113 protein-coding genes, 1 pseudogene and 1 riboswitch (1 of these 115 running past the window's edge) are annotated in these 109,448 nt (G+C 74.2%); of the genes and pseudogenes, 57 read left to right on the forward strand and 57 right to left on the reverse strand.

The window, feature by feature from the left end; translation table 11 throughout:
- The coding region (locus tag KZX45_RS11255; protein WP_248257835.1) for a hypothetical protein at nt 1–188 on the forward strand (188 nt) is incomplete at its 5' end.
- A 169-nt stretch (nt 189–357) separates the two neighbouring features.
- Complete coding sequence (locus KZX45_RS11260; RefSeq protein ID WP_248257836.1) at nt 358–1,533, forward strand: MFS transporter; 1,176 nt, start codon at nt 358–360, stop codon at nt 1,531–1,533.
- On the opposite strand, the gene KZX45_RS11265 is transcribed toward KZX45_RS11260, so the two are convergent.
- On the reverse strand, nt 1,454–2,416 hold the full coding sequence (locus KZX45_RS11265) for a ribonuclease Z (RefSeq protein ID WP_248257837.1): 963 nt from the start codon (nt 2,414–2,416) through the stop codon (nt 1,454–1,456). The two genes, KZX45_RS11260 and KZX45_RS11265, sit on opposite strands and share 80 nt — an antisense overlap.
- Before the next feature lie 131 nt (nt 2,417–2,547).
- On the opposite strand from KZX45_RS11265, the gene KZX45_RS11270 reads away from it, so the two are divergent.
- Entirely contained in the window at nt 2,548–2,979 is a 432-nt protein-coding gene (locus KZX45_RS11270) for a rhodanese-like domain-containing protein (RefSeq protein WP_248257838.1), read from the forward strand.
- Between the two features lie 25 nt (nt 2,980–3,004).
- Here the strand turns inward: KZX45_RS11270 and KZX45_RS11275 are convergent, their stop codons facing one another.
- The 3 genes from KZX45_RS11275 to KZX45_RS11285 all read right to left on the reverse strand — a co-directional run bounded on the left by KZX45_RS11275 (nt 3,005) and on the right by KZX45_RS11285 (nt 5,037).
- The gene (locus tag KZX45_RS11275) at nt 3,005–3,874 is read right to left on the reverse strand and encodes a M23 family metallopeptidase (protein WP_248257839.1); all 870 of its coding nucleotides are present in this window, start codon (nt 3,872–3,874) and stop codon (nt 3,005–3,007) included.
- A gap of 223 nt (nt 3,875–4,097) precedes the next feature.
- Nucleotides 4,098–4,445 (reverse strand): GntR family transcriptional regulator, encoded by a 348-nt coding sequence (locus tag KZX45_RS11280; protein WP_248257840.1) that lies wholly within the window; start codon nt 4,443–4,445, stop codon nt 4,098–4,100.
- A gap of 40 nt (nt 4,446–4,485) precedes the next feature.
- The gene (locus tag KZX45_RS11285; protein WP_248257841.1) at nt 4,486–5,037 is read right to left on the reverse strand and encodes a cob(I)yrinic acid a,c-diamide adenosyltransferase; all 552 of its coding nucleotides are present in this window, start codon (nt 5,035–5,037) and stop codon (nt 4,486–4,488) included.
- Between the two features lie 36 nt (nt 5,038–5,073).
- A riboswitch (cobalamin riboswitch) is annotated at nt 5,074–5,205 on the forward strand.
- Between the two features lie 85 nt (nt 5,206–5,290).
- Here KZX45_RS11285 and KZX45_RS11290 point away from each other — a divergent pair.
- The 5 genes from KZX45_RS11290 to KZX45_RS11310 are packed head-to-tail and all read left to right on the forward strand — an operon-like array spanning nt 5,291 to nt 10,746.
- Nucleotides 5,291–5,983, forward strand: coding sequence for a hypothetical protein (locus tag KZX45_RS11290; protein WP_248257842.1), 693 nt, complete (start codon nt 5,291–5,293; stop codon nt 5,981–5,983).
- A gap of 9 nt (nt 5,984–5,992) precedes the next feature.
- The gene (locus KZX45_RS11295) at nt 5,993–7,114 is read left to right on the forward strand and encodes a CbiQ family ECF transporter T component (protein ID WP_248257843.1); all 1,122 of its coding nucleotides are present in this window, start codon (nt 5,993–5,995) and stop codon (nt 7,112–7,114) included.
- Nucleotides 7,111–8,832 (forward strand): ABC transporter ATP-binding protein, encoded by a 1,722-nt coding sequence (locus tag KZX45_RS11300; protein ID WP_248257844.1) that lies wholly within the window; start codon nt 7,111–7,113, stop codon nt 8,830–8,832. Before KZX45_RS11295 ends, KZX45_RS11300 begins: the two co-directional genes overlap by 4 nt.
- Entirely contained in the window at nt 8,829–9,683 is an 855-nt protein-coding gene (locus tag KZX45_RS11305; protein ID WP_248257845.1) for an ECF transporter S component, read from the forward strand. Before KZX45_RS11300 ends, KZX45_RS11305 begins: the two co-directional genes overlap by 4 nt.
- A 46-nt stretch (nt 9,684–9,729) precedes the next feature.
- Nucleotides 9,730–10,746: a magnesium and cobalt transport protein CorA gene (locus KZX45_RS11310; protein WP_248257846.1), complete on the forward strand. Its 1,017-nt coding sequence runs from the start codon at nt 9,730–9,732 to the stop codon at nt 10,744–10,746.
- A 9-nt stretch (nt 10,747–10,755) separates the two neighbouring features.
- Here the strand turns inward: KZX45_RS11310 and KZX45_RS11315 are convergent, their stop codons facing one another.
- A complete protein-coding gene (locus KZX45_RS11315) occupies nt 10,756–11,772 on the reverse strand; it encodes a hypothetical protein (protein WP_248257847.1) in 1,017 nt (338 codons plus the stop codon).
- 254 nt (nt 11,773–12,026) lie between these two features.
- Between KZX45_RS11315 and KZX45_RS11320 the strand changes: the two genes are divergently transcribed.
- From KZX45_RS11320 to KZX45_RS11345, 6 genes are all read left to right on the forward strand, one after another.
- Nucleotides 12,027–14,885, forward strand: a complete 2,859-nt coding sequence (locus tag KZX45_RS11320) for a vitamin B12-dependent ribonucleotide reductase (protein ID WP_248257848.1) — start codon at nt 12,027–12,029, stop codon at nt 14,883–14,885.
- 108 nt (nt 14,886–14,993) lie between these two features.
- Nucleotides 14,994–15,416 carry a pyridoxamine 5'-phosphate oxidase family protein gene (locus tag KZX45_RS11325; RefSeq protein WP_248257849.1) on the forward strand — a complete coding sequence of 141 codons (423 nt, stop codon included), beginning with the start codon at nt 14,994–14,996 and terminating at the stop codon, nt 15,414–15,416.
- 254 nt (nt 15,417–15,670) lie between these two features.
- A complete protein-coding gene (locus KZX45_RS11330) occupies nt 15,671–18,004 on the forward strand; it encodes a nitric-oxide reductase large subunit (protein ID WP_248257850.1) in 2,334 nt (777 codons plus the stop codon).
- On the forward strand, nt 18,004–18,801 hold the full coding sequence (locus KZX45_RS11335; protein WP_248257851.1) for a hypothetical protein: 798 nt from the start codon (nt 18,004–18,006) through the stop codon (nt 18,799–18,801). The genes KZX45_RS11330 and KZX45_RS11335 overlap by 1 nt, the downstream gene beginning before the upstream one ends.
- Nucleotides 18,798–19,655, forward strand: coding sequence for a slipin family protein (locus tag KZX45_RS11340; protein ID WP_248257852.1), 858 nt, complete (start codon nt 18,798–18,800; stop codon nt 19,653–19,655). Before KZX45_RS11335 ends, KZX45_RS11340 begins: the two co-directional genes overlap by 4 nt.
- Nucleotides 19,648–19,995, forward strand: coding sequence for a hypothetical protein (locus KZX45_RS11345; RefSeq protein ID WP_248257853.1), 348 nt, complete (start codon nt 19,648–19,650; stop codon nt 19,993–19,995). The genes KZX45_RS11340 and KZX45_RS11345 overlap by 8 nt, the downstream gene beginning before the upstream one ends.
- A 27-nt stretch (nt 19,996–20,022) precedes the next feature.
- Here KZX45_RS11345 and KZX45_RS11350 read toward each other — a convergent pair whose 3' ends face one another.
- Nucleotides 20,023–21,495, reverse strand: coding sequence for a gluconokinase (locus KZX45_RS11350; protein ID WP_248257854.1), 1,473 nt, complete (start codon nt 21,493–21,495; stop codon nt 20,023–20,025).
- 335 nt (nt 21,496–21,830) lie between these two features.
- Between KZX45_RS11350 and KZX45_RS11355 the strand changes: the two genes are divergently transcribed.
- Complete coding sequence (locus tag KZX45_RS11355) at nt 21,831–22,034, forward strand: cold-shock protein (RefSeq protein WP_248257855.1); 204 nt, start codon at nt 21,831–21,833, stop codon at nt 22,032–22,034.
- Nucleotides 22,035–22,139: 105 nt separating this feature from the next.
- On the opposite strand, the gene KZX45_RS11360 is transcribed toward KZX45_RS11355, so the two are convergent.
- Nucleotides 22,140–22,718 carry a 1-acyl-sn-glycerol-3-phosphate acyltransferase gene (locus KZX45_RS11360; RefSeq protein ID WP_248257856.1) on the reverse strand — a complete coding sequence of 193 codons (579 nt, stop codon included), beginning with the start codon at nt 22,716–22,718 and terminating at the stop codon, nt 22,140–22,142.
- 169 nt (nt 22,719–22,887) lie between these two features.
- Here KZX45_RS11360 and KZX45_RS11365 point away from each other — a divergent pair, with 169 nt between their 5' ends.
- Nucleotides 22,888–23,766, forward strand: coding sequence for an aldo/keto reductase (locus KZX45_RS11365; RefSeq protein WP_248257857.1), 879 nt, complete (start codon nt 22,888–22,890; stop codon nt 23,764–23,766).
- Between the two features lie 51 nt (nt 23,767–23,817).
- Nucleotides 23,818–24,456 carry a hypothetical protein gene (locus tag KZX45_RS11370; RefSeq protein ID WP_248257858.1) on the forward strand — a complete coding sequence of 213 codons (639 nt, stop codon included), beginning with the start codon at nt 23,818–23,820 and terminating at the stop codon, nt 24,454–24,456.
- 37 nt (nt 24,457–24,493) lie between these two features.
- Here the strand turns inward: KZX45_RS11370 and KZX45_RS11375 are convergent, their stop codons facing one another.
- Nucleotides 24,494–24,832: an antibiotic biosynthesis monooxygenase gene (locus tag KZX45_RS11375; protein ID WP_248257859.1), complete on the reverse strand. Its 339-nt coding sequence runs from the start codon at nt 24,830–24,832 to the stop codon at nt 24,494–24,496.
- A gap of 81 nt (nt 24,833–24,913) precedes the next feature.
- On the opposite strand from KZX45_RS11375, the gene KZX45_RS11380 reads away from it, so the two are divergent.
- Nucleotides 24,914–25,261 carry a DUF4440 domain-containing protein gene (locus KZX45_RS11380; protein WP_248257860.1) on the forward strand — a complete coding sequence of 116 codons (348 nt, stop codon included), beginning with the start codon at nt 24,914–24,916 and terminating at the stop codon, nt 25,259–25,261.
- 67 nt (nt 25,262–25,328) lie between these two features.
- On the opposite strand, the gene KZX45_RS11385 is transcribed toward KZX45_RS11380, so the two are convergent.
- The 6 genes from KZX45_RS11385 to KZX45_RS19965 form a co-directional block, all read right to left on the reverse strand.
- The gene (locus tag KZX45_RS11385) at nt 25,329–26,171 is read right to left on the reverse strand and encodes a DUF4097 family beta strand repeat-containing protein (RefSeq protein ID WP_248257861.1); all 843 of its coding nucleotides are present in this window, start codon (nt 26,169–26,171) and stop codon (nt 25,329–25,331) included.
- 55 nt (nt 26,172–26,226) lie between these two features.
- Nucleotides 26,227–26,373 carry a hypothetical protein gene (locus KZX45_RS11390; protein WP_248257862.1) on the reverse strand — a complete coding sequence of 49 codons (147 nt, stop codon included), beginning with the start codon at nt 26,371–26,373 and terminating at the stop codon, nt 26,227–26,229.
- Nucleotides 26,373–26,504, reverse strand: coding sequence for a hypothetical protein (locus KZX45_RS19960; RefSeq protein WP_282453596.1), 132 nt, complete (start codon nt 26,502–26,504; stop codon nt 26,373–26,375). Before KZX45_RS19960 ends, KZX45_RS11390 begins: the two co-directional genes overlap by 1 nt.
- A 15-nt stretch (nt 26,505–26,519) precedes the next feature.
- Nucleotides 26,520–27,011, reverse strand: coding sequence for a histidine kinase (locus KZX45_RS11395; protein WP_248257863.1), 492 nt, complete (start codon nt 27,009–27,011; stop codon nt 26,520–26,522).
- 58 nt (nt 27,012–27,069) lie between these two features.
- Nucleotides 27,070–27,219, reverse strand: a complete 150-nt coding sequence (locus KZX45_RS11400) for a hypothetical protein (RefSeq protein ID WP_248257864.1) — start codon at nt 27,217–27,219, stop codon at nt 27,070–27,072.
- Nucleotides 27,220–27,373: 154 nt separating this feature from the next.
- A complete protein-coding gene (locus tag KZX45_RS19965; RefSeq protein ID WP_282453597.1) occupies nt 27,374–27,496 on the reverse strand; it encodes a hypothetical protein in 123 nt (40 codons plus the stop codon).
- 139 nt (nt 27,497–27,635) lie between these two features.
- Between KZX45_RS19965 and KZX45_RS11405 the strand changes: the two genes are divergently transcribed.
- From KZX45_RS11405 to KZX45_RS20285, 3 genes and pseudogenes are all read left to right on the forward strand, one after another.
- Nucleotides 27,636–27,827, forward strand: a complete 192-nt coding sequence (locus tag KZX45_RS11405) for a hypothetical protein (RefSeq protein WP_248257865.1) — start codon at nt 27,636–27,638, stop codon at nt 27,825–27,827.
- Between the two features lie 50 nt (nt 27,828–27,877).
- Nucleotides 27,878–28,204 (forward strand): annotated as a pseudogene (locus KZX45_RS20280) (NAD(P)H-binding protein); the annotation flags it as partial.
- 154 nt (nt 28,205–28,358) lie between these two features.
- Nucleotides 28,359–28,667, forward strand: coding sequence for a hypothetical protein (locus KZX45_RS20285; protein WP_308221732.1), 309 nt, complete (start codon nt 28,359–28,361; stop codon nt 28,665–28,667).
- 10 nt (nt 28,668–28,677) lie between these two features.
- Here KZX45_RS20285 and KZX45_RS11415 read toward each other — a convergent pair whose 3' ends face one another.
- From KZX45_RS11415 to KZX45_RS11430, 4 genes are all read right to left on the reverse strand, one after another.
- Nucleotides 28,678–30,282 (reverse strand): patatin-like phospholipase family protein, encoded by a 1,605-nt coding sequence (locus tag KZX45_RS11415; RefSeq protein WP_248257866.1) that lies wholly within the window; start codon nt 30,280–30,282, stop codon nt 28,678–28,680.
- A 79-nt stretch (nt 30,283–30,361) separates the two neighbouring features.
- Entirely contained in the window at nt 30,362–31,807 is a 1,446-nt protein-coding gene (locus tag KZX45_RS11420; RefSeq protein WP_248257867.1) for a hypothetical protein, read from the reverse strand.
- A gap of 104 nt (nt 31,808–31,911) precedes the next feature.
- Complete coding sequence (locus tag KZX45_RS11425; RefSeq protein WP_248257868.1) at nt 31,912–32,388, reverse strand: sigma-70 family RNA polymerase sigma factor; 477 nt, start codon at nt 32,386–32,388, stop codon at nt 31,912–31,914.
- A 93-nt stretch (nt 32,389–32,481) separates the two neighbouring features.
- Nucleotides 32,482–33,654: a glutamate--cysteine ligase gene (locus tag KZX45_RS11430; RefSeq protein WP_248257869.1), complete on the reverse strand. Its 1,173-nt coding sequence runs from the start codon at nt 33,652–33,654 to the stop codon at nt 32,482–32,484.
- Nucleotides 33,655–33,876: 222 nt separating this feature from the next.
- Between KZX45_RS11430 and KZX45_RS11435 the strand changes: the two genes are divergently transcribed.
- On the forward strand, nt 33,877–34,575 hold the full coding sequence (locus KZX45_RS11435; protein WP_248257870.1) for a GAF and ANTAR domain-containing protein: 699 nt from the start codon (nt 33,877–33,879) through the stop codon (nt 34,573–34,575).
- A 42-nt stretch (nt 34,576–34,617) separates the two neighbouring features.
- Here KZX45_RS11435 and KZX45_RS11440 read toward each other — a convergent pair whose 3' ends face one another.
- Genes KZX45_RS11440 through KZX45_RS11450 form a run of 3 tightly spaced genes read right to left on the reverse strand, consistent with a single transcriptional unit; the run spans nt 34,618 to nt 37,056 of the window.
- On the reverse strand, nt 34,618–35,517 hold the full coding sequence (locus tag KZX45_RS11440; RefSeq protein WP_248257871.1) for a glycosyltransferase family 2 protein: 900 nt from the start codon (nt 35,515–35,517) through the stop codon (nt 34,618–34,620).
- Nucleotides 35,518–35,568: 51 nt separating this feature from the next.
- On the reverse strand, nt 35,569–35,976 hold the full coding sequence (locus KZX45_RS11445; RefSeq protein ID WP_248257872.1) for a DUF5655 domain-containing protein: 408 nt from the start codon (nt 35,974–35,976) through the stop codon (nt 35,569–35,571).
- A 30-nt stretch (nt 35,977–36,006) separates the two neighbouring features.
- Nucleotides 36,007–37,056, reverse strand: coding sequence for a zinc-binding dehydrogenase (locus KZX45_RS11450; protein WP_248257873.1), 1,050 nt, complete (start codon nt 37,054–37,056; stop codon nt 36,007–36,009).
- 119 nt (nt 37,057–37,175) lie between these two features.
- Between KZX45_RS11450 and KZX45_RS11455 the strand changes: the two genes are divergently transcribed.
- Nucleotides 37,176–37,379, forward strand: a complete 204-nt coding sequence (locus KZX45_RS11455) for a hypothetical protein (protein WP_248257874.1) — start codon at nt 37,176–37,178, stop codon at nt 37,377–37,379.
- A 5-nt stretch (nt 37,380–37,384) separates the two neighbouring features.
- Here KZX45_RS11455 and KZX45_RS11460 read toward each other — a convergent pair whose 3' ends face one another.
- The 3 genes from KZX45_RS11460 to KZX45_RS11470 form a co-directional block, all read right to left on the reverse strand.
- A complete protein-coding gene (locus KZX45_RS11460) occupies nt 37,385–39,046 on the reverse strand; it encodes an NAD-dependent epimerase/dehydratase family protein (protein WP_248257875.1) in 1,662 nt (553 codons plus the stop codon).
- Nucleotides 39,043–40,263: a zinc-dependent alcohol dehydrogenase gene (locus KZX45_RS11465; protein ID WP_248257876.1), complete on the reverse strand. Its 1,221-nt coding sequence runs from the start codon at nt 40,261–40,263 to the stop codon at nt 39,043–39,045. Before KZX45_RS11465 ends, KZX45_RS11460 begins: the two co-directional genes overlap by 4 nt.
- Nucleotides 40,264–40,352: 89 nt before the next feature.
- A complete protein-coding gene (locus KZX45_RS11470; protein WP_248257877.1) occupies nt 40,353–40,511 on the reverse strand; it encodes a hypothetical protein in 159 nt (52 codons plus the stop codon).
- A 93-nt stretch (nt 40,512–40,604) separates the two neighbouring features.
- On the opposite strand from KZX45_RS11470, the gene KZX45_RS11475 reads away from it, so the two are divergent.
- Nucleotides 40,605–41,141, forward strand: a complete 537-nt coding sequence (locus tag KZX45_RS11475; protein ID WP_248257878.1) for a pyrimidine dimer DNA glycosylase/endonuclease V — start codon at nt 40,605–40,607, stop codon at nt 41,139–41,141.
- A gap of 30 nt (nt 41,142–41,171) precedes the next feature.
- Here KZX45_RS11475 and KZX45_RS11480 read toward each other — a convergent pair whose 3' ends face one another.
- The gene (locus KZX45_RS11480) at nt 41,172–43,550 is read right to left on the reverse strand and encodes an MMPL family transporter (protein ID WP_248257879.1); all 2,379 of its coding nucleotides are present in this window, start codon (nt 43,548–43,550) and stop codon (nt 41,172–41,174) included.
- Between the two features lie 100 nt (nt 43,551–43,650).
- On the opposite strand from KZX45_RS11480, the gene KZX45_RS11485 reads away from it, so the two are divergent.
- Complete coding sequence (locus KZX45_RS11485) at nt 43,651–44,190, forward strand: MarR family transcriptional regulator (protein WP_248257880.1); 540 nt, start codon at nt 43,651–43,653, stop codon at nt 44,188–44,190.
- Between the two features lie 195 nt (nt 44,191–44,385).
- On the opposite strand, the gene KZX45_RS11490 is transcribed toward KZX45_RS11485, so the two are convergent.
- Entirely contained in the window at nt 44,386–44,556 is a 171-nt protein-coding gene (locus KZX45_RS11490) for a CsbD family protein (protein ID WP_248257881.1), read from the reverse strand.
- A 218-nt stretch (nt 44,557–44,774) separates the two neighbouring features.
- Between KZX45_RS11490 and KZX45_RS11495 the strand changes: the two genes are divergently transcribed.
- From KZX45_RS11495 to KZX45_RS11505, 3 genes are all read left to right on the forward strand, one after another.
- Complete coding sequence (locus KZX45_RS11495) at nt 44,775–45,695, forward strand: glycosyltransferase family 2 protein (protein ID WP_248257882.1); 921 nt, start codon at nt 44,775–44,777, stop codon at nt 45,693–45,695.
- The gene (locus tag KZX45_RS11500; RefSeq protein ID WP_248257883.1) at nt 45,692–46,678 is read left to right on the forward strand and encodes a UDP-glucuronic acid decarboxylase family protein; all 987 of its coding nucleotides are present in this window, start codon (nt 45,692–45,694) and stop codon (nt 46,676–46,678) included. Before KZX45_RS11495 ends, KZX45_RS11500 begins: the two co-directional genes overlap by 4 nt.
- A 181-nt stretch (nt 46,679–46,859) precedes the next feature.
- Nucleotides 46,860–48,779 (forward strand): HNH endonuclease signature motif containing protein, encoded by a 1,920-nt coding sequence (locus KZX45_RS11505; RefSeq protein WP_248257884.1) that lies wholly within the window; start codon nt 46,860–46,862, stop codon nt 48,777–48,779.
- A gap of 14 nt (nt 48,780–48,793) precedes the next feature.
- On the opposite strand, the gene KZX45_RS11510 is transcribed toward KZX45_RS11505, so the two are convergent.
- Genes KZX45_RS11510 through KZX45_RS11550 form a run of 9 tightly spaced genes read right to left on the reverse strand, consistent with a single transcriptional unit; the run spans nt 48,794 to nt 59,681 of the window.
- On the reverse strand, nt 48,794–49,804 hold the full coding sequence (locus tag KZX45_RS11510) for a glycosyltransferase family 9 protein (protein ID WP_248257885.1): 1,011 nt from the start codon (nt 49,802–49,804) through the stop codon (nt 48,794–48,796).
- Complete coding sequence (locus KZX45_RS11515) at nt 49,801–50,517, reverse strand: SDR family oxidoreductase (RefSeq protein WP_248257886.1); 717 nt, start codon at nt 50,515–50,517, stop codon at nt 49,801–49,803. The genes KZX45_RS11510 and KZX45_RS11515 overlap by 4 nt, the downstream gene beginning before the upstream one ends.
- Complete coding sequence (locus KZX45_RS11520) at nt 50,514–52,214, reverse strand: adenylyltransferase/cytidyltransferase family protein (protein ID WP_248257887.1); 1,701 nt, start codon at nt 52,212–52,214, stop codon at nt 50,514–50,516. The genes KZX45_RS11515 and KZX45_RS11520 overlap by 4 nt, the downstream gene beginning before the upstream one ends.
- Complete coding sequence (locus KZX45_RS11525; protein ID WP_248257888.1) at nt 52,211–52,918, reverse strand: SIS domain-containing protein; 708 nt, start codon at nt 52,916–52,918, stop codon at nt 52,211–52,213. The genes KZX45_RS11520 and KZX45_RS11525 overlap by 4 nt, the downstream gene beginning before the upstream one ends.
- Complete coding sequence (locus tag KZX45_RS11530) at nt 52,915–54,156, reverse strand: glycosyltransferase (protein ID WP_248257889.1); 1,242 nt, start codon at nt 54,154–54,156, stop codon at nt 52,915–52,917. Before KZX45_RS11530 ends, KZX45_RS11525 begins: the two co-directional genes overlap by 4 nt.
- The gene (locus KZX45_RS11535; RefSeq protein ID WP_248257890.1) at nt 54,153–55,112 is read right to left on the reverse strand and encodes a glycosyltransferase; all 960 of its coding nucleotides are present in this window, start codon (nt 55,110–55,112) and stop codon (nt 54,153–54,155) included. Before KZX45_RS11535 ends, KZX45_RS11530 begins: the two co-directional genes overlap by 4 nt.
- On the reverse strand, nt 55,109–56,209 hold the full coding sequence (locus tag KZX45_RS11540) for a glycosyltransferase family 9 protein (protein ID WP_248257891.1): 1,101 nt from the start codon (nt 56,207–56,209) through the stop codon (nt 55,109–55,111). Before KZX45_RS11540 ends, KZX45_RS11535 begins: the two co-directional genes overlap by 4 nt.
- Complete coding sequence (locus KZX45_RS20290; protein ID WP_248257892.1) at nt 56,206–57,990, reverse strand: HAD-IIIA family hydrolase; 1,785 nt, start codon at nt 57,988–57,990, stop codon at nt 56,206–56,208. The genes KZX45_RS11540 and KZX45_RS20290 overlap by 4 nt, the downstream gene beginning before the upstream one ends.
- The gene (locus KZX45_RS11550; RefSeq protein WP_248257893.1) at nt 57,987–59,681 is read right to left on the reverse strand and encodes a carbamoyltransferase C-terminal domain-containing protein; all 1,695 of its coding nucleotides are present in this window, start codon (nt 59,679–59,681) and stop codon (nt 57,987–57,989) included. Before KZX45_RS11550 ends, KZX45_RS20290 begins: the two co-directional genes overlap by 4 nt.
- Before the next feature lie 125 nt (nt 59,682–59,806).
- On the opposite strand from KZX45_RS11550, the gene KZX45_RS11555 reads away from it, so the two are divergent.
- Nucleotides 59,807–61,279: an aldehyde dehydrogenase family protein gene (locus KZX45_RS11555; RefSeq protein ID WP_248257894.1), complete on the forward strand. Its 1,473-nt coding sequence runs from the start codon at nt 59,807–59,809 to the stop codon at nt 61,277–61,279.
- Between the two features lie 215 nt (nt 61,280–61,494).
- The gene (locus tag KZX45_RS11560; protein ID WP_248257895.1) at nt 61,495–62,661 is read left to right on the forward strand and encodes a PQQ-dependent sugar dehydrogenase; all 1,167 of its coding nucleotides are present in this window, start codon (nt 61,495–61,497) and stop codon (nt 62,659–62,661) included.
- A gap of 50 nt (nt 62,662–62,711) precedes the next feature.
- Here the strand turns inward: KZX45_RS11560 and KZX45_RS11565 are convergent, their stop codons facing one another.
- On the reverse strand, nt 62,712–63,830 hold the full coding sequence (locus tag KZX45_RS11565) for a YihY/virulence factor BrkB family protein (protein ID WP_248257896.1): 1,119 nt from the start codon (nt 63,828–63,830) through the stop codon (nt 62,712–62,714).
- 134 nt (nt 63,831–63,964) lie between these two features.
- Between KZX45_RS11565 and KZX45_RS11570 the strand changes: the two genes are divergently transcribed.
- Nucleotides 63,965–65,326, forward strand: a complete 1,362-nt coding sequence (locus KZX45_RS11570) for an APC family permease (protein WP_248257897.1) — start codon at nt 63,965–63,967, stop codon at nt 65,324–65,326.
- A gap of 703 nt (nt 65,327–66,029) precedes the next feature.
- On the opposite strand, the gene KZX45_RS11575 is transcribed toward KZX45_RS11570, so the two are convergent.
- The 3 genes from KZX45_RS11575 to KZX45_RS11585 form a co-directional block, all read right to left on the reverse strand.
- Nucleotides 66,030–66,659 carry a bifunctional 2-polyprenyl-6-hydroxyphenol methylase/3-demethylubiquinol 3-O-methyltransferase UbiG gene (locus tag KZX45_RS11575; protein WP_248257898.1) on the reverse strand — a complete coding sequence of 210 codons (630 nt, stop codon included), beginning with the start codon at nt 66,657–66,659 and terminating at the stop codon, nt 66,030–66,032.
- A 39-nt stretch (nt 66,660–66,698) separates the two neighbouring features.
- Entirely contained in the window at nt 66,699–67,493 is a 795-nt protein-coding gene (locus tag KZX45_RS11580) for a TIGR01458 family HAD-type hydrolase (RefSeq protein WP_248257899.1), read from the reverse strand.
- A 64-nt stretch (nt 67,494–67,557) separates the two neighbouring features.
- Nucleotides 67,558–68,559: a nuclease-related domain-containing protein gene (locus tag KZX45_RS11585; protein WP_248257900.1), complete on the reverse strand. Its 1,002-nt coding sequence runs from the start codon at nt 68,557–68,559 to the stop codon at nt 67,558–67,560.
- 134 nt (nt 68,560–68,693) lie between these two features.
- Between KZX45_RS11585 and KZX45_RS11590 the strand changes: the two genes are divergently transcribed.
- Complete coding sequence (locus KZX45_RS11590; RefSeq protein ID WP_248257901.1) at nt 68,694–69,401, forward strand: hypothetical protein; 708 nt, start codon at nt 68,694–68,696, stop codon at nt 69,399–69,401.
- A gap of 93 nt (nt 69,402–69,494) precedes the next feature.
- Here the strand turns inward: KZX45_RS11590 and KZX45_RS11595 are convergent, their stop codons facing one another.
- On the reverse strand, nt 69,495–71,492 hold the full coding sequence (locus tag KZX45_RS11595) for a thioredoxin domain-containing protein (protein WP_248257902.1): 1,998 nt from the start codon (nt 71,490–71,492) through the stop codon (nt 69,495–69,497).
- A 95-nt stretch (nt 71,493–71,587) separates the two neighbouring features.
- Here KZX45_RS11595 and mug point away from each other — a divergent pair, with 95 nt between their 5' ends.
- Nucleotides 71,588–72,154 carry a G/U mismatch-specific DNA glycosylase gene (mug, locus tag KZX45_RS11600; RefSeq protein ID WP_248257903.1) on the forward strand — a complete coding sequence of 189 codons (567 nt, stop codon included), beginning with the start codon at nt 71,588–71,590 and terminating at the stop codon, nt 72,152–72,154.
- 20 nt (nt 72,155–72,174) lie between these two features.
- Here the strand turns inward: mug and KZX45_RS11605 are convergent, their stop codons facing one another.
- The 3 genes from KZX45_RS11605 to KZX45_RS11615 all read right to left on the reverse strand — a co-directional run bounded on the left by KZX45_RS11605 (nt 72,175) and on the right by KZX45_RS11615 (nt 75,124).
- Entirely contained in the window at nt 72,175–73,665 is a 1,491-nt protein-coding gene (locus tag KZX45_RS11605; RefSeq protein ID WP_248257904.1) for an FAD-dependent oxidoreductase, read from the reverse strand.
- Between the two features lie 151 nt (nt 73,666–73,816).
- Nucleotides 73,817–74,044, reverse strand: coding sequence for a hypothetical protein (locus KZX45_RS11610; RefSeq protein WP_248257905.1), 228 nt, complete (start codon nt 74,042–74,044; stop codon nt 73,817–73,819).
- 111 nt (nt 74,045–74,155) lie between these two features.
- Nucleotides 74,156–75,124, reverse strand: a complete 969-nt coding sequence (locus KZX45_RS11615; protein WP_248257906.1) for a 1-phosphofructokinase family hexose kinase — start codon at nt 75,122–75,124, stop codon at nt 74,156–74,158.
- 289 nt (nt 75,125–75,413) lie between these two features.
- Here KZX45_RS11615 and KZX45_RS11620 point away from each other — a divergent pair, with 289 nt between their 5' ends.
- From KZX45_RS11620 to KZX45_RS11630, 3 genes are read left to right on the forward strand one after another with little or no spacing between them, the layout of a single operon-like run.
- Nucleotides 75,414–76,823, forward strand: a complete 1,410-nt coding sequence (locus tag KZX45_RS11620; protein WP_248257907.1) for an ABC transporter substrate-binding protein — start codon at nt 75,414–75,416, stop codon at nt 76,821–76,823.
- Between the two features lie 3 nt (nt 76,824–76,826).
- Nucleotides 76,827–77,783, forward strand: a complete 957-nt coding sequence (locus tag KZX45_RS11625) for a carbohydrate ABC transporter permease (RefSeq protein WP_248257908.1) — start codon at nt 76,827–76,829, stop codon at nt 77,781–77,783.
- Nucleotides 77,780–78,736 carry a carbohydrate ABC transporter permease gene (locus KZX45_RS11630; protein WP_248257909.1) on the forward strand — a complete coding sequence of 319 codons (957 nt, stop codon included), beginning with the start codon at nt 77,780–77,782 and terminating at the stop codon, nt 78,734–78,736. Before KZX45_RS11625 ends, KZX45_RS11630 begins: the two co-directional genes overlap by 4 nt.
- Before the next feature lie 9 nt (nt 78,737–78,745).
- Here KZX45_RS11630 and uidA read toward each other — a convergent pair whose 3' ends face one another.
- The 3 genes from uidA to KZX45_RS11645 are packed head-to-tail and all read right to left on the reverse strand — an operon-like array spanning nt 78,746 to nt 82,693.
- A complete protein-coding gene (gene uidA / locus KZX45_RS11635) occupies nt 78,746–80,515 on the reverse strand; it encodes a beta-glucuronidase (RefSeq protein WP_248257910.1) in 1,770 nt (589 codons plus the stop codon).
- A gap of 44 nt (nt 80,516–80,559) precedes the next feature.
- Complete coding sequence (locus tag KZX45_RS11640; protein ID WP_248257911.1) at nt 80,560–81,993, reverse strand: glycoside-pentoside-hexuronide (GPH):cation symporter; 1,434 nt, start codon at nt 81,991–81,993, stop codon at nt 80,560–80,562.
- Between the two features lie 43 nt (nt 81,994–82,036).
- Nucleotides 82,037–82,693: an AAA family ATPase gene (locus KZX45_RS11645; protein ID WP_248257912.1), complete on the reverse strand. Its 657-nt coding sequence runs from the start codon at nt 82,691–82,693 to the stop codon at nt 82,037–82,039.
- 268 nt (nt 82,694–82,961) lie between these two features.
- Between KZX45_RS11645 and KZX45_RS11650 the strand changes: the two genes are divergently transcribed.
- From KZX45_RS11650 to KZX45_RS11680, 7 genes are all read left to right on the forward strand, one after another.
- The gene (locus KZX45_RS11650; RefSeq protein ID WP_248257913.1) at nt 82,962–83,585 is read left to right on the forward strand and encodes a hypothetical protein; all 624 of its coding nucleotides are present in this window, start codon (nt 82,962–82,964) and stop codon (nt 83,583–83,585) included.
- Between the two features lie 144 nt (nt 83,586–83,729).
- Nucleotides 83,730–84,593 (forward strand): hypothetical protein, encoded by an 864-nt coding sequence (locus tag KZX45_RS11655; protein ID WP_248257914.1) that lies wholly within the window; start codon nt 83,730–83,732, stop codon nt 84,591–84,593.
- Nucleotides 84,590–85,024 carry a phage holin family protein gene (locus KZX45_RS11660; RefSeq protein ID WP_248257915.1) on the forward strand — a complete coding sequence of 145 codons (435 nt, stop codon included), beginning with the start codon at nt 84,590–84,592 and terminating at the stop codon, nt 85,022–85,024. Before KZX45_RS11655 ends, KZX45_RS11660 begins: the two co-directional genes overlap by 4 nt.
- On the forward strand, nt 85,021–85,719 hold the full coding sequence (locus KZX45_RS11665; RefSeq protein WP_248257916.1) for a DUF3618 domain-containing protein: 699 nt from the start codon (nt 85,021–85,023) through the stop codon (nt 85,717–85,719). The genes KZX45_RS11660 and KZX45_RS11665 overlap by 4 nt, the downstream gene beginning before the upstream one ends.
- A gap of 16 nt (nt 85,720–85,735) precedes the next feature.
- The gene (locus tag KZX45_RS11670) at nt 85,736–86,452 is read left to right on the forward strand and encodes a DUF2071 domain-containing protein (protein WP_248257917.1); all 717 of its coding nucleotides are present in this window, start codon (nt 85,736–85,738) and stop codon (nt 86,450–86,452) included.
- Between the two features lie 115 nt (nt 86,453–86,567).
- The gene (locus KZX45_RS11675; protein ID WP_248257918.1) at nt 86,568–87,785 is read left to right on the forward strand and encodes a pyridoxal phosphate-dependent aminotransferase; all 1,218 of its coding nucleotides are present in this window, start codon (nt 86,568–86,570) and stop codon (nt 87,783–87,785) included.
- 248 nt (nt 87,786–88,033) lie between these two features.
- The gene (locus KZX45_RS11680; RefSeq protein ID WP_248257919.1) at nt 88,034–88,438 is read left to right on the forward strand and encodes a hypothetical protein; all 405 of its coding nucleotides are present in this window, start codon (nt 88,034–88,036) and stop codon (nt 88,436–88,438) included.
- A 10-nt stretch (nt 88,439–88,448) separates the two neighbouring features.
- Here the strand turns inward: KZX45_RS11680 and KZX45_RS11685 are convergent, their stop codons facing one another.
- Complete coding sequence (locus tag KZX45_RS11685; RefSeq protein WP_374112587.1) at nt 88,449–89,441, reverse strand: ABC transporter ATP-binding protein; 993 nt, start codon at nt 89,439–89,441, stop codon at nt 88,449–88,451.
- A gap of 81 nt (nt 89,442–89,522) precedes the next feature.
- On the opposite strand from KZX45_RS11685, the gene rarD reads away from it, so the two are divergent.
- The 3 genes from rarD to KZX45_RS11700 are packed head-to-tail and all read left to right on the forward strand — an operon-like array spanning nt 89,523 to nt 91,817.
- Nucleotides 89,523–90,407, forward strand: a complete 885-nt coding sequence (rarD, locus tag KZX45_RS11690; protein ID WP_248257920.1) for an EamA family transporter RarD — start codon at nt 89,523–89,525, stop codon at nt 90,405–90,407.
- Nucleotides 90,408–90,426: 19 nt separating this feature from the next.
- Entirely contained in the window at nt 90,427–91,089 is a 663-nt protein-coding gene (locus KZX45_RS11695) for an ABC transporter permease (RefSeq protein WP_248258035.1), read from the forward strand.
- Nucleotides 91,068–91,817 carry an ABC transporter permease subunit gene (locus KZX45_RS11700; RefSeq protein ID WP_248257921.1) on the forward strand — a complete coding sequence of 250 codons (750 nt, stop codon included), beginning with the start codon at nt 91,068–91,070 and terminating at the stop codon, nt 91,815–91,817. Before KZX45_RS11695 ends, KZX45_RS11700 begins: the two co-directional genes overlap by 22 nt.
- Before the next feature lie 64 nt (nt 91,818–91,881).
- Here KZX45_RS11700 and KZX45_RS11705 read toward each other — a convergent pair whose 3' ends face one another.
- The gene (locus KZX45_RS11705; RefSeq protein ID WP_248257922.1) at nt 91,882–93,012 is read right to left on the reverse strand and encodes a cation diffusion facilitator family transporter; all 1,131 of its coding nucleotides are present in this window, start codon (nt 93,010–93,012) and stop codon (nt 91,882–91,884) included.
- Nucleotides 93,009–93,386, reverse strand: coding sequence for a metalloregulator ArsR/SmtB family transcription factor (locus tag KZX45_RS11710; RefSeq protein ID WP_282453600.1), 378 nt, complete (start codon nt 93,384–93,386; stop codon nt 93,009–93,011). The genes KZX45_RS11705 and KZX45_RS11710 overlap by 4 nt, the downstream gene beginning before the upstream one ends.
- Nucleotides 93,387–93,573: 187 nt before the next feature.
- On the opposite strand from KZX45_RS11710, the gene KZX45_RS11715 reads away from it, so the two are divergent.
- Nucleotides 93,574–94,593 carry a glycine betaine ABC transporter substrate-binding protein gene (locus tag KZX45_RS11715; protein WP_248257923.1) on the forward strand — a complete coding sequence of 340 codons (1,020 nt, stop codon included), beginning with the start codon at nt 93,574–93,576 and terminating at the stop codon, nt 94,591–94,593.
- A gap of 96 nt (nt 94,594–94,689) precedes the next feature.
- On the opposite strand, the gene KZX45_RS11720 is transcribed toward KZX45_RS11715, so the two are convergent.
- Nucleotides 94,690–95,241 (reverse strand): XRE family transcriptional regulator, encoded by a 552-nt coding sequence (locus KZX45_RS11720; RefSeq protein WP_248258037.1) that lies wholly within the window; start codon nt 95,239–95,241, stop codon nt 94,690–94,692.
- 137 nt (nt 95,242–95,378) lie between these two features.
- Here KZX45_RS11720 and KZX45_RS11725 point away from each other — a divergent pair, with 137 nt between their 5' ends.
- A complete protein-coding gene (locus tag KZX45_RS11725) occupies nt 95,379–96,344 on the forward strand; it encodes an NAD(P)/FAD-dependent oxidoreductase (protein WP_248257924.1) in 966 nt (321 codons plus the stop codon).
- Here KZX45_RS11725 and KZX45_RS11730 read toward each other — a convergent pair.
- Nucleotides 96,320–97,132 carry a TetR/AcrR family transcriptional regulator gene (locus tag KZX45_RS11730; protein WP_248257925.1) on the reverse strand — a complete coding sequence of 271 codons (813 nt, stop codon included), beginning with the start codon at nt 97,130–97,132 and terminating at the stop codon, nt 96,320–96,322. The two genes, KZX45_RS11725 and KZX45_RS11730, sit on opposite strands and share 25 nt — an antisense overlap.
- Before the next feature lie 84 nt (nt 97,133–97,216).
- Here KZX45_RS11730 and KZX45_RS11735 point away from each other — a divergent pair, with 84 nt between their 5' ends.
- Complete coding sequence (locus KZX45_RS11735; RefSeq protein ID WP_248257926.1) at nt 97,217–97,606, forward strand: VOC family protein; 390 nt, start codon at nt 97,217–97,219, stop codon at nt 97,604–97,606.
- Nucleotides 97,607–97,703: 97 nt separating this feature from the next.
- On the opposite strand, the gene KZX45_RS11740 is transcribed toward KZX45_RS11735, so the two are convergent.
- Together KZX45_RS11740 and KZX45_RS11745 are read right to left on the reverse strand one after the other, a co-directional pair.
- Nucleotides 97,704–98,498 carry an ABC transporter permease gene (locus KZX45_RS11740; RefSeq protein ID WP_248257927.1) on the reverse strand — a complete coding sequence of 265 codons (795 nt, stop codon included), beginning with the start codon at nt 98,496–98,498 and terminating at the stop codon, nt 97,704–97,706.
- Entirely contained in the window at nt 98,495–99,538 is a 1,044-nt protein-coding gene (locus KZX45_RS11745; RefSeq protein ID WP_248257928.1) for an ATP-binding cassette domain-containing protein, read from the reverse strand. The genes KZX45_RS11740 and KZX45_RS11745 overlap by 4 nt, the downstream gene beginning before the upstream one ends.
- Before the next feature lie 63 nt (nt 99,539–99,601).
- Here KZX45_RS11745 and KZX45_RS11750 point away from each other — a divergent pair, with 63 nt between their 5' ends.
- Entirely contained in the window at nt 99,602–100,558 is a 957-nt protein-coding gene (locus KZX45_RS11750) for a YafY family protein (protein ID WP_248257929.1), read from the forward strand.
- Between the two features lie 11 nt (nt 100,559–100,569).
- On the opposite strand, the gene KZX45_RS11755 is transcribed toward KZX45_RS11750, so the two are convergent.
- Nucleotides 100,570–101,172: a protein-L-isoaspartate O-methyltransferase gene (locus KZX45_RS11755; RefSeq protein ID WP_248257930.1), complete on the reverse strand. Its 603-nt coding sequence runs from the start codon at nt 101,170–101,172 to the stop codon at nt 100,570–100,572.
- 123 nt (nt 101,173–101,295) lie between these two features.
- Between KZX45_RS11755 and KZX45_RS11760 the strand changes: the two genes are divergently transcribed.
- Nucleotides 101,296–102,327 carry a Gfo/Idh/MocA family protein gene (locus tag KZX45_RS11760; protein WP_248257931.1) on the forward strand — a complete coding sequence of 344 codons (1,032 nt, stop codon included), beginning with the start codon at nt 101,296–101,298 and terminating at the stop codon, nt 102,325–102,327.
- Between the two features lie 5 nt (nt 102,328–102,332).
- On the opposite strand, the gene KZX45_RS11765 is transcribed toward KZX45_RS11760, so the two are convergent.
- Nucleotides 102,333–102,887, reverse strand: coding sequence for a DUF488 family protein (locus KZX45_RS11765; RefSeq protein WP_248257932.1), 555 nt, complete (start codon nt 102,885–102,887; stop codon nt 102,333–102,335).
- Between the two features lie 56 nt (nt 102,888–102,943).
- On the opposite strand from KZX45_RS11765, the gene KZX45_RS11770 reads away from it, so the two are divergent.
- The 6 genes from KZX45_RS11770 (at nt 102,944) to KZX45_RS11795 (ending at nt 107,864) form a co-directional block, all read left to right on the forward strand.
- Nucleotides 102,944–103,702, forward strand: coding sequence for a 2,3-bisphosphoglycerate-dependent phosphoglycerate mutase (locus KZX45_RS11770; RefSeq protein ID WP_248257933.1), 759 nt, complete (start codon nt 102,944–102,946; stop codon nt 103,700–103,702).
- Nucleotides 103,702–104,352: an SGNH/GDSL hydrolase family protein gene (locus KZX45_RS11775; RefSeq protein ID WP_248257934.1), complete on the forward strand. Its 651-nt coding sequence runs from the start codon at nt 103,702–103,704 to the stop codon at nt 104,350–104,352. Before KZX45_RS11770 ends, KZX45_RS11775 begins: the two co-directional genes overlap by 1 nt.
- Nucleotides 104,353–104,462: 110 nt before the next feature.
- Complete coding sequence (locus KZX45_RS11780; protein WP_248257935.1) at nt 104,463–105,866, forward strand: hypothetical protein; 1,404 nt, start codon at nt 104,463–104,465, stop codon at nt 105,864–105,866.
- Between the two features lie 98 nt (nt 105,867–105,964).
- The gene (locus KZX45_RS11785; RefSeq protein ID WP_248257936.1) at nt 105,965–106,519 is read left to right on the forward strand and encodes a gluconokinase; all 555 of its coding nucleotides are present in this window, start codon (nt 105,965–105,967) and stop codon (nt 106,517–106,519) included.
- A gap of 62 nt (nt 106,520–106,581) precedes the next feature.
- A complete protein-coding gene (locus tag KZX45_RS11790; protein WP_248257937.1) occupies nt 106,582–107,250 on the forward strand; it encodes a histidine phosphatase family protein in 669 nt (222 codons plus the stop codon).
- Nucleotides 107,251–107,387: 137 nt separating this feature from the next.
- Nucleotides 107,388–107,864: a hypothetical protein gene (locus KZX45_RS11795; RefSeq protein ID WP_248257938.1), complete on the forward strand. Its 477-nt coding sequence runs from the start codon at nt 107,388–107,390 to the stop codon at nt 107,862–107,864.
- Nucleotides 107,865–108,070: 206 nt separating this feature from the next.
- On the opposite strand, the gene KZX45_RS11800 is transcribed toward KZX45_RS11795, so the two are convergent.
- On the reverse strand, nt 108,071–109,012 hold the full coding sequence (locus KZX45_RS11800) for a phosphoglycerate dehydrogenase (RefSeq protein ID WP_248257939.1): 942 nt from the start codon (nt 109,010–109,012) through the stop codon (nt 108,071–108,073).
- A gap of 155 nt (nt 109,013–109,167) precedes the next feature.
- Nucleotides 109,168–109,448 carry the end of a response regulator transcription factor gene (locus tag KZX45_RS11805; RefSeq protein ID WP_248257940.1) on the reverse strand. 574 nt of this gene lie beyond the right edge of the window, so 281 of the gene's 855 nt are visible here — the last part of the coding sequence; the start codon falls outside the window, past its right edge; the stop codon is at nt 109,168–109,170.

The following is a 109,448-nucleotide window of genomic DNA, read 5'->3' on the forward strand; positions in this document are numbered from 1 at the left end:
TCACCAAGACCGTCGGCGCCTTCGCCGTCACCCAGCCCGAGCCCGGCATCTTCGTCTGGCTCACCCCCTCCGGGCACACCTACCGCCGCGAACGCAACGGCACCGTCACCCTCCTCGCCGTCCGCCCGCCCCACCACGGCCGACCCGAACCCCTCCACGACGAACGCGACGACCCACCACCCTTCTGATCGCCGACGGCTGTCGGGCACGGTGACACGGCGGCCACGGTGAAACGGGTAGACGGCGCCAGCTGGGCAGGCGCAGACTCTCCCCATGCGACATTGATCTGATCCAGACCCGCGGTCGGCCCGTCGGCTCATCCGAACCGCCACCGCATGGGCGTTCGTCGCCGAGGCGATGCCGCTCTATCCGCTCTACGCGTTGCTGTTCGCCGACACCGGCCTAAGCGGCGCGGAGATCTCCGCGCTCTTCGCGATCTGGTCCGCCGTCGCAGTCGTCGCCGAGGTGCCGACCGGCATACTCGCCGACCGTTACTCGCGGCGTGGCGCCGTCGTCGCCTCCTCGCTGCTGCAGGCGTCCGCCTTCGCGCTATGGGTGCTCGTGCCCGGCTTCACGACGTTCGCCGCCGGGTTCGCCCTGTGGGCCGTCGGTGGAGCGTTCGCCTCGGGTGCTTTCGAGGCGCTGCTCTTCGACGGACTCGACGCGGCCGGTGCACGCAAGCTCTACCCGAAGGTGCTCGGCCGCGTCGAAGCCGCCGCACTCGTCGCCCAGGTTCCCGCGGCGCTGGCGGCGACCGCTCTGTTCGCCGTCGGCGGGTTCGGTCTCGTCGGAGCGGTGAGTGTGGCGATGTGCCTGCTGGCGGCCGTCCTCGCGGCGCGGCTCCCGGCGACCCGGCGTCGACCGGGAGGCGGCCACGAAGAGCGTACGGCGTTGCCCCATGTCGTCAGAGAGCTGCGCGCGACGGTCGCCAGACGTGGAGTGCGTGGTGCGGTCGTGCTGGTCGCCCTGCTGCTCGCGGTCGACGGCCTCGAGGAGTACTTCCCGCTGCTCGCCGCCGAGCGCGGCGTGCCGACAGCCTGGGTGCCGATCGTCTTGCTCGCTGTCCCGCTCGTCGGCGCACTCGGCGCCTGGCTCGGCGGTCGGGCAGGGCGGGTGTCGGTCACCCGGCTGGCCGTGCTGCTCACGGTCGGTGCCTTGCTCCTCGCCGCCGTCGAACAGATCGCGCACCCGGCGGGCGTGGCCGTCATCGCCGTCTTCTACGGCATCTACCAGGCGGTCCGGGTGATCTCGGAGGCCCGCCTCCAGGAACTGATCCCGAGCACGCACCGGGCCAGCATCACCTCGGTCGCCGGTGTCGGTAGCGAGGTCGCCACCCTGGCCGTCTACGGAGCGTGGGCGCTCGGCGGGACGACGGCGGTCGCGACCGGCGTCATGCTCCTGGCCGTGGCGCTGCCCCGTCTCCTCGGAGGGAGGCTCCTACGCCGGACCGGCGCTACGGCCAGGGCGCCAGAGGCTGGTCGGGCAGCGGTGTCCCATCCTGACCAGAGGCCGGCACCCCGCTCGAGGTCGTGACGGGACGACGTCGCGGAAACGGGAAGCGATCCAGGTCCGCCGCCGTGACGACCTCCGCGCCACCGGCGGTCGCCCGTGCCTGTGCGGTCAGGGGAGCGACGCCCGGGTAACGCGACGAGAAGTGCGTCAGCACGAGGCGCCGCGCACCGCCGTCGCCCGCGATCGAGCCGGCCTGCCCGGCGGTGAGATGCCGGTACTCCCTGGCGAGCGCCGCGTCCTCGTCGGCGAACGTGCACTCGGTGACGAGGAGGTCAGCACCGCTCGCCAGCTCCTCGGCCCCGGCGCACGGCGCGGTGTCCATGACGAACGCGAAACGCTGGCCGGGTCGAGGGGCGCTCACGTCCTCGAGCCGAACTCGGCCCACCCGGCCCCGCCGCTGCAGCTCACCCACGGCCGGCCCGGACAGGCCCGCGGCCGCCAGTCGGTCCGGCAGCAACGTCCGGCCCTCCGGCTCGCGCAGCCGGTAGCCGTACGTCTCGATGCGGTGGTCCAGCGGCACGACGTCGATCCCGTCGGCGATCTCGCCGGCCCCGCCGTGCGGGTGCAGCCGCAGGTCGACGCCGCCACCCGCGACGGTGACGAGAGCCCGCACGACCTCCTCGCCGGACGCCGGGTAGTGCAGGTGCACGGGGTGGTCCACGCCGTCCACGGCCATGCGGGACAGCACGCCGGGCAGACCGAAGCAGTGGTCACCGTGGACGTGGGTGAGGCAGATGCGGGTCACTCGCGACGACGCCACACCGGCATGGATCATCTGCCGCTGGGTGCCCTCGCCGGGGTCGAGGAGGAGACCCTCACCGTCCCAGCGCAGGAAGTAGCCGTTGTGGTTCCGGGTCCGGGTCGGCACCTGGGACGCCGTGCCGAGGACGACGAGCTCGCGCATGCCGCGAGTGTGCCTCAGCCAGCCGCGTCAGGGCTGCTGAGCCGCAGGTTCTGGCCGCTCACGGGAACAAATCCGGAGCGTGGCCCGTTGATCCTTATGTCACCCACCCACACGCAAGCGGAGGTAGCCCTTTGCCCACCAGCCAGCTCACACGGCCGATCGACCGTCCCGCAGAGTCCGGGGAGACGACGCGCGGAGGGTGGCTCGCCCGCCTCCGCCGCCACCGGCGGAACGCGTACCGGAAGGTGCGCCCGCACCAGGCTCGACGGCTGATCGCCGACGGCGCCACCGTCGTCGACGTCCGTGAGCCGGCTCAGTGGCGGGCGGGGCACATCGAGGGTTCGGTCAACATCCCGTTGACGAGGATCCTCGCCCGCCGGGGCGAGATCCCGCAGGGCGCCGTCGTGACGGTCTGCCGCTCAGGACCCCGCTCGGCGCGTGCCGCCGAGCTCCTCGCCGCGCACGGCTACGCGGCGCACAACCTTCGGGGCGGCCTGCGTGAGTGGGACTACGCGGGCTACCCGCTCACCGACGCGTCAGGGGAGCCGGGCTTCGTCGCCTGACCCCGTCCGCGTGCGGTGGACCTCGTCAGAGCTCGCTGACGTCCACCGCTCCGAGCGACTCCAGCCAGCCCAGCGGCTCGGTGGTGGTGCCGTCATCGTCGGTGTGGATCTCGAAGTGCACGTGCGGGCCGGTGGAGCGTCCGTTGTTGCCCACCCCGGCGATGACGTCGCCCGCCTCGACCTTCTGCCCCACGGAGACCTTCAGGTCGTCCGGGTACATGTGGTTGTACCAGCTCTCGAACACCTTGCCGTCGACCTCGTGCTTGACGGTGATGAGCATGCTGGACCGGCCATCCTTGCCCGTGCCCACGTAGGTGACCTCACCGTCGGCGACCGCGTGGATCGGGGTGTCGAGCGGCGCGGCGAAGTCGACGCCTGTGTGCATGCCGCCCCAACGCGGGCCGTACTTCGACGTCAGGCGGTAGTCCCCGGCGGCGACGGGCATGACCACCTCGGGGGCCGGGGGAGGCGGCGGGGTCGCGGCGGCGATCTCGGCGGCCGCCGCCGCAGCGGCCTCGGCCTTCTCGGCCTCGGTGGGCAGCGGCTCCCGCACCTGCACGCGGGAGGCGCGCTCGGCGCCGGCGCGGCGGTCGGCGGCGGTGTCGTCCACGAGCACGCCCGACGACGGAGCCTCCTTCGCGGCGGTCGCGAACCCGGCGTCCAGGGTCTCGAGGGTGCTGGTGGTGGCCTGCGGGGCGGCCTTGGCCGCGACGGCGTTGGCGTCGTCGGAGCTGGCGGCGAAGACGGGCACGGCGACGGTCAGCGCGCCCAGCACGCCCAGCGCGCACGCCTTGGCGGCGAAGCGGCTGAAGCGCGGCGTCGGGTCGGCCCGGTGGGCGCCGCGGGTGCGCTCGGTCGCGGTGCCGGCGCTGTCGGGCATGGTGCTTCGTGTCAAGGATCCTCCAGGAACGGGGCCGGCCTGTGGCCGTGCGGGATGCCCGACGAGGCGCGAGACGCGGAGCGGGCGAGTGCCGGGATGGTGGTCCCGACCGGATTGTCACGGAAGCGTAACGGCCCGCACCCTGTCCAACCTATGAACGGGGTCACGATGAGTCGAGGATCACAGCAGCGATGGCGTGGCACGCCCGGCGGGGTGTGGTACCGGACGGCGTGGACGGTTACGCCGTCAGTGCGCGCCGCACCAGCTCGACCGCCTCGTCGTCGCCGAGGCCCAGGGCCCGCACGGTCGTCGCGTACGTCCGGGCGGCGGCACGTGCCGCACGCCCGGAGTCGTCGTCGGCCACGAACGTGCCCGCCCGCCCGCGGCCCTCCAGGAGCCCGTCGGCCTCGAGCACGCGGTACGCCCGCGCCACGGTGTTCGCCGCGATGCCGAGGTCCTCGGCGAGGCGGCGGACGGTGGGCAGGCGGTCGCCCGCGCGCAGCTCGCCCGTCCCGACCTGGGCGGTGATCTGCTCGCGAAGCTGCTCGAACGGCGGCACCGACGACGTCGGGTCGACCTGGAGCATCAGCTCTCCTCTTGGGTCCGGGCGCAGGACGGGCGTGCGCTCACTCGTGGCTCGCGGGCTCCTCGGCCTCGCCGGCCGCGTGGCGGGCCAGCACGAACAGCAGGTCGGAGAGCCGGTTGAGGTACGTCAGCGCGGGCTCCGCCACCTCGTGGCCGCCCTCACGGGCCGCCACCGCGTGACGCTCCGCCCGCCGGACGACGGTCCTGGCGTGGTCGAGCGCGGCGCTGGTCGGCGTCGCCCCCGGCACCACGAACACCGGACGCAGGGGCCGCTCGGCGACGAGCTCGTCGATGTGGCGCTCCAGCGCGGCGACCATCGACGGCGTCACCCGTGAGACGCCGTCGACGAGGCGCCGTCGCCGCTCGGGACGGGTCGCCAGGTCCGCGCCGACCACGAACAGCTCACGCTGCAGCCCGAGCAGCCGGTCCGCGAGCACGGAGTCCGGACAGCCGGCACGGGCGACGCCGAGCACGGCGACCACCTCGTCGACGTCCCCGTAGGCGTCCACCAGGACGTCGCCCTTGGAGGTCCGACCACCCAGGAAGAGGCCGGTGGAACCGTCGTCCCCGGTGCCGGTGTAGATGCGCGCCACCCGGGAAGCATCGCACCACCCCCGGCGTGGTGGACAATGAACCCCGAGAGAACAGCTGAACACCGTCCCGAAACCAGGGGAAGCCGGTTGAAATCCGGCGCTGACCCGCAACCGTAGGTCGCCGTGAGGCGGCGAGCCGGAGCACCTGGCCGGGGCGTCAGGCTCCACCCGTCGTGGTCTGCGGGCGAGCCCGGGCCCGGCGTGCGCGCACCCGGGTGCGGGTCCGTGCGCGACCCCAGCCCGAGAGGTTCGCATGCACACCGCCCCGCCCCGACTCAGCACGTCGGTCACCCCCACGCCGGCCCGCCTCGCGCGGGTCGCCGGCTGCGCCGCGGCTCTCGCCGTCGTCGCGCTCGTTCCCGCGCTGCCCGCCCAGGCCACCGCCGGCCCGGCCGAGGTGAGCGGCACGGCGTGCGCCGACGACACCGGGGTCACCGTCGTCGTCGATCTGACCGACCTCGGCGAGGACGTCCGCGTGGGCTGCGCGGAGGGCGACCCGGCCAGCGGCCGCGAGGCGCTCGAGAGCGCCGGCTTCACCACCACCGACTCGGTGCCCGGGATGATCTGCGCCGTCGACGGCCTCCCGGACCCGTGCCCCGAGGAGTTCGACGGCAACTACTGGGCCTACTTCTCCGCCGAGGCGGACGGCGGGTGGACCGCCCGCACCGAGGGCGCCGACACCGCCGACCCCGCGCCGGGCACCTTCGAGGGCTGGCGCTACAACGACGGCTCCGCCGGACCGGGCGTGACGACGGCGGAGCTGGCGGCAGCAGGCGCGGCCGAGAGCGGCGACGCGTCGGACGCAGCGACCGAGGGCGCCACCACTGCGGACGACGACGCCGCCGCTGCCGGTGGCCCCTCGACCGGGCTGGTGGTCGGGCTGGGTGCCGCGGCCGTCGCGCTGGTCCTCGCCGTCGTGCTGCTGCGCCGCCGGGGCAGGGCCTGACGGACGCCCATGACCACCACCGGGGCTGCCGCCACCGCCACCGCCGCCGCGCGCACGCCGGCGCGGGTGGCGGCCGCCCGTGGCCGCCTGCACCCGCTCGGGTGGTGGGCCTGGGCCGGCGGCGTCGCGGTCGCCCTGACCCGCACCACCAACCCGGTGGTCGTGGTGCTGCTCGGGGTCGCCGTGGTCCTGGTCGTCGCCGTCCACCGCGACGACTCGCCCTGGGCCCGCGCGTTCGGCGCCTACCTGGTGCTGGGCGGGGTGGTGACCGCCGTGCGCGTCCTCTTCCACGTCCTTGTCGGCGTCGACGACGCCAGCCCGGTCGTGGTCGACCTGCCGGGCGTCCCGCTGCCGGACTGGGCGGTCGGGGTGGAGCTCCTCGGCCCGGTGCACCTCTCCGGGCTGCTCGCCGCCCTCTACGGCGGGCTCCGCCTCGCCGCGCTCATCGTCGCCCTCGGCGCCGCCAACGCCCTGGCCAACCCCAAGCGGGCGCTGCGCTGCCTGCCCGCCTCGCTGCACCACCTCGGCACCGCGGTCGTCATCGCGGTCACCGTCGCCCCCCAGCTCGCCGCCGCGGTCGGTCGCGTGCGCCGCGCGCAGCGGCTGCGCGGCCTCGACGCCCGCGGGCCACGCGCCGCCGCCGCCCGCCTGGTGCCGGTGCTCCAGGACGCGCTCGACCACGCCCTCGCGCTCGCGGCGTCGATGGACTCGCGCGGTTACGCCCGCACCACCACCCCGGGCGGTGACCGTTGGGTCGGGGTCGCCCTCGTCGTCGGCCTGCTCGCCGCCGTGCTCGGCACCTACGGCCTGCTCGACGGCGCCGCCCCCGACTGGACCGGCCCCACCCTCCTCGCCGTGGGAGCCGCCGTCGCCGTCCTGGCCTCCGCCCTCGCCGGGCGCCGCGTGCGCCGCACCCGGTACCGGCCCGACCCCTGGCGGGCCGAGGAGTGGGCCGTCGCCGGGTGCGGCGTCCTCGCCGCCGCCGGCGTCCTCGCCGGCGCGGCCCTCGGGCCGACGGCGATGGCGGCGCCCGTCAGCCCGCCCGCCTGGCCCGCGCTGCCCGTCGCCGGGGCCCTGGCCGCCCTGGCGGCCGCGGCGCCCGCCGTCGTGCGACCGAGGAGCGTGCGGTGATCCGCTTCGAGGACCTCTCCGTCACCTACCCCGGCGCGGACGCATCAGTGCTCAGCCACGTCGACGCGCGCGTCGAGGAGGGCGAGCTGTGCCTCGTCGTCGGGGCCACGGGCTCCGGGAAGTCCACCCTCCTCGGGGCGGCCGCGGGCCGCGTCCCGCACTTCACCGGTGGGCTGCTCTCCGGCCGCGTGCTCGTGGACGGGCGCGACACCCGCGACCACCTGCCGCGGGACCTGGCCGACGTCGTGGGCATCGTCGCGCAGGATCCTCCCGCCGGCTTCGTCACCGACACCGTCGAGGAGGAGCTCGCGTTCGGGATGGAGCAGATCGGCGTCGCGCCGGCGCTCATGCGCAAGCGGGTGGAGGAGGTCCTCGACCTCCTCGGCCTGGCTCGGCTGCGCGACCGTGCGCTCGCCGACCTCTCCGGCGGCGAGCAGCAGCGCGTCGCGATCGGTGCCGTCCTCACCGCCCAGCCGCGCGTGCTCGTGCTGGACGAACCGACCTCGGCCCTCGACCCCGCCGCCGCGGAGGACGTGCTCGCCGCCCTGGCGCGGCTCGTGCACGACGTCGGCATCACCGTGCTGCTGGCTGAGCACCGCCTGGAGCGGGTGGTGCAGTTCGCGGACCGGGTGATCTCGCTGGCGCCCGGCGGGGAGGCGGTGTCTGGGCCGCCCGCGCGGGTGCTCGCCGGCTCCGCCGTCGCCCCGCCGGTGGTCGAGCTCGGCCGCTGGGCGGGCTGGGACCCGCTGCCGTTGTCCGTACGGGACGCCCGTCGGCTCGCCGGCCCCCTGCTTGACCGGCTCTCGGGGACGGCGTCGCTCTCCGCACGCCGAGAATGCCCTGACGCGCCGTTCGGGGTGGCGGACGGGCGGTCAGGGCATGCTCGGCGCCGGGGTGAGCTGCCGGGGGCCGCCGGTGCGGGCGCACCCGTGCTCGAGGCCCGGGGGGTCCGGGTGCGGCACGGGGACGTGGACGCGGTCCGCGGCGTGGACCTGACCCTGCGCGCGGGCGAGATCGTCGCGCTGATGGGGCGCAACGGCTCGGGCAAGTCCTCCCTGCTGTGGGCGCTGCAGGGGCAGGGGCCCCGCAGCGGGGGCACCGTGCGCCTCGCCGTTCCAGGTGACGGAGAGGGCGCGGCCCTCGGACCGGACCCCGCCACCCTGGCACCGGCCGTCGCGCGGCGGCACGTGGCCCTCGTCCCCCAGACCCCCTCCGACCTGCTGTACCTGCCGACGGTCGCCGAGGAGTGCACCGCCGCCGACGAGCAGGCCGGCGCCGCGCCCGGCGCCGCCCGCGACGTCCTGGACGCCCTCGCCCCCGGCACGCCCGACGCCGCCCACCCCCGGGACCTGTCCGAGGGCCAGCGACTCGCTCTCGCGCTCGCCGTGCAGCTCACCGGGCGCCCCGGCGTCCTCCTGCTCGACGAGCCCACCCGCGGCCTCGACTACACCGGCAAGACCCGGCTCGCCGGGCTCCTGCGGTCGCTGCGCCAGCTCGGCCGCGCCGTCCTGCTCGCCACCCACGACGTCGAGTTCGTCGCGGGCTGCGCCGACCGGGTCGTGCTCCTCGCCGGCGGCGAGGTGGTGGCGGACGCGCCCGCCCGCGCCGTGCTGCACGACTCCGCCACCTTCTCCCCGCAGGTCGCCAAGATCCTCCGCCCGCTCGACGTGCTCACGGTCGACGACGTCCGTCGCCTGCTGCCCGGCGGTGCGCCGTGAGCCGGGTCGACCCGGCCCGCGCGGTGCCGGTGAGCCGGCGGATGGCCGTCGCGCTCGTGCTCGCCTCGCTGCTCGGGCTGCTCGCCTTCGGCTGGCCGCTCGTGGTCCAGCCCGGCGCCACGCTGGCCGACGGGACGGACGCCCCGCTGGTCCTCGGCGTCGTCCTGGCCGCCGCGCTCGGCGTGCTCTTCGTCGGGCTCGGCGACGGCGGCATCGACGTCAAGGCCGTCGCGATGCTGGGGCTCCTCTCCGCCGTCGGCGCGCTGCTGCGCCCCGTCGCCGGCGGCACCGGCGGCGTGGAGACGGTCTTCCTGGTCATCGTCCTCGGCGCCCGCGTCTTCGGGCCCGGCTTCGGCTTCGTCCTCGGCTCGACGACGCTGCTCGCCTCCGCCCTCCTGACCGGTGGCGTCGGGCCCTGGCTGCCGTTCCAGATGCTCGCCGCCTCCTGGGTCGGCCTGGGCGCGGGTCTGCTGCCCGGACGTCTGCGCGGCTGGCGCGAGGTGGCGGCGCTGGCCGGCTACGGCGCCGTCGCCGCCCTCGCGTACGGCTGGGCGATGAACCTCGCGTTCTGGCCGTTCCAGCTCGGCGCCGGCACGGCCATCTCCTTCGTCCCCGGCGACCCCGTGCCGGAGAACCTGCGCAGGTTCGCCCTTTACTCGCTCGCGACCTCGCTCGCCTGGGACCTCGGGCGCGCGCTGACCACGGCCGTCGGCGTCGCTGTGCTCGGCCGGCCGGTCCTCGCCACGCTGCGCCGCGCGGCGGTCCGGGCCGTGTTCGGCGCCGGACCGGGGCGTGCCGACGAGCGCGAGGGCCCGGTCGCCGGGCAGACTCGGGCGACCGGCGCTCCCTGAGGACGACCGGCCCCAGGAGCCCGCGGCCAGGAGGAGGCGCACGCCCATGCCCGTGGTGGACAACGAGATCTACGTCGACGGCGAACGGGTCGCGACGCCGGGCGACCTCGAGCAGACCTTCGCCCTGCTCCACCGTCACGGCGGGATGGCGTGGGTGGGCCTCTACCGGCCGTCGCCGGAGGAGGTGGGCGCCGTCGCCCGTGAGTTCCGCCTGCACGAGCTCGCCGAGGAGGACGCCAACAAGGCCCACCAGCGCCCCAAGCTGGAGCGCTACGGCGACACGCTCTTCACGGTGCTCCGCCCGGCCCGCTACGTCGAGGAGACCGAGAAGGTGGAGTTCGGCGAGCTCCACATCTTCACGGGCCCGGGCTTCGTGGTCACCGTGCGGCACGCCGAGTCACCCGACCTCGGCAAGGTGCGGCGGCGCCTCGAGCACGACCCGCAGACCCTCCGGCTCGGCCCCGAGGCCGTGCTCTACGCGATCCTCGACCAGGTCGTGGACGAGTACGCGCCGGTGGTCGCCGGCCTGGAGAACGACATCGACGAGATCGAGGACCAGCTCTTCGAGAGCGACCCGACCGTCTCGCGCCGGATCTACGAGCTCTCCCGCGAGGTGATGGCCTTCCAGCGGGCGACCCACCCGCTGCTGGTCATGCTGGACAGCCTGGAGCAGGGGTTCGACCGCTACGGCGTGGACGTCGAGCTGCGGCACCGGCTGCGCGACGTCCACGACCACGCCATCCGCGTGGTCGAGCGGGTCGACGCCTTCCGGGCGCTGCTGCAGAACGCCCTGACGGTCAACGCCACGCTCGTGGCCCAGATGCAGAACGAGGAGACGAGGCGCGTCACCGAGGCCAGCTACCTCCAGAGCGAGCAGGTCAAGCGGATCTCCTCCTGGGCGGCGATCCTGTTCGCCCCGACCCTCATCGGGACGATCTACGGGATGAACTTCCGCCACATGCCGGAGCTCGAGTGGGTCTACGGCTACCCGCTCGCGCTGCTCGCCATGGTCGTCGGCGGCGTGGTGCTGTACCGGGTCTTCAGACGGCACCACTGGCTGTGAGCCGCCGCGTCAGATCCCGGTCGGCACCAGCACCAGCCGGGCGATGATGCCCGCCGCCGCGCTCGAGGCGATGGTCAGGACGCGGGCGAGGGTGGACTCGTCGAACGGCCACTCGAGGATGCGCTCGGCGCGCTTCTCCAGGTTCTCGGCCGCGCCGAGCAGCCCGGACTGCTGCTGCAGCACCTCGAGCGTCGGCTCGGTGCGCACCCGGTCGAGCGCCTGCCGGTAGAGCACCAGCGCCAGCGCGAGCTCCTGCTGCTTGACGGCCACCATCTGCCGGTGGATGCCGCGCAGCGACAGGAAGAACAGGCAGAGCGCGGCGACGAGCGCGCCGATGCCGACGGCGGCGACCGGGACGTCGGTGAGCCCGGTCAGCACCAGCGGCCCGATCGCGCCGAAGAGCAGCCAGAAGCCGGTGAAGGCCAGCCTGCCCACCGGCCGCAGCCCGAGCGAGCGGTCCCCGCGGTAGCCCAGGAGCGTCACGTGGCCGCGTCCGAGCCGCATCAGCCCCCGCTGCAGCACCACGTACACCCAGACGGCGGTGCACAGCGGCACGCCGATGACCAGCCAGGTCAGCCCCTGGACCGCGGCGGCGGCCCCGTCCCCGCGCAGCGCCTCGTCGAGGGGCAGGACGACCCCGACCCCCGCCGTCAGCAGGAGGGGGAGCGCGGCCGAGTCGATCCCACGGAACAGGCGGGCGACGTCCGGCTCGGTCTCGGCGATGACGTGCGTCAGAGCCGGCCGCAGCCGGTACAGCTCCTCGTCGATCCGGGAGACGCCCCAGAGCGAGAGGACGACGGCGAAGGAGGCCGCGACCCGGTTGAGCACCTCGCCCCACGGGACACCGCGCCCCCACATCGACGGGTCGAGCCCGCTGACGGCCGCCAGGTTCACCCACGGCACCAGCGCCCACGCCGCGACCCCCGCCGTCCGCGGCCCCGGCAGGCGCACGAGGAGGCGCTCGGTGAGGGGCGCACGGGGCGCCGCAACCACCTCCGTGCCCCGCGGTGCCCGTCGGCTCCGCATGGCCGCACCACCACCCTCGGTCGCTACGGACCATGGTCGCCGTCGCACCCGCCCCGGCGCACTCCCACGGGCCGCACGCGCCGTGCGGCGCGGCGCGGGCCCTAAGTCCCACTACGGACCCCCACCACTACATATAGTGGCGCTCGGAAATTACAAACACCACATGTTGTGGTGACAAGTCGTCATGACAGGTCCACAATGGGTACTGGCACAGAGCCCCACCCGGACCGCAGCAGCGTCCGAAGGAGCAGACCATGAGCGTCACCCCGGCCAGCAGGAAGAGCGGATCCGCACGCGCCAGGCGGCGCGGGCTGACGATCCCGCGCGTGTTCTCCACGGCCGGGACCCACCCGTACGACGAGGTCGAGTGGGACCGCCGGGACATCGTGCAGACGAACTGGCGCACCGGCGAGACCGTCTTCGAGCAGCACGGCGTGGAGTTCCCCGCCAGCTGGTCGGTCAACGCCGCCACCATCGTCACCACCAAGTACTTCCGCGGCGCGCTGGGCACCGACGCCCGGGAGCGCAGCCTGAAGCAGGTCATCGACCGCGTCGTGCGCACCTACACCGCGTCCGGGAGGGAAAACGGCTACTTCGCCACCGAGGCCGACGCCGAGGTCTTCTCCGACGAGCTGACCTGGCTCCTCCTGCACCAGGTCTTCGCGTTCAACTCCCCGGTCTGGTTCAACGTCGGCACCGCCTCGCCGCAGCAGGTCTCCGCCTGCTTCATCCTCTCCGTCGACGACACGATGGACTCGATCCTCAACTGGTACCGGGAGGAGGGGCTGATCTTCAAGGGCGGCTCCGGCGCCGGCCTGAACCTCTCGCGGATCCGCTCCTCCAAGGAGCTCCTCTCCTCCGGCGGCAACGCGTCCGGCCCCGTCTCCTTCATGCGCGGCGCGGACGCCTCGGCCGGCACCATCAAGTCCGGCGGCGCCACCCGCCGCGCCGCCAAGATGGTCGTCCTCGACGTCGACCACCCGGACATCGCGGAGTTCGTCGAGACCAAGGCGCGCGAGGAGGACAAGATCCGCGCCCTGCGCGCCGCCGGGTTCGACATGGACCTCGGGGGCAGGGACATCGTCTCCGTGCAGTACCAGAACGCCAACAACTCGGTGCGGGTCACCGACGAGTTCATGCGCGCGGTCGAGTCCGGCGGCACGTTCGACCTCAAGGCCCGCCTCGACGGGCACGTCGTCGAGACCGTCGACGCCAAGGGCCTCTTCCGCGCGATCGCGAAGGCCGCCTGGGAGTGCGCCGACCCCGGCCTGCAGTACGACGACACCATCAACGACTGGCACACCTCCCCGGAGTCCGGCCGCATCACCGCGTCGAACCCGTGCAGCGAGTACCTGCACCTGGACAACTCCTCCTGCAACCTCGCCTCGGTCAACCTGCTCACCTTCCTGCGCGAGGACGACACCTTCGACGTCGAGCGGTTCGTCGCAGCCGTCGAGCTCGTCATCACCGCGATGGACATCTCCATCTGCTTCGCCGACTTCCCGACCGAGGCGATCGGCGAGACCACCCGCGCCTACCGCCAGCTCGGCATCGGCTACGCCAACCTCGGCGCGCTGCTCATGGCCACCGGCCACGGTTACGACTCCGACGGCGGACGCTCCCTCGCGGCGTCGATCACCTCGCTCATGACGGCGACGGCCTACCGCCGCTCCGCCGAGCTCGCCGCGGCCCTCGGCGCCTACGACGGCTACGCCCGCAACGCCGCCGGCCACCAGCGCGTCATGCGCAAGCACGCCGCCGCCAACGACGAGCTGCGCACCGTCAACGCCATGGACGCCGCGATCCACGAGGCGGCGACCGGCCAGTGGCAGACCGGCAACGCCCTCGGCGCCGAGCACGGGTGGCGCAACGCCCAGGCGTCCCTGCTCGCCCCCACCGGGACCATCGGCTTCATGATGGACTGCGACACCACGGGAATCGAGCCCGACTTCTCGCTGGTGAAGTTCAAGAAGCTCGTCGGCGGCGGGTCCATGCAGATCGTCAACCAGACGGTGCCGCGCGCGCTGCGCCGGATGGGCTACGCCGAGGAGACGATCGAGGCGATCGTCGAGCACATCGCCGAGCACGGGCACGTCGTCGACGCCCCGGGCCTGAGGCCCGAGCACTACGAGGTCTTCGACACCGCCATGGGCCTGCGCTCCATCGCCCCGATGGGCCACGTGAAGATGATGGCCGCGGTCCAGCCGTTCCTCTCCGGCGCCATCTCGAAGACCGTCAACCTGCCCGAGACGGCGACCGTGGAGGACATCGAGCAGGTCTACTTCGACGGGTGGAAGCTCGGCCTGAAGGCGCTCGCCGTCTACCGCGACAACTGCAAGGTGGGCCAGCCCCTCTCGAGCGGGGCGTCGGCCCCGAGCGCCGCCGACGCCGCCGCCCCGGCGCCGGCCGCCACCCCGGCGGCTGCCAGCACCGACGGGCCGCCGCGGGCCGCCCGCAAGCGGCTGCCCAAGCAGCGCCCCTCCGTGACGACGTCGTTCACGGTCGGCGGCGCGGAGGGCTACCTCACCGCCGGGTCCTACCCCGACGACGGCCTCGGCGAGATCTTCCTGCGCCTGGGCAAGCAGGGCTCCACCCTGGCCGGCGTGATGGACGCGTTCTCCATCGCGATCTCGATCGGCCTCCAGCACGGGGTGCCGCTGGAGATCTTCGTCCAGAAGTTCACCAACCTCCGCTTCGAGCCGGCCGGCATGACGGACGACCCCGAGGTGCGGATGGCGCAGTCGATCATGGACTACGTCTTCCGACGCCTGGCGCTGGACCACCTGCCGTTCGAGACGCGGTCGGAGATGGGGATCTTCACCACCACCGAGCGGGCACGCTACGCCGAGACCGGCTCGTACACGCCGGCCGAGACCGACCTCGCCGACCTCAACGAGCCGGTGGAGGAGGCGGTCGCCGGACCCGCGCCCGCGGCCGCGAGCGCACCCTCCGCGCCGACCCCGGCCCGTCCGCACTCCTCGGCCGAGCTGCTCGAGCTGCAGCAGGGCCAGCGCGCGGACGCGCCGCTGTGCATGTCCTGCGGCATCAAGATGCGGCCCTCGGGCTCGTGCTACGTCTGCGAGGGGTGCGGCTCGACCAGCGGCTGCAGCTGAGTCGCGGGAGGGGGCGGGTACGCGGGCAGGCCGGGGCTGGGAGAGCCTGATCCGGCCTGCGCCGTGGGCGACCGTGCCACACTCGGAACTCGGCGGCAGGAGGCGGACGTGTACCAGTTCGAGGAGCTCTCCAGGGACGAGTGCCTGCGCCTGCTGGGCGAGGGCGTTGTCGGCTGGGTCGCCTACCCGGACGACGACGGCGCCCGCCTGGTCCCGGTCAACTACGTCCTCCACCGCGACGAGATGGTGCTCACCACCTCCTACGGCAGCAAGCTCGCGGCGGCCGCCCACAACCGCGCGATGTCCTTCGGGATCGGCGAGTTCGACGTCTCGAGCCGCACGGGCTGGTCGGTCGTCGTCCGTGGCCGGTCCCACCTCGTGGGCGACGAGCTGGTCAACCCCGACCTGCCGCCGGGGGAGGCCTGGGCGGTGCGCGGCAAGGGGATCCCGATCGCGATCGAGCTGGCGCACGTCTCCGGCCGGCGGGTCCGCGCCGCCGACCCTGCCGACGACCCGGCGCCCCGGGGCTGAGCCGCGACGAGGTGGCGCCGCGGAGGAACGCCGTCGAGAAATTTCCGTGAAAATCTTCGCTCTTTCCCTCCCCGTGCTTCTCCGCTAGGTTCGCGGTGCGCGCGAAACCCATATCTGAAGAGTCGCCCCGACTGCACGGCAACGCCGCCAGCAGGAGCGGGACCCGGATGCGGGCACCAGACCGACGATTCCTATGGTGACCGTGGTGGTTTTCTGCGGTTCTCTCGGGGGCATTTCCGGGAGGGGGAACTGCCGTGGTCCAGATCGCGCCCGAAGGCCGTACGCGTACCGAGTTCATGGTCTCGAAGGGGTGGGTGCAGGGCGTCGGGCTCGTGATGCTCTTCGGCTTCTTCGTGATGGGCCTGCTGGCCCTGCGCACCTACACCGACTCCATGCCGCAGCCCGACCGGGTGGTCGACGCCCAGGGGGAGGTGGTGTTCACGGGGGAGGACATCACCTCGGGCCAGCAGATCTTCCTGCGCCGCGGCCTGCAGCAGTACGGCTCCGTCATGGGGCACGGCGGGTACCTCGGCCCCGACTACACCGCCGACTACCTGCGCCGCTCCGCCACCTACGTCCTCGACCAGCTCGAGGGTGCCGGCGAGCAGGACCCGCAGGGCGCCCTCGTGGAGATGATGCGGACCAACCGCTACGACGAGGCCACCGGCACCCTCGAGCTCACCGACCTGCAGATCCAGGCGTTCGAGGAGGTCCAGCAGCACTACGCCGCCTACTTCGGCTCGTCCACCACCCAGTACGGGCTCATCCCCGACGCCATCACCGACCCGGAGGACATCCGCCAGCTGACGTCGTTCTTCGCGTGGACGGCGTGGGCGTCGGCGGCGGAGCGGCCGGGCCACGACTACTCGTACACGAACAACTGGCCCGCCGAGCCGCTCGTCGACAACGGCCCCACGGCCGACATCCTGGTGTGGAGCGGCCTGTCCCTGGTGGCCCTGCTGGCCGGCACGGGCGCCCTGTTCGCCATCTACGGCCGCTGGAGCCGCAGCATCGGCTGGCACTCCGCCGAGACCCGGACGCTCGCGTTCAAGCAGCCGGGCGAGGTTGCCGTCACCCCCGCCCAGCGCGCCACCGCCTGGTTCTTCTTCGTCGTCGCGCTGCTGTTCCTGGCCCAGGCGCTGCTCGGCGGCGCCGTCGAGCACTACCGCGCCGACCTCTCGAGCTTCTTCGGCATCGACCTCGCGCAGATCCTGCCGTTCAACCTGGCCCGGACGTGGCACGTGCAGCTCGCGCTGCTGTGGACCGCCGCCTCCTTCCTGGGGGCCGGCATCTTCATCGCCCCGTACATCTCCGGGCGCGAGCCGAAGAACCAGCACTGGCTCGCCTACGGCCTCCTCGGCGCCGTCGCGCTCGTCATCGTCGGCTCCTTCGCCGGCGAGGCGATGAGCATCTTCGGCGTCGAGCTCGCCAAGGGCTCGCCGCTGTGGGACATGCAGTGGGAGTACCTGGACCTGCCGAAGGTCTGGCAGGGCCTGCTCACCGTCGGCATGTTCCTGTGGATCGCGATCATCTTCCGCGCCATCCGCACCCGGCTGAAGACCGAGAACCGGGGCAACATGCCGTGGCTGTTCTTCTACTCCGGCCTCGCGATCCCCGGCTTCTACGCCGTCGGCCTGCTCGCCGGCACCCAGACGCACCTCACCGTCGCCGAGTTCTGGCGCTTCTGGGTGGTGCACCTGTGGGTGGAGGACTTCCTCGAGCTCTTCACCACCGTGATGGTCGCCTACATCTTCGTGATGCTCGGCGTGGTCCGGCACAAGATCGCCATGCAGATCATCTTCCTCGACGTCATCCTCTACTCCGCCGGCGGCGTCCTCGGCACCATGCACCACCTGTACTTCTCCGGCACCCCGGTCGAGCACATGGCGCTCGGCGCGTTCTTCTCCGCGCTCGAGGTCATCCCGTTGACGTTCCTGACCATCGAGGCCTGGAGCTTCCTCCAGCTCGGCTCGCGGCAGGAGTCGCGCAGCTCGGCGCCGTTCCCGCACCGCTGGGCGGTGATGTTCCTCGTCGCGGTGGGCTTCTGGAACTTCCTCGGCGCCGGCGTCTTCGGCTTCCTCATCAACCTGCCGATCATCTCCTACTACCAGATCGGCACCGCGCTCACGGCGAACCATGCGCACGGCGCCATGATGGGCGTCTACGGGATGATGGGCGTCGGCCTGGCGCTGTTCGCGCTGCGCTACCTCATCCCGCCGGCCCGCTGGCCCGACAGGCTGGCGAAGCTCTCCTTCTGGTCGCTCAACATCGGGCTGGCCTGGATGGTCTTCGCGACCCTACTGCCGCTCGGCGTCATCCAGCTCTGGTACTCCGTCAACGACGGCTACTTCGAGGCCCGCGAGCTGAACTTCATCACCCGCCCCGGCAACGCCGTGCTCGAGTGGCTGCGCATGCCGGGAGACCTGATCTTCATCCTCGGCGGGGTCCTGCCCTTCCTCTGGATCACCTGGCTCGGGGTCCGCCACCGCATCCGGTCCACCAGCCTCGAGGTCCCCGTGGAGCAGCTCTTCGTCGAGGAGCAGCCGGTGGGCCCGGGCGGCACCGGCACCGGACGCGGGGGCGCGTGATGGGCGAGGTCGACATCGCGGTCTGGCTGGCGGCCGGCTACGGGGTGGCGCTGCTCGGTGTCGCCCACGCGCTGGACCTGCTCGCCCGCCGGACCTCCTCCAACACCGCGCGGTGGCGCTCCGGGGCCTTCACCTACCACGCCGACCATGACGCCTGGCTCTGCCCGGAGGACCAGTGGCTGTGGCCGCACGCCTTCGACCCGGAGAACCGGGTGATGCGGTACCGGGCCAGCCCGGCGGTGTGCAACTCCTGCCCGGTCAAGGACACCTGCACCAGCTCGTCCCACGGCCGGGAGGTCACCCGGGGCGTGGATCCCTGGCCCGCCTCGGAGGCGGAGCGGTTCCACCGCGGCATCGCCTGCGCCGTCGCCGTCCTCGGCGCGGTCTGGCCCCTGGGGATGATGCTCGACGGCGGCAGCGCGGGGGAGCTGGTCGTGCTGGGGGTGGCGCTCGCCGTCGTCGCGGTGGGCAGCTGGCCGCTCTGGTCGCACCTGCGGCGGACGCCGGCGGCCTTCCCGGAGCACGTCAGGGTCGAGATGCCAGACGACGCGGCCGCCGCCCGGGCCGTGGCGGCAGCCCGCGAGGCGCGCCGCCGGTCCGGGTACGCCAGCGACCGCCGTCGTCGCGCCCCCGGGACGGGGCCGGTCCCGGTCGAGATCGGGAGCCGGGCACCGGCGCCGGTGCCGACGACGGGCGCCGGCGAGGGGGACCGGTTCGCCACCCGCTGGGGGGCGTTCGAGAAGGCGGCCGACGGCGGCGAGCTGCCGGGCGGCTGGTCGAGGAGGGGGAAGCGATGACGTGGCAGATCGTGCTCGGGGTGGTCGCGGCGCTCGTGGTGGTGCTGCTGATCTCCTCGGTGAAGATCCTGCGCGAGTACGAGCGCGGTGTGGCCTTCCGGCTGGGGCGGCTGCGGCCGGCGCTCGGGCCCGGGGTGCGGCTGCTGGTGCCGGGCCTGGACAAGCTGGTGCGCGTGGACCTGCGGGTGGTGACGCTGACCATCCCGCCGCAGGAGGTCATCACCAAGGACAACGTGCCGGCCCGGGTCAACGCCGTCGTGCTCTTCCAGGTGACCGACCCGGTGCAGTCCGTGATGGCGGTGGAGAACCACGCGGTCGCCACCTCGCAGATCGCGCAGACCACGCTGCGCTCCGTCGTCGGCCGGGCGGACCTGGACACCCTGCTGGCGCACCGGGCCGACCTCAACGAGGACCTGGCCCAGAGCATCGCCGCGCAGACGGCGCCGTGGGGCGTGCAGGTCAACGTGGTGGAGATCAAGGACGTCGAGATCCCCGAGGCGATGCAGCGGGCGATGGCCCGGGAGGCCGAGGCGGAGCGGGAGCGGCGGGCGAAGATCATCAACGCCCACGGCGAGCTGCAGGCCTCGGAGGAGCTGCGCCAGGCCGCGGACACGCTCAGCCGCAGTCCCGCGTCGCTGCAGCTGCGCTACCTCCAGACCCTGCTGGAGCTGGGGGCCGACCAGAACTCCACCGTGGTCTTCCCGCTGCCTATCGACATCATCGGGCCCTTCCTGGGGAAGCTGCCGCAGCTGATGGAGACCTTCAACGGGCGGTCCAACGGCACGTCGCCGCCGCGGGAGCGCCCGAGCGCGGACGAGACGCCGGCGAGCACAGAGAGGGACGGCCATGGCTGACACCGACACCCCGCAGGCGAGGTCCGGCAGCCCGGCGGAGGACCGGCCCCTCCAGCCGGGCGATCTGCCGGGGATCCACCGCATCCTCATCGGCACGGTCATCGCCGTGCTGGCCCCGCTGTTCGGGTTCCTCGGCGGGTCGATGGCCGGCGCCGAGGGCGGCGACACCGTCCAGCCGCTCTACTTCTGGCTGATGGGCGGCATCTTCGTCGGCGGCGTGGGCGCGCTCATCGCGGTGCTGGGCGGCGTGCGGCTGGTGCGAGCCCGGCGGGAGCGGCGCGCCAGGCAGGCCGGGGGAGGGGCGACCACCGCGATGACGGGCGAGGGGGCCGCCGGGTAGCCGGGTCCACCGGGTAGCCGTGGCGCGTCAGCCGCCGGCGACGACCGCCCGGTACAGGTCCTCGTAGCGGGCCGCCCGGTCGGCGTAGTACGCCGCGCGGGCGGGGACCGGCTGGTGCGTCGGGCCGACGTCGACGGGCGCGCGCTCGATCCCGGGCGCGAGCGTGTCGAGCGCGAGGAGTGCCGTGCCGTGCAGCGTGGACCGCTTGATCGTCACGGGGACCACGGGCGCGCCGAGCGCGTCGGCGAGCACCTGCAGCCAGTCGGGGAGGTCCTGCGTCACCCGGCCGCTGGCCACGATCCGCTGCGTCCGGCCGGCCACCTGCTGCAGCTGTGCCGCGACCCGCGCGTAGGACAGCGCGACGCCCTCCATCGTCCCGCGGAAGAGCATCGGGGCGGTGGTGGCGGCAGAGACGTCCGCGAGCAGCGCCCGGGCGCCGGCGGCCCAGCCGGTGGAGCGCTCGCCCGAGAAGTACGGCAGGACGGTGGGCGTCCCGGGGACCGGCTCGGCGGTGAGGACCTGGCCGAGGTCGGTCCCCTCGAGGCGGACGTTCTCCTCCAGCCAGGTGGCGGCGCGCCCGACGTCGTTCAGGGCGCCGCCGAGCAGGGAGCGCGTCGCGTCCACGCGGTAGCACCACAGCCCCGGCGGCAGCACGTCCGGCACCTCGGAGACGAGGACGCGCATGGCGCCGCTGGTGGCGGCCGCGACCGCGACGGTCGAGGGGTTGTCCGCCTCGATGCCGAGGTTCGAGGCGAGGCCGTCGGTGATGACCGGGAACCAGCGGGCACCGCGCAGGGCGGGCCACCTGGACTCCGCCTCCAGCGGCCGGTCCGGGGTGCGGATCTCGGACAGCTGCTCGAGGTCGACGCCGCCGACCTCGAGCATGCCGGGGTCCCAGGCGCCCGTCCGCCGGTCGAGCAGCCCGGTCCACGCGGCGGTGGAGGTGCCGACCGCCGTCGTGCCGAGCATCCGCAGGTACAGGTACTCGCCCAGGGACATCCAGCGCTCGACGGCTGCGAACGCCGACGGCGCCGTCTCGCGCAGCCAGCGGAACCGTGCCGTCAGGTAGCTCGAGTGCAGCCGGGTCCCGGTCCGCTGCTGGACCTCGCGCTCGTCCAGCTCGGCGCGCAGGGCGGTGACCTGGGCCGCGCAGCGGGAGTCGGCGTAGGTGAAGCACGGCGTCAGCGCGCGCCCGTCCGGCCCCACCCCGACGAGGGACGAGGCGAAGGTGTCCAGGGCGACGCCGGCGATCCGGCCGGTGAGCTCGGGGCGGGCCAGGGCGGTGACGATCTCCTCCACCTCGGCGACGACCTGGTCGGGGTCGATGGTCGAGGTCCCGTCCGTCCCGGTGGTGAACTGGTGCGGGACCTTGTGCCGGTGCTGGAGCACCGGGCGGCCGGCCGCGTCGTAGAGGCCGCCACGGCTGGCGGTGGAGCCGACGTCGAGGGCGAGGACGAGCGGGTCGAGGGCGTCGGCGAGCGGAACGCGGAAGTCGGACATCACACTCTTTCCTGCGAGGGTGGTCCCGATGCTAGCGGCGGACCGCCACGCGGGCGCCTCGTCGAAAGCACAGGTGGGGGCCGCGCCGGCGGGTGATGATGGTCTGACAGACGCGCGCGCGGAGACGCCGGCCGGGCCTGCGGGAAAAGTTGTGCCGGGAAACACTTGCGTCAACCGATCGGTTATGCCGTAGGCTCGTGCCCAAGTTGCAGTGCATCAAGTTTGTTAGGCCCCGGCCGCCTGTCGGGTTGCTTGTCCTTCATGGAGCAGACGACGAACACCGTGACACACAGTTCCCAACCGGGGAGCTGTCTCACTGCTCGGAAGGAGCAACCATGGCTACCGGAACCGTTAAGTGGTTCAACGCTGAGAAGGGCTACGGCTTCATCGCGCCGGACGACGGCTCGGCCGACGTCTTCGCCCACTACTCCGCGATCCAGTCCTCGGGCTACCGCTCGCTGGAGGAGAACCAGAAGGTCGAGTTCGACGTCACCCAGGGCCCCAAGGGCCCGCAGGCGGAGAACATCCGCCCGGTCTGACCTCTACGCAGGTAGGGCACCCCACCTCGTAGGTGGGACCCACCTCAGCTGAAGGCCCCGGCACCTCGGTGCTGGGGCCTTTGTGCACCCTGCGCCGGGCGGGCCTCAGCCCGTCGGCGACTCCTCGTGCAGGCGCGGCGTCGTCGTCCGTCCCGTGACGCCGGTCTTGCCGTCGTAGAACGCGCGCACGCGGTCCATGTCGCCCGCGACGTCGCCCGTGACCCGCAGCGTGGGGCCGAGCCCGGAGGTCATCGTCGTCCGGTCGACGTAGCCGAGGACGACCGGAAGCCCGGTGGCCCGCGCGATCCGGTAGAAGCCCGACTTCCAGTACGGCGACGCGCTGCGGGTGCCCTCCGGCGTGATCACCAGGTAGAAGCGCTCGCCGGCGTTGACCCGGGCGACCAGCTCGTCGACGAGGCCGGCGGGGTGGGCGCGATCCACCGGGATGCCGCCCAGCGCCCGCATGAGGGGGCCGAACGGCCGCTTGAACAGCGACTTCTTGCCCAGGAACTTCACCGACACGCCCGCCCGCCAGCTGATCGCGAGCATGAGGGCGAAGTCCCAGTTCGAGGTGTGCGGTGCTCCGATGAGGATGCCGGCACCGTCCTTGGGCAGGGGCGCGGACCGGTAGTGCCAGCGGCTCACCGCCCAGTAGGCGCGCGCGAGGGCGCGACGGATGATCACGGCCGGATATTACGGCAGCCACGCCGTCCGGGGGGTCCCGCCGGGCGGGCTGAGCGCCGAGCACGATTCCGTGCGCGCGCCGGAGCCCCGGGCCCGGCGGCGGGTTTGGATCTTGCCCCGGCCGTTCGACAGGATGGCTGGGCAGGCCCACGCCCGACGAAGGAGACCGATGAACCAGCCCCAGGTCACGCTCGACGACGGGACGACGATGCCGCAGCTCGGCCTCGGCGTCTTCCAGGTCCCGCCGGAGGACACCGAGCAGGTGGTCGCGCACGGCCTGGCCGCCGGGTACCGCAGCATCGACACCGCGGCCCGGTACGGCAACGAGGCGGGCGTCGGGGCCGCCCTCGCCGCGAGCGGCCTCGCACGCGACGAGGTCTTCGTGACGACGAAGCTCGCCAACCCCGACCAGGGCCACGACTCCACGCTCGCCGCGTTCGACGCCAGCGCGCAGAAGCTCGGGCTCGACGTCGTCGACCTGTACCTCATCCACTGGCCGTGCCCCGGCCGCGGCGAGACGCTGAACACCTGGTGGGCGATGGAGGAGCTGCGGGCCGCGGGGCGCGTCCGGGCCATCGGGGTCTCCAACTTCCTCCCGCACCACCTGACCGAGCTGCTCGACGCCGCCGACGTGCGGCCGGCGGTCAACCAGATCGAGGTGCACCCGTACCACCAGCAGAAGGAGCTGCGCGCCTTCAACGCCGAGCACGGCATCCTCACGGAGGCGTACAGCCCGCTCGGGCAGGGCGCCGTGCTCGGCGACCCCGTCATCACCGGCATCGCGGACCGGCTGGGCCGCACGGCCGCCCAGGTGGTCGTGCGCTGGCACCTCCAGCTCGGCAACGTCGTCATCCCCAAGTCGGTCACGCCGTCGCGCATGGCCGAGAACCTCGACGTGCTCGGGTTCGAGCTGTCGGCGGCCGACATGGCCGCCATCGACGGCCTCGACCGCGGTGCGCGCATCGGGTTCCACCCCGACCACTTCAACGGCTACCCGGAGGACTTCGAGGAGGGTTCCCCGGCGCGCACCGGCGTCGCGGCGGGCTGAGTCCCGGCGGGCGTCCGACGCGCGGCACGGGGACGGCGGTACGTTCGGGGTATGAGCGACACCGGCTACGGCGACTTCGAGTTCGAGCGCAAGTTCCTCGTCCGCGCGCTGCCCGACGCCGTGCTCAGCGAGCCCGACCCCGTCCTCATCGTGCAGAGCTACTTCCTCGCCGCCGAGGGGTACGCCCTGCGGATCCGGCTGCAGGCGCCGGCGCCGCGGGTGCCGGTGCCCGCCGCGGTCGACGAGTCCGCGCTGCTCGACGAGCTGGCCGACGCGTTCACGTTCTGCGCGCTCACCGCCAAGGGCCCGTACGTGGGCGGCACCCGCTACGAGGCGGAGCGCGAGCTCGACGTGTCCGTCGGCCTGGCCATGGTGCGACTCGGCGGCGCCAAGGTGGTCAAGTACCGCCACTCCGTGTGGCTCGGCACGGACGGCTGGGTGCTGGACGCGTTCCTCGGGCACAACGCGCCGCTCATCGTCGCCGAGTGCGAGCGCGGCGGCCCGGTCACCGACCTGGCGATCCCGGAGTTCTGCGTCACCGAGCTGACCGGCGACCCCCGCTTCACCAACGACGCCCTCGCCTCCGCCCCCTTCGAGGCCTGGGCCGGCGAGTTCGAGCGGGAGCTGGCGCGGACCGGGCCCCGCTTCCTCGAGGAGTTCGGGCGCAACGAGCTCGGCACGTCGTTCTGAGCCGCCGCACGCCGGCGATGGCGGCGTGCGCCGCGGGTCAGTCGACCCCGCTGCCGCCGGCGATCTCGAAGCTCCACAGCTCGGCCGACGTCCCGACCGGGCGGCGGCCCCCGTGACCCTGCCCCTCGCTGTGCTCCCCGCCGCGGCCGTGCCCCACGGAGAACGCCTCCGACCCGCGCCACGCCTCGTAGGAGTAGTCGTCGCGCCACCGGGTCACCACCAGCCAGGTGGTGCGCTCGTCGGTGGGCCGCAGCAGCTCGAAGCCGAGGAACCCGTCGACACCCTCCATCGCGCTGGCGCGGGCGGCGAAGCGGTGGGCGAGCTCGTCGCCGCTGTCCGCCGGGACCGTGATGGCGTTGATCTTCACGATGCTCATGCCTCCATCCTGCCCTCGCCCGGGGCCGGGCACACAGCACCTGCGGCGGCGAGGGCCGGCGGGCGCCGCTAGCGTCGGACCATGCTGACCCTCGCCACCCTGCTCGCCACCGAACGCGAGCTCGCCACCGGAGACGGCGACACCTACCGGCGCGTCATGCGGCCGGACGCCCTCTTCGTCCTGCCCGGCATGGTCCTGGACGCCGAGGGGTGTGCCCGGGCCATGGACGTCAGCCCCGGCTGGGACGGGGTGTCCCTGACCGAGGCCCAGCTGCTGCCGGTGGGTGCGGACGCCGCCGCGCTCGTCTACACGTTCGAGGGCCGGCGTGGTCAGGAGGTCTACCGGGCCACCATGGCGAGCACCTACGTCGAGGCGGACGGCGAGGCCCGGCTCGTCCTGCACCAGCAGACCCCGTTGGGAGCCGGGTGACGAGGCAGACCGGTTCGGCCGGCCTCACGGTCGTGCGGGTGACGGCGCTACGTCGAGGAGGGCCGGCTCAGGCGGTGCGCTGGACGGTGATGTCGCCGCTGACGGTGCGCGCCCGCAGGAGGAGGGCGGGCTCGTCCGGCCCCGGCTCGGCGGCCGGCTCGAGGCTGGAGCGCAGGCCGCCAAAGACGGTCGAGCAGTCGAGCAGCACCGCGGTCCCCTCGGCCACCCGGACCGAGACGTCGCCCGAGGCGGTCTTCGCGTCGAGCTGCCCGTGCAGGGCCCGGCGCACGGTGAGGTCGCCCGACGCGGTGCGCACGACGGCCCGGCCGGACAGCTCCTTGACCAGCAGGTCCCCCGAGCCGGTGACGCCCTCGACGTCCGCGACCGCCCCGACGACCACGTCCCCGGAGCCCGACCTGGACCGGAGGAAGCGGCGCACCGTACCGACGGTGGCGTCGCCGGAGCCGGTGAGCACCTGACCGGTGTCGAGCGACGCCACGGTGATGTCACCCGACCCGGTGGCCACCTCGACCTCCGCCGCCTCGTCGAGGTCGACGTCGCCCGAGCCGGTGCGCACCAGTGCGACGGCGAGCGGGCCGTTGCTCGTCACGTCGCCGGAGCCCGAGCTCGCGTCGAGCGAGGAGCCCGCCGGGACGGTCACGGTGATCCGCAGGCGGGCGCTGGGCCCGAAGAGCCGGGCGCGCGACGGCGGGACCTCGATCCGCAGCGTGTCCCCGGTGAGGTCGACCCGGGTGGCCCCGGCGAGCGACTCACCTTCGTCATCGGCCCGGACGGGGTCCAGGCGCACGGTGACGTGGTCGACGTCGTGCGCGACGACGGCCAGGTCGCTGGCACGCGTGGCGGCCTGGACGCGGACCGGGCCCGGGACGGGGAAGTCGTGCTGGGTCATCGGATCTCCTCGGCGGGCGGCCCGCCCGCCGGGCGGCGGGCGGGCGCGGGCGGACCTAGAGCGAGTCGGCGGCGGAACGACGCCGGCTCAGGGTGAAGACGGTGCTCCGTCGCGGCGCCGTCGCGCGGCGGCGGTGCACGGCCTCGGCCTCACGGACGAGGTCACGCGCGCGTGCCTCGTGCAGCTCGAGCCACTGGTCCATCAGTCGGTCCTCCTCTCCTGGTTGCGGTGGGTGGTGCGGTGCGCGCGTGACGCACGCCGCTCGGTCAGCAGGTTCTCCATCGGCACACGCAGGGAGCGTGCGGCGAACGCGTCGAGGACGCTGGGATCCATGGCGGAAGGCCTTTCTCAGCGGACCCAGCCGCTCATCCGGCGGCCGGTCCTGATGTTGTCGGTGGGTTGCGCACCCGGTCCGGCCAGCGACTGCTGGGCGGCCCGGACGAGCCAGGTGTTGACGGAGACGCCCTCGCGGGCGGCCGCCTGGTCGACCTGCCCCTTGAGGTTCTCCGGGAGGCGGAGCGAGATGCGTGCCGTACCGCCGTCGTCCTCCGGCACGGGCGGTGCCGGAGGCGCCGGCGGCGGGGCCTCCGCCGTGCGCGGGCGTTGCTGGACGACCACCTCGGGGTTGCCGCCACGGAGCCGCAGCTCGACGACGTCGCCGTCCAGCTGGACGGTGACCTCGGCCGCGACGTCCGAGGCGAGCTCCATGAGCGTCAGCCGCAGGGCCGGCTCGAGGCTCTGCGCGAGCAGCTCGGCCGCCTCCTGCACCTGGCTGCCGGAGCCGCGTGCGGTCGACGCGAGCGCCTGCCGCAACGATGCGAGGTACGGGCTGAGATCCATGACGTCAGCCTGACATCACTATGGTGTCACGTCAAGAGATTGTGACGTCAGGCAGCGGTCATCCCAGCACCGGTCGGTGGCCCGGGGCGATCCGGCGGCGGGCCGGCACGGACCCGCGGCGGCCGGGGCGGCCGCGGGTCACGTGCAGGTACTCGTCGACGGGCACGCCCAGGTACCGGGCGGTGAAGGCGTCGAGGATCGGGTCCATGGCTGGGCCTCCTTTCCCTGGGGCGCTCCGGCACGCGTGCGCGGCCGGAACCGGGTGGTGACGTTCGTGCGGCACGGCCGCGAAGAGGCGGCCCGTGAGGGGCGAGCTGTCGGGGCCGTGGCGCCGTCGTCGGTGGCGGCCCTGCCCCGTCGCGTCAGCTCGGCCGGTCGCCGAGCGGGGCGGCCGTGGCGGGCACGTACGGGAGGGAGACCCCACCGACCACGCACGTCCGGCCGCCGGCGATCGCGGGCCGGGCCAGGTTCGTCGTCGTGGTCATGGCGACATCACATCAGCGTCGGTGCGGGCCGCGCAACGGATTATTCGCCGGAACGCTGTCGGACCTCCGCCGGGTCGTCGAGCTGGCGGTGCGTCCGGGCGCGGCGGCGCCGGAGCGGTGGTAGGCAGGAACCATGTCGATGTCAGAACCATTGGAACCGAACCTCCGGCCGGCCTCCGCGGACGGCATCCCGGCGGCCGACCCCGGGCCCGGCGCCCCGCCGACCGCACCCGGCTTCGGCGTCGAGGGCGAGGAGCCGGACGCGGTCGAGCCGGGCGCGGTCGAGCCGGGGGACGGTGAGTCCTCCCTGGAGCGAGAGCCCGACGCGTGAGCGCGCCGGCCGTCGCGGTCACCGGGGCGACGGGTCGGCTCGGCGGGCGCGTGGCGCGCCGCCTGTCCGCGGCGGGGGTGGCCCAGCGTCTCGTCGTGCGCGACGCGGCCCGCGCGCCCGACCTGCCCGGCGCGTCGGTCGCCGTCGCGGAGTACGGGGACGCTCAGGCCGGCCGCGCGGCCCTGGCGGGGGTGGAGACGCTATTCATGGTCTCGGCCTCGGAGTCGCCCGACCGGGCCGCCGAGCACCGCACGTTCGTCGACGCCGCGGTCGCCGTCGGCGTGGAACGCATCGTCTACATCTCCTTCTACGGCGCGGCGCCGGACGCGACGTTCGCTCACGCCCGCCTGCACTGGGAGACGGAGGAGTACCTGCGCTCCGCCGGCCTGGCGACGGTGATGCTCCGCGACAACCTCTACCTCGACTTCCTCCCCGCCCTGATGGGGGAGGACGACGTGATCCGCGGGGCCGGCCGGCGACGGCCGCGTCTCCGCCGTCGCGCAGGACGACATCGCCGACGCCGCCGCCGCGGTGCTGCGCGACCCGGCGGACCACGACGGCAAGGTCTACGACCTCACCGGCCCGGAGGAGCTCACGATGACCGAGATCGCGGCGATCCTGTCCGCGCACCTCGGCCGCCAGGTCCGCTACGTCGACGAGACCCTCGAGGAGGCGTACGCCTCCCGCGCCCGTTACGGCGCGCCGGACTGGGAGGTGGACGCGTGGGTGAGCACCTACACCGCCGTCGCGGCGGGGGAGATGGCCGGCGTCAGCCCCGACGTGGCGGAGCTGAGCGGCCACCCGGCCACCACGCTCGCGGAGCTCCTGGCGCGCGGCTGAGGCGGGACGGCTACGACCAGTCCGGCTCGGCCTCGACGTCGAAGGGGTGCGCCTCGAAGGTGCGCCACCAGCCGCGGGCTCCCGGTGGCAGGCGGGTCAGGTGCGCCTGGTCGACGAGCGCGCGCAGCTCGCTCTTGAGCGCGGCGAGCTCGCTGAGGTCGGGCCGCAGGACCTCCCGCGCGGCGGGGCCGAGCAGGTCGTTCTCGACCCGCCAGATCTCCTTGCGCAGCGAGATGATCTCGCGCGTGAGCTCGGCCTCCCGGGCACTCGCGCCCAGCACCGCCTCGGCGGCGCGCATGTACCCGTAGTCCATGGAGATGGCGGTCAGACCCGGGTCGATGGTGAGGACATCGTGGATGTCCAGCTCCGGGTGGATGATCACCGCGCCCGCCCGGCGGGCCCAGGCGACCTCGTCGTGCAGCCCCTCGTCCGACATGATCCCCGCCGTCGCGCGCAGCACGATCGAGAGCATGTCCTTGTCCGCGTAGCTCTCCTCGCGCGGCACCCCGGGCGGCGAGGCGACGACGGCGTAGCAGCGGGTCACCCCCAGCTGCTCGATCGCCACCTCGGCCGGCAGGGTCTCTCGCACGCCGCCGTCGACGTAGTGCTCGTCGCCGAGCCGGACCGGCGGCAGGACCGCCGGGATGGCGCACGACGCTCGGACGGCGTCGACCAGGTCCACGGGCTCGCCGCCGAGCGGGTCGCCGTGCCGGTCCAGGAGCGCGCCGGTCTCCGTCACGTAGCGCAGCTCGCCGGACTCTAGGCTGACCACCGCGACGCGCAGCACCATCCCGGACCCGGCGACCCGTGCGGGACGGAAGACCTCCGGGTCGAGGAGCTGCTCGACGATCGGGCCGAGCCGGTACATCGACCGCTCACGCTCCGCGCCGCGCAGGATCACCTCGAGGTCCGGGCGGGCACGGCCGACCTCGCGCAGGGCGCTGAGGAACTCGACGACGCCGAGCGAGCCCCACGCGCCCTCGTCCTCGGGTCGGTCCTCGACGGGTCGGTCCTCGACGGGCCGGTCCTCGACGGGCCGCGTGCGCACACCGATCGTGCGCAGCCGGGACCGCACGCCCGAGGTCCGGCCGTCCGGACCGTCCTCGGCCGTCGCGGCGTCGGCAGCTGCCGCGTCGGCGGGGGAGGTCGCGGTGCTCGGGGAGACGGATCCGGCGGGGGCGGCGAACGGGGCACCGGCCGGCCGCGGGTCGGTCCGGCTGGCGACCCGGGAGAACGTCCGGCCCAGCGGTCCCTGGCGCTGCTGGCGCCGCGAGAACGCCGCCATCCACTCCGGGCCGCGCTCGCGGAGCGTGGCGTACCAGTCGAGGGGGACGAACATGTCCGAGCTCTGCCGCATCCCGCGCCAGATGCGTGCGAGCTCGCCCACGAGCCGGCGTTGCTCCGCCGGCTCGTCCGACTGGGCGAGCACCGCGGCGAGCACGGACCCGGCGGAGGTGCCGGTGATGACCTCGGGACGGATCCCCACCTCGTCGTAGAGGTAGCGCAGCGCCCCGATCTGGAAGCTCGCGCGGGCACCGCCGCCGCTGAGGACCAGCCCGGTCCGTTCCACCCTCCGGCGCCACGGCAGCCTGGGGAGCACCTCGTTCGCCCGCATGGTCACCACACTAGGGCGGCGCGCCGACGGGCGGCCCGGCCCGCCCCCGTGGCCGGGGACGGGCTGCTGGACGGGGCGGTCACGGCGTCAGGTCGAGGGCCTCCTCGGCGACGGCGACGACGGACCACGTCCGTCCGTCGTCGGCGGAGAGCTCGTACGCCGGCACGAGCAGCGCGGTGCCCGAGGGTGCGGTCCAGAGCGCCGGGCGGAGGTCGGCGCCGGTGATCGCGACGACCTCCACCGGCCACGGGACCGGGCTGCCCGGCGTCGCCGCGGGCGGCGGGCCGTCGGTGCCGTCGGGCCCGGACGTCACGGGAGCGTCGCCCGCAGCCGACTCCGCGGAGTCCGCGGCTCCGGCTCCGGCCTGTCCGGCGGCGTCCAGCGGACGCCCCTCCGCGGGGGAAAGGATGTGCACGTCGCCGAAGGTGCCGAACCGCGGGTCCTCGAGCCGGTCCACCGCCGCGGCGGGGCTGATCACCGGGTAGTCACCGAGGCCGGTGAGGGGTGCGAGCGAGCCGTTGAAGCTCTGCACGCCGGCGGCGGTGACGGCCACGTACCAGGCGACCCCGCTGCGCCGGCCGTCGACCAGCTGGTGCGCGACGACCTCGGTGACGCTGGGGTCGCCGTAGTCGCTGTCCACCAGCTCGAACCCGGCCGGGTCCAGCCCGGCGGCCGTGAGCAGCTCGCGAACCTGGGCGAAGGCGTCCTCGCCGCGCGGCGCGGGCGGTGCGTCGGTGGGCTCGCACCACTCGTAGGTGGGCGCACCGCCGTCGGACCCGCCCTCCGGCGCGTCGGGTGCCGGGGGCTGTCCGGTCCCCGATCCTGGCTCGGTGCGCAGGCACTGGTGCGGGTCCTTGGCCGGGTCGTAGTAGCTGGTCGTGGTCGTGCCGTCCGGGGAGACGGTGAGGTACGCGCCGCTGCCGTCCGTCACGCCCATCTGCCAGGCCCCGCCCGCGAGGACGGGCTCCCCCGGAATGCCCAGATGACCCCCCAGGGCGGCGGTGCGCTCGGCGCTGAAGCTCACGGCCGGGTCGTAGGTCCAGGCCGGTGCGGTGCCTGCCTCCTCCGAGAGGCCGACGGCCTGGAAGTCCATGCGCGAGACCGTCGGCGCCGGGTAGATCGCCGCGTCGGCCCCGGCCCGTGCAAGGGACTCGGGTCCGCCGGACTCGGGTCCGCCGGAGTCGGTGGCCGCGCCGCGGTCGGCGGCGGACTCGAGCCCGCTGCCGGGCGCTGCCGTGATGGCCGGCTCGGCGGTGCCGCGCCCGGCGGCGAAGCCGCCCGCCGCCACCACCGCGGCGCCCGCCGCGGCGGCGGCCACGGCCAGCCACCGGCTCCGCCGGGACCGCGCGGGCGCGAGGGGCACGACGGGGGCTCGGTCGTCGTCCGCGGTCGCGGCCCCGCTCTCGGCGATGCGCCTGTCGACGGCGCCACGGAGCCGGGCGAGGTCGGTGCTCGCCCCGGCGGCGGGGTCGGCCGCGCGCAGACGCTCGAGGATCTCCTCCTCGGGGAAGTCGTGGTCGCTCATCGCACTCCTCCAGCGCTCGGCGGCCGCGGCGTGGCGGCCTGCTGCCCGGTATGTGTGCCGGCAGGAGCCGATCTTGCGGGGGTGGGCCGCGTGCCTCGATGGGTTTACGAGCGGGCCCAGGCCGCCGCGAGCCGGGAACGTGCACGGGACAGCGCGGCGTCCGCACCGCCCCGTGAGATGCCAAGCACCACGGCGAGCTCCTCCCCGCCCAGCCCCTCCCACGCGTGCAGCAGGAGGATGCGCCGGTCGCGGGGACTGAGGTGCGCGAGGGCCTCCCGCACGAGCTCGTCCGTGACGACGGCGTCGGCCGGGTCGTCGTCGACGTCCTGCTCGGGGACCGACTCGAGAGTCAGAGGCTGCTTCTTGCGGCGGTGGTTCGCCAGGACGAAGCCTGCGGTGCGGTACAGCCACGGGAGCTCGGCGCCCTCGGGCACGTCGGCGCGGCGCCGCCACGCGATGGTGAGCACCTCGGCGGCGAGATCCTCGGCGTCCTGCGGCGCCCGTCGCAGCAGGTAGCGGTGGACGGCGGCCGCGTGGTCGCGGAAGAGCGCGTCGAACCACGCCGCGTCCCGACCGTCCACGTCCGTCCCTTTCACCCCGGCGCCGATGCCCCTCGCCCGTCTGTGTCACCGGCGGCCCGTATCTTGCAGGCGCGCCGCCGTCCCGGTCCCCGCTCAGTCCTCCATGCCGGCCGTGGCCCGCGCGATGAACGCCACCACGTCGACCAGGCGGCCGGTGCGGCCCATGACGGCGCGCTGGCGGTCGGCGCCGGTGCCGTGGGCGAGCACGCGGTCGAACCCGGCCTCCACGCGTTCGACGTCGCCGTTGGCTCTCAGCGCCGGGCGGACGTGCTCGAGCAGGCCCCCGAGCACGTCCCAGGCGGGCGCGGGATCCAGGGTCACCGGGTCGAGAAGGGCGCCACCGACCCCCTCGCGGCCGGCCTGCCACCCGGCCAGCCGGAGCAGCATCCCGGGCACCGCCGGCGGCGGCCGGCCCTCGGCCCACTCGACCGCCGCGGTGTCCACGAGCGCGCGGCAGAGCGCGGCGATCATGACCGTGTCGGCGGGGTCGAGGCACACGTCCGCCACCCGGATCTCGACCGTGGGGTAGCGGGCAGACGCGCGGGCGTCGAAGTAGACCATCCCGGTGTCGAGGATCGCGCCGGTGCGCACCATCTTCTCGACGAGCTCGTCGTAGGCGCGGACCGACCCGAAGATCTCGGAGGGACCGGCAGAGGGCCACCGGTTCTGCATCAGGTACCGGTAGCTCGCGTACGCGGTGTCCCTGCCCTGCCAGTACGGCGAGTTCGAGCTCAGCGCCAGCAGCGGCGGCAGCCAGACCCGGATGCGGTCGAGGACGCCCACCGCCTCCTCGCGCGAGTCGACGGAGACGTGCACGTGGCAGCCGCAGGTCAGGTGCTCGGTGGTGAGGATGCCGAACCGGTCGACCATCGTGCGGTAGCGCGCGCTGTCCACGGTGCGCGGGACCACCGGGGTCGGGCACAGGCCGACGGCCGCCACCCGGGCGCCGACCTGCCGCGCTGCGTCGCTCGCCGTGGCACGCCAGCCCCGCAGCTCCCCCTCGAGCGCGTCCAGGTCGGTGTGCGGGCGCGTGTCGGCCTCGATCTGCTGCTGCTGAAGCTCGCGCTCGAGCAGCCCGCCGGGGCCGGTCGCCGGGGCGGTGCCTGCCGGGGCTGCGCCCGCCGGCCCTGCGCCTGCCGGGCCTGCGCCCACCGCTCGGGCGGCGCGCTCGGTGGCCCGTGCGAGAACCTGACCGGCGACGGACAGCGCCCGCCCGGTCGCGCTCTCGACCAGCAGCAGCTCTTCCTCGACGCCGACGGTGCGCACGTGGCCAGTGTGGCAGGCCGGGTGGTCCTGACGGGTGAACTGTGCGGTCGCGGACCCGGTTTCGCCAGGGCAGTGACCCGCGTTAGCGGGCGCAGGGCGACCGAAATTACCCGCGATGCCGGGCCGAACAAGCGTACGCTGGACCTAGCCCTGGCGCCCTTCCTTCGGGCCGTTCGCTTCGGTTAGCCACCAGTGGGTGGCGTCCACCGGAGGGAACCGGAGATGTACGACCACGATCTGTTCGTCGAGACGACGGCCGGCTTCAGCGAGAAGCTCCTGAGTCACTACGAGATCGACGAGGTGCTGCTGGACCTCGGCGACCGGCTCCGGCGGCTGTTCTCCCTCGCCGGCAGCGGGGTGACCCTGGGATCGAACGGGCAGCTCCACGCGGTGGCCACCGTCCCCGCCGACATCCACCGGCTGGAGCTGTTCCAGGAGGAGCACCAGGAGGGCCCGTGCGTCGAGGCGTACCGGGGCGGGGAGGTCGTCGCCGTCCCGAACCTGGCGCTCGAGCACCGCTGGCCCGGCTACCGACGGGTGGCCGACGAGTTCGGGATGCGCGCCGTCGCCGGGGTACCCATGCGGCTCGGCGAGCAGACGGTCGGCGCGCTCAACATGTACAGCACGGACGTCCGCAAGTGGTCGGACGAGGTCCTCGACGCGGCGCGGGTGCTGGCGAACATGGCGACCGCGTACCTGATCAACGCCTCGTCGCTGGCCAAGCAGACCCTGCTGTCCCAGCAGCTCCAGCACGCCCTCGACAGCCGGGTGGTGATCGAGCAGGCCAAGGGCATCCTCGCGGAGGCGGACGGCATCACGGTCGACGCCGCGTTCGAGCGCCTGCGGCACTACGCCAGGAGCCGCGGCGTGAAGGTGCGCGCGGTCGCCTCCGCCGTCGTCAGCCTCGACCTCCGGCTGTAGGACCGTCGGTCCGGGCCCGCCTCCGCCCGGCCGGGGGACCCGCTAGCGGTACCGGCGCGCGGTCGACCGGCGCTGGTGGGACTCCAGCGCCCGGAAGCGGGCCTCGGCGTGCGCGGGCAGCGGCCGGCGTTCGCGGAGCACCCACGGCAGCCCACGCGCGGCCGCGAGGACGCCGGCGGCCGTCGCGGCGCCGGGTCTGAGCTGGGACAGCACGACCACGGTGCGGCGAAGCGCGGCCGGGAGCGGGCGACGCAACCAGGTGAACCACAGCGTGTTGCGCACGCCGTCGCGCAGCCGGCGCCGCGTGTCGCGCGCCGTGGAGGCGTGGTGGTGGACGGTCAGGTCCTCCAGGAAGCACAGCTCCCACCGAGCGGCCGCGAGGTCGGCCGCCAGCAGCTCCTCCTCGCCGCCGAGCCACAGGCGCGGGTGGAAGCCCCCGGCCTGCTGGAAGGCGTCACGACGGACGACCGAGGCGCCGGCGAGGAAGCTGCCGAGCGCCGGTCCGGGCAGCCCGGGCGGGCCCTGCACGGGCGAGCCCCGCAGCTCGGCGACGATGGGGTCCTCACGCCCGCCGGGCTCGACCACGATCCGGGCCGTGAGGACCGCGACGCCGGGGTGGGCGTCCAGCACGTCGGCGGCCCGGCTGATGCTGCCCGGCTCCCACCAGGTGTCGTCGTCGCAGAAGGCGACGTAGGGGGTCTCCAGCCTGGCCACGCCCAAATTGCGGCCCACGGCGCCGAGGTTGGTCGGGCTCGCGACCAGGTCGGCCCAGGGGTGGTCGCGGCGGACGGCGTCGGCGGTGCCGTCGGTCGAGCCGTTGTCGACCACGACCACGCGGGGCGCCTCGGGCAGGGCGCGCAGTCGGCGCAGCGTGCGGTCGAGCTCGTCGCGACGGTCGTGCGTGATGACGACGACGCCCACGCGCGCATCCGGGGACACCATGCCCCCATTGCACCGCGGGCCGCCCGGCCCTGCATTCCGGTGGCTCAGGCCTCAGCCGGCCGCGGCATAGGCCTCCGCGAGCCAGCGGCTCACCTCGGCGTCGACCTGGGCCACGTCGTCGAGCTCCAGGTGGTGCATCCACACCCGCGGCGTCGGGTGGGCGACCTCCTTGAACCGCTCCGAGGCCAGCTCGCGCGGGAGCGCGACGGACAGCACCGCGGGCACGTCGCTGCGTACGTACCGTCCCGGCCGCCAGACGTAGGCGAAGCCGCGACGACGGCGGAAGGAGACCTGGCTCCGGCTCACCCTGACCTCGTGCGCGCCCAGCTCCGCGACAGCGGCGGCGACGGCCTCGTAGAGGCGCAGCCCGTCCGGGGAACCGGCGAAGAGCTCGGCGGGCGTGCGGGGCGCGGCGTCGCCGCCCGCAGGCACCGGGGCCGCAGCAGTCTCCTCGGTCACCGCTGCTCCCCTGTCACCTCGGGCGCCCGGTCACGGGCGGAGCATGACCTTGACCGCCTCGCGCCGGTCCATCGCCGCGTAGGCCTCGGCGACCTCGGCGAGCGGGACGGCGCGGTCGAAGACGGCGGCGGGGGCGAGGCGGCCGTCGAGCACCTCCGGCAGCAGCTCCTCGAGGTAGGCGCGCACCGGCGCGACCCCGCCCGCGAGGCCGACGTTGCGGTTGAACAACGCCCGCATCGGCAGCTCGGTGACGCCGTTGGGCACGCCGACGTACCCGACGGTGCCGCCGGGGCGCGCCGCGGCCACAGCCTGCTCCAGGGAGTCCTGGTTGCCCACCGCCTCGAGCACGACGTCGGCGCCCGGGGCGTCCAGCAGGTCCCGGAGCTCCTCGACGCCCTCGTCGCCGCGGGTGGCGATGACGTCGTCGACCCCGAAGCCCCGCGCGATGCCCTGCCGGTCGGGGTGCCGGGAGAAGATGACGACGCGCTCCGCGCCGAGCCGGCGAGCGGCGAGGACCGCGCACAGCCCGACGGCGCCGTCGCCCACGACCGCGACGACGCTCCCGGGGCGGACCCCGCCGCGCACGGCCGCGTGGTGGCCGGTGCCCATGACGTCGGTCAGCGTCAGGAGGGCGGGCAGGAGCGAGTCGTCGGGGGTCTCGGGCGTGCGCACCAGCGTGCCGTCCGCCCAGGGCACCCGGACCAGCTCGCCCTGGCCGCCGTCGACGGGGAGGTCCTCGCGGTCCCGGCCGGCCCAGAAACCGCCGTGGACGCACGAGGTCTGGACGCCGTTGCGGCAGTTCGCGCACGTGCCGCAGCTGTAGGCGAAGGGGGCGACGACGAAGTCGCCGGGGCTGACGGTGCCGACCTCGTCACCGATCTCGGTGACCACGCCGACGAACTCGTGGCCGATCCGGCCGGGCCGCGACACGGGCACGACACCGCGGTAGCGCCACAGGTCCGAGCCGCACACGCAGGCCGCGGTCACGCGCACCACTGCGTCGGTGGGGCGCAGCACGTGCGGGTCGGGCACCTCCTCGAGGCGGACGTCTCCGGGCGCATAGATGGTCGTCGCTAGCACGAACGTGATGCTACGGGTGACCGGACGTGTCCGCCCCGGGAGGCGGGCGAGTGCCGCGCTCGCCGTCTGTCGCGTCCGGGCGGGTCGTGCCACGCTGGGACCCGACGAGGGGAGCTTCGATGTCGACACCGAGCCAGCCGCACGACCCGCACTACGAGGACCCGGTCCTGCTCGAGGAGGACGAGACGGTCCCGCCCCGTCCCGAGGAGGAGGCGGCTGACCTGCTGCGCGCCGAGCCCGACCCGCAGGGCCACGGCACGCCCGCCGGGGCGGAGGCCCCCGACGCGACCGAGCTGCCCGAGGTGGTCGAGCCGCCGGACTGACGCCGTCAGGCGATCTTCTCGCCCGCGCGGAAGGCGGGCTCGCGGGCCTGCTCGTGCAGCCGCTCCAGCCGCGTCTGGAAGCCGCGGCTGCTCTCGGCGAGCTCCTCGAACGGCTCGGTGGGCAGCCCGAGCTCGGGAGCCAGGTCGACCAGCGTCTGCCACAGGCCGAGCTGCCCGGCGACCGCGGCGCGCATGATCTCCAGCTCGAGGACCACGCTGAGGGGGGAGCGGCTCATCAGCCGGCCGTTGAGCTTGAGCCGCCCGACGTGCTCCGCCACCCACGCGACCGCCTGCCGGTGCGGCTTGCTGGGCAGGTCCAGCCGGTCGATGAGCGCGGCCAGCTCGTGCCGTGCCGCGCCGATCTCGGTCGCGAGGCGCCCCAGCTCCGGGCCCAGGTCGGTGTCGGCGTACACCTCGGCCATCCGCTCGATCCGGCTCACCCCGCCCGAGGCGCCCATCAGGTGGTCCGAGAGGTAGATGCCGAGCAGGTTCCGGTCGAGGTGGGGCGGGACGTCGGCGCTCATGGTCTCTCCTGTGCCAGTGACGGTGACGGTGGGGTCGGCGTGCCGGCCGCCCCGGGCGCGACCTGACGCGCCCTCGGAGGGGGCGCCCTCGAACTGGGTGTCCTGCGGCCGCATGGGCACGCTCGCGCGGCCCCCGCCCGCCACCAGGCCCTCGAGCAGCTCGCGGAGGGCGGACTCGGCGTCGTGCCGGGGCTGCCAGCCGGTCACCCGCTTGATGCGGCCGCCGTCCATGACGGGCACGCCCATCGCCATGTCCAGCCAGCCGGCGTCAGAGGCGAAGACGCGGGCGTTCCACGCGAGGTCCAGGAACGGCCTGATGAGCCGCGGCGAGATCTCCACGTACCGGCCGTGGTCGAGGATCCGGGCGAGGTCGGCGGGCCAGAGCACCTCGTCGGCCGTGACGTTGAACGCCCCGCCCGCCCGCTGGAGGATCACCTGGAGGTACGCCTGCGCCGCGTCCTCCGCGTGGACCACGTGCACGCGCAGGCCGGCGGGCAGCGGCAGCACCGGCAGAGCGCCGGGGCGCAGCAGCCCCCGCGGCACCCACGGCCCCAGGAAGTACCGGCCGATCTCCGCGCCGGCGTCGGCCGCGAAGATCAGCGCGGTGCGCATGCGCGTGACGACGACCTCCGGGTGGGCCGCCTCGAACTCGTCCAGCACCCGTTCCTGGGCGGCCTTGTCGACGCTGTAGTGCGAGGACCGGATGCCGCCGGTGCGCCACGACTCGTCTCGGGGCACGTCGTCGTCGACGGGCGAGTAGGCCGCCCACGAGCTGGCGCACACCAGCTGCTTGACCCCGGCGACGGCGCACGCCCTCGCCACCCGGCGGGTGCCCTCGACGTTGGTGCGGCGCATCAGGTCGCGGTCGTGGTTGGGCTGGATGAGCCAGGCGAGGTGCACGACGGCGTCCGCGCCGGCGAACGCCTGCACCAGGCGGGAGACGACGGCCTCCTCGGCGGCGTCGTCGGCCGCCTCCGCCCCGACGTCGATCGTCACCCAGTCGGCCGACCGGTAGGGCTCGGCGGACCGGTCGGGCAGGCGGCGGGAGATCCCGACGACGGAGCTGACCTCGGGCGCGGCGGTCAGCGCGTCGAGCACGTGGGTGCCGACGTTGCCGGACCCGCCGACCACGGCGACCCTCATGACTGCGTCCCTCCGGCGGACCCCTTGGGCAGCGTGGGGTCGAGGACCACCTTGATGGCGCCGTCGTCCTTCTTCTGGAAGATCTCGTACCCGTGCGGGGCGTCTTCGAGGGACAGGCGGTGGGTACGCAGGTCGAGGACGCCGAGCGGGTCGTCGGGGTCGGAGGCCAGCGGCAGCACGTCGTCGATCCACCGGCGCACGTTGGCCTGGCCCATGCGCAGGGTGAGCTGCTTGTCGAAGAGGTCCATCATCGGCATCGGGTCGACCATGCCGCCGTAGACGCCGGAGATGGAGACGGTGCCGCCGCGGCGCACCACGGAGAACGCGGCGTTCAGGGCCGCGAGCCGGTCGATCCCTGCCTTGGTGAACAGCGGCTTGGCCAGGGCGTCGGGCAGCAGGGCGGCGCCGGCGTGCACGCCCTTGGCGACCGGGGACCCGTGCGCCTCCATGCCGACGGCCTCGATCACGGCGTCGGTGCCGCGGCCGCCGGTGAGGGAGCGGACGGACTCGGTCAGCGCGTCGCCGTGCAGGTCGATGGTGTCGACGCCGTGGCGGCGGGCCATGGCGAGGCGCTCGGGGACGCGGTCGACGCCGATCACCTGGGAGGCGCCGCGGTGACGGGCGATACGGGCGGCCATCTGGCCGATCGGCCCGAGGCCGAGCACGGTCACCGTGCCGCCGGGCGGGATGTCCGCGTACTCGACGGCCTGCCACGCGGTGGGAAGGACGTCCGAGAGATAGAGGTAACGCTCGTCGGGCTCGCCGTCGTCCGGGACAGGGATCGGTCCGTAGTGCGCCATCGGCACGCGCAGGTACTCGGCCTGCCCGCCCGGCACCTGGCCGTACAGCTTGGTGTAGCCGAACAGCGCGGCGCCCTTGTCGTGCTCGTGCACCTGGGTCGTCTCGCACTGGCTCTGCAGGCCTCGGGTGCACATCCAGCAGGAACCGCACGAGATGTTGAAGGGGATGACCACGCGGTCTCCGGGGCGGATGTGGGAGACGTCCGCGCCGACCTCCTCCACGATCCCCATCGGCTCGTGCCCGAGCACGTCGCCGGCGTCGATGAACGGCCCGAGCACGCCGTACAGGTGCAGGTCCGAGCCGCAGATCGCCGTGGACGTGATCCGCACGATCGCGTCGGTCGGTTCCTTCAGGACGGGGTCGGGGACCGTCTCGACGCGGACGTCCTCCTTGCCCTGCCAGGTCAGTGCGCGCACAGGCGTCTCCTCGTCGTCGTCGGCGCCAGGGCGCGGCCTGGCCGGCGGCTCTGCGCCGGCCCGCTCGCCCCGGGCGGGAACTGCCTCCGTCAGGCGCTGCCGAGCTCCACGTCGTCCTCGCCCTCTGCCTGGTCGGGCTGGTCGGCCGGGTCGCGCGACGTCAGCTCCTCGGGGTCGGCGTCGGGGTCCTTCGCCGGGTCGTACGGCTGCTCGGACGGGTTGCTGGGGGTTCCGGTGCTCTCGCTCATAGGCCCACGGTGGCACCGCCGGTCCCGGTGCGCATCCGGTGCGGAGGCGGTTCGGACACCCGGCGCCTCCGCGTGCCCAGGGAGGATGGTGCGATGAGGATCTGGTCGCTCCACCCCCGCTACCTGGACCGGCAGGGGCTGACGGCCTGCTGGCGCGAGGCGCTGCTCGCGCAGGCGGTGCTGGCCGGGCGCACCCGCGGGTACCGGCAGCACAGCCAGCTCACGCGCTTCCGCGCCCAGCCCGACGCCGTGGCCGCGGTGGGCGTCTACCTCGGGGGCGTCGCGAGCGAGGCCGCCCGGCGGGGGTACCGCTTCGACGTCGGCCGGATCGACCGCCCGGAGCCTCGGGACGGCACGTCGACGGTCGCCGCGACGTCATCGGAGGGCGCGTCGTCGGTGGGCGTGTCGTCGGTGGGCGTGTCGTCGGTGGGCGAGGCGTCGTCGGGCGCGCTCGTCCCGCGCATCCCCGTCACCGCCGGCCAGGTCGCCCACGAGTGGGCGCACCTCTCCGCCAAGCTCACGGTGCGCAGCCCCGAGCGGGCTGCGGCGCAGGTGGCCGTGACCGCACCGGAGGTCCACCCGCTGTTCGTCGTCGTGCCCGGACCCGTGGAGGACTGGGAGCGGCCCTGACCAGCCCGGCCCCGCCGTCGGACGCGCTGGTCAGCCCGCGTGCGCGGGGGCCGGGACGCCGTCCGGCTCGGCAGGCAGGTCCTCGTCGCGTGGGACCCGTCGGGCCCACGGCCACCACGTGGAGCGCCCGATGTCGTGGATGACGCCCGGGACCAGCAGGCTCCGGACGACGAAGGTGTCGATGAGGACACCGACCGCGACGATGAACGCCAGCTGGAGCAGGAACAGCAGCGGGATCACCGCCAGCGCGCTGAACGTGGCCGCCAGCACCAGGCCGGCGGAGGTGATGACGCCACCGGTGACCGCCAGGCCCCGGCGCACGCCCTCCCGGGTCCCGTGCTGGAGAGACTCCTCCCGCACCCGCGTCATGAGGAAGATCGAGTAGTCGATGCCCAGCGCCACGAGGAACACGAACCCGTAGAGCGGCACCGTGGCGTCGGCCCCCGGGAGGTCGAGCACGTGGTTGAACACCACGGCGGCGAGCCCCATGGTGGCGCCGAACGAGAGCAGGTTCGCGGCGAGCAGCACGAGCGGTGCGACCACGGCGCGCAGCAGCAGCGCGAGCATGACGAAGATGGCGATCAGGACCACCGGGATGATCGTGCGCAGGTCACGGGCCGAGGTCTGCTGGGTGTCCAGGCGCTCCGCCGCCGCACCGCCGACCAGCGCGTCCGGCTCGACCTCGTGGACCGCCTCGCGCACGTCGGCCACGGTGCCCAGGGCAGCCTGCGACTCCGCGGAGTCCTCGAGCACCACCTCGACCCGCACGCGGCCGTCGACGACGATCGGCGCCGCGTCCGCGGCCCCGGCAGCCGGACCGCCCTGTGCGCCGTCCGGTCCGCCGGGTCCGCCGTCCGGTCCGCCGGGTCCGCCGTCCGCTCCACCGGGTCCGCTGTCCGCTCCACCGGCCGGGGCGCCGCCGCCCTGGGCGGCGGCCTCCGTGAGCACCGTGGCGCCCAGCACGCCGTCGACCCCCTGCGCCGCCGCGACCACCGCCTCGGCGGAGCCCTCGGGGGCGATGACGACGGTCGGCTCCACCTGGCCGACCTCGAAGTGGCGGGCCAGCACCTCCCCGCCCGTCACGGCCTCGACGTCGCTGAGGAAGATGTCCGAGTCGCTGGTGCCCTCGGCCCGGAGGGTGGTGACGAAGGCGGCGGCGCCGGCCAGCACGACGGCGGTGAGCACCCAGACCGGACGGTCGTGGCGGGCGACGAACCCGGCCAGGCGCGCCCACAGGCCGGCCCGCTCGGCACGGGGCTCCGCGGGGCGGCCGATCTCGTGCCTGCCCGCGGGGCGGACGTAGTGCGGTGTGCGCGGCCAGAACACGTAGCGCGAGCGGCGCCCGCCCACCAGCAGCATCGCCGGCAGGAGCGTCAGCGCGGCCAGGACCGAGGCGGCGATGCCGACGGCACCGACCGGGCCGAGGCTCGAGTTGGAGCCGAGGTCGGACAGGAGGAGGCAGAGCAGCCCGACGATCACCGTGCCCGCGCTGGCCAGGATCGGTTCGAGGGAGGCGCGCCAGGCGGCCCGCATGGCGTCCACCGGGTGCGCGTGCCGGGTCAGCTCCTCGCGGTAGCGCGCGACGAGCAGCAGGGAGTAGTCGGTGGCGGCGCCGATGACCAGGATCGAGAGGATCCCCTGCCCCTGGCCGTTGAGCTGGATGATGTCCGCGGCCGCGAGCGGCTTGACCACGAGGGCCGCCAGGCACAGCCCGAACACCGCGGTGAGCAGCACCGCGAACGGCAGCGACGGGGACCGGTAGACGATCACCAGGATCACCAGGACCACCACGAGCGCGACGCCGAGCAGGATGCCGTCGATGCCGCCGAAAGCGGAGACGAGGTCCGCGACGTAGCCCGCCGGGCCCGTCACGTACACGCTCAGGTCCGCAGCGGCGAGCGTCTCGGCGCCGGCGTCCCGCAGCGTGTCGACGGCGACGTTGACGAGGCGCTCCTCGTCCGCCCCCACGAGCTCGTTCGCCCGGTCCGCGTCGATCGCGACCGGGACCAGCACCGCCTCGCCATCCTCGGACGGCACCGCCGCCACGGGGCCCGTCAGGGCATCGCCGAGCGCTCCGCCGCCCGGCAGCTGGAGCTCGGGCACCGCGGCGGCGAACTCCTGCGCGGCGGCGACCTGCTCCGGCGCCAGCGTTCCGCCGTCGGCCGCGGTGGCGACGACGAGAGCCGGCAGGCTCGTGGTGTCGACGAACTCCCGCCCGGCCTCACCGGCCAGGGTCGACTCGGCGCTCGCCGGCAGGAAGGCGGCGGCGTCGTTCTCCTGCACCTGGGACAGGGTGCCCTGGGCCATGCCGCCGGCGGCACCGATGCCGAGCCACGCGAGCAGGACCGCGACCACCACGAGGGCGCGGAGGACGGCGCCGCGGCGAGAACGGCGGGCGGTGTGGTTCATCGGAGTCTCCAGTGGAATGCTCAGGGTGCTGAGTAATCATGAGGTCATGACGTCTCCTGGTGCAACCGCGGACGATCGGCGGTGGGGGAGGATGGGCGGCGTGAGTCGACGACCCGTGGCCGAGGACCAGGCACGACCCGCCGAGCGCGGAACCGCCGGTCCGGAGTCCTGGCCCACCGGCCGGCTGCTCTCGATGGCCGCCCGCCGGGTCGAGCGTTCGTGGGACGCCTACCTGGAGCAGTGGTCGCTCACGCACGCCACGCTGCCGGTGCTGGCCGTGCTCTCCGCGGGGCCGCACTCGCAGCGGGAGGTCGCGCGTGCCCTGAAGGTCACCGAGCAGACGATGAGCCGGATGCTGGTCGGGCTCGAGCAGGTCGGGTACGTGCGCCGGGAGCCCCACGCCACGGACCGCCGTCGCCACGTCGTGGCCGTCACCGATGCCGGGCTCGCCGCACTCCGGGCGATCGACGACCCGGCGCTGCTCGAGAGGATGGTGTCGGCCTCGCTGACCGCCGACCAGATGGGCGAGCTGCGGACGATGCTGCTGCGCATCATCGAGGCGGACCCGTCCGGAGATCAGCCGGGGAACTCTCCCTCGCTCCCGCGGGAGGAGAGCCGATCACCAGCAGGTCGGGAGTGAGGGGTCGCAGCGCTGCCGAGGGTCATCTGGCTGGCACGGGCGAGCGCGGCCGTAGCCAGCCGTCCGGAGTGAAGCGCACCGCGTCGCCCCGCAGAAGATCACCGCGTCGACCCAGGCATGGGTCAGGGGCGGCGTTCGCACGCCGCCCCTGACCCGACGAGTTCCGACCCTGTGGGTCGGGCATGCGGTCACGGCCTACCTGAACGTGTCCTTCACGTTCTCGCCGGCCTGCTTGAGGTTCCCGCTGGCCTGGTCCTTGTGGCCCTCGGCCTGCAGGCTCCGGTCGTCGGTGGCCTCGCCGGTGGACTGCTTGGCCTTGCCCTTGGCCTGCTCGGCCGCGTTGCTGACCTTGTCTCCCAGACCCATGAGGTCTCCTTCCGTCGACAGGCTGCCCCAGCCGGGGCCGCCACGTACGACGCTACGACCGGATGAGGGAGCCCGCACCCTGGCCGGTGCGTCGCGGGTCACCGCCCGGCGAGCGAGTTAGCAGCCCTTCCGGATGCGAGCACCGCCACCCCGTGTCACCGTGACGGCGACCGACCACGCCGGAGAGCGGGAGGAACTGTCATGGCGGGACGCCAGGCATGAGCCCGGAGGATCCGGGAGTCACGGTGGTCGTCGTCAGCCAGAACCGCCGCGACGAGCTGCTCGCGTCCCTCGCCCGCCACCGCGCGCCAGTCGTCTACGTCGACAACGCCTCCACCGACGGCAGTGCCGACGCGGTGAAGGAGCGGTTCCCGCACGTCGAGGCGGTCAGGCTGCGCCGCAACGCCGGCGCCTACGCTCGGACCATCGGCGCCCGGCGCGCGCGCACCCCCTTCGTCGCCTTCGCCGACGACGACTCCTGGTGGGCGCCCGGGGCGCTGGCGGCAGGGGCCGCGACCCTGGCCGACCACTCGCGCCTGGGTCTGCTGAACGCGCGGATCCTGGTCGGTCCCGAGGCCCGGGCCGACTCTGTCTGCGAGGTGATGGCGCGCTCGCCGCTGCCGCGTGAGCCTGGCGTCCCTGGCGTGCCGATCCTCGGCTTCGTTGCCTGCGCAGCCATGGTGCGCCGGGAGGCCTTCCTCGCCGTCGGCGGCTTCGACCCCGTGGTGCGCTTCCCCGGCGAGGAGGAGCGTCTGGCGATCGACCTCGCCGCCGGTGGGTGGGCGATGAGCTATGTCGACGACGTCGTCGTGCACCACCACCCCTCACCAGTGCGCGACTCCCCGGAGCGGCGCGTCCGCGCCATGACCCGGGCCGGCGTGCTCACGGGCGTCATGCGCCTGCCGTGGCCCGACGCCGTCGACCGGTTCCGGCGCGCCCTGCGCGCGGGTCCGGCGGAACGATCCGGTGCCCTGGACGCGCTGCGCGATGTCCCCGCCGCGCTGCGGACGAGGCGGCCGGCTCCGGCGGAGGTGCTGCGCCAGCTCGACCTGCTGTCCGCGACCACGGATCTGCCGGATCGCCGGCCGGCCGACGAGCGCGTCCCGGCGGGCGCGTCGAGCTACGGAGGTGATGCATGAGGACGGTGCGGAGCGCGTCCGGGCGCGACGGTGCGCCGGACCGGAGGGCCGTGGTCACGGGCGGCGCCGGGTTCCTCGGCAGCCACCTGTGCGAGACGCTGCTCGCCGACGGGTGGGCGGTGGTCTGCCTCGACAACTTCCTCACCGGCACGCCCGGCAACGTCGCACACCTCGTGGGCCGGCCGGGGTTCGAGCTGGTGCACTGCGACGTCACCGAGAACGCCCACGTCCGCGGCGACGTCGACCTGGTGCTGCACTTCGCCTCCCCGGCCTCTCCCGTGGACTACCTCGAGATGCCCATCGAGACCCTCCGCGTGGGGTCCGTCGGCACCGAGCGCGCCCTGGGAGTCGCCCGCGACAAGGGCGCCCGGTTCGTGCTCGCCTCGACGTCGGAGGTCTATGGCGACCCGCAGGTGCACCCCCAGCCTGAGGACTACTGGGGCCACGTCAACCCGATAGGCCCGCGCGGGGTCTACGACGAGGCCAAGCGGTACGCCGAGGCGCTGGTGACCGCCTACCGTTCGACGCACGGCGTGGACACCGGCATCGTGCGGATCTTCAACACGTACGGCCCGCGCATGCGGCCCGACGACGGACGGGCGATCCCGACGTTCATCCGCCAGGCGCTCGCGGACGAGCCGATCACCGTGGCAGGTGACGGCACCCAGACGCGGTCCGTGTGCTACGTCGACGACCTCGTCGCCGGCGTGCTCGCCATGACCGCCAGCGCGCACGCGGGGCCGGTGAACATCGGCAACCCGCACGAGCGGTCGGTGCTCCAGATCGCGGAGGACGTGCGCGCGGCCACCGGCTCCCGCTCGGAGATCATGTTCGTCGGCCGCCCGACCGACGACCCGGAGGTCCGCCGTCCGGACACCACGCTCGCCGCCGAGGTGCTCGGCTGGCACCCCACCGTGACGTGGGAGGAGGGGCTGGGCCGCACCGTGGCCTGGTTCCGGGAGGCGCTGAGCGAGAGCGCCTGACCGGGGTGATCGCGACGTCGACGCAGACGTCGTGCGCGTGGGACCGAACCCCCGGCAAGGCGTCGGACGAGTTGTCCACAGCCTTGACCTGGGATGACGGCGGTCCATGGCCGAATGTCAGACCCACCACGTAGTGTTTCGAACATCAGTTCACGACGTGGTGGTCAGGGGGTGAGCACGGATGGTCGCCATCGAGGCCGAGCGGCTGACGCGTGACGTCGCGCAGCCGACGACGGCGGCCCCGGCGCCCCTGCTCACCGGACTGCGGACGGCGGTCGAGGGGCTGCGAGCCGGCGCCCCGGCGACCGGCGCGCAGGGTTGGGGTCATGCCGAGCGGGAGGCTGCGATCACCGCCCTGGACGCCGTGATCCAGGACCTCACGCTCTACCGGGGCAAGGTGCTGCTCGCCCATCGCGAGGACGGCCGGTGGGGGACCGCCAGGGACCGCGACTACGCCGACTGGCGCGCCCGGACCACCGGGGCCGGGCGCGGGGCCGCGCTCGGTGAGCTTCAGGTCGCCGAGGGCCTGCAGGCGATGCCCGAGGTCGAGGCTGGCGTCGCCGCCGGAGAGCTGACTCTGGAGCACGCCAAGGCGCTCTCGCGGTTGCGGGCGGGCGCCTCCGAGGAGGTCCGGGCCGCCCTGGACTCAGGGATGGCCGCCGACCTGGCCGCGAAGGGCAAGGAACTGTCCGCCCCGGAGCTGGCGAAGGCAGCGCAGAAGGCGGCCGCCACGGTCGACTCCCGCGCCGCGCAAGAGTCCTTCGAGGCCTCCTGGCGCCGCCGAGCGGTCACCACCACCCGCAGCGCGGGCGGTCGCTCCGGCACGTGGGTGCTCGACGACGTCTCCGGAACCATTGTCGAGACCGCCCTGGACACGGTCGCCGGTGCTCCGGCCGCCGACGACCCACGCACCCGCGCCCAGCGTCTCGCAGACGCCCTCGTCACGATGGCCTCGCGCACCCTGCAGACCGGGTCCGACCTCAACGGCGCCCAGATCCGCCCCCACATCGCGCTGATCACCGACGAGGAGACCTGGGCCGCCGCCCGTCGCCACCGTCAGGCGATCGAGGACGCCACCGGCGCCGCGGTCCAGGCAGCCCATGGCAGCGGCGCCGCGTTCGGCCTCGACGCCGACGGACGCCCCCGCACCACCACCGACGTCGAGGCCACCGACGGCGCCGGTCCCCGGGCGGGAGGCTGTGCGAGATCCGGGCGCGTCAGCCGCCCCACGTCCGGGTCGCCCGCCCTGCCGGCCGTCGCGCCGGCCGAGCTCGAGGACGGCACGCTTGTGCCGCTGGGTGAGCTGCTCCGGCTGATGTGCGACTGCGAGATGACTCGGGTCGTCATGGACGCGGACTCCCAGGTCCTGGACGTCGGGCTCACCCAGCGCACCTACGCGAAGGAGATCCGCCGGGCGGTCACCACCCGGGACCGGCACTGCCAGTGGCCCGGCTGCCAGATCCGTGCCTCCTGGTCCGAGGTCCACCACATCATCTGGTACTCCCGCGGCGGGCCGACATCGGTCGAGAACGGAATCACCGCCTGCAGCTACCACCACCACGTCATCCACCGCGACCACGTCCGCATCGTCCCCCTGGCCGACGGGTTCGCCTTCTACCGGGCCGAGGGAACTCTCATCGGCACCACCAGACGTGACGCCCGCCGTAGACGCCCGAACGTTCCGCCGGCCCCCGGCTCCACCGGAATCGCCGGAGGTGCAGCAGCGCGGTCAGGGCAGATCGATGACCGCACGCCGGCTCCCGACCCCGCCCACGCCCAGCTGCTCGCCGTCCACGAACAGATCACGTCCAGCAACGGCCGCCTATCGGCCGGCCTGCTTGACGCGCTCACCGGATCCACGGCACCGCCGTACGACCGTGTCACGCCCGACGGATCGACGGCGTCGCCGGGCGACCGTGGCACGCCGCCGCCACAAGTCGGGCATCGGGGCACAGCCTTGCCGTCGAACGGACCGCCGGACCTGCACGCTCCGAGCGCCGACGGCCACGCCGCCGTCCGGAGCACAGCCGCACCGCCGGGTACTCGACCTACTCCGTGGGACGCGTCACTCCTCGACCAACCCGCCGAACCGCCGTTCTGATGTGGAACGGCTGCTCAGCTGGGCGCGGTGGTGCGGGCTGTCGTCGTCTCGAGCAGGTCACGCGCGGCCTCGACGACCTCATCGACCCCGATCTCGGCGAGCGCAGGATCGACCGTGACGGCGTGCGGATCGCAGGGGCCCGTCCCGTGCCACACGACGGTGTGCAGGTGATGATCGATCGCCGGCCCCCACCACGTCGGCGGGGTCGGGCCGAACAGCACCACGGACGGCGTGCCGAGGGCTGTCGCGAGGTGGGCCACCCCGGTGTCCCCGCACACGAGCAGGCCGGCCGTGCCCACCCTCTCGGCGAGGGCGGGAAGGTCGAGACTGCCGGCCACGGAGTGCACTCCTGCGCCGGCGGCCCGGGCGATGCGCCGGCACACGTCGACCTCGTCACCGGATCCCGTGAGCACCACCGGGTGGCCCGTCGTGGCCAGCGCACGGGCGACGGCGGTCCAGCGCTCGGCCGGCCAGCGGCGAGCCAGCGATGCGGCCCCTGGGTGCACCACCACCGGCTCTGTCTCGACCACCCGGCCATCTCCGGCGGGCCCCCTTCCTCGCTCCGCGCCTGCCTGTGCCGGCAGGCGCAGATCCTCGGCCGAGCAGTCCCCGCCCGCAGACCGCACGAGCCGGCACCAGCGGTCGACCTCGTGCTCGTCGCGTACCCAGGGCGGCCCCGGATGCCCCACCTCCGGGCACCCGAACGCGACGAGCCGCGACGGTCCCGTCGCGGAGAGCAGCTGATGGCTCTGCGGGCCGCGGCCGTGGAGGTTCACGGCCACGTGGCCGCCCGGGCGTTCCCAACGCAGCGGTGCGTCCAGACCGGAGGTGGGCAGCACCTCGTCGACGACACCGAGCTCGCGCAGCCACCCGCCGGGCGCGGCAGGTCCCGCGAGCACCAGGCGTCGTCCGGGGAACGCCCGGCGGAGCCCGCGCAACGCCGGTACTGCGGTGAGGGTGTCGCCAAGCCCCAGCGCACGCAGCACGAGGACGTCACCGGCCGGGCCGTCGTCCCGCGGTGTCATGGCCAGGAGGTCTCCCCGGACGCCATGACGAGCATCTCGCGGATCTCGCTGCCCACCGGCTGCCGCAGCGCCGTCAGCACGGCCGAGGCGGTGTTGGCGGGGTCGTTGAGATCCTGGTCCGGCGCGGGGCGGAACCGCTCGTCGCGCCCGTCGAAGAAGGCGGTGCGCATCCCGCCGGGCACCAGGCACGTCACCCCGACCCGGCCGGCGTACTCCGCCGCGAGTGCCTGGGAGAACCCGCGGATCGCGAACTTCGAGGCCGAGTACGCCGTGGCGGCGTCCGCGCCACGAAGCCCGAGCGTGGAGGAGACCGTCACGACGGTGCCCCGCACCTTCTCCAGGTGGGGCAGGCAGGCGCGAATCACCGCGACCGTGCCGAAGAGGTTGACGCGGACCACCTTCTCCCACGCCGCGGGCTCGATCTCCAGGATCGGGCCGCACGCGTCCGTCCCGGCCGCGGTGACCACCGCCGACGGCGGTCCCACCTCCTTCACGAGCCGGTCGACCGCCTCGGCGGCCGCGCCGGAGTCGGCGAGGTCGACCGTGACGTGCGGGACTTCGCCCGGAGGGGCGACCCGGTCGAGGACGGCCGCGGCGCCGCCCGCCTCCCGGACGGCGTCGACGACGGCGGCCCCGAGCCCGCCGGCGCCGCCGGTGACGAAGACGGTGCCCACCTCGCGGGGGGCGCGGGACTGCTGCGGGGCAGTGCTCATGCAGGACTCCTTAAGGGTGCGGACGCCCGGGCCAGGCCCGAGCGTTGGATGATCGAGGTGGTGGAGCGCCCGCCGAGGTACGGCAGCAGGACCACCCGCCCGCCGTGGAGTCGGACGACCTCCGACTCCGGCAGCGGCGCGCCGCCGTAGTCGCCGCCCTTGGCCCAGACGTCCGGGCGCAGCCGGTCGAGGACCGCACGGGGGTCGTCCTCGTCGAAGACGACGACGGCGTCCACACAGTCGAGCGCGGCCAGGACCCGGGCACGGTCGGGCGCGGGCACGACCGGCCGGCCGGGGCCCTTGAGCCGGGTGACGGACGCGTCGGAGTTCATGACGACGACGAGGTGGTCACCGAGCCGGCGAGCCGCCTGCAGGGTGGCGACGTGGCCGGCGTGGACGATGTCGAAGCAGCCGCCGGTGGCCACGAGCGTTCCGCCGTCGGCGCGGAGCCGGGCGGTGAGCCGGTCGAGCGCGCTGGGGTCCTCGCTCCACGGGCGGCCGGGCCGGGCCTGGCCGGCGCCGACCGCGCGGGCCGGGTCCGGGGCACGGTCGGCGTCCTGAGCACGATCGACCTCCTTGGCACGGCGGGCGTCCGGGACACCGCCGGCCTCGTCGCGCCCGGCGTCGCCGCTACCCGTGCCCGCGGCAGTACGGGCGGTGCGGTGGCGGAACCCCTCGGCCCCGCCGGCCGCCACCCAGGCGGATGCGTCGGCGACGGCGAGCTCCACCGCCTCCGGCACCAACGCCCCGCCGGCCAGGGCGACGGTGCAGCTCGCGGCAAACTGGTCGCCCGCGCCGCAGGGGTCACCGTCGGCCGCGACGGCGGGGAAGAACGCTGCCTCCGCGCCGGATCGCGCCAGGTAGGCACCTGCAGCGCCGGCGGTCACGCACACGGCGGCGGCCTGCCAGCGGCGGACCAGGTCGGCGGCGACCACGTCCGGCGGCGCGTCGGCCGCGACCGCGGACGCCGCCTCGAACCCACTCGCCCCTGCTGCCTCCGCGCCGGCCGCATCTGTCAGGGCTGCGGCTGTCGGGGCTGCCCCCGCCCCTGCTGCCCCCGCCCCTGTCGCACCCGCTCCGGCCGTACCGACCCCGGACGCAGCGGCCCGGGCCATGGCTGCGTGGGCCTCGGCAGCGTTCGGCGTCACGAGCGCCGCGCCGGGCACGGGCGGCCCGCCGCGCGGGTGCGGGTCCCAGACCAGCCGAGTGGACCGGGCGGCGTCCGCGAGCAGGGCGCGCAGCGCGGGGTCGCGGGTGACGCCCGCGCCGTAGTCGGAGACGAGCACGGCATCGGCGCCGGCGAGAACCGCCGAGACCTCCGCCGTCGCGACCGGGCCCGGGGTTCCCGGTCCGCCGTCGTCCACGCGCACCAGAGACTGGCCGCTGCTGCGCACGCGCGTCTTGGTGCGCGTCCCGCCCTCGTGCGGCAGCGCCACCAGGGTGAGTGCGCGGCGGAGCTGGGCGGCCAGGCGCTGGCCCGGTCCGTCGTCGGCCACGGGCGCGACCAGGGTCACCCGGGCGCCGCCCGCCGCGCACAGCAGCGCGGCCAGGCCCGCCCCGCCGGGGCTCTCCCGGGTACCGGTGACGTCCACGACCGGCACCGGGGCGTCCGGACTGAGCCGCTCGACGCGGCCGTCGACGTCGCGGTCCAGGACGACGTCGCCGACCACCACGACGTGCGGCACCTGGCGGCTCATGCGGTCCGCCGCAGGGGATCGGGCGCGGCGCGGACCGGCGAGGCGTGCGGCGAGGCGTGCCCCGCAGGGCCCAGGGCGAGCGGTCCGGGGCCCGGGTCGTTGGCGAGAGCTGCACCTGCGGAGAGGTTCGCGAGCTCGGCGTCCAGGACGGCGCACAGGGCATGGATCGCGACCAGGTGGACGGCCTGGACGGCGGCGGTGGAGGGCGCGTCGACGCACAGGGCGTCGTCGCTGCGTTCCTGGAGCGGGTTGGGTCCGCGCCCGGTCAACGCCCACACGTGCATGCCGATCTCGCGGCCGCGCTCCGCGGCGCGCACCACGTTCGGGCTCTTCCCCGAGGTCGAGAGGAGGACGAGCACGTCACCGGGCCGCCCGTGCCCCTCGACCTGCCGGGCGAACATCTCGTCGATGCCGTAGTCGTTGACGATGGCCGTGACCGACGAGCTCTCCGCGCACAGCGAGATGGCGGAGAAGGGTCGGCGCTCCGCCAGGAAGCGGCCGACCAGCTCCGAGGTCAGGTGCTGGGCCTCCGCGGCGCTCCCGCCGTTCCCGGCGGCGAGGAGCCGGCCGCCGTCGAGCAGGCGCTCCGCCAGGGTGCGGCCCCACCGCGCGACGGTGCCGGACTCGCACCGCAGCGCGGCCAACGCGGCATGGAGCTCGCGCTCGTGGTCCTCGATCCAGTCGAGAGCGTTCAGGGCGTTCATGCCGTCGCCTCCTTCAGCGCGGGGTCGGTGGCGGTCTCGTAGGCGGCGAGGGTCCCGGCCGCCACCGTGGCCCAGGAGAACCGGTCCAGGGCGCGGCGCCGGGCGGCGACGCCGAAGCGGCGGCGCAGGTCCGGGTCGCCGAGCAGGGTCGTGAGCGCGCCGGCGAGGGCGGCGGCGTCGCGGGGCGGGACGAGGAGCCCGGTCTCGCCGTCGGACACGCTGTCGAGCAGCCCGCCGACGGCGGAGCCGACGAGCGGTCGCCCGCACGCGGCGGCCTCCAGCGGGACGATCCCGAACGGCTCGTACCAGGGCGTGGCGACGACGACGTCGGCGTCCCGGATCAGCGCCGGCATGTTGCCGCGGGCCACCGACCCGAGGAACCGCACCTGGTCAGTCACGCCCAGCCTCGCGGCCAGGGCGCGCAGGCGCCGGACCTCTGGGTCGCCGTCGACCTCGGCCGCCGAGGGGCCGCCCGCGACCACCAGCTCCGCGTCGGGCAGCGCGGGGAGCGCCTCGACGACGGTCGCGATGCCCTTGCGGGGGACGAGCCGGCCCACCGACAGCAGCCGGTACGGCCGACGCCGGGGCCCCGCCGGGCCGGGGCGGTCACCCGCCCCGGCGGGGTCGCCGTCGCCGGGGGTGAAGTGCTCGACGTCCACCCCGCAGGGCACCACCCGCACGCTGCTCTCCGGGACGCCGAGGCGCCGCAGCTCGGTCACCTCGTCGCTGCAGGTGGCGACGACAAGGTCGACGGCCCGGCCGATGCGGCGCTCGTCGCGGATCCGGCCGGGCGGGGAGGTGTCCGCGGCGCCCTGGTGACGCCGCTTGACCGTGCCCAGCGCGTGGTAGGTGTGCACCGTCGGCACCGGGACGGTGCGGGCGGCCTCGAGGACCGCCAGGCCGGACATCCAGAAGTGGGAGTGGACCACGTCGGGCCGGCCGCGGAGCGTCCAGGTGCGCGCGAGCCACCGGCCGAAGGCGGGCATGAACGGGGCGAGCTCGTCCTTCGGCAGGGGGACGGGTGGCCCGGCGGGGACGTGCACGACGGTGACCCGCTCGTGCATCGGCACCCGCTCCGGCAGGTCGGCGCGGTCGCGGCGGGTGTAAACCTCGACCTCGTGCCCGTCCTCGGCGAGGGCGGTGGCGAGCGCGGCGACGTGCACGTTCTGCCCGCCGGCGTCCACCCCGCCGAGCACGGCGAGCGGGCTCGCGTGCTCGGAGACCATGGCGATCCTCATCGATCTACCTCCTTCAGCAGCTGCTGCCAGTCGGCGAGGAACCGGTCCAGGCCGAAGCGGTCCAGTGCGTGCGCGCGTGCGGCCTGCCCCCGCGCACGGGCCTCGTCGGGGTCCTGGAGCCACCGCCTGGCGGTGGCGACCAGGACGTCGGGGTCGGAGCTGACCACCCCGGCGTCGTCGGGGACCGCCTCGGGGGCGGCGGTGGTGGCGAGCGCGAGCACCGGCATCCCGAGGGTCATGGCCTCGAGCAGGGACAGCCCGAGCGACGTCCACCGGTAGGGGTGGAGGTATGCGCGGTGCCGCGCGAGCAGGTCGTGCATCCGGTCCTGCGGGACGTCCTCGTGCAGGTGCCCGGCCAGGTGCGGGGCGCGCTCCTGAAGCGCCGCCATGCCCATGCCGTGCACGGCGACCGGCAGCTCGTCCGCGATCCGCAGCAGCACGTCCGTGCCGGCCACCCGCCAGCGGCGCACCGGCTCGTTGACCACCACCCCGAGCCGCTCCTCGGTGCCGGTGTACCGGTAGCCCGGGTCGACCAGGCCGTGGTCGATCACGGTGGTGGGCGCTGCGCCGCAGTCCCACATGAGGGCGTTGAAGGCGGTGACGTGCACGACCGGGATGTCGGAGCGGTCCGCCAGCGGGTGCCGGGTGGCCGGTGCCGGCCCGGCGGGGGTGTTGTGCTCGACGTAGACCGCCGGGACGTCGGCGCCGGCCCGCAGCCCGGTCCACTCGCGGAGCAGGTCGATCTCGTGGGGGCGCTGGAGGACGACGACGTCGCAGCCCTCCTCCCGCAGCTGGGCCGGGGTGAGCTCGCGCGCGGCGGCGGGCCAGGTCCAGGTGCGCGCCCGGCCGAGCCCGTCCGGCCCGCGGTCGGGCAGGACCGGGATCAGGTACTCGTCCGGGCCGTGCACGAACGGGGTGAGCCAGGAGCCGTGGACGTGCCAGATGAGGATCCTCATGCGTGCACCTCCGCCGGGGCGAGCGTGCGCACGGCGCGGACGACGTCGGCCGGCGGCACCCCCGTCAGGCACGGGTGGCCCGGGACGGGGCACTCGCGGGCGCGGGTGTCGCGGCACGGCGCGTGCTGGTCGCCGAGCACCACGGCCGGGACGCCGTACGGCGCCCACCGTTCGGCCGGGACCACGGGGGAGAACAGGGAGACCACCGAGGTGCCGACCGCCGCGGCGAGGTGGGCGGGACCGGTGTTGCCGACTACGACGCACGCGGCGCCGTCGAGCACCGCGGCGAGCTCGGCGAGGTCGGTGCGTCCGGCCAGGTCGACGACGCGGCCCGGCCCGTCGTCGGCCGGGCCCACCGATTCGTGGGCCGGGCTGGGCATGATGCCGGCGGGGCCGGCCACGTCGTCGGTCGGGCCCGAGACGACGGACGCGAGCTCGCGCTCGCCCGGCCCGCCGGTGACCACGACCGGCCACCCGTCCTCCCGCAGTGCCGCGACGACGGCGCGCGCGTGCCCGGCGGTCATGGCGCGGGCGGGCACCGACGCGCCGGGGTGGACGACGACGTAGGGCCGGTCCGGCACGAGCGCGGGGGCCGGCGGGAGGGGCCGGCGCAGGGCGAGTCGTCCGTCGTCGCCGGCCGGCAGGTCCGCGCCGGTGGCGCGGACGAGGTCCAGGGCCGCCTCCACCTCGTGCAGCCCGTCGGGCCGCCGGTGGCGTACGTCGAGCAACGAGCCGGGGTAGTCGACGCTGGTCGCGGCGACGTAGGGAATGCCGGCCATCCGGGCCAGCAGCGCCATCGGCAGCGGGCTCTGGTGGAAGGAGGTGAAAATGACGCACCGGTCGTAGCAGCGCTGCGCGAGCAGGGCGACCAACCTCTGGAGCTGGGCAGGGTCGGCCGGCGGTGGGACGTAGCCGGACCACGGGACCTCGGCCACGAGCACGCCGTCGACACCAGGGAGCAGGCGCGCCGCGCCCTGACCCGACGGGCTGACCAGCAGGTCGAGGTGGTCGGCGGAGGTGGCCAGCGCGCGCAGCGCCGGTCCGGCCAGCAGGACGTCGCCGTCGTTGTCGAGCCGGACGCCCAGCACGCGGCTCATCCCACGACCGCCAGGGGCCGGACCGGCCGGGCACCGTCGTCCGCGCGGGGTACGCCGTCGTCGGGCGCCCCGGGCGCTGCAGCGAGCAGCAGCTCCACCGCGGCGGCGAGGTCCGGAGCCACCACGTCGGCGGCGGCGATCTCCTCGGGCCGGGTGCGCGACGTCGGGACCAGTACCGCGCGGGCGCCGGCCACGCGGGCGGCGTCGACGTCGGCGCCGATGTCGCCCACCACGGCGCACTCGTACGGCGCCACGCCCAGCGCGGCGGCCGCACGCAGCACCATGAGCGGTCCGGGCTTGCGGCAGGCGCAGCCGTCCTCGGGACCGTGGGGGCAGTGCTGCACGGTGTCCAGCCCGCCGACCTCGGCACGCACCCGCTCGTTGACCGCGGCGACGTCGTCCTCGGTGAGCAGCCCGCGCGCGACCCCGGACTGGTTGGTCACCAGCCCGGTGCGCAGACCCGCGGCGCGGACGCGGCGCAGCGCCTCGAGGGCGCCGTCGACGAGCCGCACGCGGTCGGGGTCGCCGTTGTAGGGGACGTCGTGGACGAGGGTGTCGTCGCGGTCGAGAAGGACGGCGCGCAGCGGCGGCGGCCAGGCGGCGACGCCGGCCCGGTAGTCCAGCGCGCCGCGACCCCGGTGCCACACCGCCAGCCAGGGGATCACCACGCTGGTGGCCGCCATGCGGCCCCACTCGGACAGCCACCCGTCCTGGCCAGGGTGCGGCCCCGGCGCGATGCGCCGTCGGGCGAAGTCGGCGGTCAGGGCCGCCCAGGCGGCGGCCGCGATGACAGCGGATGCTGTCGAGCGCAGCGCCGGCGGGTGCGGTCGCGCAGGCGGGTGGTGCGGCGCGGGCGGGCGGTGCAGGGCAGATAAGTGGTGCTGGGCAGATGAAGTCGTCCCGAGCGCACTTGTCGGGCCCAGGATCACTTTCTCGCCCTTGGTGTCCAGGTAGGCCCCTGCAGCGAGCGCAGCGACACCGGCCGCGACCGTGGCGACGTGCCAGCGGAAGCGCCCGCGTCCCGTCTCGGCCTCCCGCCGCCAGCCTGGCCCGTGGAGGGCGTGCATGAGCGCGTCGGAGCGTGCGCCCGCCTGCATGCGCAGGCTCACCGACCAGTCGGCCGGGCGGGCGGGGTGCACGATCGAGCGGGCGCCGCGCTCGAGGCGCCAGCCGGCCCGCCGCACCCGCAGGGCGAGATCGGCGTCCTCCCGGTAGGCGCGCGGGAACCGCTCGTCGAAGCCGGCCACGGCGGCCAGGGCGGCGCGCCGGTAGGCCATGTCCGCCGTCGCCCACCGGGCGGTCTCGAGGCCGGCGGTGTTGCGCTCCCAGTCGGTGGGCCGCCGGTGCGCCGGCAGCGGCACGTGGATGCGGCCCTGGTTCCCGCCGACGTCGTCGCCGGCGGCGGCCAGGTCGGCGCCGAGGCGGCGGGACCAGTCGCGGGGGAGGAGGACATCGTCGTCGAGGAAGGCCACCCAATCGGCGGACACCGAGCGCCAGCCGGCGTTGCGGGCCGCGGCGGGGCCCCGGCCGCCGGAGCGGACGACCCGCACCGGCCACGGCAGCTGAGGCACGTCGAGCGCCGGCGGGACGCCGGTGGCGGCCGCCGGGCCGCCCGGGGGCACCGGGGCGGCGTCGAGGGGCCGGTCGTCGACGAGCACCACCTCGGCGGGCGCCACGTGCCCCGGGTCGCGGGCCTGGGCGGCGAGGGAGTCCAGCAGCACCCGCAGCGACGGCCGCCCGATCGTGGGGACCACGACGGCGTAGCCCGGCGCGGCGGTCACAGCGCGACCCCGGCCGCCTCGTGGACGCGCTCCGCACCGGCGAACATCATCGACCGGCGCACCAGGTGCGGTCCCACGACCAGGACGTCCACGGGGGCGGAGCCGAAGAGCTCGAGGGCGTCGCGCGGGTCGTCGACCATGGGCCGCCCGGCCGTGTTGAGCGAGGTGTTGACCACCACGGGCAGGCCGGTGCGGCGGTGGAAGGCCTGGATCATCGCCCCCAGCCGCGGCTGGGTGGCCGGGTCGACGGTCTGGATGCGGGCGGTGCCGTCCACGTGCACGACGGCGGGGATCCGGTCCCGCCAGACCGGGGCGACGTCGTGGACGAAGAGCATGTACGGGCTCGGCACCGGCCCGCCCGAGAAGATCTCCGCGGCGTGGTCGGCGAGCACCATGGGTGCGACCGGCCGGAACTGCTCGCGTCCCTTGACGTCGTTGAGCCGCTCCAGGTTCGCCGCCACGCCGGGGTTGGCGAGGAGCGAGCGCTGACCGAGCGCCCGGGGCCCGAACTCGCTGCGGCCGTCGAACCAGGCGACGACGCCGTTGTGGGCCAGCACCTCGGCGACCTGCTCGTCGAGGTCGTCCGGGGTCGTGAACGGCACGGCCGCACCGCGCAGCCAGGAGGCGAGCTCGTCGTCGGACCACTGGCGGCCCAGCGCTGCCGACGGCATCGGTGCGGTGGTCTCACCCCGGTCCGCGGCCGCCTGGAGCGCCGCGCCGAGGGCGGTTCCGGCGTCGCCCGCCGCGGGCTGGACCCAGACCTCCTCGAACGGGGTCTCGCGCCAGATGCGGGAGTTCGCCACGCAGTTCAGGGCGGTGCCGCCGGCCATGGTGAGGACGCGGTCGCCGGTGCGCTCGTGCAGCCACCGGGCGAGATCGACGAGGACCTCCTCGAGCCGGGCCTGGACCGAGCAGGCGAGGTCGGCGTGGGCGCCCCGCCAGGCCTCCTCGTCGAGACGGGCGTCGCGGTCGCGTGCGGGCGACCACCGCGACCAGTCCGGGACGGGCGCCTCGAAGCCGCCGTCGTCCGTGGCCCGGATCGTCTCGCGCAGCTCCTCCAGGTGGCGCGGCTCGCCGTAGGACGCCAGGGCCATGACCTTGTACTCGTCGGAGGAGCGCAGGAAGCCGAGGTGCTCGGTGAGGGACTCGTAGAGCAGGCCGAGCGAGTGCGGGAGGTCCTGGGTTGCGAGGACCTCGAGGGAGCCGCCGGTGTAGCGGCCCGAGAGGTGGGAGGCGTGCTCGCCACGCCCGTCGAGGACCAGGACGCTGCTGCGCTCGTGGGGTGAGGCCAGCGCGCCCGACGCCGCGTGCGCGACGTGGTGAGGGACGAAGCGGACCTTCTCCGGGTCGAGGCCGGGCAGCGCCGCGGCGAGGAACTGCGGGGCCCGCCGCGCGTAGGTCTGGCGCAGGTCGTCCCACGGGTCGACCAGGCCCAGCTGGTCGACGGGCCGGGCGAGCGCCGGGTCGTAGGAGTAGGCGACGACGTCGAGGTCCGCCGGGGTCAGCCCCGCCTCCTTGAGGCACCACCGCATCGACAGCTCCGGCAGCTCCCACGCCGCGAAGGGCACCGGGCGCTTGCCGTGCTTGCGCCGGGAGAACCGCTCCTCCTCGGCGGCGGCGACGACCCGACCGTCGATCACCAGCGCGGCGGAGGGATCGTGGAACAGGGCGTTGACACCGAGGATGCGCATGAGTGGCGGCCTTTCCCGTCGTCGTGCACAGTCAGGGCGGCGTCCTCCGGCGGCTGCCGGCCGACGTGTGGACCACTGTGGAGGCGAGAAGCGCTTCTCGCACCTCGAAGTGCTCGGGAGGACTTGTGAGCAGCTCGCAGACCGTTCAGACACCCGCTCTCTTCGCCGCCGCACGGCGCCTGGGCGCCCATCTCGTCGGCGGCGACGAGGTCGCGGCCGCGGGGGAGCGCGAGCTCGACCGTGCCGACCCGGTCACCGGCGAGCCGGCCTGGGTGGTGGTGCCCGCCACCGACGCGGAGGTGGCCTCCGCCGTCGACGCCGCGGCCGCTGCCGCCAGGGCGTGGCGGCGAACCCCACCGGCCGAGCGGGCGGCCGCCCTGCGCGAGGCGGCGGGCGCCGTGCGGGCCGCCGCGGACGACCTCGGCGCGCTGCTCACCGCGACCACGGGCCGGCTGATCGGGCAGGCGCGCGAGTCCGCCGTCGTCGCCGCCGACCTCCTCGAGGAGGCTGCCACCACCGGGCTGGGCGCCACCGGGCGCACGCTGGCGGGCGCGCCCGCCGCCCTGGACGTGGTGCGTCGGGAGCCGCACGGCGTGGTCGCCGTCATCACGCCGTGGAACGACCCGTTCCCGACGGCGGCGGGCCTGCTGGCCGCCGCGCTGGTCACCGGCAACACCGTGGTGCACAAGCCGTCCGAGCGCAGCGCCGCCCCCGGGTGGGAGCTGGCGCGGCTGATCGCCGGGGCGCTCCCGGCGGGGGTGCTCAACGTCGTCAACGGCGACGCCGCCACGGGCACCGCGCTGGTCGCGGACCCGCGGGTCGCCCTGGTCGCCCAGGTCGGCTCGACGGCGGCGGGCCGGGAGATCGCGGCGCGGGTCGGCGCCCGCGGTGGGCAGGTGCTGCTCGAGAACGGCGGCAAGGACCCGATCGTCGTCGATGCCGGCGTCGACCCGGCGTGGGCGGCCGGCCAGATCGCGCTCGGCGCGTTCACCAACACCGGGCAGATCTGCACCTCGGTCGAGCGGGTGTACCTGCACGAGGGCGTGGCCGACGACGTGCTCGGCGAGCTGGTGCGGATCGCGGAGGACATGCGGGTGGGCGACCCCGCCGACCGGGCCACGGAGCTGGGCCCGCTCGTCGACGAGGCGCAGCTGGCGGTCGTGGAGGAGCACGTCTCGGCGGCGGTGAACGCGGGCGCGCGGGTCCTGGCCGGCGGTTCCCGGCCCGACGGCGCGGGCTGCTTCTACCCCGCCACGGTGCTGGACGGGTGCACCGCCGACTTGGCCGTCATGACCGAGGAGACCTTCGGGCCGGTCGCCGCGGTGACGCGTGTGGCCGACTTCGACGAGGCGCTGCGGCTCGCGAACGCCGGCCGGTACGGCCTGGCCGCCACCGTGCTCACCGCCCACCTCGCGCACGCGCTGCGCGCGGCGGAGGAGCTGGAGGTCGGCACCGTGAAGGTCAACGCCGTGTTCGGCGGGGCGCCCGGCGGCTCGGCGGACCCGCGACGGGACAGCGGCGCCGGCGCGGGCTACGGGCCCGACCTGCTCGCGGCGATGACCGTGCTCAAGACCGTCCACCTGGAGGCGACGCCCTGAGGATGAGGCGACGCCCTGAGGATTGCGTCCTCGGCGGTGTCTGACATCGGCCCGCGGCTCCCGGCCCTGTGCGCGGGCACCTGTGTCCGGACGGCGGTGCGCCGACGGTGGCGCCCCGACGGTCCAGGCCCGTCGTCGCTGCGTGCTGCGCCATCATGGGAGCGAGGGTGGTGAGGCCCATGAGGTCGCGTCGTGCGGGCAGTGCGGTCCCTGCGGTGAGTGCGGTCGTGCTGGCGGTGGCCGTCGGCGCGTGCGCGGGCATCGGAGGACCCGACACCGTCGCGCCGGGCGCGACGAGCACCGCGGCGGGACCCTCGACCCGAGCACCGACGGGCGCCCCGACGTCGCCGAACGCCGGCACGGACGGCACCTCACCGAGCGCCCCCGCGACCGGCGGCGCACCGGCCGCCGCGGCGGAGCCGGGCGTCCTCGTCACGAACCTCCTCTCGCCGTGGGGGCTGGACTTCCTCCCCGACGGCGACGCCCTCGTCACCGAGCGGGACACCGCTCGCGTCCTGCGCGTGGCGCCGGACGGCTCGGTGACGGAGCTGGGCACGGTGCCCGGCGTCCGGCACGGCGGCGAGGGCGGGCTGCTGGGGATCGTCGTCGCCCCGGACGTCGAGCGCACCGGGCACGTCTTCGTCTACGCCACCACCGACGCGGACAACCGGGTGCTGCGCATGCGTCTGTCGGGCGACACCCTCGAGCCCGACGCCGTGGTCGTGGAGGGCATCCCCCGGGCCGGTAACCACAACGGCGGGCGCCTGGCGTTCGGGCCCGACGGGTTCCTCTACGTCACCACCGGGGACGCCGGTGAGCCGTCGAGCGCGCAGGACGTCGCCTCCCTCGGCGGGAAGATCCTCCGCGTCGACGCCGACGGCCGGCCGGCGCCCGGCAACCCGTTCGACGGCTCCCCGGTCTGGTCCTACGGCCACCGCAACGTCCAGGGCCTCGGGTGGGACGCGGACGGGAGGATGTACGCCAGCGAGTTCGGGCAGAACACCTACGACGAGCTCAACCTCGTGAAGCCGGGCGGCAACTACGGCTGGCCCGAGGTAGAGGGCGTGGGCGCTGTGGAAGGGTTCGTCGACCCGCTGCGCCAGTGGTCCACGGCCGAGGCCTCGCCCAGCGGGATCGCCGTCACGGGCGGGCAGGTCTACCTGGCCGCGCTGCGCGGGGAGTCGCTGTGGCGGGTGCCGCTGACCGGGAACGGCGGCACGGGCGAGCCGGCCCGGCTCCTGCAGGCGGAGTACGGGCGGCTGCGGGCGGTCGAGCCGGACGCGGCGGGCAACCTCTGGCTGCTCACGTCGAACCGGTCCCGCGGCGAGCCGACGCCCGAGGACGACCGGATCGTGGTGGTGGATCCGGCCGACCTCGGCTGAGCAGAGGAGCAGCCGATTTCTGCTGACGCGTCAGGGGCTCGGCGGGCTGCTTACTCGTCGTCGTGCCGGCGTCGGGCGGCGCGGTCACGCTTCGCCGGGACGTCCTCGGGCTTGGCGGAGGTCTCGTCGAGGTCCTGCGTGCGTCCGCGGGATATGCGCAGGGCCCGGCCCTTCTCGATGTCCTCCTCGGCCTTCTCGGCCTTCTTGTCGCTGGCCCTGGTGTCCCGCGGCGGCAGCTGGACGGACTCCTCGGCGGGGATGCCGGCCTGAAGCTGACGGCCGCGCTCGAGCTCGGCGTCGAACTCGGCGCCGAAGAGCAGCGCGAGGTTCAGAATCCAGAGCAGCAGCAGGAAGATGATGACGCCGGCCAGCGCGCCGTACGTCTCGCCGTAGCTCTCGCCGCCGATGGCACTGACGTACAGGCCCAGGGCGAGGGCGGCCAGGGCCGCCACGACGATCGCGATGAGGGCGCCGGGGCTGACCCACCGGAACTTCGGCATCTGCACGTTCGGGGTGACGTAGTACAGCAGGGCGATCGTGACCACCACGATGAGCAGCAGGACCGGCCACTTCGCGATGCCCCACACCAGGAGGGCCTGGTCGCCGAGCCCCATGAGCCCGCCGATCGCCTCGGCGACCGGTCCGGAGACCACGAGGATCACCGCGGCCATGGCGACGAGGATCAGCATCGCGAGGGTGAGCAGGTACATCACCGGGCGGAGCTTCCAGATCGGCCTGCCCTCGGGAACCTCGTACATGCGGTTCATCGCCCGGGAAAACGCGTTGACGTAGTTCGAGGCCGTCCACAGGGCCACCAGCAGACCGAGGAAGAGGCCCCATCCTGCTCCCTCCACGGAGGTGATGCTCTCAAGGATCGGCTGGAGGCGCTCCATAGACTCCTGAGGGATGAACTCCGAGGCCATGTCGATGATCGTCTGCGTGCTCTGGCCCTGGCCCACGAGGCTCAGGATCGAGGCGAGCGCGATCAGCGCGGGGAAGAGCGACAGGATCGCGTAGTAGGTGAGGGCGGCCGCCAGGTCGGTGCACTGGTCGTCCAGGAACTCCCGGACGGTCTTGCGCAGGACATAGCCCCAGGAAGGTTTGCGGATGTCGCCGAGGGAGCCCGGCTTGGCCGGGTGGTCGGCATCCACTGTGCTCTTGCTGCTCATCGACGTTCTCCTCCGGTGGGCGGTCGCACCCCGCGTGGGCGCCCTGCTTGCTGAAAGCGTGCGGGGCGCCGCCAGGCGCGGCAACCGGAGCGGTCCCGCTTGCGGCGGTCCGCAGGCGGCCTCAACCTGTGCCGATGACGACCAGCGCGCCCGCGGCCGGGCAGACCTCCCGACTGCGGAAGGGCATCACGCCCGCCCTCCTCTTCCTGTTCATCCTCGGAGACGTCCTCGGCGCCGGCGTCTACGCCCTCGTGGGCGTCCTGGCCGAGGAGGCGGGCGGGATGATGTGGGCGCCCCTGCTCCTCGCGATGGCCATGGCCCTCCTGACGGCGTCGAGCTACGCCGAGCTCGTGACCAAGTACCCCAAGGCCGGCGGCGCGGCGGTCTTCGCGCGCCGGGCCTTCGGCCGCCCGGTCATCTCCTTCCTCGTCGGCTTCTCGATGCTCGCGGCCGGGGTGACGAGCGCGGCCGGACTCGCGATCGCCTTCTCCGGCGACTACCTCTCCACCTTCGTCGACATGCCGACCGCGGTGGCCGCCCCCGTGTTCCTCGTCCTGCTCGCCCTGCTCAACGCCCGCGGGATCAAGGAGTCCGTGCGCTCCAACGTGGTCATGACCGTCATCGAGGTCTCCGGCCTCGTGCTGGTCGTCGTCCTGGGCGCCGTCGCCGTCGGCGGCGGGCAGGGATCCCCCGGCCGGCTCACCGAGCTGCCCGACGGCGTGGGGCTCGGGGCCGCGGTGCTCGGCGGCGCGCTGATCGCCTTCTACTCCTTCGTCGGCTTCGAGGTCTCGGCCAACGTCGCCGAGGAGGTCCACGACGTCAGCCGCGTCTACCCGCGTGCCCTGTTCGGCGCGCTCGCCGTGGCCGGCGTCGTGTACCTGCTGATCGCCGTCGTCTCCGCGCTCGTCATCGACCCGGGCGACCTCGCCGGGTCCACCAGTCCGCTGCTCGACGTCGTCGCGGCCACCGGGATCGGCCTGCCCCCGTGGGCGTTCAGCGCGATCGCCCTCGTCGCCGTGGCGAACGGGGCGCTGCTGACGATGATCATGTCCAGCCGCATGGCGTACGGCATGGCGGACGAGGGGCTGCTGCCCCACCCGCTGACCCGCGTGCTGCCGAACCGGCGCACGCCGTGGCTCGCCATCGTGCTCACCACGGCCCTCGCCGTCGGGCTCACGCTCGTCGGTGACCTGGCGGTGCTGGCCGAGACCGTGGTGCTCCTGCTGCTGTTCGTCTTCCTCAGCACCAACGTCGCGGTGCTCGTGCTGCGCAGGGACCGTGTCGACCACCAGCACTTCCGCACCCCGGCCGCTCTGCCGGTGCTCGCGGTGGTGTCCTGCCTCGTCCTCCTGACCCAGCAGTCGCTGGAGGTCTGGACCTACGGGCTGGCCATGCTCACCCTGGGCGTCGTGCTCCACCTGGTCACGCGGCGCACCGCCCACGCCCGCACCGTGCGGGCCGAGCAGGCAGAGGCCAGGGCCGCGGCCCGGAGGTGACCTCGGACGGCCGAACGCTGGCGAAGGTCGCCGCGGCAGGAGAAGGTGGACCTGTCGGACGGCGACGAGAGGTGGTGGGGATGGCCCTCCTTCCCAGGCTGGCGGCCGTGGCCGCGGCGGGTGCGGGTGTTGCGCTCGGCGGCGTCGCCGCGGCCCTCGGCGTGATGCGCGGGGCGAAGCCGCTGCACCCCCGCGGCGCCGTGGTGCGCGCCCATCTCCACCTGCACTCCCGGCCCCCCGAGCTCGGCCTGGCGCTCGGCGTCCCGGGCCGCCGCGAGGCGCAGGTGCGGTTCTCCCGGGCGATCGGGCTGCCGGAGCTCCTGCCGGACATCCAGGGCCTGGCGATGCGGGTGCACGATCCGGACGGCCCCATCGACGTGCTGCTCGCCTCGACCGGGCGCGGGCCGCTGTCCCGGTTCGTCCTGACCATGAGGCGGCGGCCGGAGGACGGCGCCTTCACCAGCCTCATGCCGTACCGGGGGCCGCGCGGTCCTGTGCTGCTCGGCGCCGAGCCGTCCCAGGACCCGCGGATCTACGTCCTCGAGTGGGCGACGCCGCAGGGCCCGTGGCGCACCTTCGCCACGTTGGAGTGCGAGCAGCTCCCCGCCGACGCCGACGACGCCCCCATCCGGTTCCGGCCGCTCGCCAACGCCCCGCGCGGCCTCGGGACGTACGAGTGGACGGAGCAGCTGCGTCGCTACGGCTACCGGTGGGCCGCGGCGGTCTCGCCCGCCCTGCCCAGGAGCGCGACGAGGAAGTCCGAGCCCTGGCCGAACGGGCGGACGTCCCACGCGGAGAGCAGCACCTCCGGCTCCAGCCCGGCCGCTCCGGCGTCGGCCAGGAACTCCTCGAAGGCGTAGCCGCGCCCCGCGCCGAAGCCGACCGCCGCCCGGCCACCGGCCCGCAGGTGGGCGGCGAAGCGGCGCAGCACCTCACGGCGGGTGCTCGGCGCGAGGAAGGTCATGACGTTGCCCGCGCACACGATCGCGTCGAAGCCCTCGGTGATCCCGCGGGCCGGCAGGTCGAGCTCGGCGAGGTCACCCACGAGCCAGGTGGGACCCGGGTGGTCCTCCTCCGCGGCCGCGACCAGCACCGGGTCGACGTCGACGCCGACCACCTCGTGACCGGCGGCGGCGAGCGCGGAGCCCACCCGGCCGGGCCCGCAGCCGGCGTCGAGGATCCGTGCGCCGCGCGGCACCATCGCGTCCACCAGCCGCGCCTCGCCCGCCAGGTCGGCCCCGGCGGCCGCCATGGTGCGGAACCGCTGGACGTACCAGTGCGAGTGGTCGGGGTTGGACTCCGTGATGCGCTGCCAGCCGCTCGGCTCGGGCATGGGATCTCCTTCTTCTCCGGTCGCGCGGTCAGCCCGACGCTACCCCTCGAGCCCGCGCTGCCATCCCGGCAGGTCCGCGACGCCGTCGAGGACGGCGTCCGGTGCGACCGCTGACCGCTCGAGCAACTCCGGCCGGAACTTGCCGGTGCGCACCAGCACGCCGGTGAGCCCGAGCGCCTGGGCGGCGAGCACGTCGGAGTCGAGGTCGTCGCCGACCATCACCGCCTCGGCGGCATCGGCACCGAGCATGCCGAGCGCCGCGTCGAACAGGCCGCGCGCGGGCTTGCCCACCACCACCGCCTCGACGTCCGCCGCCGCCTCGAGCGCCGCGACGAACGCCCCGGCGTCGAGCTGGAGCCCGGCGTCGGTGCGCCAGTACATGCTCCGGTGCATGGCGACCAGCGGCGCGCCCTCGTGGAGCGCCGCGAAGGCCCGGTTGAGCGCCGCGTAGCCGAGCTCGGGGCCGCCGCCACCCAGGACGACGACGTCGATCTCCCGGTCCTCCGGCCCGACCAGGCGCACGCCGGGGAGGTCGGCTGCGACGTCGCCGCTGCTCAGGAGCAGGCACCGGGCGCCGGGGTGGTGCTCGGCCAGGTACGCGGCCGTGGCGATCGGGGCGGTGACGATCAGCTGGTCCTCGACGTCGAAGCCGGCCTTGCGCAGCTCCTCACCGATGGCGGCCCGGGTCCGGGAGGTGGTGTTGGTGACCAGCGCGACCCCCAGTCCGGCGGCGCGCAGGGCGTCGTACGCCTCGACCGCGCCGGGCAGCGCGCGCCACGAGACGGTCAGGACGCCGTCGATGTCGAGCAGCACGGCACGCATGTTCTCGGCCATGGCGTCCTCCCTCTCGGGCCAACTCTGCCATCTGGCCGGGCGGTCCGACCGGGGCGTCGCCCCGTCAGACGAAGCGGATGTGCTGCTGCAGACGCGTGCGGATCTCGAAGAACGCGGCGTCGGGCAGCCGGCCCGTGCCGGGGAGGCCGACCGTCAGCAGGAAGCTCAGGGAGCTGCGCCGCACCGCGAGCCGGGCGGGCCGGCGCCCGCTGCCCCGACGCAGCAGGACGACGTCCTCACCGAGCGCGTCGTCGGGCAGCACGAGCACCACCGCCGTGACGGCGACCCGCCACGACCGCGTGATGCGAGCCCGGCGGGCCAACGACCGCACCGGACGCTCGCCCGCCGGCAGCGCGTCGCTGACCAGGTCGGTACCGCGGGGCCGTGCCGGCGCGCCCCAGTCCTCGGACTGCAGGACGAACACCCCGGTCGGCCCGAGGACGACGTGGTCGATCTTGGCGGACTCGGAGGGGCCGAGCCCGGCACTGCGCGTCCAGGCCCCGCTGTCGGGGGCGGTCGCGACGTCGTGCCAGACGGCGAAGGACGGGCCGAGGTTGCTCAGGATCCGGGCGGTCGCCTCCTCGGCGAGCGCGTCCGCGAGGGCGTGCCGGACCTCGCGGGGCGCACGCCGGACCAGGTCCTCCTCGTAGGGGTCGGCCAGGTCGACGCCACGACCGGCCCACTCGCGCACGAGCGTGAGGTAGCGCTGCCGTGACGCCCCGCCCGGGTGGCCGTACGACCGGGCGGGGGAGGGCGGGCGTGCGCTGCCCCGGCTCGTCCCGGTCGTCCACACCCGCGTGCCCTCGTCCTCGGCGGCGGTCGACCGGGCGGACCGGGCGGACCGCGGGGCGCCGGCGGCCAGGTGGTCGTACTCGGCCCGGCCCGCCGGGGTCCCGATGCGCTCCCAGGCGATCTGCACCGCGTGGAACGCGGCCGGGTCGCCGCCCAGGTCGGGGTGCGTCTGGCGCTGCCGGCGCCGGTACGCGCGGCGCAGCTCCTCGGCGGACGCGTGGCGGTCGACACCGAGGACGTCGTAGGGCGTGGAACCAGGTGCGGCGTCGGTCATGGTGGTCTGTGTGGTGGCGTAGCGGCCTTCACCGTACCCGCCCCGGACCCTCTCCGTGCCGTCCCCGCGTGGCAGGTCGCCGCCGCACGTTCTACGGTCGGACTGACGCTGACAGGCGAGCGAAGGGGCCCACCATGAGCACCGCACCAGAGGCGAGGCACGCGCAGGAACCGGCCGAGCCCCACCCGCGGCGTGAGGAGCCGGTCGATGCCCACCGGCGGCGTGAGGAGCCGGTGGATGCCCACCGGCGGCGCGAGGAGCCGGCCGATCCCCATCGGCGCCAGCTGGCCCGGGAGAAGGAGGCGTTCGGGGGGATGAAGCTGGGGTCGGGTTTCTTCGGCTGGCTGGCGGCCACCGGGACGGCCGCGCTGCTGCTCGCCGTCGCCGCTGCCGCAGGGTTCGGCGCAGGTGCCGCTCGCTCGAGCGGGGTCGAGGACGCCGCTGAGGAGGCGAGCCAGAACCTCGCATCCGTGGCGACCGCCGGCGGCATCGTCCTGCTCGTCGTCCTCTTCGTCGCCTACTTCTGCGGCGGGTACGTCGCCGGGCGGATGGCCCGCCTGGACGGGGTCAAGCAGGGTCTCGCCGTCTGGCTCTGGGCCGTGATCTTCGCTGTCGTGGGTGGCGTGCTCGTCGCCGTCGCGGGCGACCGGTTCGACCTCGGGGCGCAGCTCGACGACCTCGGACTGCCGATCGCCGTGGACGAGGGGACCATCGCCGGGCTCGTGGGCCTGCTGGCCGTCGCCCTCGTCACCCTGCTGGGCGCGGTGCTCGGCGGCAGGGCGGGCATGCACTATCACCGCAAGCTCGACCGGGCGGGCCACCACTACCCCGCCACCCGCTGACGACATCCCCTGACGACATCCGCCGACGCCACCCACTGACGTATGCGACCGCCCGGGCGACGCGCGCATCAGTCGGGCGGCCCGCCCAGCGGGTCAGGCGCTGCCCTGCCGTACCGCGCCCCCGAGCTGCGCCGCCAGGTCCTCCGCCGTCGTGACCGGCAGGTCGCACACGAAGCCGCGGCAGACGTACGCCGCCGCACCGCCGCGCACCAGCGGCCGGTCGGCCAGCAGCGGCACCCCGGGGGCGTCCGGCGCCCCGACGGCGACCACGAGCCCGGGCGAGGTGCTCGCCCGGGCGACGGCGGCCAGCTCGCGGGCCGCGTCGTCGTCCCCGACGACCGCCACCTGCAGCGGCCCGGCGGCCGCAGCCTCCGCCACCGCCAGGCTCCAGCCGGCGAAGCGCGGCGCCGACCGGGCGACCGCACCGGCCGCGGCGAGCGCGCCCTCGGCGGCCTCGCGGTGCCGCGAGGAGCCGGTGAGGGCGGAGTACGTGAGCAGGGCCCCGGCGAGCGAGGACTGCCCGGACGGCTCGACGTTGTCGCTCGGGTCCCTCGGGCGGGTGACCAGCCGCTCGGCGTCGTCGGCGACGTCGAAGAAGCCGCCGGCGCCGTCGGCGAAGTGGGCCAGCCCGATCTCGAGCAGCTCGCCGGCCGCCTCGAGCCAACGGACCTCGCCGGTGGCCTGGTGCAGCGCGAGCAGGCCCTCGGCAAGGTTGCCGTGGTCGTCGGCCACGCCGGCCGCGGCGCCGACCGCGCCGTCGCGCGACGCGCGCCGGAGCCGGCCGTCGACCAGGTGGGCGCCGAGGACGTGCGCCGCGCACTCCCGGGCGGCGTCGAGGTAGCCCGGCTCCGCCATCAGCACCCCCGCCTCGGCGAGGGCGGCGATCGTCAGACCGTTCCAGGAGGTGACGACCTTGTCGTCGCGCGCGGGCTGAGGCCGCCGGTCGCGGGCGACGAGCAGCCGACGGCGGGCGTCGGCCCACCACGCCGGGTCGTCGGGGTCGCGGCGCAGCTGCAGCGTGGAGGAGCCGTGCTCGAAGGTGCCGAGCTCGGTCACGGCGAGGAGCGCGGCGGCCCGGGCGCCGTCGTCGGGCCCGAGCACCTCGGCGAGCTGGCGGGGGGTCCAGGCGTAGGTGAGGCCCTCCACGCCGTCGGCGTCGGCGTCGAGGGACGAGGCGAACGCGCCCTCGGCGGTGCGCAGGTCCCGCAGCAGGAAGTCGGCGGTCTCGCGCGCCACCCGCTCGGCGAGCGAGGAGCCCGTCGCGCGGTGGAGGTGGAGGTAGTCCCGCAGGAGCTGGGCGTTGTCGTAGAGCATCTTCTCGAAGTGGGGCACGATCCAGCGGGCGTCCACGGAGTAGCGCGCGAAGCCTCCCGCGAGCTGGTCGTACATGCCGCCGCGCGCCATGGCCTCGCAGGTCGCCTCGACCATGCGCAGCGCGTCGGCGTCGCCGGTGCGCGCGTGGTGGCGCAGGAGGAACTCGAGCACCGACGACGGCGGGAACTTGGGGGCGTCCCCGAACCCGCCGTTCGCCTCGTCGAAGTCCCGGGCCAGCGCGGCGACGGCGTCGTCCAGCGCCTCGGCGTCGAGGGCGTCGGGCGTGGCGGCGCGGGTCATCTGAGCCAGCGCCCGGGCGACGTTGGCGCCGGTGGCGTCGACCTGGGCGCGGCGGGTGGTCCACGCCTCGCGCACGGCCCCGAGGAGCTGGAGGAACTGCGCGCGCGGGTAGTAGGTGCCGCAGAAGAATGGCTCGCCGTCCGGGGTGAGGAAGCACGTCATCGGCCAGCCGCCCTGGCCGCTCATCGCCGTGGTCGCGGTCATGTACACGGCGTCGATGTCCGGGCGCTCCTCGCGGTCCACCTTCACCGCCACGAAACCGCTGTTGAGGACCGCGGCGACGTCCGGGTCCTCGAAGGACTCGTGCGCCATCACGTGGCACCAGTGGCAGGCGGCGTAGCCGATCGAGAGCAGGACCGGGACGTCCCGCCTGCGCGCCTCGGCGAATGCGGCCTCGCCCCACTCCTGCCAGTGCACCGGGTTGTCCGCGTGCTGGAGGAGGTAGGGGCTCGTCGCCCCGGCGAGGCGGTTGCTCATCCGTCCACCGTAGGACGTGACGCAACACCGGGCACCTGTTCTCGGTGCGGGATCGACGCGTGCGCGCCGGCTCCCCGGGCGTGCACACTCGCTGCGTGACCGGGACGGAGAGGCGGCGACCGAGCCGCGAGGAGCTCCTGGCCTGCGCGGGGCGCAGCATCCCTCCGGTGATCGCCCCGGGGCTGACGATCCTCCTGTGCGGGATCAACCCCGGGCTGTACTCGGCGTGGACGGGCCATCACTTCGCCCGGCCGGGCAACCGGTTCTGGCCGGCGCTGCACCGCTCGGGCCTGACACCGCGGCTCCTCGCGCCCTCGGAGCAGCACGAGCTGCCGACCTACGGGCTGGGCATCACCAACGTCGTCGACCGCGCCACCGCGACGGCTGCCGAGCTGAGCCCGGCCGAGCTCCGCGAGGGCGGGGAGCGGCTCACGGAGGAGGTGCTGCGGTACACGCCCGGGTGGCTCGCGGTGCTCGGGGTCACCGCCTACCGGGTGGCGTTCGGAGAGCCGAGGGCCGCCCTCGGCCCGCAGGAGCGGACGCTGGGGTCGACCCGGGTCTGGGTTCTGCCCAACCCGAGCGGGCTGAACGCGCACTACCAGCTGGCCGGCCTGGCGGAGAAGTTCGGTGAGCTGCGCACCGCCGCGACGGCGGGCGACTGACGGCACCGTGGAGGGTGCGGTCAGCGCTCGCGCTCGAGCGTGCGCAGCGCGCAGGTGGCGGGCCCCTCGAGGACCTGCCCGTCCGCGGCGAACCGGGAGCCGTGGAGCGGGCAGTCCCACGTGTGCTCGGCGTCGTTCCAGGACACGACGCCGCCGAGGTGCGTGCACGCGGCGGCCAGCCGCCGGGTGACGCCGTCCACCGTGCTCACGGCCACGTCGCGGCCGGCTTCCCGCTCCACCCGGCCCTGCCCCTCGGGCGGGACGACGGCGGAGGAGTGGACCCGCGGGCTCAGCTTGTCCCGGGCTAGACGAGAGGCGACGCCGGCGTTGAGGGCGACCACCCTGTCGAGGCCGACGAGGCCGCCGGGCCGCCACGTGCGCAGCGGGTGCGTCCAGATCATCTGGCCCTCGAGGACGGCCGAGGAGATCGCCAGCGCGGCGGCCGGCCCCATGGCCAGGCCCCACTTGTCGAAGCCGGTGGCCACCAGCACCCGGTCCGACCGGGGCAGCAGCGGCCCCACCGACGGAAGCTCGTCGGTGCCGCGGTAGTCCTGGGCGGCCCACACGTGCGTCGGCACGGCGCCCGGGAAGAGCTCGGTGACCCAGCGGGTGAGCTCCATGACGAGCTCGCGCGTGGACACCGCCCGTCCCACAGGGCGGCCGGCCCCCGCCACGACCAGCCGCTCGCCGGCGGCCGTCGGGGCGGTGCGCAGGGAGCGGAACGGCTGGTCGCCGGTGATGGCCATGACCTGCGGGAGCGGCCCGGGGACGTCCAGGGCCAGGGCGTGGGTGCGGTGCGGCGACAGCCGCGCGAAGAAGGCGCCGCGGTCGAGCACGGGCGTGCCCGTGGCCAGCACGACCCGGTCGGCCGCGACCTCGACCTCGCCCACGGCGACCCGGTTCGGCGAGCCGTGGTGCAGCCCGTGGACGCGGCTGTTCTCGAAGATCTCCCCGCCGTGACGCTCGATGTCGCGGGCCAGCGCGAGGACGAGGTCCATGGTGTCGAGCTGCGCCTGGTCCGGCAGGCGGGCCACGCCGAAGGTGGGGAACGGCAGGCCGGCGTCCTCGAGCCACTCCACCGGCAGGTGCGCCTCGTGGGCGGCGTCGTGGACCTCACCGACCCGGTCGCGGCCCTCGGGGGTCTGCGCGACCACGAGGTCGGGCCGGGTCTGGAACGGGACGTCGTGCTCGGCGCAGTAGCGCAGCAGCCACTGCTGCCCCTCCCGGTTCGCCTCGACGTAGGTGCGCAGGGTGCTCGTGGAGTGGCGGCGGGCGACACGGGCCAGCTTGGTCCCCTGCAGCAGGGTGACCTTCCCGGTGCTGTTGCCGGTGGTCACCGCCCCGAGACGCCTGGCCTCGAGCAGCGCGACGGAGGCGCCCGCGCGGGCGAGGAGCAGCGCCGTGGTCAGCCCGGTCAGGCCCCCGCCCACCACGGCCACGTCGAAGGAGCGTCCCGCCGGGACGGCGGGGTAGCCCGGGAGGTCGGGACGGTCCAGCCAGAGCGAGGTCATCGCACACCTCCGGTGTCGGGTGCCCCCATCGTGGCCGGGCGAGGCGGCCCGAGCCACCGGAACGGCGGTTCGCCGCGAGATGTCCGCCGAGCTGGTGCCCCGTCTGCGACGACCGGCCGGGCGAGGTGCTCCGGGCCGGGCCGCCGGGTTCTCAGGCCTTGATGCGCGAGGCCAGGAACTTCTTCCCCATCTCCGCACCCTTGCGGCTGTCCGCCTGGGCCTTGCGGAAGAAGTCCGCGACCTCGTTGTCGCCGTCGCGCTCCGCGTCCTTGATGTAGGTCTCCAGGCGCAGGGCGTTCTCGAGACACGCCTGGGTGAACCACAGAAGGTTGTAGTCCTTGTCCTTGGTGCCGGTGACGGCGCCCGTCTCGCTGCTCATGCTCGTCTCCCTCTCTTTCTCGCTGCTGCTCGATCGGTCGGGTCGTGCAACATCCACGGTGCCCGGACGGCCCGGGGCCTCGCAACCGGAGGGCCTCCCGGGCCGGCAGGGTCAGACGTCCTCGACCTCGACCCGCTCCGCGAAGGCCTCGATCTGGTCGCGCCGCCCCGTGCCCAGCCCGCGGCGGGTGACGTTCAGGGCGCCGGCGGCCGCGCCGAGCCGGACCGCCTCGTCGAGTCCGGCGCCCCGGGCCAGGGCGACGGCGATACCGGCCGTCATGGAGTCCCCGGCGCCCTTGTTCTCGCGCGTGCTCACCGTCGGGGCGGTGAAGAGGCGCGCCTCCTCGCCGGTGACGACGAGGGTCGGGTCGCCGGCGCGGGAGACGACGAGGGCGTGCAGGCCCTCCGCGAGCATCCGTCGGCCGGCGTCCCGGAGGGTCTCGACGTCGGCGTCCTCGGCGAAACCGCCGTCGAGCATCTCCTCGTGGCTGATCTTCAGGACCACGCCCTCCGCCTCCAGGATCTGCCGCACATGGTCGCCGGAGAGGTCGGCCACCACGGGCCTGCCCGCGGCCCGCAGGTCCTTGGCGAGCCGGCCGAAAAAGTCGTCGGGGACGCCGAGGTCGGCGTCGGCACCCGTGAGGACGGCGAGGTCGGCGTCCATCGCGTGGACCAGCATGGTGCCGTAGAGGTCGTCCTGCGCGTGGCGGTCGAGGGCGGGGCTGCGCATGACCACCAGCTCCTCGCGCTCACCGCCGCGGTAGTCGAGGACGTGGGCGGAGATGCCGGGTGTGCTCGTGGTCCGCAGGTCCAGGCCCTCCGCCCGGGCGAGCGCCGCGGCCGCGACGCCGGTCTCGCCGCCGAACGGGGCGCAGACGACGGCGCGGGCCCCGAGCGTGGTCGCCATCCGGGCGACCCAGAGGCCCTGCCCGCCGGCGTGGACGTGCACCTGAGGTTCGTCGTCGCCGCGGAGGGTCTCGATCGTCACCTCGAGCAGCGGGGCGACCGCCAGCACGCAGAGATCGACGGCGTCCGCCGGTGTCCCGGTGCGGTCCTCGGCGGTGGGCGCGGGCTCGCTCATGTGGGTGCTCTCCTCGGTGCTCGGTGGGGTCCCTTCGTGAGTATCACGGCCGCCCGGCACGGTCGCATCGCGTCGTCGGGCCGCGACCTCTCCCAGCCCCCGGGCGGTAGGAAGCAGCGGCACCTTTCCGCGCCAGGACGCGGGAGTGGAAAAGCGCTTCTCGTGCGGGGGGAGGGCTTCTATGTCACTGTGAGGCGTCTGACGACGTCGTCGGACCAATACCCGGCGGCAGGGGATCGCCGGGAGGACGCGGGCAGCAGTGCCCCACGGACCTGGAAGGTGTGGGTCGATGAGGAGATCGGTCGCTCGTCTGGTGGTCAGCGCCTCCGCCGTCGCTCTGGTGCTCGGGGCGTGCGCGCAGGGGACCGGAGGCGGTTCCGACGGCGGGACCGGGGCCGGCGGGGACGGTGCGGGGGAGTTCGACCCCGAGGCCGAGCTCAGCGGCCCGCTCGACGTCATGGGCTTCGGTGCGGGCGACGAGATCGCCACGACCCGCGTGGAACGCGCGGAGGAGGCCCTCGGCGAGGACGTCGAGGTGCAGCTGATCGAGGGCGACCTCGACATCCAGCAGTTCCTCTCCGCCGTCGCCTCCGGGGAGCCGCCGGAGCTCATCTACGCCAACCGCGACCAGATCGGCACGTTCGCCTCCCGCGGCGCGATCATCCCGCTCACCCGGTGCATCGCCGGGGAGGGCATCGTCACGGAGGACTTTCGCGAGCCGGCCCTGGACCAGGTCACGTTCGACGACGAGGTCTACGGCATCCCCGAGTTCAACGCCGTCCAGGTCACCATGGCCAACTCCGAGCTGCTCGACGCCGCCGGGCTGGGCATCGAGGACGTCAACGGCTCGGACTGGGAGGCCGTCAGCGCCGCCAACGAGGCCCTGAAGCAGGGCGACGGGAACTCGCTGAGTGTCATCGGGTACGACTCCAAGCTGCCCGAGTTCCTGCCCCTGTGGGCGCACGCGAACGGCACCGACCTCATCTCCGAGGACGGCAGGACGGCCCAGCTGAACGACCCCAAGGTGGTCGAGGCGCTCGAGTGGGCGCTGTCGATCTACGACGACCAGGGCGGGTTCGCGGCCGTCAAGGCCTTCCGCGACTCGGCGGACTTCTTCGGCGCCGGCAACCAGTTCGCCACGAACACCCTCGGGGCGATGCCGATGGAGCAGTGGTACATCAACGTCCTCAACGACGTCTCTCCCGACGCCCCGATGGCGTTCGACGCGGTGCACGACAAGAACGGCGACCCGGTCGCGTACGCCAGCGGGTCGGCGTGGGCCATCCCGAAGGGCACCGAGAACCCCGGCGCCGCGTGCCGCTGGGCGCGCGTGATGACCGAGGTCGACAGCTGGGTGGCGGCCGCCGAGGAGCGCAAGCGGCTGCGCGCCGAGGAGGGCAAGCCGTTCACGGGTGTGCTGACCGGGAACGAGGCCGCCGACGAGGCGGTGCGCGAGCTCGTCGAGCCGAGCGGCGACGAGGACTGGGACGCCGGGGTGACGGCCATGTACGAGGCGAACGACAACACCTTCTCGCTGCCGGCCAACCCGGCCGACGCCGAGTTCAAGACCGCCTGGCAGGACGCGGTCAACAGCGTGCTGAACGGGCAGGCCGAGCCGCAGGAGGCCCTGGACGCGGCACAGGCCACGGCCCAGGCCGCGCTCGACGACGCCTGGGAGAAGTGGGAGCAGGAGGGCTAGGCCATGGCCGCCGTCGTCGACTCCGCCGCGGCGGAGGAGCGAGCCCGGGCGGTGGCACGGCGGAGGAGGGGGCGGCGCGAGACGCGCGCCGCCCTGCTCTTCATCAGCCCGTGGATCGTCGGGTTCCTCGTCTTCACCGCCTGGCCCGTGCTCAACAGCGCCTACCTGTCCCTGACGGACTACGACGTCATCAACGACCCGAACTTCGTCGGGCTGGACAACTACCGTCGTCTCTTCGAGGACGAGAAGATCGCGCTGGCGCTGGGCAACACCTTCTTCTACGCCGCGATCCAGGTGCCGCTGTACATCGTGGTCTCCCTCGGGCTGGCCATGCTGCTCAACCAGGCGGGCCGGGCGGCCGGCTTCTTCCGGACCGCGTTCTACCTGCCGAACATGACCCCGCCCGTCGCCGTCGGCGTGCTGCTGCTCCTGGTGTTCAACGGGCAGAACGGGCTGATCAACGAGGTGCTGGGGTTCTTCGGCATCGACGGGCCGAACTGGACCACCGACCAGATGTGGATCAAGCCGGCCATCATCCTCACGAGCCTGTGGTCGGTGGGCTCGTCCGTGATCATCCTGCTCGCTGCGCTCCGCAACGTGCCGCAGGAGCTCTACGACGCCGCCCGCGTCGACGGCGCGAACGGGTGGCAGCGCACCGTGCGGATCACCATCCCGATGATCTCCGGCGCCCTGTTCTTCGTGTTCATCGTCAACTCGATCGCCGCCTTCCAGACCTTCACCGAGGCGTACACGGCGTTCTTCGGCTCGGGCAACACGACGTACAGCAACGACGCGGCGCTGTTCTACGTGATCTACCTGTTCCAGCAGGCGTTCGAGTTCCTCAACATGGGCTACGCCTCGGCGATGGCCTGGGTGCTCTTCGTGATCATCCTGATCATCACCCTCATCCAGCTGAAGGTGTCCAAGCGGTTCGTCTACCTCGAGGGGGAGCAGCGATGAGTACCCCGTCCCTCGACCTCGATCGGGTCCGCGAGGCGCCCGTCGTCCCGACCGCCGGCGGCCCCGCCGGGACGCCGGGCGCGGGCTCGCCCGGCCCCCGGCGCAACGGGGACCGCCGCCCGACCCGGTGGACGGCCGGGCGGGTCGCGATCGTCGCGGCGCTCGTCGCCCTCACGGTCGTCTTCGTCTACCCGTTCGTGTGGCTGGTCAGCGCCTCGTTCAAGCCGCGCGGGGAGGTCTTCGACAACAAGCTGATCCCGGAGACCTTCACCTTCCAGAACTACCTCGACGTGTGGGCCGAGGCGCCGATGCTCCTCTGGCTCGGCAACACCCTGCTCGTCACGGTCCTCGCGGCGGTCTCGGTGACCCTCTCCAGCGCCCTGGTGGCGTGGGGGTTCGCCTACTTCCGGTTCAGGGGGCGCGACGCGCTCTTCGGCCTGGTGCTGGCCACGATGATGCTGCCCGGCGCGGTGACGATGGTGCCGGTCTTCCTCATCTGGAACTCGCTCGGCATGGTCAACACCCTCACGCCGCTGTGGGCCGGCAACCTCTTCGGCAGCGCCTTCTACATCTTCCTGCTCCGGCAGTTCTTCATGGGGCTGCCGCGGGAGACGTTCGAGGCGGCGAAGATCGACGGCGCGAACAACTGGACCATGTTCACCCGCATCGCCCTGCCGCTGACCCGGCCGGCGATGATCGTCACCCTCATCTTCGAGTTCCAGGCGGCGTGGACCGACCTCATGCGGCCGCTGATCTACCTGCGCGACTCGGACAAGTTCACGATCCCGCGTGGCCTCAAGGCGCTGCTGGACCAGTTCGGCTTCGGCGGCGAGTGGCACTGGGAGATCGTCATCACCGCCAGCGTCATCACGACCGTCCCGATGATCGTGCTGTTCTTCATCGGCCAGCGGCACTTCGTGCAGGGGATCGCCACCACGGGCGCGAAGGGCTGAGCCGGCCGCTCATCCCTTCCAGCGCCTGCGCAGCGCGTGGGCCGCCGCCTTGGGCTGCCGGTCGCGGGTGAAGGCGCCCTTCTTGTTCCCGCCCACCCGCATGATCCCCGACGTGGTGGCGAAGTCGGCGAAGTTCCATACGTGCTCGCCGACGACGGCCTCGACGCTGTCGAACACCCGGTGGTTGGTGTCGAGGTAGGCGATCTGGTACTCCTCGGACCACGGCTCGGGGACGATGCTGTGCTGGCCCGGATAGGTGTCGGCGCCGTACTCGGTGATGATGATGGGTTTGCCCTCGGTGGACCACCCGTCGAGCTCGGCCTTGAAGTCGTGCTCGGCCGCCTCGAGGTCGCCGGTGTTGACGTACCAGCCGTAGTACCGGTTGAGCATGAGGACGTCGCCGAACTGGGAGACGCGGCACTTGCCGTGCGGCGCGAGCATGACGTTGACGAACCCGACGGGGCGGGTCGGGTCGGCCTGGCGGGCGACGTCGAAGAGCGGGCGGAAGTAGTTCTCGGCCGCCTCGGTCTCGGACTCCGGCTCGTTGGCGATGCTCCAGAGCACGACGCTGGGGTGATTCTTGTCGCGGGCGATCAGCTCGCGGATGGCCTGGGCGTGGACCTCCTGGGTGGCGTCGTTGGCGGTCTCCGGTGAGAAGGTGGTGTAGCCCTGGCCGCCGAAGATTCCGCCGCCGATCCCCATGTTGAGCCCGACCGCGGCGGTCTCGTCGATGACGACGACGCCCAGGCGGTCGGCGTGCTCGAGGACGTCCTCGGAGTAGGGGTAGTGGGAGGTGCGGAAGGAGTTGGCGCCGATCCAGTCCAGCAGCTGGAAGTCGTTGACGAGGTGGGCGTCGTTGTGGGCCTTGCCGATGACCGCGTGGTCCTCGTGCATGCCGAAACCCTTGAAGTAGAACGGCTCGCCGTTGATGAGGAACTCGGTGCCGCGCACCTCCACGGTTCGCACGCCCACCTTCAGGTGGTAGCTGTCCGCCGTCGCGCCGCCGTCGTCGAGCCTGACCTCCAGGTCGTAGAGGTACCCGTCGCCGGGGGCCCAGCGGTGCACGTCCGCCACGCTGAGGGTGCCGGAGGCGCCCGAGCCCGCGGCCACCTCGGCGCCGTCGGCGTCGCGCAGCACGACGGCGACGGCGGCGCTGCCGCCCTCGGTCTCCACGGTGTACTCCACCGTGCCGGTGGTGCCGTCCAGCCCCGTGACCACGGTGATGTCGGAGACGAACGCCCGCGGGGTGCTGTACAGCCAGACCGAGCGGTGCAGGCCGGCGTAGTTGAAGAAGTCGTGCCAGTACCGCTGCTTCCTGCCGCTGGCGGTCTCCTCGATCGCGCCGGGGGGGATGGACTGGAAGCTGAGCGTGTTGTTGACGACGGCGGTGATGCGCACCTCCTCCCCGGGGGTGACCAGGTCGGTGATGTCCGCCTCGAAGGGGGTGTAGCCGCCCTCGTGCTCGGCGACCTGGGTGTCGCCCACCCACACCACCGCCCGGTGGGTGGCGGACTCGAAGTTGAGCACGATGCGCTCGCCCGCCCAGCCGCGCGGCACGCGGACCACGGTCTGGTACCAGAGGTCGCCGAAGTAGTCGCGCACCGCGGCGTCGGCGACGACGTCGTTGAAGCTCGCCGGCACGGCCATCAGCTGCGTGCCGGGCAGCGGGCCGCGGTACCAGCCAGCCCGACGCCCCTCGCCGTCCGGGTCGAGGGCGAACCTCCACAGCCCGTCGAGCCGTTTCTTCTCCCGGCTGGCGGTGTCCTGAGGGCGCAGCATGACGATCCTCTCCGTAGGTGGCGGCTTGTCGGTGGGAGGGGTGGTCAGGGACCCGTCGCGGCGGCGGCGCGCCGGCTGGCGATCTCCGCGGTGATCTCGCGGAACTTGGCCTCGGTGAGCGGGTAGAAGAACATGACCGAGATCGACAGCAGGGCGAACCCGGCGATGATGCCCCCCGTCCAGAGCTGGATGTTCTCGGCCACCCCGGGCTCCTGGGGCTCGCTGGCCGAGGCCCGGGCCGCGCTGAAACCGGCCCAGGTGAGGGCGAAGCCACCGACGAACCCGCCGATCGCCTGGCCCATCTTGCGGGTGAAGGAGAACACCGCGTAGGTGGTCCCCTCGGTGCGGTTGCCGGTGCGCCACTCGCCGTACTCGACGGTGTCCGCCTCCAACGCCCAGGTGAGCGTGTTGGCGCCGTTGATACCCAGCCCCATGAGGAAGAACGCCACCGGCCCGAGCAGCGGCACCGACGACAGGGGCGAGAACGCGAGCACGGCGGCGCCGACGATCACCGCGACACCGAAGATCACGAACCCGGAGCGCTTGCCGATGGTGCGCACGAGCGTCGGGATGAGCGGGCCGACGACGAGGATGGCGATGGTCTGGGCCAGGATGTTCCAGGCGATGTACTGCGCGTTCTGCTGGACGTAGATGGCGATGTAGGAGCCCAGCGTGCTGAGCGCGGTCACGGCGGTGAGGAAGAGGACCGCCCCCAGGGAGAGCCACATCAGCGGCTTGTTGGTGGTCAAGGTCCGCAGGCTGTCCCTGAGGGAGACGGGCGTCGCCGGCCGGGCGACCTGCTCGCGCGTGCTGGAGACCAGGAACAGGTACAGGACCATGCCGATGACCACGAAGGCGGCCGTGGTGAGGAACAACGACCTCTGGAGCGCCACCGGGTTGTCCACGTTCGCCCGGATCTGCGGGGCGATGGCGAAGGCGAGGCCGAGGATGGCCAGTGCGGCACCGTACCCCCGGAAGACGGCGAGCCGAGAGCGCTCGACCGGGTCCTGGGTCAGGGCAGGCGCCATCGACCCGTAGGCGATGTTCACGAGGGTGTAGAACACCGAGCCCATCAGCAGGTAGGTGGCATACATGTAGGCGACCGCGGCGCCGCCGGAGATCTCGGGGAAGAACGTCCTCGCCGAGTAGATGGCCATGCTCGCCAGCAGCAGGGGCAGGGAGAACCAGAGGATGAACGGGCGAAACTTGCCCAGCTTCCCGGGCCGCTTGGCGTCGACGAGACGTCCGGCGATGAGATCCGTGAAGGCGTCGACGAACCGCACGACCAGGAACATCGTGCCGACCACGGCGCCCTCGATCCCGACGACGTTCGTGTAGTACAGAATCAGGAAGAACGACGCCATCGTGAAGGACAGGTTGTTCGCCGCGTCCCCTGCCGCGTACGCGAGGTAGTTGCGGACCGTGAGCTTCCTGGGGGCGACGATCCCGCCCGCCGCGGGTGACGCCGTGGTGTCCATGCTCAGCTCCTGTCAGCTCGTCGCCCTTGACGAACGGGTCCGGTCAGGCCCGCCGGGGCCTGATGGCGTTGACGATGGCCTCCGCGGCGGCGTCGAGCGTGATCCTGCTCGTGTTGATGACGAGGTCGTAGCGGTCGGGGAGGCGGGGGTCCCAGCCGTAGAGCGCCTTGGACATCTCGGCCCGGACGTCGTCCTCCCGCTTCTGGCGCCGCGCCGCGCGCTCGACCGGGATGCCGGCCTCCTCCGCGGCCCGCCGGACGCGGTCCTCGACGGAGCCCGTGAGCAGGACGTTGAGCGTGTTGGGCCGGTCCCCGAGGATCACCGCGGCGTTGCGCCCGACGATGACGCCGCCCTCGTCCGCGTAGCCGCGCACGACCCGGTTGTTCTCCATGACGAGGTCGTACTTCTGCTGCTGGGTGGCGACGACGTCGCGGGTGTCGAAGCCGCCGTAGGCCCCGCCCATCGCCGAGTAGACGGTCGCCAGCACGGCGTTGCGCTGCAGAGTGGCGTCCTCGCCGGCCTCCAGCTCCTCGGAGCTGAAGGCCTGGCGGTGGAAGGGCAGGCCCAGCGCCTCGGCCACCTTCTGCCCCACGGCGGTCGCGCCCGCGCCGTAGAGCTCGAAGATCGTGACGACCGGTCTGTCGGACGCGGTACGGGCCGCGTGCCCCGCCGGATCTCCCACGGCTGCACGGTCGGACATCGCGACCTCCTCGTCGAAGTCTGCTGCACCCAGGGTAGCCACCCGGGGCGGGATGATGCGCGCCTGATTGCGGTGCACGGGCAGAGGGCTGACGCGGTCCCGGATGTCGAGGACGCCGCCCGGCGTCCGTGCCGAGCCCCGTCCCGGATGCCGACGACGCCGCCCGGCGTCCTCCACAGCGTGAGACGGTGTCGGAGTCGCCGGGGAAAGGCCCCCGGCGCGGTAGCGCCGCCGTCCACGAGGTTGCGGCACGACAGAGGAGAAGCGCATGGAGCCGACACCCACTCCCCGCAGCGACGTCGTGGGCAGCCTCGCACGAGCGCTCGCGCAACGCGCCGGCGGCGGCATGGTCAGGGTGGCGATCGACGGGCCGGACGGTGCCGGCAAGACGACGTTCTCCCGCGACCTCGACGATGCGCTCCGGCCCCTGCTGGGCGACAGCGCCGAGGTGCGCCGGTTCAGCGCCGACCATCTGCTCATCCCGACCTCGCTCCGTCGCTCCGACAAGGCGGCCGACCCCCGATGGCTCTACGAGCACATCTACGACTGGGCGCGGATCCGGGAGATCGCGGCGGGCGCCCCCGAGTTCGACGCCCGCACGTCCGTCCTCCTCGTCGACGGCATGACGCTCCAGCGTCCGGAGCTGGCCGACCTGTGGGACGTGACGGTCTACCTCACCGTTCCCGAGGAGGTCACGGTCCAGCGCATCGTTGCAGTCACCTCCACGCGCGACGAGCCCGACTCGGCGATCGAGGCGCTCTACACCGAGCGGTACCTGCCTGCCCAACGGACCTACGTCGACACGGTGGATCCCATGTCCCGGTCCGACATCGTCCTGGAGATGAGCGATCCCGAGCGGCCCACCGTCCTGCGCTGGAACCTGCCCCGGTAGTCGGCCGGGCTTACCAGACGACGGCGTGTACCACAAGGTCCAAACGGCCGCGACTTTCGCCTCAGCAGGCGAACTTGCGTGACGTGACCCACGATGAGTCCGAGCGCTCCATCAGGACCGGACCGTACGAGAAGAGGACACGCCATGACGCAAGGACCGACCCCACCCACTGGTTCCGTCGGGAACCCGTTGGGCGAGCCCGTACCCACGACGTCGGGAACGACCGGCTACTCCGACACCTCGGGCACGTCGTCCACCAAGGACGCGGCCAAGCAGGAGGCCTCCCACCTGGCGCACACCGCCGGACAGGACGCCCAGCAGGTCAAGGAGACCGCCAAGGAGACGGCGAAGGAGACCGTGGCCGAGGCCAAGGGGCAGGCCCGGTACGCGGTGGCCGAGGCCAAGTACCAGGCGCGGGACCTGTTCGACCAGACCCGCCGTGAGATGACCGACCAGTCGAGCCAGCAGCAGCACCGGCTGGCCGGCGGCCTGCGCTCGTTCTCCGGAGAGCTCGACTCCCTGGCCTCCGGCACACCGCAGGAGGGCCTGGCGGCCGACCTCGCCCGGCAGGCCTCGTCCTACGCCGACAGGGTCGGGCGTTGGCTCGACGAGCGCGAGCCTGCCGACGTGCTCGACGAGGTGAGCCGCTACGCCCGCCGTCACCCCGGCACCTTCATCGCGATCGCGGCGGGCCTGGGCCTGCTCGCCGGCCGCGTGGCCCGCAGCCTGAAGGACGAGTCCGCCGAGGACACCGGCACGGCCCGCGGCGCCTACGCGCCGCCGTCGTACCCGCCGGTCTCGACCTACCCGCCCGCACCGGCCCCGGACTACGGCACGGAGTACCAGGCCGGGTACGGCACGCCCACGACCGGCACCACGGGGGTCGCGGGCGGCGCCTACGGCGCCCAGCCCGGCACCTCCGCCACGGGCGCGCAGGGCGGTGTCTACGGCACCGAGCCCGGCACCTACAGCACCGGCGAGACGTTCGGCACGGGTGAGCAGCGATGAGCACCCCGATCGAGCCCGGGCGGACTGAACCGCCGCCGCAGGCGTCGGTCGGTGAGCTCTTCGGCGAGATCTCCAAGGATCTCTCGACGCTGATCCGCCAGGAGATCGCCCTGGCGAAGGCGGAGACCACCGAATCGGCGAAGAAGGCCGGTGCCGGGGCCGGGATGTTCGGCGGCGCGGGCGTCGCCGGGCACTTCGTGCTCCTCTTCCTCTCGCTCGCCCTGTGGTGGGCGCTGGGAGGGCTGCTCGGTGGCGAGGGCCTGCCCGCACTGGGCTGGTCCGGCCTCATCGTGGCCGTGCTGTGGGCGATCGTGGCGGCCGTGCTCGCCGCGATGGGCAGGAACAAGATGAAGCAGGTCCGCGGCGTGCCCCAGACCGCGGAGACCGTCAAGAAGATTCCGGACGCTCTCAAGGGAGAGGACAGGCCATGACCACGAGCAGCAACGACCCTGACCAGATTCGCGCCGACATCGAGCGCACCCGCGCCGAGCTCAGCGACGACGTGGACGCGCTCACCGAGAAGGTCAGCCCGTCCCGCGTCGCGGAGCGGCAGACCCAGAAGGTCAAGGACGCCGTCGGCGGCGTCAAGGACAAGGTCTTCGGCGCCGCCGACGACGCCCGCGGCTCCGTCGGCGACAAGGCCGGATCCGTCCGGGAAGGAGCCGGATCGGTGAAGGAGAGTGCCATGGGAGCCCCGCACCAGGTCAAGCGCAAGGCTGAGGGCAACCCCCTCGCCGCCGGTCTCGTCGCCTTCGGCCTCGGCCTGCTCGCCTCCTCCCTGATCCCGTCCACGCGCAAGGAGCGCGAGGTCGTGGCCCAGGCGAAGGAGAGCGACGCCCTGCAGGGCGTCGCCGAGGGGGCGAAGGGGCTGGGCCAGGAGATGGCCGACCACCTGCGCGAGCCGGCCCGCGAGGCGGCTGAGCAGGTGAAGGTCACCGCCACCGAGGGTGCCGAGCAGGTGAAGGACACCGCGGCCAGCGGCGCCCAGGACGTCAAGGCCGAGGCGCGTGGCGCGGCCGAGGACGTCAAGGGCGAGGCCCAGGCCTCCAAGGACCGGGTCCAGGGCCCCGGCACCGGCTCGGGCACCGGCACGGACTACCCGCCCACCACGGGCGCCGGGTACTGACCCCACGGGGCGCGCGGTGTCCGGCCGGTCGCCCGACCGACAGGTCGAGCACCCGCTGAGCCTCCAGCGCTGGGAGGACCTGACCTTCCTGCACTGGGCCGTCCCGCCCGCCACCGTTCAGGCAGCGCTCCCGCCAGGCCTGGCCGTCGACACCTTCGACGGCCAGGCCTGGCTCGGTGTCACGCCCTTCCGCGTGCACGCCCGGCCCGCGCACGGGCCGGCACTGCCCAGGCTGTCCACGTTCGTCGAGGTCAACCTCCGCACCTACGTCCGGGGGCCCGACGGCGGGGACGGGATCTGGTTCTTCTCCCTCGAGTGCCCGCGCCTCCCGGTCGTGCTCGCCCTGCGCGCCGCAGGGGTCCCCTACGTCCGGGCCGAGGCCGAGGTCCACACCGCGCCGGGACACCTCCACTACCGCACCCGTCGGCCCGGGAGCGGGGTGGGCATGCACGCGAGCGTCGAGACCGGCGGCCCGCTCGAGCCGGACCCGCTCACCGACTTCCTCACGGGGCGCTGGTCGGCCTACGTCCGCCGTTTCGGCCGGCTCTGGCGGTTCGACGTCGAGCACGAACCGTGGCCGCTCCGGACGGCCCGGGCGCGCACCGCCGTCGCCGGTCTGGTGACGGCCGCGGGGCTGCCCGCGGTGACCGGGGAGCCCCTCGCCCACTACTCGCCGGGGGTCCGTTCGCGGGTCGGTCGGCCTGTGCACGTAAGCGCGAGCAGGAGGGCCTGACGGTCCCCCACGCTGCGGCGCTCCCGCGCCGGGCACTCAGCTGTCGAGCGCCCCGAGGGACGCCTGCCCGGCCGAGCGCGGGCGGGGCGCCGGCGGTTGTCGGCACAATGGGGCGATGCGAGAACGACGCTGGCAGGACGTCGCGCGGGCCACCGGCCTTGTCAGGGCCGACGGCACCGTCGCCGCCACGATCTTCGCCGAGATGTCCGCGCTCGCGACCCGCACCGGCGCGGTCAACCTCGGCCAGGGCTTCCCCGACGTCGACGGGCCCGCCCACGTCCGGGACGCGGCCGTCGCCGCCGTCCTCGAGGGCCACAACCAGTACCCGCCCGGCCCCGGCGTCCCCGCGCTCCGAGAGGCCGTCGCCGCCCACCAGCGCCGTCACTACGGCCTCGTCGTCGACCCCGAGACGGAGGTGCTCGTCACCGCGGGGGCCACCGAGGCGATCACCGCCGCCGTCCTGGCCCTGGCCGGACCGGGCGACGAGGTGCTCACCCTCGAGCCGTTCTACGACTCCTACGCCGCCACCGTCGCGCTCGCCGGGGCCACCCACCGCACGATCCCGCTGCGCCCTCGCCCCGACGGGTTCCACCTCGACCGCGACGACGTCGCCGCCGCCTTCACCGACCGCACCCGCCTGGTCCTGGTCAACTCCCCCCACAACCCCACGGGCACCGTGCTCACCCGCGAGGAGCTCACCCTGCTCGGCGAGCACGCCCGCGCCCGCGACGCGCTCGTCGTCACCGACGAGGTCTACGAGCACCTCACCTACGGGGCCGAGCACGCCCCCATGGCCACGCTGCCCGGCATGGCCGAGCGCACCCTGACGATCTCCTCGGCGGGCAAGACGTTGTCCTTCACCGGCTGGAAGGTCGGGTGGGTCCACGGCCCCGCGGAGCTCGTCACCGCCGTGCGCACGGTCAAGCAGTTCCTCACGTACGTGGCCTCCGGCCCCTTCCAGCACGCCGTCGCCACCGCCCTCGCGGACGAGGACGGCCGCACCGCCGCCTACGTCACCGGGCTCGCCGACTCGCTGCGGCAGCGCCGCGACACCCTGGTGGACGCCCTCACCGCGGCCGGGTTCACCCCGTCGGTGCCCCGCGGGACCTACTTCGTCGTGGCCGACGGCGCCGGGCTGGGCTACGCGGACGCGGCCGAGCTGTGCCGCGACCTGCCGGCTCGTGCGGGGGTGGTGGCCATCCCCGTCTCCGCCTTCTGCACGCCCGGCGGCCCGGTGGCGCAGGAGCTCGCGTCGTGGGTGCGGTTCACGTACGTGAAGTCGCCGGACGTCCTGGCGCGCGCCGCGGCGGGGCTGCGCCGGCTCCGCGATTGAGCGGCGCCGCAGCGGGGCTGCGCCAGCTCCGCGGCCGAGCTGCGCCGGCTCCGCGGCCGAGCTGCGCCGGCTCCGCGGCCGAGCGTGGCGCAGTTCCGCTCGGGCGCTCTCGGGGTGCTTGCCCGGAGGTCCGCTCGGGCCCTCTTCACCCTTCCCGATCGCGCGACGGCGGAGTAGACCTGAGGGTCCGAGCGGGTCCGCGGCGCGGCGACCGGGCTCCGGGCCCCAGGGACACACGGAGGTGTGCGGTGCGGGACTTCAGCAAGCAGACGTGGGTGCGGGAGACGGTCCAGGCCTCGCCCATGACACGGATGCAGAAATCGCGGGGACCTGCGCCCCGCGGGCCGGCCTTCCGGAAGCAGGCCGCGCACGGGCCGGGACAGCTGCACCCGACGGTGAGCGGGCCGCACGCGATGCCGGCGCTCGCGATCGGGGGGTTCGCGACGGGCGCGCGGAGCATCGCCGCCGCCAGCCTCCTCGCGACGGCGATGGGGGCGACGGCCCTGGGCGTCGTCGCGGTCTGGCGGCTGAAGGTGAGCAAGGCGGTCATCAACCAGCTCCGGATCCGCGAGCTGGAGGTCGACGAGCTCACCGTGCGCAGGCTCAACGTCGTCGAGAGCGCCTCACCGGCGACCGAGCAGCCCGGCATCTGACCTCGCCGCCTCAGCCCCCGTCGGTCTGCACGGCCCGCCGGAGGGCGGCGTGCAGCCCGGCCGGGCCGAGCGTGCCCACGGCCGCCCCGCCGTCGTCCGTCACGCCCACCACGCCGTCGGGGCTCGCCGCGAGGGCGGAGAACGCCGCCTCGAGGGGCTCCCCGAGGCGGACGACGACGGCCCGGTCGGCCCGGCCCGGCTCGACGTCGGCGCGCGCCAGCCGCGCGACCCGGAGCAGCTTGACGGCGCGCGCGTCCCCGACGAACCGCTCGACGAACGGGTTGGCCGGGCGCGAGAGCACCGCCGCGGGCGGCGCGAGCTGCTCGAGCCGGCCGCCCTGGCTGAGGACGGCGACCCGGTCGCCGAGCAGGAAGGCCTCGTCGATGTCGTGGGTGACCATGAGGACGGTGGTGCCCAGCTCGTCGTGGATGCGGCGGAACTCGGTCTGCAGGGACCGCCGTCCCTCGGGGTCGACGGCGCCGAACGGCTCGTCCATGAGCATCACCTTCGGGTGCGTGGCCAGCGCGCGCGCCACCCCCACGCGCTGCCGCTGACCGCCCGAGAGCTCGTGCGGGTAGCGCGGGCCGTGCACGGCGGGGTCGAGGCGCACCAGCGTCAGCAGCTCCTCGACCCGCTCGCGGGTGCGCCGCCGGTCCCACCCGAGCAGGCCCGGCACGGTGGCCACGTTCTGCGCGACCGTGCGGTGCGGGAAGAGCCCGACGTCCTGGATGACGTAGCCGATGCCGCGTCGCAGTCGCGCGGCGTCGACCCGGGCGACGTCCTCGCCCTCGAGCAGCACCCGCCCGCTGGTCGGCTCGACCAGGCGGTTGACCATGCGCAGCAGGGTGGACTTGCCCGAGCCCGACGGCCCGACGAGCGTCAGCAGCTCGTGCGCCGCCACGTCGAGGTCGAGGTGGTCGACGGCGACCGTGCCGTCGGAATAGGTCATCCCCACGCCGTCGAAGCGGATCAGCGCCACGTTCGGGGTCTCGGTCTCCGGCACCCTCCGACGGTACCGGGCGGCGGACGGATCGGCGCCGCACCGCGAGGACCTGCCACGATGCCGGGCGACGGGAGGAGGCGCGTGTCCACAGGTGTGCTGCTGTCGGTGCTCGCCTCGGCGATGTTCGGGGCGCTGTACGTCCTCCCGCCCCTGCTGGAGCCGCTCACCGGGCTCGAGATCTTCGGCTGGCGGGTGGTCCTCACCGCTCCGCTGGTCACCGTGCTGCTGATGCTCACGCGGCAGTGGCGGACGGTCGCCACGATGGCCGCCCGGGTCCGCACGCGCCCGGCGACGGCGGGCGTCCTCGTGCTCGCCGCTGCCCTCCTCGGCGTGCAGCTGTGGCTCTTCACCTGGGCGCCCGCCCACGGGCACGCGCTGGACGTGGCGCTCGGGTACTTCCTCATGCCGCTGGTGATGGTCGTCGTGGGCGTGGCGGCCTTCGGCGAGAGACTCTCCCGCGCCCGGCTGGCCGCCGTCCTGCTCGCCGCCGGCGGGGTCGCGCACGAGCTGGTGCGCGTGGGGACGCTGAGCTGGTCCACGCTGCTCGTCGCCCTGGGCTACCCCGCGTACTTCGTGCTGCGCCGGCGTGCTGGCACGGCGACGACCGGGGCGATGTGGTTCGAGTTCGTGATCCTCCTGCCGGTGGCGCTCGTCCTGGTGCTGACCGGGCCGTCGCTCGCCGTCGTGCCCGACCTGGCGCCGCTCCTCGCGCTGCTCGGCGTGCTCAGCTCCGCGGCGCTGGTCTGCTACGTCGTCGCCTCCCAGCTCCTCTCCTTCAGCCTCTTCGGGCTGCTCAGCTACCTCGAGCCCGTGCTGCTCGCGCTGGTCTCGGTCGCCCTGCTGGGGCAGGGCATCGCCCCGGACGAGTGGTGGACGTACGCGCCCATCTGGGCCGCCGTGCTGCTGCTCGCGCTCGAGGGCGCGGTCCAGGGCTCCCGGCTGCGTCGCCTGCGCCGGCCCCGGTAGCGTCACCGGCGTGAGGCCGATGCAGACGGGCGCGGACAACCCCTGGTTCTCCTGGCGGTACCTGGAGAACAACTGGCGCACGCTCGTCGAGCTGACCGGGCAGCACGTCAGCCTCACCGTCCAGGCCGTCCTCCTCGCCCTCGTGCTCGCGGTGCCCCTGGCGGTGCTCGCCCGCAACCGGCCAGCCCTGTCCGGGGCGGTCCTCGGGACCTCCGCCGTGCTCTACACGGTGCCCTCGCTCGCCCTGTTCGGGCTGCTCGCCCCGTTCACCGGCATCGGCCGGACCACAGTGCTCATCGGTCTCGTCGCGTACGCGCTGCTCGTCCTGGTCCGCAACACCCTCGTGGGGCTGCGGGGCGTCCCGGCGTCCGTCGTCGACGCGGCGGACGGCATGGGCTACCCGCCGGTGCGGCGGCTGCTCACCGTCGAGCTGCCCCTCGCGCTCCCCGCGATCATCACCGGGGTGCGTCTCGCCACGGTCACCACGGTCGCGCTGGTCACGGTGGGGGTCGTCGTCGGCTACGGGGGCCTCGGCCAGGCGATGTACCGCGGGTTCACCTCCTCCTACCGGGCCGAGATCATGACCGCCGCGGTGCTGTGCGTGGCCATCGCGCTGGTCGCGGACCTGCTCCTGCTGGCCCTCGGCCGCCTCGTCACCCCGTGGCTGCGGAGGCGGGCGTGAACGGCGGCTCGGCGCTGGGCGACGCCTTCGTCTACCTCAACGACCCGCTCAGCTGGACCGAGCAGGGCGGGATCCTCGACCTGCTGCGCGACCACCTGTGGATGACATTCGTCGCCGTGCTGCTGGCCGCCGCCGTCGCCCTGCCGCTCGGGCTGTGGTTCGGGCACGCCGGCCGCGGCGGGCAGGTGGTGGTGGCGACGGCGAACCTCACCCGGGCGCTGCCGACGCTCGCCCTGCTGTACATCCTCACCGCCTGGCTCGGGCTCGGGCAGTGGCCGACCATCCTCGCCGTCGCCGTCTTCGCGGTCCCGCCGATCCTGTCGAACACCTGGACCGGCCTGCGCGAGGTGGACCCCGCCGCCCGGGACGCCGGCACCGGCATGGGGATGTCCCCGGCCCGGCTGCTGCGGGACGTGGAGCTGCCGCTGGCGCTGCCGCTGATCGCCGCCGGCGTGCGCACCGCCGTCGTCCAGGTGGTCGCGACGGTCTCCCTCGCCTCGCTCGTGGGCGGGGGTGGGCTTGGCCTGATCATCTCCAACGGCATCTTCACCCAGCGCTACGGCCAGGCGCTGGCCGGGGCGCTGATCGTCGTCGCCGTGTGCCTGGGGCTCGAGGGGCTCCTCGCCGCCCTCCAGCGGGTGCTCACCCCGGCCGCGATGCGCAGGGGAGGACGACGGCGCCCGCGGCCGGTCTCCGTCGCCGACCCGACGCCGCACGCGGCGACGTAGGCCCGCGGGGCGTCAGCCCGTGCGCGTCCGGGTGCCGACGGGCTCGGCCGGGTGACTCAGGTCGTCAGTCCGCGAACGTCCGGGTGCCGGCGGGCTCCGGGGCGGCCGGCCCGGTGGCGGCGGGCTCCGCATGCCCCGACCGCGCGCGGTCCGGCACCGGCGAGACCGCGACCGTGCCGACCCCGGGCAGCGCCCGGCGCAGGGCCCGGGCCGCCCGGTCCTGGACCGCCACGAAGTCGCCGACGGTCGTCTCGGCGGCGAGGGCGACGGCGGCGGTGACGTCGAGCCGGTGCCCGTTCCAGCGCAGGCGCAGGTCCGCGACGTCGCCGACGCCCGGGACGGCCCGCAGCGCCTCCTCGGCGCGGTCGGTGAGGTCCGGGTCGACGCCGTCGAGGAGGCGACGGCCGACGTCGCGGGCGGTGCCCCACAGCAGCACCCCGATCATGGCGGAGATGATCAGGCCGACGACGGGGTCCGCCTGGGGGAAGCCCAGCCAGACCCCGATGACGCCGGCGACCACGGCGAGCGAGGTGAAGCCGTCGGTGCGGGCGTGCACGCCGTCGGCCACCAGGGCCGCGGAGCCGATCCGCCGGCCCACCCGGATCCGGTAGACGGCCACCGCCTCGTTCCCGGCGAACCCGATGATCCCCGCCGCGAGCACCCAGCCGAGGTGGTCCAGCTGCACCGGGTCCACCAGGCGACGGACGGACTCCACCGCGGCCACCACCGCGGACAGCGCGATCATCGCGACGATGAAGAGCCCGGCCAGGTCCTCCGCTCGCCCGAGGCCGTGGGTGAAGCGGCGGGTCGGTGCGCGCCGCCCGAGCACGAAGGCGATCCACAGCGGGACGGCGGTCAGGGCGTCGGAGAAGTTGTGGACGGTGTCCGCCGCGAGGGCGACGGAGCCGCTGACCGCGACGATGACCAGCTGCAGCGCCGCCGTGACGCCGAGCGCGACCAGGCTGAACTTCACGGCCCGGATGCCCTGGGCGCTGGCCTCGAGCGCGTCGTCGATCGAGTCGGCGGCGTCGTGGCTGTGCGGGACGAAGAGGTGCTGAAGGAACCCCCTCAGGCCGCCGTGGTGGTGGTGGTCGTGGTCGTGCTGGTGGGCGTGGTCGTCGTGGTGACCGTGCGCGTGCGGGTCGTCGTGGCCGTGACCGTCGTCGTGGCCGTGCTGGTGCCGGACCGCGCTCATGACGCCTCGGTGGTCGGCTCGACGGCGACCGGGCGGTGGTGCCGCGGGGTGGCCTCCAGGGCGTGCTCCGCCTGGAAGATCGCGTCGTTGACGAGCTGGCTGGCGTGCTCGTTCTGCAGGCTGTAGAAGACGCGCGTGCCCTGCTGGCGAGGCGCCACGATCCGGGCCAGACGCAGCTTGGCGAGGTGCTGGGAGACGGCGGCGGGCGACTTCTCGACGAGCTCCGCGAGCTCGTTGACCGACCGCTCGCCGTCCCGCAGCGCGAGGATGATCCGGATCCGCGTGACGTCGGCGAGCATCGCGAAGATGTCCGCCGCCACCTCGAAGTACTGCGGATCGGGCTCTGTCCCGCGAGCCTGCTTATCTGCATGCATGCGTAGATTCTTGCGTACGGCCGTCCCGAGGGTCAATGCCCCGGCCCGGGCGGCCGGTTCTTCGTCGTCGGGTCACGATCGGGTCACCGACACCGGCAGGCCACCCGATGGGGTTGCGCGGCCGGGCCCGCCACGGTCGAATGGCCGACGACGCCCGGGGGGTCGCCCCCAGCACAGGAGGAGCAGCATGCGCCGTTCAGTCACCGCCGTCCTGGGCGGCCTCGCCGTCCTCGCCCTCGCCGCGTGCGGCGACCCCGGCTCCGCGGGCGGGGGAGGCGGGGGAGGTGGCGCGACGTCCGGCGGCGGCACGGGCACGTCGGCCGCCGCGGCCTGCGACCCGGTGGCGGGCGACCAGCTCGTGGTCCTGGAGGACGACAAGAACCTGCAGACCGTGGACAACGTCATCCCGGCCGTCAACGCCGAGGCTGCGCAGCCGCCCATGATCGCCGCGCTGGACGCCGTCTCTGCCGCCCTCGACACCGACAAGCTCATTGAGCTCAACAAGCAGGTCGACGTCGAGCGCAACACCTCCACCCAGGCGGCGGCGGAGTTCTACGAGTCCGCGGGCATCGAGGTCACCGACACCTCCGGCTCCGGCCAGGTCGTGGTCGGGGCGGCCAACTTCTCCGAGTCCGCCACCCTGGCCGAGCTCTACGCGCTCGCCCTCGAGGACGCCGGCTACGACGCCGAGGTGCGCACCATCGGCAACCGCGAGACCTACGAGCCGGCGCTGGAGTCCGGCGAGCTGACGGTCGTGCCCGAGTACGTCGGCACCCTCACCGAGTTCCTCAACGTCAAGGTCAACGGCCCCGACGCGACCGCCGAGGACCCGAAGGCCAGCCCCGACCTCGAGGCCACCACGGAGAACCTCACCGCGCTCGGCGAGGAGGTCGGCCTCGTGTTCGGCGAGCCCTCGGAGGCGGCCGACCAGAACGCGTACGCCGTGACGACGGCCTTCGCCGAGGAGCACGACGTGACCACGCTGTCCGAGCTTGCCGAGGCGTGCGGCGAGCTGACGCTCGGCGGCCCGGTGGAGTGCCCCGACCGGCCCTTCTGCCAGCCCGGCCTCGAGGAGACCTACGGCCTGACGTTCTCCGAGTTCGTCGCGCTCGACGCCGGCGGGCCGCTGACCAAGCAGGCCCTCACCGCGGGCGACATCGCCCTCGGGATGGTGTTCTCCTCGGACGCGGCGCTGGCCACCGAGTAGCCACCGAGCGGCGACAGAGTGGTCACCGAGCAGTCGCCGAGCAGCTGGCCGAGGCGGCGTGGCCCGCGCGCCGCTGCGCCTCCGGGTGTGGGTCCGTCAGCTCGTGGCCGAGGGGGCTCCTGACCGCGGTCGCGCGCGCAGGTGGGCGCGCTCGCCCTGGCGGCCGAACAGGCTCAGGAACTCGACCGCCTGACCGTCGGCGCCGCCGAACCAGTGCGGGACGCGGGTGTCGAACTCGGCCGCCTCGCCCGGGGTGAGCACCAGGTCGTGCTCGCCCAGGACCACGCGCAGCCGGCCGTCGAGCACGTAGATCCACTCGTACCCCTCGTGCGTCTGCAGGTCGGGCTCCGCCGGGCGGCTGGTCGCGGGGATCACGAGTTTGTAGGCCTGGATGCCGCCCGACCTGCGGGTGAGCGGGAGCATCGTCATGCCGTGCTTCGTCACCGGGCGCAGGTGGACGCGCGGGTCCCCGGTGGGCGGGGCGTCCACGAGCTCGTCGAGCGTGACACCGTGCGCGCGGGCGATCGGGAGCAGCAGCTCGAGCGTGGGGCGCCGCGACCCGGACTCGAGCCGCGACAGCGTGCTCACCGAGACGCCGGTCGCCGCGGACAGGGCGGCCAGCGTGGTCTCCCTCTGCTGGCGCAGCATGCGCAGCCTCGGCCCGACGGAGCTCAGGGCGCGGTCGAGATCCTGCGTGCTGTCCACGAGATGCAGTTTGCCATAGCGGCAAAAGCGCTTGCCTCCGGGAGCTGGTTGGTCGCACCGTGGTCGGGGAGGTGGTCACGGTGACCCAGGAGCTGGAGAGTCGGTTCGACGTGGTGGTGGTCGGCGGCGGGGCCGCCGGCCTGAGCGGGGCGCTCATGCTGGCGCGGGCCCGCAGGTCGGTGCTGGTGGTCGACGGCGGGCGTCCCCGCAACGCGCCGGCCGCTGCCGTGCACGGGCTGCTGGCCCGGGACGGCGTGCCGCCGGCCGAGCTCCTCGAGCGCGGCCGCGAGGAGGTGGCGCGCTACGGCGGCCAGCTGACCCGCGGCGAGGTTCGCGCGGTCGACGCGGACGGCGACCGCTTCGTCGTCGGCCTGGCCGACGGGCGCGCGGTCCGGGCCCGCCGGCTGCTGGTGGCGACCGGCGCCGTCGACGACCTGCCCGACGTCGCCGGGCTGAGGGACCGGTGGGGCCGAGACGTCCTGCACTGCCCGTACTGCCACGGCTGGGAGGTGCGGGACCGGGCGCTCGGCGTGCTGGCCCGGGGGCCGATGTCTGTGCACCAGGCGCTGCTCTTCCGGCAGTGGAGCGACGACGTGACGCTCTTCGCCCACACCGCTCCGGCGCCCACCGCGGAGCAGGCGGAGCAGCTCGCGGCCCGCGGCATCGCCGTGGTGACGGGTGAGGTGACCGCCGTCGAGGTCGTCGACGGCCGGCTGACGGGCGTCCGGCTCGCCGACGGCACCGTGGTGGCGCGCGAGGCCGTCGTCGTCGCCACGCGGATGCTGGTCCGCGCGCCGTTCCTGGAGGGGCTCGGGCTGCGGGCCGTCGAGCACCCCTCGGGGCTCGGTGAGCACGTTCCGGCCGAGCCGGGCGGCCGGACCGAGGTGCCCGGGGTGTGGGTCGCGGGGAACGTGACGGACCTGGCGGCGCAGGTCGGCGCGGCCGCGGCGGCCGGCGCCACCGCGGCGGCCCAGCTCAACGCCGACCTGGTCGAGGAGGACGTGCGCCTCGCCGTCGAGGCCTACCGGGGCGCCGTCGTGCGCTGAGGAGAGGGTGTCGCAGCCGGCCCGGGCTCCTCGATGATCGCGGCCAGCCCGTCGAGCACGCGGGCGAGGCCGAAGTCGAACGCACGCCCGGCCTCCCACGCGGCCCCCTGCGCCTCGCCGGCCGCGGTGCCGACCCGCGACGCGAGCGGGAACGCCCCGGGGTCGAGGGCCTGGGCCAGCAGCGGCCCGGCCGACGCCCACCACTGCTCCTCGTCCAGTGCGGACTCGCTCCGTGCGGCGGCCGCGTCGGCCGCCGTTCGCGCCCAGCCCTGCACGAACGCCAGCACCCACGCCAGTGCCGCGTCCATCGTGACGTCGTCGAGGCCGAGCCCGTCGAGCGCGGCGAGCTCGTGGTCGTACTTGGCCAACGCCCCGGGGCCCAGGGCCGGCCTCGTGGTCGAGACGCCGGCCGCCCACGGGTGGCGCTCGAACAGCTCCCGGTTCTCGAGCGCGACGGCGCTCACCCGCTCGCGCCAGGGCCGCTCCGCCGTCGTCCGCCGCGGCATCTGGGCGTAGACGTGGTCGAGCAGGAGGTCGAGCAGCTCGGCCTTGCCCGGCACGTAGGTGTACAGCGTCATCGGTGCGGTCCCGACGGCTCCCGCGACCCGACGCATGGTCACGGCGTCCAGCCCCTCGGCGTCCGCCAGGGCCACCGCCCGCTCAACGATGGCGTCGACGCTCAGCCCCTGCCGCGGCCCGCGGGCGGGTGACCGGTCCGGCAGGGAGTGGCGCCAGAGCAGGGCGATCGTGCGGGCGGGATCGCCGGTGCTCGTGCGCGGAGAGGCCATGGGAATATCCTCGTGCATCGTACGTTGTACGACGTACGCTGTACCGAAAGGTTCGCACAGTCCAGACCACCGCGAGGAGCACGCATGAACATCACCGCCTCCGCCGTCAGCCTCAACGTCGCCGACCCGGCGGCGTCCGCCCGCTTCCTCGTCGACCACTTCGGGTTCACCGAGGAGATGGCGGCCGACGGCTTCCACTCGTTGAGCCGTCCGGACGCGGGCTTCAACGTGGCGTACCTGCGGGTCGGCCTGCCGACGCTGCCGGACGACCAGCGCGACGTCCACGCCCAGGGGCAGATCCTCGCCTTCGTCGTCGACGACCTCGAGGGCGAGCTGGCCCGCCTCCAGCAGGAGGGGGTCGAGATCACCATGCCGCTGACCGTGGAGGAGTGGGGCGAGCGCGCCTTCCAGGTCCGCGACCCCAACGGCGTCATCGTCCAGCTGGTCGACTGGAACGGCCCGACGACCGCCTGATGAGAACAGACCGAAGGGTTCGTACCGAGATCCGGTACGAACCCTTCGGGTTGTCCTGGGCTGGTGCCGGGCACGGACTGTGCGGGCGGCACGCCCCTCAGATGCTGTTGCGCATCGCCCGGATCCCGACCGCAAGTCCGACGACGGCGACGACCGCCGCCGCAAGCCCGCCCTGCCACACCGCCGTGTCACCGAACGCCCCGTTGAACAGCGCCCGCTCCGCGTCGACCATGTACGTCAGCGGGTTGAACCGGGCGAGCACCTGCATCCACCCCGGACCCGACTCCAGCGGCAGCAGCATCCCGGAGAGCAGCATGAGCGGGAACAGCAGCCCCTGCTGCACGGTCCAGAACATCCAGTCGCGCTCGCGGCTGACGATGCCGAGCGCGTAGCTCAGCGCCCCGAGGCCCATCCCGAAGACGGCGAGCATCGCCAGCCCCACCGCCATGCCCGGGAGCGACGGCCGGAAGCCGAACAGCGCGGCGATCCCGGAGATCACCAGCGACTGCAGCACGAGCGGGACCATCTCCTTGCACGCGCGCCCGATCATCAGCGCCGGCCGCGACACCGGCGCGACCAGCACCCGCTCGTGCGCGCCGGACTGGATCTCGTAGAGCAGGTTCGACCCCGTCATCGCCGTGCCGAAGAGCGCGATCATCACCACGATGCCCGGGACGAACCACTGGAACGCCTCGGCGATCGGCAGCCCGGTCATGCCGCCGAGCAGCGGGCCGAACAGGGCCAGGAACATCAGCGGCTGCATCAGTGAGAACACGAGGCTGAAGGGGTCGCGCAGCATCGGGCGCAGCTCGCGCACGAAGACGCTGACGGAGTCGTGCACGACGCCCGACGGGCGGGGCGCGACGGTGGTCGGTGCGGTCACGGCGGTCATCGCGGGGCTCCTGCGGTGGCGGGTTCTGGGGCGGTGGTCTCGGCGGCCTCGTTCTCCTCGCGCAGGCTGCGGCCGGTGAGGGCGAGGAAGACGTCGTCGAGGGTGGGCCGGGCCAGCTCGGCCGCGAGCACGGTGCTCCCGTGCGCGTCCAGCTCGCGCAGCAGGCGCGGGAGCACCCGGTCGCCGTGGTGGACCGCCACGGTCAGGCGCGTGCCCTCGGCGGTCGGCTCCGCCGTCGGCTCGGGGCTCGCAGCCCCGGACTTCTCGGCCGCGCGCCGCGCGATCGCCACGGCGCCGGCGGGGTCGCCGCCCACGACGACGGTGATGCGGTCACCCGCGAGGGTCGCCTTCAGGCGCGGGGCGGTGTCGTCGGCGATGAGCTCGCCGTGGTCCATGACCATCACCCGCTCGGCGAACTGGTCCGCCTCGTCGAGGTAGTGCGTGGTGAGCAGCAGCGTCATCCCGTACCGCTCGCGCAGCCGCAGGATGTGCTCCCACAGGTTCGCGCGCGACTGCGGGTCCAGGCCGGTGGACGGCTCGTCGAGGAAGAGCAGGCCCGGGCCGGGGATGAGGCCGAGGGCGATGTCGACGCGGCGGCGCTGTCCGCCGGACAGCTTCATCGTCGGCCGGTCCGCCACCTCGCCCAGGCCGAGCGCCTCGACGAGCTCGTCGGCCCGGCGGCGGGTCTCGGCGCGGCTCAGCCCGTAGAGCGCGCCCTGGCTGAGGAGCTCGTCGCGGACCCGCTGGTACTGCCCCGCGCCGTTCTTCTGGCCGATGTAGCCGATGCGGGCCCTGACCTCCGCGGGCTCCCGGGCGACGTCGTGCCCGCAGACCGTGGCGGTGCCGCTGGTCGGCTCCAGCAGGGTGGTGAGCATGCGCAGGGAGGTGGACTTGCCCGCCCCGTTGGGGCCCAGGAAGGCGGTGACCGAGCCCGGCTCGACGTCCATGGTCAGGTCGCTCACCGCGACGACGGTGCGTCCTCCCGCGCCGCGGAACTCCTTCCGCAGCCCGCGGGAACTGATGATCGGTGGAATAGCCATGACCAGCACGCTACGGAGCATCGCGGTCAGATCCTGGCCGCATGGGAGCGTAGATTCTCAGCCGTGTCAGATCCCACCGCCCGCGCCCTGAGGCTGCTGTCGCTGCTCCAGACGCACCGCTTCTGGTCCGGTCCCGAGCTGGCCGGCCGGCTCGGGGTGTCCGAGCGGACGCTGCGCCGCGACGTCGACCGGCTGCGCGAGCTCGGCTACCGAGTGGCCGCCCAGCCCGGTGCGGCCGGCGGGTACCAGCTCGAGGGCGGCGCCTCCGTGCCCCCGCTCCTCCTGGACGACGACGAGGCGGTCGCCATCGCCGTCGGGCTGCGGACCGCCGCCGTGCAGGGGGTCGGGGAGGGGGAGCAGACCTCGCTGCGGGCGCTGGCGAAGATCGAGCAGGTGCTCCCGCGGAACCTTCGCCGCCGCGTCTCGGCGCTGCAGGAGCACACGATCCCGGCGGTGCGGTCGGACGCGCGGGTGGCGGCCGACGTGCTCGCGCAGCTCGCGCTGGCCTGCCGCGACCACGAGCGCGTGCGCTTCCGCTACACCGCCCGCAGCGGGACGGAGACGTCCCGGCTCGTCGAGCCGCACTCGCTGGTCCCGCGCGACCGGCGCTGGTACCTCGTGGCGTGGGACGTCGCCCGGGCCGACTGGCGCACCTTCCGCATCGACCGCCTCACCGACCTGTTCAGCACGGGCGCGCGCGTGGCCCCGCGCGAGCTGCCGGCCGAGGACGCGGCCGAGTTCGTGCTCGCCGCGCACGCCGGGGCGGCGCGCCGCTACGAGGCCACGGTCCGCATGCGCGCCACGATGGGGCAGGTCCGCGCCCACTTCGGGGTCTGGGCCGCGGACGCCGTCGAGGGGCCCGGCGGCACGGTCGACTGGCCGATCGGTGGCCCCTCCGTCCCGGAGCTCCTCATGGCCCTGCTCTGGATCCCGGCCGACTACGAGTGGACCCTGCTCTGCGACGACGACGTGGCCGCCGCCGTCCGCACCTTCCGCGACCGGCTGGCGCGCGCGCTGTGAGCGGCGGCCCGTCAGTCCGCCGCGCGCAGCGGCACGAAGCTGAACCAGCCCGCCTTCCGCGTGCTGACGCCCTCGCCGCGGCGGTCCACGACCAGGAGCCGCCCGCGCACCGGGACCACCATGCGGCCGCCGTCGGCCAGCTGGTCCACCAGCGCCTGGGGGAGCCGCCGCGCCTCCGCGGAGACGAGGATCCGGTCGAACGGCGCGTCCTGCGGCCGGCCCAGGCGCCCCGGCTCCGCCTGCTCGATCCGCGCGCCCTGCACCTCCGCGCCCAGCAGGTGCCGGCGGCCCATGCTCACGAGCTCCGGCTCGAGCTCCACGCCCACCACCGAGCCACCGGGGGCGACGAGGCGGGCGAGCAGCGCGGTGGTCCAGCCGGACCCCGAGCCGACGTCGAGCGCGCGGCAGCCCGGGCGCGGGTCCAGCTCCTCGAGCATCGCCGCCACGGTGCTCGGCTGCGAGCACGTCGCCCCGTGGCCGATGCGCAGGGGCATGTCGGCGTGCGCGAAGCGGAGCTGGGGCTTGGGCAGGAAGTCGCGGCGGTCGACCGCGGCCATCGCCGCGCGTACGCGGTCTGCGGCCCGCGCGTCGGCCGGGATCGGCTTGTCGGACACCTGCCCACCCCCTCGACCGGATCTGTCGCGCCCGCCGTCCCGATCCTCCCGCCGACAGCGGCAGCGCGCCTCCGCGCCGTGGACCGGTCCGCGGGCCCGCGGAGGGCCCGGTAGCGTGCGCTCATGACACCTCCACCGCTTCCGCACGTCCGCTGGGGCATCATCGGCGTCGGAGCGGTGACGGAGCGCAAGTCCGGACCCGGCCTGCAGCGCGCCGACGGGTCCTCCCTCGTGGCGGTGATGCGCCGCGACGGCGCCAAGGCCGCCGACTACGCCCGCCGGCACGGCGTGCCGCGCTGGTACGACGACGCCGACGCCCTCATCGCGGACCCGCAGGTCGACGCCGTCTACATCGCCACCCCGCCCAACAGCCACCGCGACTACACCTTGCGCGCCGCCGCCGCCGGCAAGCCCGTGTACGTGGAGAAGCCGATGGCGCGCACCGCCGCCGAGTGCGAGGACATGATCGCCGCGTGCGACCGAGCCGGCGTGCCGCTCTTCGTGGCGTACTACCGCCGCGCGATGCCGCGGTTCGTCCGCGTCAAGGAGCTTCTCGACGGCGGGGCCGTGGGCGAGGTCCGGGCGGTCACCGTGCGTCTGCACGCACCGGCCGGGACGTGGGAGCCCGACCACCTCCCGTGGCGGGTCCGGCCCGAGATCTCCGGCGGCGGCCTGTTCGTCGACCTGGGCTCGCACACCCTCGACCTGCTCGACCACCTGCTCGGCCCGATCGAGGGCGTCACCGGCGTCGCGACGAACCAGGCCGGGCGCTACCCCGCCGAGGACCACGTCGCCGCCACGTTCCGCTTCGCGTCCGGGGCCGTCGGAACCGGCCTGTGGGCCTTCGACGCCGCGCTGCGCCAGGACGAGGTCGAGGTCGTCGGCACCGGGGGCACGCTGACCTTCTCCAGCTTCGGCGAGGAACCCCTCGCGCTACGCACCCCGGCCGGGGAGGAGCTGATCGAGGCGCCCTACCCCGAGGTGGTGCAGCAGCCGCTCATCCAGCTGGTCGTCGACGAGCTGACGGGCCGCGGGACCTCGCCGAGCACCGGGGCGAGCGCGCTGCGCACCGCCCGCGTCGTCGACGCGGTGCTCGCCGACCACCGCGCGGGTGCCGCCCGGAAGGCGGCGGCGCACGAGGACGCCGCGCGGTAGGCGCCTCAGCCGGACGGGCCGTCCCAGACCACCGTGCCCGGCTCCGCGAGCCGGGCGCCCTCGGCCACCCGGTGCTCCCGGAGCCCGCCGTCGTGCATGAGGTGGCGGACGGTCACGCCGTGCGCGACGGTCGCGACGTCGGCGATCAGCCGCCGGTGGCAGCGCCACCACACCGCCTCCGAGCACATCACCGCGGCCCGGCCGCGCTCGGCCCCGGCGAGCAGCTCGCCCATGGCGTCGCGGAAGTCCGGTTCGCGGGTCCAGCCGGCGTAGGCCCGGAAGGCGTCCACCTGCCACCAGGTGTCCGGGGACGGCGTGCCCTTCGGCAGGTGACGGCGACCGCCGAGGCGTTCCTCCCAGCGGTAGGCGACGCCGGCCTCGGGCAGCCACCGAGCCAGCGCCTCCCGCTTCACGTCCGGGTTGCTCCGCGACCCGGGGAAGCGCCGCACGTCCACGAGGTCGGTCACCCCGGCGCCCCGCAGCAGCCCGGCGAGGGCGGCGCGGTCCAGGGCCGCGTGCCCGACCGTCAGCAGGTGCGGGGCTTTCTGGTCCGAGCTCATGGGCCGGATCGTAGGCAGTTACCGCCGACCTTCGCCCGCCGTGCCACAGTGGTGCCGTGGATCCGTTCGGCTCTCTGGTGCTCGTCCGGCACGGCGAGTCGGTCGGGAACGCCCGCGGCCTGTTCTCCGGCATGCTCGACGTCGACCTCACGCCGGCGGGCGAGGAGGCCTGCCGCGTGGCCGGCGCCCGGCTGGCGGGTTCGGGCTGGACCCCGGACGTGGTCATCACCTCCGAGCTCACACGCGGCTGGCGCACCGCCGAGCTGATCATGGCCGCGCTGCTCTCGCCCGCGCCGATCGTCCGGACCTGGCGGTTGAACGAGCGCAGCTACGGGGCGCTGTCGGGGTACTCGAAGGCCGAGGTCCTCGAGGAGCACGGGCCCGAGCTCTTCCGCCACTGGCGACGCTCCTACGAGGGGCGCCCTCCGGCCCTGGACCGGCACACCCTCGCGGTGTGGCGGGGACTCAGCCCGTTCGACCGGCTCCCCGCCGAGGCGCTCGCGGCGACCGAGTCGCTGGCCGACGTCGTCGCCCGCCTCCGTCTCTGGCTGCCGGAGCTTCACGCGGAGCTCCGCGCCGGACGCGACGTGCTCGTCGTGGCGCACGGGAACTCCCTGCGGGCGCTGTGCGCGCTGCTCGACGACCTGACGCCGGAGGAGCTGTCCGCGCTCAACCTGCCCAACGCCCGGCCGCTGCGCTACGACCTCGTCGAGGGCGGCGACGGGCTGCGGCCCCGCGTGCGCGGCGGGCGCTACCTCGACCCCGAGGCGGCGCACGCCGAGGCGCTCGTCATCGCCCGCCAGGGCGGCACCTGATGGACCGGCGCGAGCTGCGACCGGTCCCCCCGGTCACCGGCCCCACGGAGGGCACCGTCGCGGGGGCGGTGCCCGGCTTCCGCCTGCTCGTCGTCGGAGAGTCGACGGCGGCCGGCACCGGCGCCCCGGACCACGACACCTCGCTCGTCGGGCACCTCGCCCGCGAGCTCGCCGCGGACGGCCAGCAGGTGGTCTGGCGGGCGGCCGGCCGCAACGGGGCGCGCGCCCGGGCCGTGGCTCGCGAGCTCGTGCCGACGGCGGCGGACTGGGACCCCACCCACGTCGTCGTGCTCACCGGTATCAACGACCTCCAGCTCGGCTGGCGGCCCGGCGCCTGGGCGACCGACGTCGCGGCGCTCCTGCGCGAGATCGCCGCCACCTGGCCCGCGGCCCGCGTCGTCATCAGCGGACTGCCCGACGTCACCGCCATCCCCGCGATCCCTGCGCCGTTGCGCCGCGTCCTCGCGCGCAAGGCCCGCCGGTTCGGGTGGGCTACGGAGCGGGCGGCCGCGGGGACCGGCGCGGTGTACGTCCCGGTGGACCACCTGCCGCTGACCCGGGATGACTTCTCGAGCGACGGGATGCACCCCGGCCCCGCCGGGTATGCGCGCTGGGCCCGGGCCCTCGCCCCGGCGGTCGCCAATTCCTGAGGCGAACTTACCGAGCCGAGCCCGGTCTTACGAGACTTAAGCCTCCGATTTTGGGGACGGGGGACTCGCGGGCTCACTAGCCTGGTTCGGATCGGCAAAGGAGCTGGCAAATGACCGAGGAAACGTGGCACGAGGCGCGTCTGATTCCCACGTCTGGAATTAATGGTGCGGAAGAGCAGGAGCGCCGGGCGACGTCTGCCCTGCTTGCTGTCATGACGGCCGTGAAGGAGTTCGGGCGGACGCTGACGAAATCCCTTGGCGCGCCCGCAGGGACCTTGGAGACCTACATCGAGGTGCCGTTCCAGCTGGGAGAGCGCCGTCTCTACCCCGACGGCCTGATCCGGGTGCGCCGCGGGCCACGGTCCTGGACCGCGCTGGTCGAGGTGAAGACTTCCAGCAACCCTCTGCAGTCCGAGCAGCTGGAGAACTATCTGGATATCGCCAAGGAGAACGGGTTCGACGCCGTCCTGACCATCTCGAACGAGATCGCTGCCGTTGAGGGGCAGCATCCGACGAGGGTGGACAAGCGAAAGCTTCGAAAGGTTGCGCTCCACCACCTGTCGTGGACGAAGATCCTCACCGAGGCGGTGATGCAGAAGGAGTTCCGCGGCGTCGCAGATCATGATCAGGCCTGGATCCTCGGCGAGCTGATCCGCTATCTGGAGCACCCGCGCTCTGGCGCGATGGAGTTCGAGGACATGGGCGATTCCTGGGTACAGACGCGAGATGCCGTGCGGGCGGGGACACTCCGCGTCACGGACAAGGGGCTCGCCGAGACGGTCGCCAGATTCGATGCCCTGCTTCGATACGTGAGTCTTCAGCTCGGGCGGCGTCTGGGTGCCGAAGTCACACCGGTTGTGTCAAGGAAGGAGCTCGCGGAACCAGCGATCAGGTCGAGCGCCTTGGCGGCGAGCCTGGTGGAGACCGGCACCTTGTGCGGCGAGATTCGCATTCCTGACACAGTGGGAAACCTGGTGGTGACCGCCGATCTGCGAGCTCGGAGCCTGACGTGCCACGTCGACATCGAGGCGCCCAAGGAGGGGCGGCCGAAGACTCGGGTGAACTGGCTTCTGCGCCAGCTCAAGGAGGCGCCCGGACACATCCGGGTGGAGGTCTTCTCCGCCCGAAGCCGCGGCGCCGGCGCCGCGGACCTTCTGGTCGCGGCCCGCGAGGACCCGATGCGGCTTCTGCCCGACCCGGCCCGTGAGCCCCGGTCCTTCCGCGTTGCTCTGTCGGCCCCCATGGGGACGAAGCGAGGGCGCGGGCGCGGATCCTTCATCGACTCCGTCAGTGACCTGATCGACGACTTCTACGGAGAGGTGATGCAGCACCTGAAGGCATGGTCGGCCGCACCTCCCCGGATGCGGTCGGAGGCGGGCCTGTCTGCCGAGGAGCCCAGTGTGGCCGGCTCCGGCCTGTCCTCGACGGCGTTCTCCTCACAGGACGGACCGGAGATGCCCGAGTCCCCGGCGGAGGTGCCGGAACTCGAACCTGCGCGTTCCCTCTCTGGTTGAGGAGCCGGCAAGGCTGCAACTGGCGGCAAGGCGTGGCCCCGCGGGGCGGGGCCCGGGTACGTTCTGGGAAGCATCAGCCACCCGACGGGAGCGTCACCATGACCGAGGCCACCACCACCGAACTGTCCCCGTGGCCGAAGAAGGCCCGCGGACCCCGGCACCTCGTGGTCATGGGAGTCTCCGGCGGCGGCAAGTCGACCATCGCGATGATGCTGGCCGGAAAGCTCGGGTACATCTTCGCCGAGGGCGACGAGTTCCACAGCGAGGCCAACCGCGACAAGATGCGCTCCGGCACGCCCCTGAACGACGACGACCGCGCCCCGTGGCTGCAGTCCATCCAGGAGTGGATGACCGCCGAGGCCCGTGTGGGCCACTCCACCGTGGTCACCTGCTCCGCCCTGCGGCGCAAGTACCGCGACGTGCTCCGCGGCGCCGAGGGCAGCACGATCTTCGTCCACATGGCCCCGCCGGTGGACCTCACGCTTGAGCGTATGGAGGCGCGGCAGGGCCACTACATGCCGCCCAGCCTCCTGACCTCCCAGATCGACACGCTCGAGGAGCTCGAGCCCGACGAGGACGGCTTCAAGGTCTTCAACGTCGGCACGCCCACGCAGGTCCTCGGCGAGGTCCTCGAGCACCTCAAGGACCGCTGACCTCCGTTCCCGTCCGCTGACCGCGGGTTCCGGCTGCGGCGGCCATCGGTGATGATGGCTGCATGCGACTGATCCTCGTGCGCCACGGCCAGACCAGCTCCAACGTCGGCGGACTGCTCGACACCGCCGAGCCCGGAGCCGACCTCACCGACCTCGGCCGAGAGCAGGCCGCAGCCCTGCCCGCGGCGCTGGACGGCGAACCGATCGACCTGATCGTCGCGTCCACCCTGGTGCGCACCCAGCAGACCGCCTTCCCCCTCGCCACCGCGACCGGGCTGGAGACGCTCGTGCGACCGGGCGTGCGCGAGATTCGGGCCGGCGACCTGGAGATGCGCGGCGACCTGCCGTCCGTCCGGACGTACCTCGGGACCATCTTCGAGTGGAGCGCGGGCAACCTGGACGTGCGGGTGCCCGGCGGCGAGAGCGGGACGGAGTTCTTCGCCCGCTACGACGAGGTGGTCGCGGAGGTCGCCGCCACCGGCGTGAGCACCGCGGTGGTCGTCAGCCACGGGGCGGCGATCCGCTCGTGGGTCGCCGCCCGCACGGACAACGTCAGCATCGAGCACGCCGCGACGAACCCTGTGACGAACACGGGCGCCGTCGTCGTCGAGGGCAGCCCGGCCGAGGGTTGGACCACGCTGACGTGGGAGGGGCACGCCCTCGGCGGGCCCGCCGTCGAGGAGCTGGCGGCCGACGGCGCAGCCGCCGACACCGTCGACGTGCAGGGCTGAGACGCCCTCGTGACGGCTGCGTGACGTCGCCGTCCCGGCCTTGGCGTACGTACTTGTGCGTATGGTCGGCGCCGCCCGGACTCACGAGACTCCGTGTGAGGCCGCCACCGGGGCGGCACGCCACCAAGGAGGACCCCGTGACCGGGACTCGTCACCGCAATGTGTGGGGCCGCAGGGCGGGCGCCGTCGCCGCCACCGTCGCCGCGCTCGGCATCGCGACAGCGACCACCGCCTCGGCGCACCACTGCTACAAGATCGACTGGAACGACAGCGCGCGCGAGCAGCTCGCCAAGAACCGCACCGCCTGGATGCCGCTCTCGGACCTGGGCGCGATGATCATCGGTGCCCCCGTCGATCAGGGCGGCTACGGACGGCCGGACTGCGCGGCGTCGGCGGACACCGCCGTCGCGGCCTGGATGACCCAGACCGGCGCGACGCAGGAGCCGCTCATCCACTCGAAGGCCACCGTCGGGTCGGGCGCGGCGTACCAGGGCAAGGCCCCCAAGGGCTTCGCCTACCTCGGCGAGGAGGACTTCATGGTGCTCGTGATGGCGATCGAGGCCGACCTCGCGGAGACCTGCGACGGCTTCCAGCCGCTCGATCCGCCGGCCTAGGCCGGTCGGGCTCTGAGGGATCCCGCCCAACCTAACCCCCCAACAGGCGGGTCCCGAGAAGCCCGGACGGGCGGCCCCCCGCGCGCCAGATCCGCGCGCGGGAGGCCGTCCGTCTCTGTGTCTTGCGCGGGTGGCTGCCCGTCTCTGTGTCTTGCGCGGGTGGCTGCCCTCCTCGCGGGTTGCCGCCGTCTCTCGGGTCTCGCGTGTCAGGGGGCGACGACGTTGCGCAGCTGCCCGCCCGCTCGCAGGGCGGCGAGGTTCTCCCCGACGAGCTCGTCCGCCCCGACCGGCCGCCCGCCCGCGGCGTGCGGCGTGATCAGCAGGTTGGGCACGTCCCACAGGGCGGAGTCCGCGGGCAGCGGCTCGACCGCGGTCACGTCGACGGCGGCGCCGGCGATCTTTCCCGACGTCAGCGCGTCGGCGAGGGCGTCCTCGTCGACAGTCGACCCGCGGCCCACGTTGACGACGAACGCGTGCGCCGGGAGCGCGGCCAGCCGGTCCGCGTCGAGGGCGCGCTCCGTCTGCGGCGTGGCGGGGAGGATCATGATCAGCACGTCGGTGCGGGCCAGCTCGGCGTCCAGGTCCTTCTCGGCGACGACGTCGAACCCGTCGCGCCGGCCGGCCGTGCGCGCCACCCCGCGCACCTCGGCGCCGAGGCCGCGCAGCAGCGGGGCCAGGGTGCGTCCGATGTTGCCGAAGCCCCACACGAGCACCCGGGCGCCGATGAGCGAGGTGACCGCGCCGTCCGGCCGCAGCGGCTGGAGGCCGCCGATCTCGTCGGCCCACCGGTGCTCGGCCTGCGCCGCAGCGGCCTGCGGCAGCCGCCGGAGGAGGGCGAGGGTCAGCGCCAGGGCGTGCTCGGTCACCGTGGCGTCGTGGAGGCCGACGCCGGAGGTGACGACCACCCCGGGCGGGAAGCCCGCCGCCAGCACCGCGTCCGGGCCCGCGGCCAACGTCTGCACCCAGCGCAGGTTCGGCATCCGGCCGGCGACGGCCGCGAGGTGCTCGGGCCGGTTGCCCCACACGACCAGCGCCTCGGCGTCGAGGTGCTCCTCGGGCACCGGGGCGGCCGCGTCGTAGACGACGGCGGAGACGTCGTCGGGCAGCGACGGCGCGAGCGGGACGGAGCTGGGCAGCAGGATCTTCATGGTTCTCCTCGGGGGTCGGCCCTTGGGAGCCTAACCGGCGGACCGGGTGCGGGGCCGCGCCGGTCCGTCGCTCCCGCGCAGGCGCGCGAGGACGTCCGTCCCGTGCGCGCGAGGCCGTCCGTCCCCTGCGGGCGCGCGAGGCGGCGACGGGGCGGCTACCCTCCGGCCGCCCGCCCAGCAGACTGACCCGCGACGGCCGGCGTCCCGGCCTTCCCGGTCCCGCGGGCGGGGCCGAGGGTCACCGTCGGACCGACCGGCAGCAGGCCGGCCCGCTGCGCCTCCAGGACCGCCGAGAGTCGGTCCACGGCGCCGAGCTTGCGGTAGAGGTTCTCCTGGTGCTTGTGCACGGTGCGGGGCGAGATCGCCAGCCGCGCCGCGATGCCCTCCGCGGTGCTGCCGCCGGCGATGCCGTGCAGGACCAGGCGCTCCCGCGGGG

This window comes from Georgenia sp. EYE_87 (assembly GCF_023148685.1).
Lineage (GTDB): Bacteria > Actinomycetota > Actinomycetes > Actinomycetales > Actinomycetaceae > Georgenia.

Coding starts and splice junctions, on each gene's coding strand:
- KZX45_RS11260 (WP_248257836.1), top strand. CDS start 358: ATGCCGCTCTATCCGCTCTACGCGTTGCTGTTCGCCGACACCGGCCTA.
- KZX45_RS11265 (WP_248257837.1), bottom strand. CDS start 2,416: ATGCGCGAGCTCGTCGTCCTCGGCACGGCGTCCCAGGTGCCGACCCGG.
- KZX45_RS11280 (WP_248257840.1), bottom strand. CDS start 4,445: ATGCTCCAGGTCGACCCGACGTCGTCGGTGCCGCCGTTCGAGCAGCTT.
- KZX45_RS11290 (WP_248257842.1), top strand. CDS start 5,291: ATGCACACCGCCCCGCCCCGACTCAGCACGTCGGTCACCCCCACGCCG.
- KZX45_RS11295 (WP_248257843.1), top strand. CDS start 5,993: ATGACCACCACCGGGGCTGCCGCCACCGCCACCGCCGCCGCGCGCACG.
- KZX45_RS11310 (WP_248257846.1), top strand. CDS start 9,730: ATGCCCGTGGTGGACAACGAGATCTACGTCGACGGCGAACGGGTCGCG.
- KZX45_RS11315 (WP_248257847.1), bottom strand. CDS start 11,772: ATGCGGAGCCGACGGGCACCGCGGGGCACGGAGGTGGTTGCGGCGCCC.
- KZX45_RS11320 (WP_248257848.1), top strand. CDS start 12,027: ATGAGCGTCACCCCGGCCAGCAGGAAGAGCGGATCCGCACGCGCCAGG.
- KZX45_RS11335 (WP_248257851.1), top strand. CDS start 18,004: ATGGGCGAGGTCGACATCGCGGTCTGGCTGGCGGCCGGCTACGGGGTG.
- KZX45_RS11340 (WP_248257852.1), top strand. CDS start 18,798: ATGACGTGGCAGATCGTGCTCGGGGTGGTCGCGGCGCTCGTGGTGGTG.
- KZX45_RS11345 (WP_248257853.1), top strand. CDS start 19,648: ATGGCTGACACCGACACCCCGCAGGCGAGGTCCGGCAGCCCGGCGGAG.
- KZX45_RS11350 (WP_248257854.1), bottom strand. CDS start 21,495: ATGTCCGACTTCCGCGTTCCGCTCGCCGACGCCCTCGACCCGCTCGTC.
- KZX45_RS11355 (WP_248257855.1), top strand. CDS start 21,831: ATGGCTACCGGAACCGTTAAGTGGTTCAACGCTGAGAAGGGCTACGGC.
- KZX45_RS11365 (WP_248257857.1), top strand. CDS start 22,888: ATGAACCAGCCCCAGGTCACGCTCGACGACGGGACGACGATGCCGCAG.
- KZX45_RS11370 (WP_248257858.1), top strand. CDS start 23,818: ATGAGCGACACCGGCTACGGCGACTTCGAGTTCGAGCGCAAGTTCCTC.
- KZX45_RS11375 (WP_248257859.1), bottom strand. CDS start 24,832: ATGAGCATCGTGAAGATCAACGCCATCACGGTCCCGGCGGACAGCGGC.
- KZX45_RS11380 (WP_248257860.1), top strand. CDS start 24,914: ATGCTGACCCTCGCCACCCTGCTCGCCACCGAACGCGAGCTCGCCACC.
- KZX45_RS11385 (WP_248257861.1), bottom strand. CDS start 26,171: ATGACCCAGCACGACTTCCCCGTCCCGGGCCCGGTCCGCGTCCAGGCC.
- KZX45_RS11390 (WP_248257862.1), bottom strand. CDS start 26,373: ATGGACCAGTGGCTCGAGCTGCACGAGGCACGCGCGCGTGACCTCGTC.
- KZX45_RS19960 (WP_282453596.1), bottom strand. CDS start 26,504: ATGGATCCCAGCGTCCTCGACGCGTTCGCCGCACGCTCCCTGCGTGTG.
- KZX45_RS11395 (WP_248257863.1), bottom strand. CDS start 27,011: ATGGATCTCAGCCCGTACCTCGCATCGTTGCGGCAGGCGCTCGCGTCG.
- KZX45_RS11400 (WP_248257864.1), bottom strand. CDS start 27,219: ATGGACCCGATCCTCGACGCCTTCACCGCCCGGTACCTGGGCGTGCCC.
- KZX45_RS19965 (WP_282453597.1), bottom strand. CDS start 27,496: ATGACCACGACGACGAACCTGGCCCGGCCCGCGATCGCCGGCGGCCGG.
- KZX45_RS11405 (WP_248257865.1), top strand. CDS start 27,636: ATGTCAGAACCATTGGAACCGAACCTCCGGCCGGCCTCCGCGGACGGC.
- KZX45_RS11415 (WP_248257866.1), bottom strand. CDS start 30,282: ATGCGGGCGAACGAGGTGCTCCCCAGGCTGCCGTGGCGCCGGAGGGTG.
- KZX45_RS11420 (WP_248257867.1), bottom strand. CDS start 31,807: ATGAGCGACCACGACTTCCCCGAGGAGGAGATCCTCGAGCGTCTGCGC.
- KZX45_RS11435 (WP_248257870.1), top strand. CDS start 33,877: ATGTACGACCACGATCTGTTCGTCGAGACGACGGCCGGCTTCAGCGAG.
- KZX45_RS11440 (WP_248257871.1), bottom strand. CDS start 35,517: ATGGTGTCCCCGGATGCGCGCGTGGGCGTCGTCGTCATCACGCACGAC.
- KZX45_RS11455 (WP_248257874.1), top strand. CDS start 37,176: ATGTCGACACCGAGCCAGCCGCACGACCCGCACTACGAGGACCCGGTC.
- KZX45_RS11460 (WP_248257875.1), bottom strand. CDS start 39,046: ATGAGGGTCGCCGTGGTCGGCGGGTCCGGCAACGTCGGCACCCACGTG.
- KZX45_RS11470 (WP_248257877.1), bottom strand. CDS start 40,511: ATGAGCGAGAGCACCGGAACCCCCAGCAACCCGTCCGAGCAGCCGTAC.
- KZX45_RS11475 (WP_248257878.1), top strand. CDS start 40,605: ATGAGGATCTGGTCGCTCCACCCCCGCTACCTGGACCGGCAGGGGCTG.
- KZX45_RS11480 (WP_248257879.1), bottom strand. CDS start 43,550: ATGAACCACACCGCCCGCCGTTCTCGCCGCGGCGCCGTCCTCCGCGCC.
- KZX45_RS11490 (WP_248257881.1), bottom strand. CDS start 44,556: ATGGGTCTGGGAGACAAGGTCAGCAACGCGGCCGAGCAGGCCAAGGGC.
- KZX45_RS11495 (WP_248257882.1), top strand. CDS start 44,775: ATGAGCCCGGAGGATCCGGGAGTCACGGTGGTCGTCGTCAGCCAGAAC.
- KZX45_RS11500 (WP_248257883.1), top strand. CDS start 45,692: ATGAGGACGGTGCGGAGCGCGTCCGGGCGCGACGGTGCGCCGGACCGG.
- KZX45_RS11505 (WP_248257884.1), top strand. CDS start 46,860: ATGGTCGCCATCGAGGCCGAGCGGCTGACGCGTGACGTCGCGCAGCCG.
- KZX45_RS11510 (WP_248257885.1), bottom strand. CDS start 49,804: ATGACACCGCGGGACGACGGCCCGGCCGGTGACGTCCTCGTGCTGCGT.
- KZX45_RS11515 (WP_248257886.1), bottom strand. CDS start 50,517: ATGAGCACTGCCCCGCAGCAGTCCCGCGCCCCCCGCGAGGTGGGCACC.
- KZX45_RS11520 (WP_248257887.1), bottom strand. CDS start 52,214: ATGAGCCGCCAGGTGCCGCACGTCGTGGTGGTCGGCGACGTCGTCCTG.
- KZX45_RS11525 (WP_248257888.1), bottom strand. CDS start 52,918: ATGAACGCCCTGAACGCTCTCGACTGGATCGAGGACCACGAGCGCGAG.
- KZX45_RS11530 (WP_248257889.1), bottom strand. CDS start 54,156: ATGAGGATCGCCATGGTCTCCGAGCACGCGAGCCCGCTCGCCGTGCTC.
- KZX45_RS11535 (WP_248257890.1), bottom strand. CDS start 55,112: ATGAGGATCCTCATCTGGCACGTCCACGGCTCCTGGCTCACCCCGTTC.
- KZX45_RS11540 (WP_248257891.1), bottom strand. CDS start 56,209: ATGAGCCGCGTGCTGGGCGTCCGGCTCGACAACGACGGCGACGTCCTG.
- KZX45_RS11550 (WP_248257893.1), bottom strand. CDS start 59,681: ATGCGCATCCTCGGTGTCAACGCCCTGTTCCACGATCCCTCCGCCGCG.
- KZX45_RS11565 (WP_248257896.1), bottom strand. CDS start 63,830: ATGAGCAGCAAGAGCACAGTGGATGCCGACCACCCGGCCAAGCCGGGC.
- KZX45_RS11570 (WP_248257897.1), top strand. CDS start 63,965: ATGACGACCAGCGCGCCCGCGGCCGGGCAGACCTCCCGACTGCGGAAG.
- KZX45_RS11575 (WP_248257898.1), bottom strand. CDS start 66,659: ATGCCCGAGCCGAGCGGCTGGCAGCGCATCACGGAGTCCAACCCCGAC.
- KZX45_RS11580 (WP_248257899.1), bottom strand. CDS start 67,493: ATGGCCGAGAACATGCGTGCCGTGCTGCTCGACATCGACGGCGTCCTG.
- KZX45_RS11585 (WP_248257900.1), bottom strand. CDS start 68,559: ATGACCGACGCCGCACCTGGTTCCACGCCCTACGACGTCCTCGGTGTC.
- KZX45_RS11590 (WP_248257901.1), top strand. CDS start 68,694: ATGAGCACCGCACCAGAGGCGAGGCACGCGCAGGAACCGGCCGAGCCC.
- KZX45_RS11595 (WP_248257902.1), bottom strand. CDS start 71,492: ATGAGCAACCGCCTCGCCGGGGCGACGAGCCCCTACCTCCTCCAGCAC.
- KZX45_RS11605 (WP_248257904.1), bottom strand. CDS start 73,665: ATGACCTCGCTCTGGCTGGACCGTCCCGACCTCCCGGGCTACCCCGCC.
- KZX45_RS11610 (WP_248257905.1), bottom strand. CDS start 74,044: ATGAGCAGCGAGACGGGCGCCGTCACCGGCACCAAGGACAAGGACTAC.
- KZX45_RS11615 (WP_248257906.1), bottom strand. CDS start 75,124: ATGAGCGAGCCCGCGCCCACCGCCGAGGACCGCACCGGGACACCGGCG.
- KZX45_RS11620 (WP_248257907.1), top strand. CDS start 75,414: ATGAGGAGATCGGTCGCTCGTCTGGTGGTCAGCGCCTCCGCCGTCGCT.
- KZX45_RS11625 (WP_248257908.1), top strand. CDS start 76,827: ATGGCCGCCGTCGTCGACTCCGCCGCGGCGGAGGAGCGAGCCCGGGCG.
- KZX45_RS11630 (WP_248257909.1), top strand. CDS start 77,780: ATGAGTACCCCGTCCCTCGACCTCGATCGGGTCCGCGAGGCGCCCGTC.
- uidA (WP_248257910.1), bottom strand. CDS start 80,515: ATGCTGCGCCCTCAGGACACCGCCAGCCGGGAGAAGAAACGGCTCGAC.
- KZX45_RS11640 (WP_248257911.1), bottom strand. CDS start 81,993: ATGGACACCACGGCGTCACCCGCGGCGGGCGGGATCGTCGCCCCCAGG.
- KZX45_RS11645 (WP_248257912.1), bottom strand. CDS start 82,693: ATGTCCGACCGTGCAGCCGTGGGAGATCCGGCGGGGCACGCGGCCCGT.
- KZX45_RS11650 (WP_248257913.1), top strand. CDS start 82,962: ATGGAGCCGACACCCACTCCCCGCAGCGACGTCGTGGGCAGCCTCGCA.
- KZX45_RS11655 (WP_248257914.1), top strand. CDS start 83,730: ATGACGCAAGGACCGACCCCACCCACTGGTTCCGTCGGGAACCCGTTG.
- KZX45_RS11660 (WP_248257915.1), top strand. CDS start 84,590: ATGAGCACCCCGATCGAGCCCGGGCGGACTGAACCGCCGCCGCAGGCG.
- KZX45_RS11665 (WP_248257916.1), top strand. CDS start 85,021: ATGACCACGAGCAGCAACGACCCTGACCAGATTCGCGCCGACATCGAG.
- KZX45_RS11675 (WP_248257918.1), top strand. CDS start 86,568: ATGCGAGAACGACGCTGGCAGGACGTCGCGCGGGCCACCGGCCTTGTC.
- KZX45_RS11695 (WP_248258035.1), top strand. CDS start 90,427: ATGCAGACGGGCGCGGACAACCCCTGGTTCTCCTGGCGGTACCTGGAG.
- KZX45_RS11705 (WP_248257922.1), bottom strand. CDS start 93,012: ATGAGCGCGGTCCGGCACCAGCACGGCCACGACGACGGTCACGGCCAC.
- KZX45_RS11710 (WP_282453600.1), bottom strand. CDS start 93,386: ATGCATGCAGATAAGCAGGCTCGCGGGACAGAGCCCGATCCGCAGTAC.
- KZX45_RS11715 (WP_248257923.1), top strand. CDS start 93,574: ATGCGCCGTTCAGTCACCGCCGTCCTGGGCGGCCTCGCCGTCCTCGCC.
- KZX45_RS11720 (WP_248258037.1), bottom strand. CDS start 95,241: ATGCTGCGCCAGCAGAGGGAGACCACGCTGGCCGCCCTGTCCGCGGCG.
- KZX45_RS11730 (WP_248257925.1), bottom strand. CDS start 97,132: ATGGCCTCTCCGCGCACGAGCACCGGCGATCCCGCCCGCACGATCGCC.
- KZX45_RS11735 (WP_248257926.1), top strand. CDS start 97,217: ATGAACATCACCGCCTCCGCCGTCAGCCTCAACGTCGCCGACCCGGCG.
- KZX45_RS11740 (WP_248257927.1), bottom strand. CDS start 98,498: ATGACCGCCGTGACCGCACCGACCACCGTCGCGCCCCGCCCGTCGGGC.
- KZX45_RS11745 (WP_248257928.1), bottom strand. CDS start 99,538: ATGGCTATTCCACCGATCATCAGTTCCCGCGGGCTGCGGAAGGAGTTC.
- KZX45_RS11760 (WP_248257931.1), top strand. CDS start 101,296: ATGACACCTCCACCGCTTCCGCACGTCCGCTGGGGCATCATCGGCGTC.
- KZX45_RS11765 (WP_248257932.1), bottom strand. CDS start 102,887: ATGAGCTCGGACCAGAAAGCCCCGCACCTGCTGACGGTCGGGCACGCG.
- KZX45_RS11775 (WP_248257934.1), top strand. CDS start 103,702: ATGGACCGGCGCGAGCTGCGACCGGTCCCCCCGGTCACCGGCCCCACG.
- KZX45_RS11780 (WP_248257935.1), top strand. CDS start 104,463: ATGACCGAGGAAACGTGGCACGAGGCGCGTCTGATTCCCACGTCTGGA.
- KZX45_RS11785 (WP_248257936.1), top strand. CDS start 105,965: ATGACCGAGGCCACCACCACCGAACTGTCCCCGTGGCCGAAGAAGGCC.
- KZX45_RS11790 (WP_248257937.1), top strand. CDS start 106,582: ATGCGACTGATCCTCGTGCGCCACGGCCAGACCAGCTCCAACGTCGGC.
- KZX45_RS11800 (WP_248257939.1), bottom strand. CDS start 109,012: ATGAAGATCCTGCTGCCCAGCTCCGTCCCGCTCGCGCCGTCGCTGCCC.